Annotated in this window: 104 protein-coding genes; 52 read left to right on the forward strand and 52 right to left on the reverse strand. The window is 66.6% G+C overall.

What is annotated here, in order from left to right:
- Positions 1-622: 622 nt before the first annotated feature.
- The 4 genes from AC3WLE_RS27150 to AC3WLE_RS27165 all read left to right on the forward strand — a co-directional run bounded on the left by AC3WLE_RS27150 (position 623) and on the right by AC3WLE_RS27165 (position 6436).
- Entirely contained in the window at positions 623-1933 is a 1311-nt protein-coding gene (locus AC3WLE_RS27150; RefSeq protein WP_492317541.1) for a dicarboxylate/amino acid:cation symporter, read from the forward strand.
- A gap of 166 nt (positions 1934-2099) precedes the next feature.
- Positions 2100-4049 carry a sensor histidine kinase gene (locus tag AC3WLE_RS27155; RefSeq protein ID WP_492317542.1) on the forward strand — a complete coding sequence of 650 codons (1950 nt, stop codon included), beginning with the start codon at positions 2100-2102 and terminating at the stop codon, positions 4047-4049.
- Positions 4039-5358: a sigma-54-dependent transcriptional regulator gene (locus AC3WLE_RS27160; RefSeq protein WP_492356810.1), complete on the forward strand. Its 1320-nt coding sequence runs from the start codon at positions 4039-4041 to the stop codon at positions 5356-5358. Before AC3WLE_RS27155 ends, AC3WLE_RS27160 begins: the two co-directional genes overlap by 11 nt.
- Before the next feature lie 481 nt (positions 5359-5839).
- On the forward strand, positions 5840-6436 hold the full coding sequence (locus tag AC3WLE_RS27165; protein ID WP_492317545.1) for a helix-turn-helix domain-containing protein: 597 nt from the start codon (positions 5840-5842) through the stop codon (positions 6434-6436).
- Positions 6437-6482: 46 nt separating this feature from the next.
- On the opposite strand, the gene ocd is transcribed toward AC3WLE_RS27165, so the two are convergent.
- A complete protein-coding gene (gene ocd, locus AC3WLE_RS27170) occupies positions 6483-7568 on the reverse strand; it encodes an ornithine cyclodeaminase (protein ID WP_492317546.1) in 1086 nt (361 codons plus the stop codon).
- Positions 7569-7590: 22 nt separating this feature from the next.
- Positions 7591-8469 carry a dimethylarginine dimethylaminohydrolase family protein gene (locus tag AC3WLE_RS27175; protein WP_492317547.1) on the reverse strand — a complete coding sequence of 293 codons (879 nt, stop codon included), beginning with the start codon at positions 8467-8469 and terminating at the stop codon, positions 7591-7593.
- A 164-nt stretch (positions 8470-8633) separates the two neighbouring features.
- Between AC3WLE_RS27175 and AC3WLE_RS27180 the strand changes: the two genes are divergently transcribed.
- From AC3WLE_RS27180 to AC3WLE_RS27210, 7 genes are all read left to right on the forward strand, one after another.
- Positions 8634-9053 (forward strand): Lrp/AsnC family transcriptional regulator, encoded by a 420-nt coding sequence (locus AC3WLE_RS27180; RefSeq protein ID WP_010813068.1) that lies wholly within the window; start codon positions 8634-8636, stop codon positions 9051-9053.
- A 177-nt stretch (positions 9054-9230) separates the two neighbouring features.
- The gene (locus AC3WLE_RS27185; protein ID WP_492317548.1) at positions 9231-10370 is read left to right on the forward strand and encodes an HPP family protein; all 1140 of its coding nucleotides are present in this window, start codon (positions 9231-9233) and stop codon (positions 10368-10370) included.
- Positions 10371-10944: 574 nt separating this feature from the next.
- Positions 10945-12102 (forward strand): AI-2E family transporter, encoded by a 1158-nt coding sequence (locus AC3WLE_RS27190; RefSeq protein ID WP_010811543.1) that lies wholly within the window; start codon positions 10945-10947, stop codon positions 12100-12102.
- Positions 12102-12791: a paraquat-inducible protein A gene (locus AC3WLE_RS27195; RefSeq protein ID WP_492356811.1), complete on the forward strand. Its 690-nt coding sequence runs from the start codon at positions 12102-12104 to the stop codon at positions 12789-12791. Before AC3WLE_RS27190 ends, AC3WLE_RS27195 begins: the two co-directional genes overlap by 1 nt.
- Positions 12788-13540, forward strand: a complete 753-nt coding sequence (locus AC3WLE_RS27200) for a paraquat-inducible protein A (protein WP_492356812.1) — start codon at positions 12788-12790, stop codon at positions 13538-13540. The genes AC3WLE_RS27195 and AC3WLE_RS27200 overlap by 4 nt, the downstream gene beginning before the upstream one ends.
- Positions 13527-15182 (forward strand): PqiB family protein, encoded by a 1656-nt coding sequence (locus tag AC3WLE_RS27205; RefSeq protein WP_492356813.1) that lies wholly within the window; start codon positions 13527-13529, stop codon positions 15180-15182. Before AC3WLE_RS27200 ends, AC3WLE_RS27205 begins: the two co-directional genes overlap by 14 nt.
- Positions 15179-15784, forward strand: coding sequence for a PqiC family protein (locus AC3WLE_RS27210; protein ID WP_492317552.1), 606 nt, complete (start codon positions 15179-15181; stop codon positions 15782-15784). Before AC3WLE_RS27205 ends, AC3WLE_RS27210 begins: the two co-directional genes overlap by 4 nt.
- Here AC3WLE_RS27210 and AC3WLE_RS27215 read toward each other — a convergent pair.
- Positions 15781-16341: a nucleoside 2-deoxyribosyltransferase gene (locus AC3WLE_RS27215; RefSeq protein WP_492317553.1), complete on the reverse strand. Its 561-nt coding sequence runs from the start codon at positions 16339-16341 to the stop codon at positions 15781-15783. The two genes, AC3WLE_RS27210 and AC3WLE_RS27215, sit on opposite strands and share 4 nt — an antisense overlap.
- Before the next feature lie 177 nt (positions 16342-16518).
- Between AC3WLE_RS27215 and AC3WLE_RS27220 the strand changes: the two genes are divergently transcribed.
- From AC3WLE_RS27220 to AC3WLE_RS27240, 5 genes are all read left to right on the forward strand, one after another.
- Positions 16519-17460 (forward strand): 2-hydroxyacid dehydrogenase, encoded by a 942-nt coding sequence (locus AC3WLE_RS27220; protein WP_492317554.1) that lies wholly within the window; start codon positions 16519-16521, stop codon positions 17458-17460.
- Between the two features lie 71 nt (positions 17461-17531).
- A complete protein-coding gene (locus AC3WLE_RS27225; protein ID WP_013955718.1) occupies positions 17532-17726 on the forward strand; it encodes a DUF1059 domain-containing protein in 195 nt (64 codons plus the stop codon).
- Between the two features lie 210 nt (positions 17727-17936).
- Complete coding sequence (gene modA, locus AC3WLE_RS27230; RefSeq protein ID WP_492356814.1) at positions 17937-18710, forward strand: molybdate ABC transporter substrate-binding protein; 774 nt, start codon at positions 17937-17939, stop codon at positions 18708-18710.
- An 18-nt stretch (positions 18711-18728) separates the two neighbouring features.
- Positions 18729-19439: a molybdate ABC transporter permease subunit gene (gene modB, locus AC3WLE_RS27235; protein WP_492317556.1), complete on the forward strand. Its 711-nt coding sequence runs from the start codon at positions 18729-18731 to the stop codon at positions 19437-19439.
- 13 nt (positions 19440-19452) lie between these two features.
- Positions 19453-20175, forward strand: a complete 723-nt coding sequence (locus AC3WLE_RS27240; RefSeq protein ID WP_492352265.1) for an ATP-binding cassette domain-containing protein — start codon at positions 19453-19455, stop codon at positions 20173-20175.
- Here the strand turns inward: AC3WLE_RS27240 and AC3WLE_RS27245 are convergent.
- The 4 genes from AC3WLE_RS27245 to AC3WLE_RS27260 all read right to left on the reverse strand — a co-directional run bounded on the left by AC3WLE_RS27245 (position 20145) and on the right by AC3WLE_RS27260 (position 24563).
- Positions 20145-20684 (reverse strand): class IV adenylate cyclase, encoded by a 540-nt coding sequence (locus AC3WLE_RS27245; RefSeq protein WP_492317558.1) that lies wholly within the window; start codon positions 20682-20684, stop codon positions 20145-20147. The two genes, AC3WLE_RS27240 and AC3WLE_RS27245, sit on opposite strands and share 31 nt — an antisense overlap.
- An 18-nt stretch (positions 20685-20702) precedes the next feature.
- A complete protein-coding gene (locus AC3WLE_RS27250; protein ID WP_492356815.1) occupies positions 20703-21302 on the reverse strand; it encodes a LysE/ArgO family amino acid transporter in 600 nt (199 codons plus the stop codon).
- A 96-nt stretch (positions 21303-21398) separates the two neighbouring features.
- Positions 21399-22193: a TOBE domain-containing protein gene (locus AC3WLE_RS27255; protein WP_492356816.1), complete on the reverse strand. Its 795-nt coding sequence runs from the start codon at positions 22191-22193 to the stop codon at positions 21399-21401.
- Positions 22194-22277: 84 nt separating this feature from the next.
- Positions 22278-24563, reverse strand: a complete 2286-nt coding sequence (locus tag AC3WLE_RS27260; RefSeq protein ID WP_492317560.1) for a DUF3141 domain-containing protein — start codon at positions 24561-24563, stop codon at positions 22278-22280.
- A gap of 343 nt (positions 24564-24906) precedes the next feature.
- Here AC3WLE_RS27260 and AC3WLE_RS27265 point away from each other — a divergent pair, with 343 nt between their 5' ends.
- Both AC3WLE_RS27265 and AC3WLE_RS27270 read left to right on the forward strand, forming a co-directional pair.
- On the forward strand, positions 24907-25869 hold the full coding sequence (locus AC3WLE_RS27265) for a phosphate acetyltransferase (RefSeq protein WP_492352268.1): 963 nt from the start codon (positions 24907-24909) through the stop codon (positions 25867-25869).
- Between the two features lie 47 nt (positions 25870-25916).
- The gene (locus tag AC3WLE_RS27270) at positions 25917-27152 is read left to right on the forward strand and encodes an acetate/propionate family kinase (RefSeq protein WP_492356817.1); all 1236 of its coding nucleotides are present in this window, start codon (positions 25917-25919) and stop codon (positions 27150-27152) included.
- Between the two features lies 1 nt (position 27153).
- Here AC3WLE_RS27270 and AC3WLE_RS27275 read toward each other — a convergent pair whose 3' ends face one another.
- Together AC3WLE_RS27275 and AC3WLE_RS27280 are read right to left on the reverse strand one after the other, a co-directional pair.
- On the reverse strand, positions 27154-27975 hold the full coding sequence (locus AC3WLE_RS27275; RefSeq protein ID WP_492317562.1) for a tyrosine-protein phosphatase: 822 nt from the start codon (positions 27973-27975) through the stop codon (positions 27154-27156).
- Positions 27976-28025: 50 nt separating this feature from the next.
- Positions 28026-28271: a hypothetical protein gene (locus AC3WLE_RS27280; RefSeq protein WP_010811526.1), complete on the reverse strand. Its 246-nt coding sequence runs from the start codon at positions 28269-28271 to the stop codon at positions 28026-28028.
- A 433-nt stretch (positions 28272-28704) separates the two neighbouring features.
- Between AC3WLE_RS27280 and AC3WLE_RS27285 the strand changes: the two genes are divergently transcribed.
- Together AC3WLE_RS27285 and AC3WLE_RS27290 are read left to right on the forward strand one after the other, a co-directional pair.
- Positions 28705-30228 carry a DASS family sodium-coupled anion symporter gene (locus tag AC3WLE_RS27285; protein ID WP_492352263.1) on the forward strand — a complete coding sequence of 508 codons (1524 nt, stop codon included), beginning with the start codon at positions 28705-28707 and terminating at the stop codon, positions 30226-30228.
- Positions 30229-30409: 181 nt separating this feature from the next.
- Positions 30410-31105, forward strand: coding sequence for a transglycosylase domain-containing protein (locus AC3WLE_RS27290; RefSeq protein WP_316153245.1), 696 nt, complete (start codon positions 30410-30412; stop codon positions 31103-31105).
- 46 nt (positions 31106-31151) lie between these two features.
- Here the strand turns inward: AC3WLE_RS27290 and AC3WLE_RS27295 are convergent, their stop codons facing one another.
- The 18 genes from AC3WLE_RS27295 to tssH all read right to left on the reverse strand — a co-directional run bounded on the left by AC3WLE_RS27295 (position 31152) and on the right by tssH (position 54017).
- Positions 31152-31871 (reverse strand): TagF domain-containing protein, encoded by a 720-nt coding sequence (locus AC3WLE_RS27295; protein WP_492352262.1) that lies wholly within the window; start codon positions 31869-31871, stop codon positions 31152-31154.
- The gene (gene tssM / locus AC3WLE_RS27300; RefSeq protein WP_492352261.1) at positions 31868-35692 is read right to left on the reverse strand and encodes a type VI secretion system membrane subunit TssM; all 3825 of its coding nucleotides are present in this window, start codon (positions 35690-35692) and stop codon (positions 31868-31870) included. The genes AC3WLE_RS27295 and tssM overlap by 4 nt, the downstream gene beginning before the upstream one ends.
- 19 nt (positions 35693-35711) lie before the next feature.
- Positions 35712-36950 (reverse strand): type VI secretion system protein TssL, long form, encoded by a 1239-nt coding sequence (gene tssL / locus AC3WLE_RS27305; RefSeq protein ID WP_492356818.1) that lies wholly within the window; start codon positions 36948-36950, stop codon positions 35712-35714.
- A gap of 56 nt (positions 36951-37006) precedes the next feature.
- Positions 37007-38350, reverse strand: coding sequence for a type VI secretion system baseplate subunit TssK (gene tssK, locus AC3WLE_RS27310; RefSeq protein ID WP_492317567.1), 1344 nt, complete (start codon positions 38348-38350; stop codon positions 37007-37009).
- A gap of 4 nt (positions 38351-38354) precedes the next feature.
- The gene (gene tssJ / locus AC3WLE_RS27315; protein WP_492317568.1) at positions 38355-38912 is read right to left on the reverse strand and encodes a type VI secretion system lipoprotein TssJ; all 558 of its coding nucleotides are present in this window, start codon (positions 38910-38912) and stop codon (positions 38355-38357) included.
- Complete coding sequence (locus tag AC3WLE_RS27320; RefSeq protein ID WP_492317569.1) at positions 38899-39237, reverse strand: PAAR domain-containing protein; 339 nt, start codon at positions 39235-39237, stop codon at positions 38899-38901. Before AC3WLE_RS27320 ends, tssJ begins: the two co-directional genes overlap by 14 nt.
- The gene (yiaA, locus tag AC3WLE_RS27325) at positions 39237-39707 is read right to left on the reverse strand and encodes an inner membrane protein YiaA (RefSeq protein WP_492317570.1); all 471 of its coding nucleotides are present in this window, start codon (positions 39705-39707) and stop codon (positions 39237-39239) included. The genes AC3WLE_RS27320 and yiaA overlap by 1 nt, the downstream gene beginning before the upstream one ends.
- 67 nt (positions 39708-39774) lie before the next feature.
- Positions 39775-42180: a T6SS phospholipase effector Tle1-like catalytic domain-containing protein gene (locus AC3WLE_RS27330; RefSeq protein WP_492356819.1), complete on the reverse strand. Its 2406-nt coding sequence runs from the start codon at positions 42178-42180 to the stop codon at positions 39775-39777.
- Entirely contained in the window at positions 42177-42911 is a 735-nt protein-coding gene (locus tag AC3WLE_RS27335) for a DUF3304 domain-containing protein (RefSeq protein WP_492340239.1), read from the reverse strand. Before AC3WLE_RS27335 ends, AC3WLE_RS27330 begins: the two co-directional genes overlap by 4 nt.
- Entirely contained in the window at positions 42908-43540 is a 633-nt protein-coding gene (locus AC3WLE_RS27340; RefSeq protein ID WP_492340238.1) for a DUF3304 domain-containing protein, read from the reverse strand. Before AC3WLE_RS27340 ends, AC3WLE_RS27335 begins: the two co-directional genes overlap by 4 nt.
- A gap of 97 nt (positions 43541-43637) precedes the next feature.
- On the reverse strand, positions 43638-44372 hold the full coding sequence (locus AC3WLE_RS27345) for a DUF3304 domain-containing protein (protein WP_492340237.1): 735 nt from the start codon (positions 44370-44372) through the stop codon (positions 43638-43640).
- Positions 44369-44923, reverse strand: a complete 555-nt coding sequence (locus tag AC3WLE_RS27350; protein WP_492356820.1) for a DUF3304 domain-containing protein — start codon at positions 44921-44923, stop codon at positions 44369-44371. The genes AC3WLE_RS27345 and AC3WLE_RS27350 overlap by 4 nt, the downstream gene beginning before the upstream one ends.
- Positions 44924-45104: 181 nt before the next feature.
- A complete protein-coding gene (locus tag AC3WLE_RS27355; protein ID WP_492352258.1) occupies positions 45105-45962 on the reverse strand; it encodes a DUF4123 domain-containing protein in 858 nt (285 codons plus the stop codon).
- A gap of 17 nt (positions 45963-45979) precedes the next feature.
- A complete protein-coding gene (locus tag AC3WLE_RS27360) occupies positions 45980-48442 on the reverse strand; it encodes a type VI secretion system Vgr family protein (RefSeq protein WP_492317574.1) in 2463 nt (820 codons plus the stop codon).
- Between the two features lie 130 nt (positions 48443-48572).
- Positions 48573-49058, reverse strand: coding sequence for an Hcp family type VI secretion system effector (locus tag AC3WLE_RS27365; protein ID WP_492317575.1), 486 nt, complete (start codon positions 49056-49058; stop codon positions 48573-48575).
- Positions 49059-49186: 128 nt separating this feature from the next.
- Entirely contained in the window at positions 49187-50680 is a 1494-nt protein-coding gene (tssC, locus tag AC3WLE_RS27370) for a type VI secretion system contractile sheath large subunit (protein ID WP_492356821.1), read from the reverse strand.
- A 49-nt stretch (positions 50681-50729) separates the two neighbouring features.
- The gene (tssB, locus tag AC3WLE_RS27375; RefSeq protein WP_492356822.1) at positions 50730-51263 is read right to left on the reverse strand and encodes a type VI secretion system contractile sheath small subunit; all 534 of its coding nucleotides are present in this window, start codon (positions 51261-51263) and stop codon (positions 50730-50732) included.
- Positions 51264-51302: 39 nt separating this feature from the next.
- Complete coding sequence (gene tssH, locus AC3WLE_RS27380; RefSeq protein WP_492356823.1) at positions 51303-54017, reverse strand: type VI secretion system ATPase TssH; 2715 nt, start codon at positions 54015-54017, stop codon at positions 51303-51305.
- 3 nt (positions 54018-54020) lie between these two features.
- Between tssH and AC3WLE_RS27385 the strand changes: the two genes are divergently transcribed.
- The 7 genes from AC3WLE_RS27385 to tssA all read left to right on the forward strand — a co-directional run bounded on the left by AC3WLE_RS27385 (position 54021) and on the right by tssA (position 60390).
- Positions 54021-54278: a hypothetical protein gene (locus tag AC3WLE_RS27385; RefSeq protein ID WP_492363604.1), complete on the forward strand. Its 258-nt coding sequence runs from the start codon at positions 54021-54023 to the stop codon at positions 54276-54278.
- A 192-nt stretch (positions 54279-54470) separates the two neighbouring features.
- Positions 54471-55073 (forward strand): TagK domain-containing protein, encoded by a 603-nt coding sequence (locus AC3WLE_RS27390; RefSeq protein ID WP_492317576.1) that lies wholly within the window; start codon positions 54471-54473, stop codon positions 55071-55073.
- Positions 55063-55899: a type VI secretion system accessory protein TagJ gene (locus AC3WLE_RS27395; protein WP_492317577.1), complete on the forward strand. Its 837-nt coding sequence runs from the start codon at positions 55063-55065 to the stop codon at positions 55897-55899. Before AC3WLE_RS27390 ends, AC3WLE_RS27395 begins: the two co-directional genes overlap by 11 nt.
- Positions 55892-56413: a type VI secretion system baseplate subunit TssE gene (tssE, locus tag AC3WLE_RS27400; protein ID WP_492356824.1), complete on the forward strand. Its 522-nt coding sequence runs from the start codon at positions 55892-55894 to the stop codon at positions 56411-56413. Before AC3WLE_RS27395 ends, tssE begins: the two co-directional genes overlap by 8 nt.
- A 4-nt stretch (positions 56414-56417) precedes the next feature.
- A complete protein-coding gene (gene tssF / locus AC3WLE_RS27405) occupies positions 56418-58298 on the forward strand; it encodes a type VI secretion system baseplate subunit TssF (protein WP_492352253.1) in 1881 nt (626 codons plus the stop codon).
- A gap of 2 nt (positions 58299-58300) precedes the next feature.
- On the forward strand, positions 58301-59341 hold the full coding sequence (tssG, locus tag AC3WLE_RS27410; protein WP_492317580.1) for a type VI secretion system baseplate subunit TssG: 1041 nt from the start codon (positions 58301-58303) through the stop codon (positions 59339-59341).
- A 2-nt stretch (positions 59342-59343) separates the two neighbouring features.
- Entirely contained in the window at positions 59344-60390 is a 1047-nt protein-coding gene (tssA, locus tag AC3WLE_RS27415; RefSeq protein ID WP_492317581.1) for a type VI secretion system protein TssA, read from the forward strand.
- A gap of 18 nt (positions 60391-60408) precedes the next feature.
- Here the strand turns inward: tssA and AC3WLE_RS27420 are convergent, their stop codons facing one another.
- From AC3WLE_RS27420 to AC3WLE_RS27440, 5 genes are read right to left on the reverse strand one after another with little or no spacing between them, the layout of a single operon-like run.
- Entirely contained in the window at positions 60409-60633 is a 225-nt protein-coding gene (locus tag AC3WLE_RS27420; protein WP_010811246.1) for a formate dehydrogenase subunit delta, read from the reverse strand.
- Complete coding sequence (gene fdhD / locus AC3WLE_RS27425) at positions 60630-61496, reverse strand: formate dehydrogenase accessory sulfurtransferase FdhD (protein WP_492356825.1); 867 nt, start codon at positions 61494-61496, stop codon at positions 60630-60632. The genes AC3WLE_RS27420 and fdhD overlap by 4 nt, the downstream gene beginning before the upstream one ends.
- 16 nt (positions 61497-61512) lie before the next feature.
- Complete coding sequence (fdhF, locus tag AC3WLE_RS27430; RefSeq protein ID WP_492317583.1) at positions 61513-64392, reverse strand: formate dehydrogenase subunit alpha; 2880 nt, start codon at positions 64390-64392, stop codon at positions 61513-61515.
- Positions 64393-64427: 35 nt separating this feature from the next.
- Positions 64428-65990 carry a formate dehydrogenase beta subunit gene (locus AC3WLE_RS27435; protein ID WP_492356826.1) on the reverse strand — a complete coding sequence of 521 codons (1563 nt, stop codon included), beginning with the start codon at positions 65988-65990 and terminating at the stop codon, positions 64428-64430.
- A complete protein-coding gene (locus AC3WLE_RS27440) occupies positions 65987-66517 on the reverse strand; it encodes a formate dehydrogenase subunit gamma (protein WP_492317585.1) in 531 nt (176 codons plus the stop codon). The genes AC3WLE_RS27435 and AC3WLE_RS27440 overlap by 4 nt, the downstream gene beginning before the upstream one ends.
- A 150-nt stretch (positions 66518-66667) precedes the next feature.
- Between AC3WLE_RS27440 and AC3WLE_RS27445 the strand changes: the two genes are divergently transcribed.
- Positions 66668-67762, forward strand: a complete 1095-nt coding sequence (locus AC3WLE_RS27445; protein ID WP_492352247.1) for a substrate-binding domain-containing protein — start codon at positions 66668-66670, stop codon at positions 67760-67762.
- Here the strand turns inward: AC3WLE_RS27445 and fdxA are convergent.
- Together fdxA and AC3WLE_RS27455 are read right to left on the reverse strand one after the other, a co-directional pair.
- Positions 67759-68088, reverse strand: coding sequence for a ferredoxin FdxA (gene fdxA, locus AC3WLE_RS27450; protein ID WP_492352246.1), 330 nt, complete (start codon positions 68086-68088; stop codon positions 67759-67761). The genes AC3WLE_RS27445 and fdxA overlap by 4 nt on opposite strands.
- Positions 68089-68222: 134 nt before the next feature.
- Positions 68223-68690 (reverse strand): hemerythrin domain-containing protein, encoded by a 468-nt coding sequence (locus tag AC3WLE_RS27455; protein WP_492356827.1) that lies wholly within the window; start codon positions 68688-68690, stop codon positions 68223-68225.
- A 332-nt stretch (positions 68691-69022) separates the two neighbouring features.
- On the opposite strand from AC3WLE_RS27455, the gene AC3WLE_RS27460 reads away from it, so the two are divergent.
- The 5 genes from AC3WLE_RS27460 (at position 69023) to AC3WLE_RS27480 (ending at position 72405) form a co-directional block, all read left to right on the forward strand.
- Positions 69023-69673, forward strand: a complete 651-nt coding sequence (locus AC3WLE_RS27460; protein WP_492356828.1) for a recombinase family protein — start codon at positions 69023-69025, stop codon at positions 69671-69673.
- Positions 69674-69704: 31 nt separating this feature from the next.
- Positions 69705-70316, forward strand: coding sequence for a UdgX family uracil-DNA binding protein (locus AC3WLE_RS27465; protein ID WP_492356829.1), 612 nt, complete (start codon positions 69705-69707; stop codon positions 70314-70316).
- A gap of 214 nt (positions 70317-70530) precedes the next feature.
- Positions 70531-71085, forward strand: coding sequence for a cupin domain-containing protein (locus tag AC3WLE_RS27470; RefSeq protein WP_011614618.1), 555 nt, complete (start codon positions 70531-70533; stop codon positions 71083-71085).
- Between the two features lie 129 nt (positions 71086-71214).
- Positions 71215-71415 (forward strand): hypothetical protein, encoded by a 201-nt coding sequence (locus AC3WLE_RS27475; protein ID WP_492317591.1) that lies wholly within the window; start codon positions 71215-71217, stop codon positions 71413-71415.
- Positions 71416-71484: 69 nt separating this feature from the next.
- Complete coding sequence (locus AC3WLE_RS27480; RefSeq protein WP_492352242.1) at positions 71485-72405, forward strand: dioxygenase family protein; 921 nt, start codon at positions 71485-71487, stop codon at positions 72403-72405.
- A 263-nt stretch (positions 72406-72668) separates the two neighbouring features.
- On the opposite strand, the gene AC3WLE_RS27485 is transcribed toward AC3WLE_RS27480, so the two are convergent.
- Positions 72669-73610: a zinc-binding dehydrogenase gene (locus tag AC3WLE_RS27485; RefSeq protein ID WP_035822039.1), complete on the reverse strand. Its 942-nt coding sequence runs from the start codon at positions 73608-73610 to the stop codon at positions 72669-72671.
- 225 nt (positions 73611-73835) lie between these two features.
- On the opposite strand from AC3WLE_RS27485, the gene AC3WLE_RS27490 reads away from it, so the two are divergent.
- Both AC3WLE_RS27490 and AC3WLE_RS27495 read left to right on the forward strand, forming a co-directional pair.
- Positions 73836-74849: a LacI family DNA-binding transcriptional regulator gene (locus AC3WLE_RS27490; protein WP_492356830.1), complete on the forward strand. Its 1014-nt coding sequence runs from the start codon at positions 73836-73838 to the stop codon at positions 74847-74849.
- A gap of 82 nt (positions 74850-74931) precedes the next feature.
- Positions 74932-75873: a LysR family transcriptional regulator gene (locus AC3WLE_RS27495; protein WP_492317594.1), complete on the forward strand. Its 942-nt coding sequence runs from the start codon at positions 74932-74934 to the stop codon at positions 75871-75873.
- A 138-nt stretch (positions 75874-76011) separates the two neighbouring features.
- Here the strand turns inward: AC3WLE_RS27495 and AC3WLE_RS27500 are convergent, their stop codons facing one another.
- From AC3WLE_RS27500 to xseA, 10 genes are all read right to left on the reverse strand, one after another.
- On the reverse strand, positions 76012-77226 hold the full coding sequence (locus tag AC3WLE_RS27500) for a T6SS immunity protein Tli4 family protein (RefSeq protein ID WP_492356831.1): 1215 nt from the start codon (positions 77224-77226) through the stop codon (positions 76012-76014).
- Positions 77223-78698 (reverse strand): lipase family alpha/beta hydrolase, encoded by a 1476-nt coding sequence (locus AC3WLE_RS27505; RefSeq protein WP_492356832.1) that lies wholly within the window; start codon positions 78696-78698, stop codon positions 77223-77225. Before AC3WLE_RS27505 ends, AC3WLE_RS27500 begins: the two co-directional genes overlap by 4 nt.
- A 264-nt stretch (positions 78699-78962) precedes the next feature.
- Positions 78963-80054 (reverse strand): porin, encoded by a 1092-nt coding sequence (locus tag AC3WLE_RS27510; protein ID WP_492352238.1) that lies wholly within the window; start codon positions 80052-80054, stop codon positions 78963-78965.
- A 54-nt stretch (positions 80055-80108) separates the two neighbouring features.
- Positions 80109-80501: a 5-carboxymethyl-2-hydroxymuconate Delta-isomerase gene (locus AC3WLE_RS27515; RefSeq protein WP_492317598.1), complete on the reverse strand. Its 393-nt coding sequence runs from the start codon at positions 80499-80501 to the stop codon at positions 80109-80111.
- 35 nt (positions 80502-80536) lie between these two features.
- Positions 80537-82246, reverse strand: coding sequence for an amidohydrolase (locus AC3WLE_RS27520; RefSeq protein ID WP_492356833.1), 1710 nt, complete (start codon positions 82244-82246; stop codon positions 80537-80539).
- 59 nt (positions 82247-82305) lie between these two features.
- Positions 82306-83286 carry a tripartite tricarboxylate transporter substrate binding protein gene (locus AC3WLE_RS27525; RefSeq protein WP_492317600.1) on the reverse strand — a complete coding sequence of 327 codons (981 nt, stop codon included), beginning with the start codon at positions 83284-83286 and terminating at the stop codon, positions 82306-82308.
- Between the two features lie 46 nt (positions 83287-83332).
- Positions 83333-84427, reverse strand: coding sequence for a porin (locus AC3WLE_RS27530; protein WP_492317601.1), 1095 nt, complete (start codon positions 84425-84427; stop codon positions 83333-83335).
- A gap of 482 nt (positions 84428-84909) precedes the next feature.
- Positions 84910-86364 (reverse strand): alginate export family protein, encoded by a 1455-nt coding sequence (locus AC3WLE_RS27535; RefSeq protein ID WP_492356834.1) that lies wholly within the window; start codon positions 86362-86364, stop codon positions 84910-84912.
- Between the two features lie 202 nt (positions 86365-86566).
- Positions 86567-87148, reverse strand: coding sequence for a superoxide dismutase [Fe] (gene sodB, locus AC3WLE_RS27540; protein WP_010812260.1), 582 nt, complete (start codon positions 87146-87148; stop codon positions 86567-86569).
- Positions 87149-87359: 211 nt separating this feature from the next.
- Positions 87360-88745: an exodeoxyribonuclease VII large subunit gene (xseA, locus tag AC3WLE_RS27545; RefSeq protein ID WP_492356835.1), complete on the reverse strand. Its 1386-nt coding sequence runs from the start codon at positions 88743-88745 to the stop codon at positions 87360-87362.
- 1072 nt (positions 88746-89817) lie between these two features.
- Between xseA and AC3WLE_RS27550 the strand changes: the two genes are divergently transcribed.
- From AC3WLE_RS27550 to AC3WLE_RS27580, 7 genes are all read left to right on the forward strand, one after another.
- Positions 89818-90438 (forward strand): MotA/TolQ/ExbB proton channel family protein, encoded by a 621-nt coding sequence (locus AC3WLE_RS27550; RefSeq protein WP_035822108.1) that lies wholly within the window; start codon positions 89818-89820, stop codon positions 90436-90438.
- A gap of 21 nt (positions 90439-90459) precedes the next feature.
- The gene (locus AC3WLE_RS27555) at positions 90460-90891 is read left to right on the forward strand and encodes an ExbD/TolR family protein (protein ID WP_492317605.1); all 432 of its coding nucleotides are present in this window, start codon (positions 90460-90462) and stop codon (positions 90889-90891) included.
- Between the two features lie 150 nt (positions 90892-91041).
- On the forward strand, positions 91042-92145 hold the full coding sequence (gene lpxK / locus AC3WLE_RS27560) for a tetraacyldisaccharide 4'-kinase (protein WP_492317606.1): 1104 nt from the start codon (positions 91042-91044) through the stop codon (positions 92143-92145).
- Positions 92126-92332 (forward strand): Trm112 family protein, encoded by a 207-nt coding sequence (locus AC3WLE_RS27565; RefSeq protein WP_492317607.1) that lies wholly within the window; start codon positions 92126-92128, stop codon positions 92330-92332. Before lpxK ends, AC3WLE_RS27565 begins: the two co-directional genes overlap by 20 nt.
- 9 nt (positions 92333-92341) lie before the next feature.
- Positions 92342-93151, forward strand: a complete 810-nt coding sequence (kdsB, locus tag AC3WLE_RS27570) for a 3-deoxy-manno-octulosonate cytidylyltransferase (protein WP_492356836.1) — start codon at positions 92342-92344, stop codon at positions 93149-93151.
- 383 nt (positions 93152-93534) lie between these two features.
- Positions 93535-94200 carry an adenylate kinase gene (gene adk, locus AC3WLE_RS27575; protein ID WP_211980755.1) on the forward strand — a complete coding sequence of 222 codons (666 nt, stop codon included), beginning with the start codon at positions 93535-93537 and terminating at the stop codon, positions 94198-94200.
- Between the two features lie 186 nt (positions 94201-94386).
- A complete protein-coding gene (locus AC3WLE_RS27580; protein WP_492357558.1) occupies positions 94387-95145 on the forward strand; it encodes a 3-hydroxyacyl-CoA dehydrogenase in 759 nt (252 codons plus the stop codon).
- 18 nt (positions 95146-95163) lie between these two features.
- On the opposite strand, the gene AC3WLE_RS27585 is transcribed toward AC3WLE_RS27580, so the two are convergent.
- Positions 95164-95976 carry an MmyB family transcriptional regulator gene (locus AC3WLE_RS27585; protein WP_492357557.1) on the reverse strand — a complete coding sequence of 271 codons (813 nt, stop codon included), beginning with the start codon at positions 95974-95976 and terminating at the stop codon, positions 95164-95166.
- 152 nt (positions 95977-96128) lie between these two features.
- On the opposite strand from AC3WLE_RS27585, the gene AC3WLE_RS27590 reads away from it, so the two are divergent.
- Positions 96129-96908 (forward strand): class I SAM-dependent methyltransferase, encoded by a 780-nt coding sequence (locus tag AC3WLE_RS27590; protein ID WP_492357556.1) that lies wholly within the window; start codon positions 96129-96131, stop codon positions 96906-96908.
- Between the two features lie 15 nt (positions 96909-96923).
- Here the strand turns inward: AC3WLE_RS27590 and AC3WLE_RS27595 are convergent, their stop codons facing one another.
- Positions 96924-97841, reverse strand: a complete 918-nt coding sequence (locus tag AC3WLE_RS27595; RefSeq protein ID WP_340520069.1) for a LysR family transcriptional regulator — start codon at positions 97839-97841, stop codon at positions 96924-96926.
- A 103-nt stretch (positions 97842-97944) separates the two neighbouring features.
- Here AC3WLE_RS27595 and AC3WLE_RS27600 point away from each other — a divergent pair, with 103 nt between their 5' ends.
- Entirely contained in the window at positions 97945-98970 is a 1026-nt protein-coding gene (locus AC3WLE_RS27600; RefSeq protein ID WP_492317611.1) for a bile acid:sodium symporter family protein, read from the forward strand.
- Positions 98971-99028: 58 nt separating this feature from the next.
- Here the strand turns inward: AC3WLE_RS27600 and AC3WLE_RS27605 are convergent, their stop codons facing one another.
- The gene (locus AC3WLE_RS27605; RefSeq protein WP_010812247.1) at positions 99029-100531 is read right to left on the reverse strand and encodes an N-acetylmuramoyl-L-alanine amidase; all 1503 of its coding nucleotides are present in this window, start codon (positions 100529-100531) and stop codon (positions 99029-99031) included.
- Positions 100525-101037 (reverse strand): tRNA (adenosine(37)-N6)-threonylcarbamoyltransferase complex ATPase subunit type 1 TsaE, encoded by a 513-nt coding sequence (gene tsaE / locus AC3WLE_RS27610; protein WP_035826054.1) that lies wholly within the window; start codon positions 101035-101037, stop codon positions 100525-100527. Before tsaE ends, AC3WLE_RS27605 begins: the two co-directional genes overlap by 7 nt.
- Before the next feature lie 16 nt (positions 101038-101053).
- Here tsaE and queG point away from each other — a divergent pair, with 16 nt between their 5' ends.
- Positions 101054-102259 (forward strand): tRNA epoxyqueuosine(34) reductase QueG, encoded by a 1206-nt coding sequence (queG, locus tag AC3WLE_RS27615; protein WP_492357555.1) that lies wholly within the window; start codon positions 101054-101056, stop codon positions 102257-102259.
- Here the strand turns inward: queG and AC3WLE_RS27620 are convergent.
- Complete coding sequence (locus AC3WLE_RS27620; RefSeq protein WP_010812244.1) at positions 102256-103149, reverse strand: AEC family transporter; 894 nt, start codon at positions 103147-103149, stop codon at positions 102256-102258. The genes queG and AC3WLE_RS27620 overlap by 4 nt on opposite strands.
- A gap of 180 nt (positions 103150-103329) precedes the next feature.
- Between AC3WLE_RS27620 and AC3WLE_RS27625 the strand changes: the two genes are divergently transcribed.
- The 6 genes from AC3WLE_RS27625 to plsY all read left to right on the forward strand — a co-directional run bounded on the left by AC3WLE_RS27625 (position 103330) and on the right by plsY (position 107828).
- Positions 103330-104001 carry a chalcone isomerase family protein gene (locus AC3WLE_RS27625; protein WP_492357554.1) on the forward strand — a complete coding sequence of 224 codons (672 nt, stop codon included), beginning with the start codon at positions 103330-103332 and terminating at the stop codon, positions 103999-104001.
- A 103-nt stretch (positions 104002-104104) separates the two neighbouring features.
- Entirely contained in the window at positions 104105-105073 is a 969-nt protein-coding gene (locus AC3WLE_RS27630; RefSeq protein ID WP_013955671.1) for a tripartite tricarboxylate transporter substrate binding protein BugE, read from the forward strand.
- Positions 105074-105179: 106 nt separating this feature from the next.
- Positions 105180-105659 carry a methylated-DNA--[protein]-cysteine S-methyltransferase gene (locus AC3WLE_RS27635; RefSeq protein WP_492357553.1) on the forward strand — a complete coding sequence of 160 codons (480 nt, stop codon included), beginning with the start codon at positions 105180-105182 and terminating at the stop codon, positions 105657-105659.
- Positions 105656-106594 carry a site-specific tyrosine recombinase XerD gene (gene xerD / locus AC3WLE_RS27640; RefSeq protein ID WP_492357552.1) on the forward strand — a complete coding sequence of 313 codons (939 nt, stop codon included), beginning with the start codon at positions 105656-105658 and terminating at the stop codon, positions 106592-106594. Before AC3WLE_RS27635 ends, xerD begins: the two co-directional genes overlap by 4 nt.
- Before the next feature lie 23 nt (positions 106595-106617).
- Complete coding sequence (locus AC3WLE_RS27645) at positions 106618-107109, forward strand: aminoacyl-tRNA deacylase (RefSeq protein WP_492351613.1); 492 nt, start codon at positions 106618-106620, stop codon at positions 107107-107109.
- 110 nt (positions 107110-107219) lie between these two features.
- Positions 107220-107828: a glycerol-3-phosphate 1-O-acyltransferase PlsY gene (plsY, locus tag AC3WLE_RS27650; protein WP_492317618.1), complete on the forward strand. Its 609-nt coding sequence runs from the start codon at positions 107220-107222 to the stop codon at positions 107826-107828.
- A gap of 102 nt (positions 107829-107930) precedes the next feature.
- Here the strand turns inward: plsY and AC3WLE_RS27655 are convergent, their stop codons facing one another.
- The gene (locus AC3WLE_RS27655) at positions 107931-109202 is read right to left on the reverse strand and encodes an ATP-binding protein (protein ID WP_010812237.1); all 1272 of its coding nucleotides are present in this window, start codon (positions 109200-109202) and stop codon (positions 107931-107933) included.
- Positions 109203-109254: 52 nt separating this feature from the next.
- Positions 109255-109998, reverse strand: coding sequence for a response regulator (locus AC3WLE_RS27660; RefSeq protein WP_010812236.1), 744 nt, complete (start codon positions 109996-109998; stop codon positions 109255-109257).
- A gap of 338 nt (positions 109999-110336) precedes the next feature.
- Here AC3WLE_RS27660 and AC3WLE_RS27665 point away from each other — a divergent pair.
- A partial coding sequence (locus tag AC3WLE_RS27665; RefSeq protein ID WP_492363605.1) for an MdtA/MuxA family multidrug efflux RND transporter periplasmic adaptor subunit occupies positions 110337-111679 on the forward strand: 1343 nt, incomplete at its 3' end.

Genomic DNA, 111679 nt, shown 5'->3' on the forward strand with positions numbered 1-111679 from the left:
CAGCGCATCCAGATGCGCGCAGGTCACGTGTCACCTATGTCTCCGAACACCTGTTACCCATGTCTCCGGTCTGTACAATGGGTAGAGGGCCGGGGTGAGGGGTGGTTTAGCCAGGAACCACATCAAGCAAGGCCCTCGGTTTTTTCCAGCCCTGTGACGCCGGCAAACGCCCCATCCTCCCCGCTGCCAGGCACCCCAAAACCCGGGTTAACACCTAGAACGCCGTTCGGATTCCCGAACGGCGTTTTCGCATGCCGGTCCGGATTCCCGAATCGTGCGCCGGAATCACATCTTTTTCTCCTTTGCATTCAACAAGTTGCACAACACTTGCAGCCCTTTCGGGCTGGCACGGCGCGTGCAATATAGGCCGCCGCTTACAGCGCCAGACGGGTATGCCGGCACGCCGCCCGGCGTCCCGGCCGATGCCAAAAACAAAGGAGGACACACATGACCGACCCCGCCTTGCCCACCCCCTTCGCCACCCCGGCGAACCCACGGCACCTGTTGCCGCGCTGAACCACGACAAGGCCGGCCCGGCGCCCCGACATCGCCGCCCAGCCTTCCCGCAATACACAGACGCCCGTCCCTGCCACAGGAGACGGACGCACAGGCCTGATCCACGATGAAACTGAATCGACTGCCCACCCTGATCTTCATTGCGATGCTGCTCGGCGTGCTGGTCGGCACCGCCGCGCACAACATGGCGCCGGACGCCGCCACCGCCAAATCGATTGCGGACCACCTGTCCATCCTGACCGACGTATTCCTGCGGATGATCAAGATGATCATCGGCCCGCTGGTGTTCGCCACGCTGGTGGCCGGCATCGCCAGCATGGGCGATGGCCGCGCCGTGGGCCGCATCGGCCTGAAGGCGATGATGTGGTTCATTGGCGCCTCGATCACCTCGCTGCTGCTGGGGCTGGTGATGGCCAACCTGCTGGAACCCGGCCACGGCATGAACCTGCCGCTGCCGCCGGCTGACGCGGCCTCGAACCTGAAGACCGGCGCGCTGAACCTGCGCGACTTCATCGCCCACATGTTCCCCAAGAGCTTTGTCGAGGCGATGGCGCACAACGAAATCCTGCAGATCGTGGTGTTCTCGCTGTTCTTCGGCTTTGCGCTGGGCACGGTCAAGGACGGCGTGGGCAAGCCCGTGCTGCAAGGCATCGAAGGCCTCGCCACGGTGATGCTGAAGGTCACCAACTACGTGATGGCGTTTGCCCCGGTGGGCGTGTTCGGCGCGATCGCGGCGGTGATCACCGCGCAGGGCCTGGGCGTGCTGGTCGTGTACGCGAAGCTGATTGGCAGCCTGTACCTGGCGCTGGCGCTGCTGTGGGTGGCGCTGATCGCCGGCGGCTACTTCTTCCTGGGCCGTGACGTGTTCCGCCTGCTCAAGCAGATGCGCGCGCCGCTGATGATCGGCTTCGCCACCGCCAGCAGCGAATCGGCCTACCCGAAGGTGATCGACCAGCTGACCCGTTTCGGCGTCAAGGAGCGCATCACCAACTTCGTGCTGCCGCTGGGCTACTCGTTCAACCTGGACGGCTCGATCATGTACACCTCGTTTGCCGCGCTGTTCGTGGCGCAGGTGTATGGCATCGAGCTGTCGCTGACCCAGCAGATCACCATGCTGCTGGTCCTGCTTGTCACCAGCAAGGGCATCGCCGGCGTGCCGCGCGCCTCGCTGGTGGTGGTCGCCGCCGTGCTGCCGATGTTCGGCCTGCCGGAGGCCGGCATCCTGCTGGTGCTGGGCATCGACCACGTACTCGACATGGGTCGCACCGTGACCAATGTGCTCGGCAATGCAATTGCCACCGCCGTCGTCGCCAAAAGCGAAGGCGCCATCGGCGCGCCGGTACCGTCCGAGGAGGATGAACCCGCCGCGGATACCACCACCGGCCTGGCACCTGCCCAGGTCCTCGCGGGCAAGTAATACCGTCCGCCAGGCGTGCCAGGGCCCGGTTGCCGATACGGCAACCGGGCCTTTTTGCATTCTGGCGCGGCACTGCCCCCCTGGTGTGGTAAAAGTAGGCACCCGCGCCAGCCCCTGCCCGTCTTGCCCGCGCGGCGGCTTTGCCACCTGCCTCACCCAACACCTGATGACCGGTCCGCTACACCCTCCCGGCGATACCACCCGCGCCACCGCACCTGCGTCCGCCGCACCCACCGGCTCGCGCCTGCCCCACGGCCTGCGCGGCCTTGCGCCGCTGCTCGCGCTGCTGGCGCTGGCCATGCTGGTGGGCCTGGCGGGCTCGCTCGGCTACCGCTACAGCTACGACACCGCGCTGGCGCGACAGGCCGAACGCGGCCAGGTGCAGTTGCGGCTGTACACGCAGGCACTGGAAAGCGAGCTGGCCCACTACGACTACGTGCCCGGCCTGCTGTCGCTGGACGAGCGCATCGCCGCGCTGCTGCTGCGCCCGGACGACGCCGCCCGCGCGGCACGCGCCAATGACTACCTGAGCGCCCTCAATACGCGCGCCGGCACGCGCGTGATCTATGTGCTGGATGCGCACGGCAAGGTGCTGGCCAGCAGCAACTGGCAGCGCCCGGACAGCTACCTGGGCGAAGCGCTGAGTTTCCGCCCTTACTTCCAGGCGGCCATGGACGGCCAGCTGGGCCGCTTCTACGGCGTGGGCACCACCCGCAGCGAATCGGGCTACTACCTGTCGGCGCCGCTGGGCGAGCGCGACAACCCGGTCGGCGTGGCGGTGGTCAAGATCGGCCTGGAGCCGCTGGAGAACCGCTGGCAGGGCGCGGACAGCCAGATGCTGCTGACCGACGAGAACGGCGTGGTGATCCTGGCCTCGGACCCGTCGTGGAAGCTGGCCGCGCTGCGCCCCCTGTCACCCGAGGCGCGCGAGCGCCTGACGCGCAGCCTGCAGTACAACCGCGCCCCGCTGCCGCAACTGCCGCTGACCCTGGTGCGCAAGCTGAACAACGGCAACGGCAGCAGCAGCGACGAACTGGTGCGACTGCGCAGCGGCCCGCCGATGCTGGCGCAGCATGCCGCGCTGCCCGGCACCGACTGGCAGCTGACGCTGCTGACCAATACCTCGCAGGCACGCGTGGCCGCGCTCAACACGGCGGCGCTGGCCGGCGTGCTGAGCGCCTTCGTGCTGCTGCTGGGGGCGGCGTGGAACGTGCGCCGGCGCATCGTCAACGAGCGCCTGGCGGCGCGCGCCGCGCTGGAGGCGGCAAACAGCGAGCTGGAGCGCAAGGTGGCCGATCGCACCGCCGACCTGTCCACCTCCAACCAGCGCCTGCAGGCCGAGGTGGCCGAACGCATCCGTGCCGAGACCGTGCTGCGCCAGGCCCAGGACGGGCTGCTGCAGGCAGGCAAGCTGGCCGCCGTGGGCCAGATGTCGACCGGCATCGCGCATGAGCTGAACCAGCCGCTGGCGGCGCTGCGCACCATCTCAGGCAATACCGGCAAGTTCCTCGAGCGCGGCGACTACGCCACCGTGCGCGCCAACCTCGACACCATCATCGGGCTGGTCGAGCGCATGGGCCGCATCACCGGCGCGCTCAAGTCGTTTGCACGCAAGTCCGGCAACGGCCGCCGCCAGGCCAGGCTGGCCGAAGCGGTGGACAACGCATTGTTCCTGCTGCAGACGCGAGTGGACGCGGTCCAACCGGCGCTGCAGCGCGATATCGATCCAACGCTGGCAGTGGTGTGCGATCCCAACCGCCTGGAACAGGTGCTGGTGAACCTGCTCGGCAACGCGCTCGATGCCGTTGCCGGCCAGTCCGCGCCACGCATTGCGCTGCATGCGCACGTGGCGGGCGCCATGGTCCACCTGACCGTGCGCGACAACGGCGCCGGCTTGTCCGAGGAAGCCTTCGCACGGCTGTTCGAGCCCTTCTTCACCACCAAGCCCGCCGGGCAAGGGCTGGGGCTCGGCCTCACGCTGTCGGCCGGCATCCTCAATGAAAACGGCGGTAGCCTGTCCGCCGCCAACCACCCGGACGGCGGCGCCTGCTTCACGCTGGTGCTGCCGCTGGCGGCGCACGACGCCAACCCACAGGACGCAAAGCATGCCGGCTGACCTGACCGTACTGATCGTCGAGGACGATGCCGACGTGCGCCTGGGCTGCGAGCAGGCGCTGCGCCTGGAGGGCATTGCCACGCGCGGCGTGGGCAGCGCCGAGGCCGCGCTGCGCGAGGCCGGGCCGGGCTATGCCGGCGTGGTCGTCAGCGACATTCGCCTGCCGGGCCAGGACGGCATGGCGCTGCTCGCGCAACTGCGCGAGCGCGACCCGGCCCTGCCGGTGATCATGATCACCGGCCACGGCGACGTGGGGCTGGCGGTGCAGGCGATGAAGCAAGGCGCCTACGACTTCCTGGAAAAGCCGTTCTCGCCCGAGCAGCTGGTGGACGCCACGCGCCGCGCGCTGGAGCAACGCCGGCTTGCGCTGGAAGTGTCAGAACTGCGAGAACGGCTGGCGGGCCGCCAGAAGCTGGAAGCCCACCTGATCGGCCATTCGCCCACGGTCGAGCGGCTGCGCCGCCTGATCGCCGACCTGGCCGGCACCGACGCCAATGTGCTGATCCACGGCGAGACCGGCACCGGCAAGGAACTGGTGGCGCGCTGCCTGCATGAGGCCAGCCAGCGCCACGCGCGCAACTTTGTTGCCATCAACTGCGGCGGCCTGCCAGAGCAGCTGTTCGAGAGCGAGATCTTCGGCCATGAAGCCGGCTCGTTCACCGGTGCCGCGCGCCGCCGCATCGGCAAGATCGAGCACGCCGAAGGCGGCACGCTGTTTCTCGACGAGATCGAGAGCATGCCGATGCCGCTGCAGATCAAGCTGCTGCGGGTGCTGCAGGAACGCGTGGTGGAACGGCTTGGCTCCAACCAGCCGGTGCCGGTCAACACGCGCGTAGTGGCCGCCACCAAGGCCGACCTGCGCGCGCTCTCCGATGCCGGCCAGTTCCGCGCCGACCTGTACTACCGCCTGAACGTGATCACGCTGGAGTTGCCGCCGCTGCGCGCGCGGCGCGAAGACGTGCCGGCTTTGTTCGAGCATTTCGTCGCGCAGGCCGCGTTGCGCTTCAACCGCGAGGCTGTGCCCGCGACCCCGGCCGAGCTGGCCGCGCTGGTAGCCTACCCATGGCCCGGCAATGTGCGCGAGCTGCGCAACCTGGCCGAGCGCCATGTGCTGGGGCTGGGCTGCAACCCCGGCCACGGCACCACCGCGCCAGAAGCCCTGCCGCTGGCGCAGGCAGTCGAGCAATTCGAGCGCGCACTGATTGCCGATGCCATGCGCCGCCACGACGGCAACCTGAGCCGCGCCAGCGAAGCCCTGGGCGTGGCGAAGACCACGCTGTTCGACAAGGTGCGCAAGTACGGGCTTTGAAGCGTGGCCGGTGAATCGGGGACAGTCGCGCCGGCCATGCCGCGCAATCTGTCATGTCACGACAGAACTCTGAAGCGCCCGCTGTATTCAGCGGATGCTTCAGACGCTGCGTCGAATCCCGGGGAACCACCTGCGCAGGACAATGTCTGCGTTACTGTCGTGTCTGCCTGCAAGCACCAATGTGCGTTAAACAACCAATACGCGATGGATTTATGTTTTTTCTTACAGATGGATTGGCGTTTGCGGCATATTATTGGCTTCCAGCAGATCCGAGTCTGAGATCTTCAATACGTCCAGAAAGTCGCTGATCGGCTGGAAATGAAAGAAACAACAAATTTATAAAGAAAGCCGTCCGGCCGGCGGGGGAGCGGGCCAGGACACAGGGTCAGTCAACCATTGGCAGTGACAAGCGCGCGGCGCATGTGCCTGGCGCCGCGGGCGCCGTCCCGGCGCGACTGCCTTCAGGACCACGGGTGATGGGATGAAACTGGATCCGGCACTGGCTGAAAAGCCTTATTACAGCACGCGTACAGCGGCAAAACTGCTTAACGTCTCTCTGGGCACCGTCCAGAAGATGGTCGAGCGCGGCGAACTTGGCGCCTGGAAGACCAACGGCGGCCATCGGCGCATCCACAAGGAAACCGTGCACCGCCTGCTGGCGACGCGCATCGGGCCGGAATCGGCGTCGCCGCACGGCCTGGACCTGGTGGTGTTCCACCCCAACCACCAGGAAGCGCAGCGCATCCACGGCCAGCTTGCCAAATGGGGGCTGCCGCTCAAGAGCGTGGTGGTCGACGATGTGCTGGACACCGTCATCACCTCGGTCAGCGAGCATCCGCGCGTGGTGCTGTACTACGTCGACGAACTGAACGACGCCGAGTCGGCCACCATCGAGAAGCTGCAGAATTTCTTTGCCAGCCAGCACGTGATCTTTGCCGTGATCACCAACCGCCAGGCCTATGAAGGCGTGGCCGATGCCCTGCAGCACTGGGGCATCATGGTGTTCCTGAAGACGCCGTCACTGGAAGAGGTCAAGGGCTTCCTGCGCGCCCAGCTGATGATGGGCCGCGCCGCCTGAGCACGGCTGCACCGGGGCCATGCCGGCCCCGGCATCGCCTGCAGCCTCAGGCCACTGCCGCCTGCCGGGGCGTTGCCAGCCCGGCTTCGTCGCCGTCGGCCTGCGCCATCATCCAGCCGTACAGGTTGCGCGGATCCGGCGGCATCGCCACCAGCTCAACCGCCCTGCCCGCCCGGTGCGCCTGCGCTGCGGCGTAGAGCCAGCGCAGCGCGGCGTAGTCTTCCAGCGCAAACCCGACCGAATCGAACACGGTCACCTCGTCCGCCGCCGCGCGGCCGGGCGCGTGGCCGGCCAGCACCTGCCACAGCTCGGTCACCGGCGCGTCGGGCGGCAACTGCTGGATCTCGCCTTCGATGCGCGTCTGGTCTTCGTACTCCACCACGATGCGCGCGCGGCGCAGGATATCGGGGTGCAGTTCAGTCTTGCCGGGGCAGTCGCCGCCCACCGCATTCAGGTGCATGCCGGGCCGCACCATTTCCGGCGCGAGGATGGTGGCGCGAGTCTTGTCGGCGGTGACCGTGGAGACAATGTCCGCCCCGGCCAGCGCGGCCTCGATCGATTCGGCACGCCGGATCGAAAGTCCGGGTACGCCACCAAGGTTGCGCATCAGCCGTGTGGTGGCGGCGGGATCGATGTCATAGGCGGCGATCTCGCGCACGCCCAGCATCGCCTGGAAGGCCAGCACCTGGAACTCGGCCTGCGCGCCGTTGCCGATCAGCGCCATGGTCGCCGCACCGGGCGGCGCCATGGCGCGCGCCGCCAGCGCCGACGTGGCCGCGGTGCGCAGCGCCGTGGCCAGCGTCAGGTCGGCCAGCATCAGCGGGAAGCCGGTTTCCACTTCGGCCAGCAAGCCACAGGCCATCACCGTCGGCATGCCATGCTGCGCATTGCGCGGATGGCCGTTCACATACTTGAACGCATACTGGATGCCGTCGCTGACCGGCATCAGCTCGATCACGCCACGCGCGGAATGGCTCGCCAGCCGTGCGGACTTGTCGAAGTCGTGCCAGCGCAGGAAGGCCTGCCGGACCTGCCCGGCCAGGTCGACGATGGCGGCCTGCGGGCCGATCAAGGCCACCAGCCGGGCGACGTCCGTGGCATCGAGAAACAATGATCGGGCGGTGTTCTTCATGACCCTCTCCTTGATGGTCTGCTCAGGCCGCCGCCGCGGCCACGCCACGCCCGCTGCGGCGATCCAGGCGCAGCGTCATGCAATAGGCGCCGCCGCCGGACAGCATGAAGGGCGACAGGTCGACCTCATGCAGCTGGTAGCCGCGCCGGCCCAGCTCGGTGCGCAGGTGCGGCGTGGTGCGGGTCATCACCACCTGGTCGTCGAGATTGACGGCATTGACGCTGAAGTGGCGCAGGTCGTCGGCGCTGGCCTCGATGCGCAGCCGCGCCGGCACGCGCGCGCGCAGCTCGCGCAACGCCGCTTCGCTGAAGGCTGGCGGGTAGTACAGCACCTCGCCGCCGGAAAGCGGGCAGAAGCAGACGTCCAGGTGGTAGCTCTGCTCGGTGGCCAGCTCCAGCGCCACCACGTCCTTGCCGAAGTAGTTCGACACCGCCACGGCCGCCTCATGCGACGAGCGCGGACCGAACCCGGCCCAGAAGTGGCCGCGGCCGGCATCCCAGATGCAGTCGCCCGCGCCTTCCTGGAAGCAGCCCTCGGGCAGCAGCGCGACTTCGTCGAGCAGGCCGCGTTCGCGCAGCTTGCCGAAGATGTCGGCGAACGGCGCTTCTTCACCACGGCGTTGCGGGTAACGGAATCGCGCCAGCAGCGCGCGGCCATCGAGCACCACCGCGGCGTTGGCCGGGAACACCATGTCGGGCAGCCCCGGTGCGCCGGGGGCCACCTCGACCGCAAAGCCGGCCCGGCCCAGCGCCTCGCGCAGCGCGTCGAACGACTGCATCGCGCTGCGGTGCATGCCACGCGGGTCGCGCGCCCAGGCAGCCGGGTCCATCCACGGATTGATGCTGTACGACACATCGTAGAAGGTCGGCTCGACCAGCAGGATCGTGGGGGAGTGGGTCACGGGGGCTCCTTTTTTGATGGCAGGTTTCGGGAAATCAATCGGTCGATTGAATTCTCGGGCAAGCTGGTGTTAACTAATAGCCAGCAACTTGCGCAATTTGCGCGAGGCATTTATCAAAATGTCAGCCTACGCTGGCGCTTTGAAAAGATTGTTTGCCCACCCATATGGATGCCACCGACCACCAGCTGATTTCCCTCCTGCGCGACAACGCGCGCATGCCGGTCACGGCGCTGGCGCAGGCGCTGCGCGTGTCGCGCGCGACCGTGCAGAACCGCATCGACAAACTGGAACAGGAAGGGGTGATCGTTGGCTACACGGTGCGCCTGCGGCCCGAGGCCGAAGCACACCGGATCCGGGCCTGGATGACGATTGCCGTGGAAGGCAACAAGGCCCGCACCGTGCTGCAGGCGCTGCGCGGCGAGCCCAATGTGCAGGCCCTGCATACCACCAACGGCCGCTGGGACATCATTGCCGAACTGCGCGCCGACACACTGGAAGCGTTCGACCGCGCGCTGGACCGGATCCGGCTGATCGACGGCATCAGCGCCACCGAGACCAGCATCCTGCTGTCGACCTACAAGTAAAGGGACCCACCCAGGTCCCGGCGCTACCCCACCGGCAGGGGCGCCACGCCCGGCGCCGCCATGCGCTTGTGCGGTGCATCACGCCCCACGATTGGGATGCATTGCACCAAAGGCGGCCAAATATATCACCCCGTGATATATTACGCGCACCATTCCAAAGCGCCCCCCGTCACAAGAATGCCAACCGCCCCCGCTGTCTCTGCCCTGGCGCAGAATGCCCGTGCATGGCTGCGCACATTCGTTCCGCTACCCGTTGCCGCCAGCCGCAAGGAGCGCCTCAAAAGTTGCCTGGGCGCCCTGCTGGGCCTGCTCTGCACTGAATGGATCAGCCACCAGACCCTGGGCGGCTTCAACCCCTGGTTTGTCGCGCCGATGGGGGCCTGCGCGGTGCTGCTGTTCGCGGTGCCGTCATCGCCGCTGGCACAGCCCTGGTCAGTGATTGGCGGCAACCTGATTGCCGCGGTGGTCGGCGTGGCGTGCGCGCGCTGGATCCCGGACCCTGGCCTGGCCGCAGCGGTCGCCGTGGCCGTCTCCATCGCCCTGATGTTCCAGTTCCACTGCGTGCACCCACCCAGCGGCGCGGTGGCCATCACCGCCGTATTCGGCGGGCCGGCGGTCAGTGCGCTGGGCTTCGGCTTCGTTGCCGTGCCCGTGCTGTTCAATTCGATGCTGCTGCTGATGATGGCGCTGGCCTTCAACAACCTGTCGCGGCGGCGCTACCCGCACCGCCCGCCCGAGCCGGCCATGCAGCACGGGACCAAGGACGTGCCGCCATCCCAGCGCGTGGGCGTCACCCGCGCCGACCTCGATGCCGCGCTGAAGGTGCGCGGCGAATTTCTGGATATCGAAGAAGACGACCTCGAACAGATCCTGGTGGCCGCGCAGTTGCGCGCCTACCGGCGCCACTTCGGCAACGTGCTGTGCGGCGAGATCATGTCGCGCGACGTAGTCATGGTGACCGCGGACCAGCCTGCGCATGAGGCCGGGCACCTGCTGTCGCGGCACCGTATCAAGGCCCTGCCGGTGGTGGACGCCACCCGGCGGCTGGTGGGCATCATCACCCAAAGCGATTTTTTTGCGGCGCAGCGTGATACCGGTGCGCGGCGGCTGGCTGGTACCGTGCGGGACCTGATGACACGCGCCGTCGTCACCGCCCGACCCGAGCAGCCGATGGTGGAGTTGGCCCAGGCGTTCTCGGATGGCGGCCTGCACCACGCGCCAGTGATCGACGACCACCGGCGCGTGGTGGGGATGGTGACGCAGTCCGATCTGGTGGCTGCACTGCTCAAGAGCGGGGTGATGGCGGTGCCGGATTGAGAGTACGCATCAACGCGTTCGGCTGCGCTACGCACAAGCGCCCAGTGCGCGACGGCGCATTTTGGACCCGCGCAGCAGCCGTAGGCGTCCCCGCGATGCGGCTGGCAGCAGGCGGCCTACGCCCTGCATGGGGATCGTTCAATAGTGGGTTAACGCAGGCACTGTCCCTGACTCACATGGCGTAGCAGGGTCGAACGGGCAACCACGCCCAAACGGCAAGCACCACCGCTCGAACCACCAACACCGTGGAATTGATTGCCAGCCGCACAGGCGACGCGTTTTTTGGTTACTTTTTGTCGCTCGGACAAAAAGTGACTCGCCGGCTACGCCGGCGAAACAGCCACGCCGACCAAGCGCCACATACCGACCGCTAGCAAAAAGCCCAAGCACCCACCCGCTATCCACCGTCACAAACCTATGGCACTGTGCCCCCCACGAGGGGAACACGCCGCACGCAGCGGCCCACCGCCATAGTGACGACTAACCCACCGCCCCCCTTCCGCATCGCCCCACCCAACGTAAGCTATATTTACGCCGTTCCCGTCACACCGGCGGGACCAAGGGAGATCCATCCATGAGTTCCGGCCAGTTAATTGAGAAAATCGCAGCCGTCTTCGCACTGATCGTGCTGATCGGCGGCTCGCTGCTGGTGCTCGCGCCGTTCACCACCGCGCTGCTGTGGGGCGCGATCCTGGCCTTCAGCTCATGGTACCCGTATACGGTGCTGTCGCGCTGGCTGGGCAACCGGCGCAGCCTGGCAGCGTTGATCTGCGTGCTGCTGGCCACGGTGGTGGTGCTGGGTCCGTTCGTCTATGCCGGCGCCAGCTTCTCGGCTCACCTGGACGAACTGTCCGCGCTGGTTGACCGCTATAGGGAACACGGCATCCCGCAGCTGCCGGCCTGGCTGAGCAGCCTGCCCTATGTCGGCTCCTACCTGCAGAACTCCTGGAACAGCGTCATCAATGCCGATTCCGAGATGGTCGCCAACCTGCGCAAGCTGATCGCCCCGGTTGGCCACATGCTGCTGGGCGCCGGGCTGTCGATCGGCGCCGGGCTGGGCCAGCTGGCGCTGTCGATCATCCTGGCGTTCTTCTTCTACACCGGCGGCGAGCTTGCCATTGCCTGGTTGCGCGCGGGCATGCACCGCATCGCCGGCGAGCGCGCCGACCACCTGCTGGAGCTGGCCGGCAGCACCGTCAAGGGCGTGGTCTACGGCGTGCTGGGCACGGCCTTCATCCAGGCCGTGCTGGCCGGCATCGGCCTGTGGATCGCGGGCGTGCCGGGCGCGGCGATCCTTGGCTTCGTGACCTTCTTCCTGTCGGTGATCCCGGTCGGCCCGCCGCTGGTGTGGCTGCCGGCCGCGCTGTGGCTGTACCACACCGGCGCCACCGGCTGGGCCATCTTCCTGGTGGTATGGGGCGTGGGCGTGGTCAGCATGGCTGACAACATCGTCAAGCCGCTGCTGATCAGCAAGGGCACCGGCATGCCGCTGATCTGGATCATGCTGGGCGTGCTCGGCGGCGCGCTCGCGTTCGGCTTCCTGGGCGTGTTCATCGGCCCGACGCTGCTGGCAGTGGCCTATGCGCTGCTGCGCGACTGGACCATCGGCTCGCAGGCAGAGGTAAAGCAAGACCTGAAGCAGAGCGAGGCACTGGCGGCCGCGCCACCGGCGCCGGCCGTGGTCGACAACCCCGACGTCCCGCCGGCCACGACCGGCAAGCACCCCGGCTGATGGCAGGACACAACGCGCCCGGCGCGCCCGCCACCCCCGACCTCTCGCCGGCCGCGCTGCACCGGCTGGTGGCATGCGAATACTGTGACGCGGTCTACGAACGCACGCCGATCTCGCCCGGCGAGCGCGCGCTGTGCCTGCGCTGCGGCGGCCAGCTCTACCGCGAAAGCCGCCGCCAGTATCAACGGCTGCTGCCGCTGGTGATCACCGCGCTGATCCTGTTCCTGGTCTCAAACGCCTACCCGATCGTCGAGATGGACCTGCAGGGGGTCCGCACCCAGACCACGCTGCTGGGCGCCGTGCAGGCCCTGTACACCGACAAGATGGGGCTGGTGGCGGCACTGGTGTTCGCCACCACCATCCTTTTTCCTCTGTCCGAGATGCTGATGATGGCCTATCTGCTGGTGCCGATGGCGCAGCACCGCATGCCCGCCGGCTTCGACCGCATCGTGCGCGGCATCCGCCAGACCCGGCCCTGGGGCATGATCGAAGTCTTCATGATCGGCGTGCTGGTCACGCTGGTGAAGCTGTCCAGCATGGCGCGCGTGCTGCCCGGCATCGCGCTGTGGTCGTTCGCGGCGCTGGTGATCGTGCTGGCGGCGATGTTGTCGTTCGATCCGCGCGACCTCTGGCGCCATCTGGAAACACCCGATGACAACGCCGCGGCTGCGGGCGAGGAAGGCCGATGACGGACCAGCCGCAACCGCCGTCGCAGCGTCCCCGCCAGCCAGGCGGCCGCCTGGCCCGCCCGCGCCAGCTGGCGCGCGAGGTGGTGGCCGAGCTCACCGACGACGACGAGCGCAGTCCGCTGCCGCAGGTCCCGACCGCCAGCCGGCTGGGCCTGCTGTCGTGCCATGCCTGCGACCTGGTCAGCCCGCGCACACTGGAGGGCGAGCCCTGCCCGCGCTGCGGCGCCACCCTGCACCATCGCAAGCCCGACAGCCTGGCGCGCACCTGGGCTTTCCTGCTGGCCGCCTTTATCCTCTATATTCCGGCCAACGTGCTGCCGGTAATGGTGACGCAGTCCATCCTCGGCACGCAGCAGGACACCATCCTGTCCGGCGTGATCTACCTGTGGCTGTCCGGCTCGCACATGCTGGCCGGGCTGGTGCTGATCGCCAGCATCATCGTGCCGCTGCTGAAGATGGTGATCCTCACCTTCCTGCTGCTGTCCGTGCATTTCCGCTCGACCTGGCGGATCCGGCAGCAGACCCGGCTGTACGGGCTGGTGGAGGTGATCGGCCGCTGGTCGATGCTCGATATTTTCGTGGTGGCGCTGCTGGCCTCGCTGGTGCGGGCCGGGGCGCTGGCCACCATCATCCCAGGCGGCGGCGCCATGGCCTTCGGCGCGGTCGTGGTCATGACCATGCTGGCCTCGCTCAGCTTCGATCCGCGCCTGCTGTGGGATTCGCTGGAAGACAACAATGCCCGACACTGACAACCAAGCCTCCACGCCCTCGGCTTCGCCCCCGCCGGCACCACCGGGCCTGCCGCGGCCCGAACGACGGCGCCGCGCGCGCTGGCTGCCCTCGCTGGTCTGGCTGATCCCGATCGTCGCCGCGGTGGTCGGCATCTCGCTGCTGGTGCATACGCTGACCTCGCGCGGGCCGGAGATTACGGTCACCTTCCGCACGGCCGAGGGCCTGACGCCCGGCAAGACGGCGGTACGCTACAAGGACGTCGACATCGGGCTGGTCAAGTCGGTGCGGCTGGCACGCGACCGCTCGCACGTGGTGGCGTCGATCGACCTGACCAAGGACGCCGAGAACTTCGCCGTGGCCGACACCCGCTTCTGGGTGGTGCGCCCGCGCTTTGCGGCCAGCGGCGTGTCCGGGCTGGAGACGCTGCTGTCGGGCGCCTATATCGGCGTGGACGCGGGCAAGTCGAATGAATCCGCGCGCGACTTCAAGGGGCTGGAAGTGCCGCCGGTGGTGACCACCGATGCCTCCGGCAAGCAGTTCGTGCTGCGCGCCTCCGAGCTGGGCTCGCTCGATATCGGCTCGCCGGTCTACTACCGGCGCGTGCTGGTGGGCCAGGTGGTGGCTTACCAGCTCGACCCCAACGGGCGCGACCTCACGCTGCGCGTGTTCGTCAACAAACCCTATGACAAGCTGGTCACCGCGGACACGCGCTTCTGGCATGCCAGTGGCGTGGACCTGAAGCTCGATGCGGGCGGGCTCAAGCTGTCGACCCAGTCGCTGGTGACAGTGCTGCTGGGCGGTGTCGCCTTCCAGGCGCCGGACCACACCACTGCCACCGACGCCGCGTCCGAGAACACGCAGTTCCTGCTGGCCAACGACCAGGCCGAGGCGATGAAGGAGCCGGAAGAACTGGCGCCCACGCTGGCGGTGCTGAATTTCGACCAGTCCGTGCGCGGGCTCTCGCCGGGTGCACCGGTGGACTTCCGCGGCGTGATCGTGGGCCAGGTGCGTTCGATCGGCATCGAGTACCAGCGCGACAAGAGAGCATTCCGCATGCCCGTGGTGGTGGAGCTGTACCCGTCGCGCATGGGCTTCCGCGAACGCGATGTCGAAGACCGCGAGCGCGCGCGCAAGATCATCCAGGGGCTGCTGCAGCGTGGCATGCGCGCGCAGCTGCGCACCGGCAACCTGCTCACCGGCCAGCTCTACGTGGCGCTCGACTTCTTCCCGAAGGCGCCGCCGGCCAAGGTCGACCTGGACGCGCCGATCCCGGAATTCGCCACCACGCCTGGCACCTTCGACCAGCTGCAGGCGCAGGTGGGCGATATCGTCAACCGCATCGACAAGGTGCCGTTCGACCAGATCGGCCAGGACCTGCGCACCACGGTGGCCAGCCTGAACAAGACGCTGGCGACCGCCGACAAGCTGGTGCAGCAGCTCAACGGCGACGTCGCGCCGCAGGTGCTGGCCGCGCTGCAGGACGCGCGCAAGACCCTGACCGCGGCCAACGGCACGCTGGCCTCGGACGCGCCGCTGCAGCAGGACACGCGCCGCATGCTGCAGGAGCTGACGCGCACCGCCACGTCGCTGCGCACGCTGACCGATTACCTCGAACGCCACCCAGAAGCGCTGCTGCGCGGCAAGCCGGAGCAAGAATGATGAAGCGCCTTTCTATCACCAGCCTCCTCGCCGGCGCGCTGGCCGCGGCCGTGCTGGCCGGGTGCGCCTCGCCCGAGCCGCGCTACTACACGCTGGCGCAGGGCGCGGCCGCGCCGCTGCCGGCCACGACGACGCCGGCATCGACCAACACGCTATGGCTGGAAGTCGCGCCGGTGCGCGTGCCGGAGCGGCTCAACCGCCCGCAACTGGTGGTGCGCGATGGCGGCGATGCCGGCCTGCGCCTGCTGGACCTGGCGCGCTGGTCCGCGCCGCTGCCTGACGAGCTGCGCGACGCGCTGTCGCAACGCCTGCAGGCCACGCTGGGCGCGGTCGACACCTACCAGCAGGGGATGTCCGACGTGCAGCCGCTGTACCGGATCACCACGGAAGTGCTGCGCCTGGATGCCGACGTGGGCCAGCGTGCCGGCGCCACCATCAACTGGACCGTGCGGCGGCTGCCTGACGGCAAGGTGGTCAGCGGCCGCACCCAGGCAGAGCTGCCGGCGCCCGGCGCGGTCGATGGCGTCGTGGCGGCGTACCGCGAGATCGTCGCCACCACGGCGGCCGATATCGCGGCCGGGGTGCAGTCGCTGCAGCGCTAGTCGTCGCCCCACGCGGCCGCGTCGCGCTCGCGGCGCGCGGCCGCTTCAGCGGCGCGCCGGTGAATCGCCTCGGCCATCGCCGCCAGGCACTCGGCCGCCCCACCCTGCACCAGCTTCGCCGCACACGCCAGCATCAGGTTCTTGCCCAGCCCGAAATCCTCCACCACGAAGCCGCGCGTATCCAGCGGCGCGCCATCCTCGTCGGTGGCCACGGTGACGCGCTCGCGCAGCGTGCCCGCATCCGCGCTGTAGGCCCAGACCGGCTTCTGCAGCGCCACCGCAAAGCCCACCTCGAATGCGGTGCCGGAATCCGGCTCGCCCGGTCCGCGGAAATCGTCGAGGTTGGCCATCACCATGTCGGCGCGCCGCAGCAGCGCAAGATTGGCGTCATAGATCCAGCGCGCGGTGTCGGCGCCCGACAGGCCATCGGGCGCGGATTTGTCGAGTGGATACAGGCCGCTGAAGCCGTGCGCCGCGCACAGCGCCTTGAGGTGCTCGCCCCAGGCGCGCGCATCCTTGCGAAAGACGTCGAAGCCAGCCAGGTAGATGGTTTTCATGGCACGTGAAGTGGGGCAACAGGGATCAGGATCGCAGCATAACCCGCCGCCCGCGGGCGCGATACCACCTGCCTGCACGAACATCGCACAACTTGCGCGCGCACGCTTTGCCTGCTCCCTGCGCATGGGGGGCCCTTGCGCTACCATTGCCCGTCCCCTCCTTGCATCCCGCATCCCATGCCTGCTCCCCAGATCCTCCAGGTCGGCCCGCTCGCGCCGCAGACCAATGCCACCCTGCAGCAACAGTACGGCGCCGCAGCGCTGTGGCAGCAGGCCGATCCGATCGCGTGGGCGCGCAGCGAGGCCCAGCAGGTGCGCGTGGTGGTGACCTCGGCGCGCCACGGCTGCAGCGCGGCGCTGATCGATGCGCTGCCGCGCCTGGAAGCCATCGTCAGCTTCGGCGTGGGCTATGACGCGATCGCGCTGGATGCGGCCCGCGCGCGCGGCATCCAGGTCAGCAACACGCCCGACGTGCTCAACGACTGCGTTGCCGACCTGGCCTTCGGGCTGCTGCTGGACGCGGCGCGCGGCATCGCCCATGGCGACCGCTTCGTGCGCGCCGGGCGCTGGCCGCAGGGCGGCTTCCCGCTGACCACGCGCGTGTCGGGCAAGAAGCTCGGCATCCTCGGGCTGGGCCGCATCGGCGAGATCGTGGCGCGCCGCGCGCAGGGCTTCGACATGGAGATCGCCTACAACAACCGCAGCCCGCGCGAGGGCGCGCTGTGGCGCTTCGAGCCTGACCTGAAGGCGCTGGCGACGTGGGCCGACTTCCTGGTGGTGGCCACCGTCGGCGGGCCGTCGACGGCCGGGCTGGTATCGCGCGAGGTCATCGACGCCCTCGGGCCCAGGGGCATCCTGGTCAATGTGTCGCGCGGCAGCGTGATCGACGAGGCGGCAATGGTCGAGGCTCTGGTTGACGGGCGCCTGGGCGGCGCCGGCCTGGATGTGTTCCAGGACGAGCCCAACGTGCCGCCCGCGCTGCTGGCACTGGACAATGTCGTGCTGGCGCCGCACATGGCCAGCGGCACGCATGAAACGCGCGCCGCCATGACCGCGCTGACGCTGCAGAACCTGGATGCATTCCTGGCTGATGGCAGGGTGCTGACGCCAGTGCTGTAGACGGCTACCGCCGTGCCTATACTGGATGCACCGGCTCCAGCCCACTCTGCGGGCCGGCGTCAGGAGGCATCATGGCACGCAAGTTTATCGATTGCCGCGAGTTCCCGAGCGACACCCACTGCACGGTGGCAATGAGCGCCGACAGCGAAGACGAACTGCTCGAAGCCGCGGTCCAGCACGCGGTAGCGGTGCACCAGCATCAGGACACCCCTGAGTTGCGCACCCAGTTGAAGTCATTGTTCAAGGAAGGCATGCCGCCGGCGTGAAACCGGCACGGCTGGCGCCCGGGGGCGCCGGCTCCCACCCCTGGGGCTCATTCGCAGTCCCTGATACAGCACTTAAGCCACTTCGAATACCCATGACGGCCGTCATGGCGCATCATTGACGCACCGCTATATACAGACGTATATTGCGCGTGACAATCCACCCGCACAGGCCTCGCCGCACACGCCGCCGGCCGATTCCCGAGGATTCCGATGTTTGCCCTTCGTTCCTGCCGCCGCGGGTTCCTGCTGGCCGCTTCCGTCGCCACGCTGGCGCTGGCCGCGCCGCCTGCCTTTGCCGCCGACCTGGTGGTGTCCGCGGCATCCAGCCTGACCAATGCCTTCAAGTCGCTGGCCGAGTCGTTCGAGCGCGCCCATCCCGGCACGCACGTGGTGCTGAACTTCGGCGCGTCCGACGTGCTGATGCAGCAGATCATCAAGGGCGCGCCGGCCGACGTGTTTGCCTCGGCCGACCAGGAGGCAATGAACAAGGCCGAGGCCGAGAAGGTGATCGCGCCGGCCTCGCGCCGCAACTTCGCCGCCAACCAGGTGGTGCTGATCGTGCCCGCGGACAGCAAGCTGGCCATCGCCTCGCTGCAGGACCTGACCCGCCCGGAAGTCAAGCGCATCGCCTACGGCAACCCGGCCTCGGTGCCGGTGGGCCGCTACACCCGCGGCGCGCTGGAAGCGGCCGGGTTGTGGGACGCCGTGGCCGCCAAGGGCGTGCCGGCGCAGAACGTGCGCCAGAGCCTGGACTACGTCGCGCGCGGCGAGGTCGAGGCCGGCTTCGTCTTTGCCACCGACGCCGCGGTGATGCCGGACAAGGTCAAGGTGGCAGTGCGCGTGCCAAGCCGCACGCCGGTGACCTACCCCATCGCCATCACCGGCCAGACGCGCCAGCAGAAGGAAGCGGCGAAGTTCGTCGACTACGTCGCCTCGCCGGAAGGCCAGGCCATCCTGTCGCGTTTCGGCTTCCAGAAGCCCTGACGGAGCGTTGCGCGCACCATGGACGCCGTCTGGGTACCGCTGCTGCTGTCGCTGAAGGTGGCCGGCTGGGCCACCGCGCTGAATGCCGTGCTCGGCGTCGGCGCGGCCTGGGCGCTGGCGCGCTGGCGCTCCCCGCTGCGCGACGTGGTCGATGCGGTGCTGACGCTGCCGCTGGTGCTGCCGCCCACGGTGCTCGGCTATTACCTGCTGGTGCTGGTCGGGCGCCGTGGCGTCTTCGGCGAGTGGCTGGCGCGCCTGGGCATCGAACTGGTCTTCACCTGGCAGGGCGCGGTGCTGGCCTCCACCATCGTCGCCTTCCCGCTGGTGCTCAAGTCCGCGCGCGCCGCCTTTGAAGGCGTGGACCATCAACTGGAAAACGCCGCCCGCGTGCTGGGCGTGCCCGAAGCCGGCATCTTCTTCCGTGTCACGCTGCCGCTGGCCGCGCGCGGCATCATCGCCGGCGTGCTGCTGGCCTTTGCCCGCGCGCTGGGCGAATTCGGCGCCACGCTGATGATCGCCGGCAACCTGCCCGGACGCACGCAGACGCTGTCAGTCGCCATCTATGAGGCGGTGCAGGCCGGCGACGACAACACCGCCAACCTGCTGGTGCTGGTGACCTCCGTCACCTGCGTGCTGCTGCTGGTGGTCGCCGGGCGCCTGGTGCCCGCCGCGGCGCGCAAGCCCGCTGAACTCTATGAACGCCGGCGCCTGCGCCCGCGCATCCGCTAAGCCGGGACCCGCCATGAGCATGCACGTCAGCATCCGCAAGCAGATGGTCTCGGCCGACCGCCACTTTGCACTGGATATCGATTTCGATTCGGCCAGCCGGCGCATTGCGCTGTTCGGGCCCTCGGGCGCCGGCAAGAGCCTGACGCTGCGCGCCATCGCCGGCCTGCTGGCACCGGACAGCGGCCGCATCGTGCTGAACGGCCGCACGCTGTTCGATGCCGACGCCGGCATCGACGTGCGCCCGCAAGAGCGCCGCGTGGCCTACCTGTTCCAGGAATATGCGCTGTTCCCGCACCTGACCGTGGGCCAGAACATCGGCTTCGGCCTGTCGCGCGGCTGGCGCAACCCGCGCCGTGGCGCCTTGCATCCGGAAGCGCAGCGCTGGATCGATGCCTTCGGCCTGGCCGACATCGTCGGCAACTACCCGGCGGAGATCTCCGGCGGCCAGAAGCAGCGCGTGGCACTGGCGCGCGCGCTGGTGGCGCAGCCCGACATCGTCTTGCTGGATGAACCCTTCTCTGCGCTCGACCCCGCGCTGCGCGCGCGCATGCGCGCTGAGTTGCGCACGCTGCAGGCCAGCCTGGATGTGCCGATGCTGGTGATCTCGCACGATCCCGCCGATGTCGAGGCGCTGGGCGACCACGTGCTGGAAATCCGCGAGGGCCGCATCTTCGGCAGCGGCACCAGCCGCCACCATCCGCCGGTCTACGCGCCGGTATCGGCGCGCGTGGCCTGAGCCGCGCGCAGCAGGTCGACATAGGCGCCTTCAATCAGGCTCGACGCGGGAATGCCCAGCCGCGCCAGCAATGCGTGGGCTTCGGCCACGCCGTTCTCCAGGCGCTCGTCTTCGGCCAGCACCACTTCCAATTCCAGGAAATCGCCAAGGTCCTCGACCCGGTCCAGGTGCACGCGCGTGCGGCCAGCCAGGTACAGCGTGCGCAGCTTGCGCACCCGCCCGCCTTCGCCATGCGCCGCGGCCAGCGCGGCGCGCAGGGTTTCCGGCGATTGCGTCGGCGACAGGATGTAGAAGCTCTCCTTCGGCCCCGCCTCGTCGGCACGCGCATAGAAGATCAGCTCGCCGCGGTCGGGCGCGAACTCGCGCAGCTTGAGCCGGCCGTTGGCACAGGGGAAGAAGGTATCGTCCTGGCGGATGTATTCGGGACCGCTGTCGGCCAGCGCTGCCGCATGCGGCAGCACGGCTTCGATACTGTCAATGCGAGCCTTGATCTCGACGTTTCTTGGCATGCGTTTCTCTCCTTTTAATCAGCCCAGCAGCAGCCGCGCGGCAATCACCCACATGGTGATGCCGATCACCACTTCCAGCACCTGCCACGCGCGCGGCCGTGCAAACACCGGCCGCAGCAGCGCCGCGCCATAGCCCAGCGAAAAGAAGAACAGGAACGACGCGGTCATGGCACCCGCGGCAAACTCGCGCGCATTCCCTGCGAACTGCGTCGACACCGAGCCGATCAGCATCACCGTATCGAGATACACATGCGGATTGAGCCAGGTGAACGCCAGGCATACCGCCAGCGTCGCGCCCAGCGGCCGCGGCGCGGCGTCGCTGGGATCCAGCACCGCATTCGAGCGCCACGCGGCCAGGAAGCTGCGCGCGCCATACCAGATCAGGAAAGCCGCGCCGCCGTAGCGCATCGCCGCACCCAGCCAGGGCAGCTCGCGGATTATCACGGCAAAGCCGGAAACGCCCAGCAGGATCAGCAGCGCATCGGAAAGTGCGCACACCAGGCAGACCCAGAACACATGCTCGCGCCGCAACCCTTGTCGCAGCACGAAAGCATTCTGGGAACCGATGGCAAGAATCAGGGAAAGACCGAGGGAGAAGCCGGCCAGGGCGGCGTGCATTGGATGTGGAACGGCTGTTTTTTTGGGTGGCTATTATTGCACGCCGGGGGCAGCCGCCATGCCCGCCCACCTTCCCATTCCTGCCGCAGGACTACCTCACGCCACTACCCCCAGGATCACGCTTGACGCCTTGAACACCGCCAGCGCAGCCACCCCCACCTGCAGCCCCAGCGCTTCCACACTGCCATTGGTCACGATCGCCGCAACCGTACCGCCGCCGTCGAGCTCGATCACCACCTCGGCGTTCACCGCGCCAGGCATCACGCGCGACACCACGCCCGGCAGCTGGTTGCGCGCCGACAGCCGCATCCCCGGATCGGGCAGCCCCACCAGCACCGACGATGCCTTGATCAGCGCAAACGCCTCCGCGCCCTCGGCCAGCGCCAGCGTTTCGACACTTTCATGCGTGATGGTGGCCACGATCTGCTGCCCGCCGGGCAGTTCCAGCACGACCTCGTCATTGACCGCGCCGCCGCGCACGCTGGCCACGCGCCCGAACAGCTTGTTGCGTGCACTGGTCTTGATCATCATTCGCCTCATCAGGTGGATATCGTCGGCCGCCCCTTCGCCCAGGAGCGACAGCTGCGCGACAAAGCGCTGGTGTTCATCTTCCAGCGCACGATAGGTGCGGATCAGTTGCTCGCCGCGCGCGGTCAGGTGCGTGCCGCCGCCGCCCTTGCCGCCGACGGCGCGCACCACCAGCGGCTCGCCCGCGCTGTTGTTCATGGCATCGATGGCGTCCCACGCGGCCTTGTAGCTGATGCCGACCGCGCGCGCGGCCGCGGTGATCGAGCCGTGTTCGCCGATGGCGGCGAGCAGCGCGATGCGGTCCTTGCCGCCCCAGTCTTGCGAGCCGGAGCGGAACCAGATGGCTCCCTGGAGTTCAAGCATGGATGTCGGGTGCCGGTGGCCGGCACCGCAATGGAGTCATAGACGCGGCTATGGTAATCCGAATTGCGGATCGGTCCGGCGCACTCAGTCCTGGTGCGCGGCCTCATCCCCCTCGGCTGAGTCGGCAACCTCGCGCGGATGACCCGTCCCCATCACGTCGGCGACTTCCCGATAACGCCCCAGCCGCTCGCCTGCCAGCGGGCCCCCGACCGTCATCACGCGATGCACCGCCACCATCAGCTTGCGGCGGGTCTCGCGGTCCGGCACCAGTGCCGGCAGTGCCCGGATCGCGCGCTGCGGATCCAGCCTGACGATAAAGCTCTGCTGGCGCACCGCGGTCTTGAACGCAGCCAGGTCGGCCTGGCCGCCGGATTGCCCGGTGGCTTGCTGCTGTTCGCGCGCGATGCGGCGCAGCAGGTTGAACGGCCGCTCCTCGATGGCGCTGGGGCGATCGGCGACGTAGGCCAGCACGCGCACAAAGGCCTCCAGCGTGCCGCCCTGCCCGATCGCCGCCTCGGCATCATGCAGACGGCGCGCGGCCAGCTCCTTGCGCAGCGCCACAGTCACGGGCGACTCCAGGTTGGCCGGCGCCGGCGCGCGCAGCCCCACCAGCGCCGCCGTCGCCGGCGAAGCGTAGATCACCTCGAAGGCCCGCTCGTACCAGGCATCGCGCAGGTCGCGGAACTGGTCGAGCGCGCTGACGATCTGCGCCGAGGCCGCGTGCTCCAGCGTCAGCAGTGGATTGTCCGCCGATACCGGCGCGCGATGCTCGCGCACCAGCGGCGCCAGCGCGCCGATCCACGCCATCCATGGGTTCACGTCGGTCGCCAGCTCGCGCTCCAGCCGCGCGGGATGCAGCGCGCGCAGCCACTGCGCGCTCACTTCGTTGGACATGGCGCGTACCCACGGCGAGGCGAAGGTGTCGTAGATATGCTGGTTGACCTCGGCCACGCGCCGCACCACCTCGAAGGCGCGCTCGTCGTCGCGGCCGTCGTCCAGCGCCAGGATGTCGGCAATGCCGCGGCGCTCGAAGCGCATCAGGTAGCGCCCTTCGACCAGGTCGCGGTGCCGCAGGTCGGGCGCGACGTCTTCGATCTTCGCCTCGTACAGGCCCGGCGGCAGCACGTCGATCAGGTCCAGTGCGCAGAACAGTTCGCTGTGCTCGCGGTTGGCCACGCCCGCGGAGACAAAAATGCCGAGGTGGCCCACGGTCGGGTGCAGGCAGTAGACGATCACCTGGTCGTTGGCGACCAGTTCCTCATCGCTCGCGTACAGGTCCGGGATCCAGTTCAGCGCCTGCTGCGGCGGCGTAATGTTGTCCCCCCAGGAGGCAAAGATGATCACCGGCGAGCGCACGTTGCGCAGGTCCACCACGGTCGTGCCGTCGGTGCTGCGCACCTCGCCCGCGGTGAGCCGGTTGCCGACGAACAGCTTCTGCACGATCCAGTCGATCTCGGCGCGGTTCATCAGGAAGTGGCCACCCCACCAGCGCTCGAAGTCGAGGAAGCGCGGGCCTTCGGTGTCGGCCTTCGCATAGACGTCGTAGAGCTTCTCCCACAGTGTATTGGCGGGATTGAGCTGTTCGAAGTTCTCCACCAGCCAGGCGCCGTCGAAGCGGCCATTGCCCAGGTCAGCAATCAGCGAGGCCAGCCACGAACCGCCCAGCAAGCCGCCGCTGTAGCGCATCGGGTTGCGCCCGCGCACGCCGGACCAGTACGCCAGCGGCGCGCCGGCCAGCAGCAACGGGCCGGTGCGCTCCGGCGCCACCGCGGCCAGCATCATCAGCGCCCAGCCGGCCTGGCAGTTGCCGATGATGAAGGGCTTGCCCGGTGCATCCGGGTGGCGCTCGCCAACGATCTGCAGGAAGGCAGCCTCGGCGCGCGCCACCGATTCGATGGTCTGGCCCGGGCAGGGCTCGTAGAAGAAGGTGATGAAATAGCACGGATGACCGGTGCGCAGCGCGATGCCGATCTCGCTGTCGGCCTTGAAACCGCCGATGCCGGGGCCGTGGCCTGCGCGCGGGTCGATCACCACGAAGGGGCGCAGGGCGGGATCGGTCGGGCTGTCCGCCGGCGGCACGATGCGCAGCAGCGCGTAGTTGGCGGGTTCAGGCAGCTGGCGGCCATCGGCCAGCAGTTCGTGCTCGAACACCAGCACGGGTGGCATGCCCTCAAGCTCATGCTCGGCGGACTCGTTGCCGCGCTGGCGCAGGATGTCGAGCAGCAGCACGGTGCGCTGCCAGGCGTCGAGGGCGTATTCCAGCGCCGGCTGTGCCAGTGCCGCGAACGGGTTGGCGTGCGCGGACAGACTGGTAGCGGTCGAGGTGGCGCTGCTGTCCCGCGGCAGGTCGGCGCGTTCACGTGCGGTCATTCCACTCCCCTGGTTGGCGCCCCGTCCGGCGTATCCGCGCGCTTGGCGGCGCGACCGGAGTGACGCATGTTGCTATGCAACAAAGCCAAGCGTACCAGCCGCTGCCATGCGGTGCAACCCAGAGACCGGTTGCGCGCAATGCCACACTGTTGGTGCGCCGCGCGGTCATCGACTGGAAAGACTCGTCGCCTATACTGGCGCAGGGCGCTTTGCGCATTGCAGCAATCGCGCACCCGCGCGCGGCCGGCGCCAGGCTCGACGCAATGACGCGGGCCGGGTACCCTAGCCGCTGCCTCGCTCACGGAACATCGTCATGACCGCTGCCTCGCCTGCCACGTCCGCCATGTCCGAACTTGCCGCGCCCGCCGCAGACGCGCCGGACAAATACGCCACACTGCTGGCGCGCTGCGCGGGGCTGCCGCCCATCCCCACCGCGGTGGCGCATCCGTGCGACGCCGCCTCGCTGGGCGGCGCGCTGCAAGCGGCGGAACTGGGCCTGATCGTGCCGATCCTGGTGGGCCCTGCCGCGCGCATCCGGCAGGTGGCGGCAGAGCACGGCATGGCGCTGGGCAACACCATCGTCATCGACACGGCGCACAGCCACGACTCGGCCGAACGCGCGGTCGAAGCCGTGCGCGCCGGCGACGCCGAGCTGCTGATGAAGGGCAGCCTGCACACCGACGAGCTGCTGCACGCGGTCACTGCCACGGCCAGCGGGCTGCGCACCGGGCGGCGCCTGTCGCATGTGTTCGCAATGGACGTGCCGCGCTACCACAAGCCGCTGTTCATCACCGATGCGGCGGTCAACATCTTCCCCACGCTCAACGAGAAGGCAGATATCTGCCGCAATGCCATCGACCTGGTGCGCATGCTGGGCATCGAGCAGCCCAAGGTGGCGATCCTGTCGGCAGTGGAAACCGTCACCGACAAGATCCCCTCCACCATCGACGCCGCGGCGCTGTGCACCATGGCACGGCGCGGCCAGATCACCGGCGGCATGCTGGACGGCCCGCTCGCCTTCGACAACGCCATCAGCCGCGAGGCCGCCATCACCAAGGGCATCGACTCGGACGTGGCCGGCGACCCCGACATCCTGCTGGTGCCGGACCTGGAAGCGGGCAATATGCTGGCCAAGCAGCTGACCTTCCTGGCCGGCGCCGAAGCCGCCGGCATCGTGCTGGGCGCGCGCGTGCCCATCATCCTCACCAGCCGGGCCGACAGCGTGCGCGCGCGCATCGGCAGCTGCGCCATTGCCGTGCTGCTGGCCCATGCGCGCCGCAGCGCCGCAGCCGCGGCGCAGGTCTGAGCCGTGCCCGTGCAGCCCTTGCGCAACCACTTGGGAGTCCCTCCAGCGTGACCGCCATCCATCCCGCCGTGCATCCCGTCATCCTCGTTGTCAACGCCGGCTCGTCCAGCGTCAAGGTCTCGGTCTACGCCGTGCCCGACGCCGCGCATGGCAATGCCGACATCAACCCGGTGCTGAGCGCGCACGGCCAGATCGAGGGCATCGGCGTGGCGCCGCGCCTGACCGCGCGCATGGCCGACGGGCGCGTGGTCGCCGACGAGACCTTCCCGCAGGCCCAGGTGGCCGACCACGACGCCGCCTTCCGCCTGGTGCGGCTGGTACTGAGCGTGGGCCTGCGCGACAACCCGCCGGTGGCGATCGGCCATCGCGTCGTACATGGCGGCGCCGACTATGCGCAGGCCGTGCGCATCGACGACGAGGTGATCGCAAAGCTGGAGGCACTGGTGCCGCTGGCACCGCTGCACCAGCCGCACAACCTGACTGCCATCCGCGCGGTGCGCGAGGCCGTGCCGGACCTGCTGCAGGTGGCCTGCTTCGACACCGCCTTCCATGCCGGCCACGACGTGCTGGCGCAGCTGATGGCGCTGCCCTACGCGTACTACGAGCGCGGCATCCGGCGCTACGGCTTCCACGGACTGTCGTACGAGTACATCGCGCGCCGGCTGCGCCAGGTCGCGCCCGACCTGGCCGAGGGCCGCGTGATCGTGGCGCACCTGGGCAACGGCGCCAGCCTGTGCGCCATGCGCAACGGCCGCAGCGTGGAAAGCACCATGGGCCTGACCGCGCTCGACGGCCTGCCCATGGGCACGCGCTGCGGCTCGGTCGATCCCGGCGCGCTGCTGTGGCTGGCGCAGCAGGGCATGAAGCCGGCCGAGATCCAGGCGATGCTGTACCAGGAATCCGGGCTGAAGGGACTGTCAGGCGTGAGCAGCGACATGCGCGCGCTGCTGGCCAGCGATGCGCCGCGCGCGCGGCTGGCGCTGGACTTCTACGCCTACCGCGCCGCGCAGGAGATCGGCAAGCTCGCCACCACGCTGGGCGGCCTTGACGCGCTGGTGTTCACCGCGGGCATCGGCGCCAACTCGCCGCCGGTGCGCGCACGCATCTGCGAACACCTGGCGGGCCTGTTCGGCATCGCGCTCGACGGCGGCGCCAACGGCGAGAACAGCCAGCGCATCAGCCGCGACGACAGCCGCGTGCCGGTGCTGGTGCTGCCGACCGATGAAGAAGGGATGATTGCGCTGAACACCGCCCGCATCCTGCGCGGATGCGGGCAGCTCTGAGTCAGCCTGCCAGGTAGTGCCCGCGCAGCTGCGCGACGTCCACTTCGAGCGCGTCGCGCAGGTAGTTGTCGACGCTGCCCCAGCCCGCGTCGATGGCCTGCATCGACGCATCGAGATAGCTGGCGCGGACTTCCAGCAGCGGCGTCATCACTGCGGGGGCCACGCCAAGCCCGGCCATGCGCGCCAGCGCAGACTGGTTGAACTGCGCATTGCGCTGGTTCGACTCCAGGTAGTTGGCCAGGATATCGTCCTGCGCCACGCCCAGCGCCGCCAGCAACAACAGTGCGGCAAAGCCGGTGCGATCCTTGCCGGCGGTGCAGTGGAACAGCAGCGTCTTGCCGCCCTGCGCGGTGCGCATGAAGCCGGCGAAGGCGTCGCGGTAGCGCACCGGGAAGTCGCCATAGACCTCCAGCATGAAGGCATCCATCTGTGCCGGCGTGCTGGCGCGCAGGCGCGGCATCAGCACGTCCATCGCCATGCTGCCCTCCAGCACCGGCGCCGCCACCCAGTGGAAGCGCTGGCCGAAGGCGGCCTCTTCAGGCGACTTCTCGCCGGGCGAACGGAAATCCACCACCATGTCGAGCCCGAGCGTCTGCAGCCGCTCCAGGTCCGCCGCGCTGGCCAGCGCGGGGTTGCCGCTGCGGTACAGGCGCCCCTGGCGCACGCGGCGTCCGCCCGCGCCGGCCAGGCCGCCCAGGTCGCGCGCATTGCTGATGGTGTCGAATGCCAGGTCATGCCGGCCCTGCACGCTGGCCGCGGCCGCAGCCTGCGGCACGACAGCATGGGCGGACAGGCATCCTGCGCGTTGAAGCCACTTGATCATTGTTCTTTCCCGATTGTCCTTGCGATGCGGGCCGATGCCGTGCCGGCGCTTCAGCGCGCGCGGTACGCCGGCACATGCCAGCGCAGGTGGCAGCCGGCGATATAGCGCCGGTCCAGCCGCGCCACCAGCTTCCACACCGTCAGCGCACTGGCATCGATATCGACCCACGCCCACGGGTGCTTCGGGTCGCCCGCTTCCACCAGTTCCACCGAACGGATCTTCGCATACCGCGCCAGCGCCTCGCGCAGTGCCGCCGCGTCCAGGCCTGCTTTCAGTCCACGTACTAAAACCTTCATGGTCGGCTCCAATTATTTCAGATCACTCCCGCTCATGCATCACCCGGCCGGGGCCCTGGTGGCGCGCTTGCGCACACACACCGCCGCCAGCCTTATGTGGCGAGCTTCTCACTGGTATGACGCCTGCGGCGACTCGGGTATCCATTGATCATGCGTGGACTTGATCCTGCTCATGGCGGGCGGAAATAGCTTGGGATCGCCCTCGACAGGGCCGGCTGCCGGTCGGAAAATTCCTATCATGTCGAACGCGGCGGCCACGCCAGCAGCGAGGCCGCTCCGGGCACACCGCACACGGATGCCGTCTCGCGACCGACACCTGCCTGTCCTGCCGGCCGCGCTGTCCCAGCGCCGGCGCTCCGCACTGTCCGCCGAGAGCCGTCCGAGCCAGGTGCACCCGGGTACCGACCAGGACCACCAACCAAGGATGCCGGCGATGACAGATACTTCCGCCTCCCCCCCTTCCGCCCCTTCCGCCGCGGCTGCCCAGGCTGTCGTGCCGGCGCCGAAACTCACGCTGCACTGGGGCCTGTTCGCCGCCGTTGCCGCGTTGCTGGCGGTCCTGGCGATTCCGCAGCCCGAAGGCCTGACCGTCGCCGGCCAGCGCATGCTGGCGATCCTCGCCTTCGCCATCGTGGTGTGGATCACCGAGGCGGTGTCATATGAGACCAGCGCCATCATGATCACCTCGCTGATGGCGGGGCTGATCGGCTTTGCGCCGACCGTCAACGACCCCTCGGTGCAGTACGGCACCTCGAAAGCGCTCGGCATGGCGCTGGCCGGGTTCTCCAACACTGCGCTGGCACTGGTCGCCGCGGCGCTGTTCATCTCCGCGGCGATGACCGTGACCGGGCTGGACCGGCGCATCGCGCTGGTGACGCTGTCTGCCATTGGCACCAGCACGCGCCGCATCCTGATCGGCACGATCGCCGTCACCATCGCGCTGAGCCTGGTGGTGCCCAGCGCCACCGCGCGCAGTGCGTGCGTGGTGCCGATCATGATGGGCGTGATTGCAGCGTTCGGCGTCGACAAGAAGTCCAATATCGCCGCCGGCATCATGATCACGGTGGCGCAGGCCACCAGCATCTGGAACGTCGGCATCCAGACTGCCGCGGCGCAGAACCTGCTGACGGTGGGCTTCATGGACAAGCTGCTGGGCGAGCGCATCACCTGGCTGCAATGGCTGATCGCGGGCGCGCCATGGGCCATCGCAATGTCGGTGGTGCTGTATTTCCTGGTGCGCTTGCTGCTGCCCGCCGAAACCGACGCCATCCCCGGCGGCAAGGAAGCCGTGCAGCGCGAGCTGTCGGCCCTCGGCCCCATGAGCGCGCCGCAGAAGCGGCTGGCCGCGGTATCGCTGGGCCTGCTGCTGTTCTGGGCCACCGAAGGCAAGCTGCACAGCTTCGACACCGCCACCGTGACCTTCGTCGGCCTGGTGATCCTGATGATGCCGCGCATCGGCGTGATGGACTGGAAGACCATGCAGCAACGCACGCCGTGGGGCACGCTGATCGTGTTCGGCGTCGGCATCAGCCTGGGCACGGCGCTGCTGTCCACCAACGCCGGCCAGTGGCTGGGGCAGTTCGTGGTCACGCACTCCGGGCTGGCGGCGCACGGCGCGCTGCTGGTGTTTGCGATCCTGTCGGCCTTCCTGATCCTGATCCATCTCGGCTTTGCCAGCGCCACCGCGCTGACCGCGGCACTGCTGCCAATCCTGATCGCGGTGCTGCAGACACTGCCCGGCGACATCAACCGCGTGGGCATGACCATGCTGCTGGGCTTTACCGTCAGCTTCGGCTTTATCCTGCCGATCAACGCGCCGCAGAACATGGTGTGCCTGGGCACGGAAACCTTCAACGGCCGCCAGTTCGCGCGCATCGGCATCCCCGTGACGATCATCGGCTACGCCATGATGCTGCTGTTCGCAGCCACCTACTGGCGCTGGCTGGGCTGGGTCTGAGGAGGCACCATCCAGCCGGACAACCCGCTGCGGACCTGGGCCTGGACTGGCAGAGCGCCGAAGTCGAGGCTTTGATCCGGCCATCTGGCGCACTCGCTCAACGTGGCCGTGCCCACGGCCTGAAGACGCCGCCTGCGGCGGGACTCGCACCCTGCCGCACACGGCTGGCACAATACGTGCCATGAAAAGCCTCTGGTCCGCCTTCATCAAGCTGCTGGTGCTCGCCGTGATCGGCGGCGCGCTGCTGGCCGCCATCGCCATCCTGGCCGCCAACCGTCAGCTGCCGTCGCTCGACGCCCTCACCGCCTTCCGCCACACGCCCGACTACGTGCCCATCGGCAAGATCCCGCGCGAGCTGACCGACGCCGTGGTGGCGATCGAGGATGAGCGCTTCTACGTGCATGACGGCATCGACTACATCGGCGTCGTCCGTGCCGGCGTTGCCAACCTGTCGGACGAGCTGTCGCAGGGGGCATCGACCATCACCATGCAGGTGGCACGCAATTTCTACCTGTCGCGGGACAAGACCTATACCCGCAAGCTGTACGAGGTGCTGCTGTCATACCGGATCGAAAAGGCACTGACGAAGGACGAGATCCTGGAGCTGTACATGAACAAGATCTACCTGGGCCAGGGGGCGTATGGCTTTGCCGATGCGGCGCGGACTTACTTTGGCAAGCGGCTGGATCAGTTGACGCTGGCTGAGTGTGCGATGCTTGCCGGGCTGCCCAAGGCGCCGTCGGCTAATAATCCGGTGGCGAATCCGAGGCGGGCGCGGCAGCGGCAGGTTTATATCCTGCAGCGGATGCTGGAGCTTGGACGGATCTCGCGAGGAGAGTATGACGGGGCATTGCTGGAGCCGTTGAGGCTGAGGTAAGCCGTCGGTGATGGCGCTGGCAGAAGATTCCCCCCTGGAGGAAGGATCAGAGTCCGGCCGCGATCCGGCGAATGGAAGCAACGCCGTCAATTTCGATAGCGCAGTGCGCAGCGGACTGCCAAACGCTGCCAAGGCTGCCATCGCGCAACAGGCCCGGGGGCCAGTCGTCTCGCGTTGACTTTGGCCCGATAACGCCGTCGCTTGACGCGCCAGGCCGGGATGCATCGGCCAGCCGCCTGAGCGAAAGCTGGATACGATCCCGCCAACCAGGCCGGTGGCGGGCCCAGAGGTCATCTACCGCGGCAGCCAGGCCGGTTCGGCCCGCCATGCGCGTGTGGTCGTGCACGATTTGCACCAAATCGGTAAGCCACTGCGCGGGCGCGGCAAGGATATGACCGGCCCATTGCGCGCTCGCGGCCTGCCAGACCACCAGCGGATAGCGGCGCCCAACCCGGTCATGCGATGCAGCGAGGACACCGAGCAGGTAGCTGCTCTCGCTGGGAAACTGCAGGCCGCGCGGCCGCAGGATGAAGAGGCATGGTTCAGACGGGCGCAAGCGGGACTGAACCGAGAGACTGGGCGGGGTCAGGTGCAGCCAATGCCGGACGCTGCCGCCCGCGGAATGCGACGCCGCCCTCGCCGGGAATTCGTCGTCCCGATGATCGAACCAGCTCCGCCACGCCTGCACCTGGTCCAGCGACGCATTGTGGCGGACAAAGTCTCCCAGCGCTGGCAGCTTGCCGAAAATCGACGGCGCCGTGATCACCCGGACCTCCCGGGACACTGGAAGCCCTGCAGCAGCCCGGTGGTCCAGGGGTTGGCGAGGCTGCCGGTATTGATATCGAGCTTCGCCTTGCGGCCGTCGAAGTCATATTCGGCCATGAAGTGGCTGGCGCTAGCGGAGCCGGCGAGCCTGCCCTTGGCAATCACCCGCATCAGGGCCCACGGGCCGTTGGCGGCCAGCGTCGAGGTATCCGGACGAATCCGGGGGCTGGCAGTGATCTCAGCCCCTTGCCCGCCCCGCGGTCCCGGCCAGGTCACCTTGAGCGGGATGACCGGACCGTGCACGTAACGCTGGCTCTGTCCGTCGAAGTCCATGTTCAGCTCGACGATTTCGGGATCGAGTTCCACCACCTTCAGGTCCACCTTCCAGGCCATCTTCTTCGCTCCCGGATCCCGGAAGAACACTTCCCGGATTTCCCTGGCGCGCTGGAACGGCACCAGACTCGGGCCAGCCACGGGCGGCACGTCGGGGGCGGTCAACTTGTAGCGCCAAGGCGAGATGGTGGTATCCACGTGCGGCGCCAACACCTTCTGGAAAAAGTCGTCCAGCACTCCGCCCGCGGCGAAGACGCGCGCAAAGTCTTCCGGGTCCACGTCCTGCATCGACGTCGGCGTGAACGGATACTTGCCGTCGATGGCGCCGCGGCAGCTCTCGCCGATGACGGCGTCCATCTGCGCAATCAGGATATCGCCCACGCCCTTGTTGACGTCCCTGGCGCCCTGCACGACCAGGTCGGCCAGCACCGCCTGGAAGGGTGCCGGCAACTTCGCCGCCTCCATGCGCAACTGCTCGCCTGCGTCCGCGGGCGGCGGCAGGTTCCGGGTGCTCAGCGCGTTATTGGCCACTACCAGACTGGTGTAGTAAGCATTGACGATGCCGGCAATCGCATCCAGCTGCGGCTTGCCGGCGGTGTCCCGCGCGCCTGGCGCCGCCGCGTCGGCCTGGCCGGTAACCACTTCGCGCAGCGCGGCGAAGCGGTTATCGACCAGCTCGCGTTCCTGACGGGCCTCGGCACGCATGCTCAGAGCACTGGTTTTGTCGGCCTTCTTGTCCAGCGCTGACAACGCCTTCTCCGCAAGGGACTTTTCCTCGGGCTCGAGCGGGCGGCTGAGCGTCGTTTCTTGCACCGCTGCCCTGCCCAGCCGGGCAAGCGGTGAATCCGGCGCGGCAAAGTTGCGCAGGATCTCCAGGTCAAAGGCCAGGTTGCTTCCCGTCACGGTCCGGATGTCACCCAGAAACTTCTCCCAGTTCCGGGCATATTCGCTCAGGTAAAGGCGCCGGATCTCGCGCGTGAGCGGATCATTGCCCGTGAGCCGGCCGACGGCATTGTCAGCCGTTTTTTTTTGAGCGCCAGGCCCTGTTCCACGCCCCATCACCCAAATGTCGACCGCCTGCGCCCTGGCGACAAACTCCGGCAAGCGGACATTGAACAGGTCGTGGTAGCCGGCATAGGTAAAAAGCCCCGGAATACCGCGCTCCAGCGGCTCACCGCTGGCCCGGGTAAAGACCGTGCCGGCCTGGGGACCGACCGCGCGCACCAGCGTGAAATCCTGCGGTGCCTCTTCCATCATGGCCGCCTTGGCGCGGTCATACAGGCGTTCGACCGAGGTATCGCTGTCCAGGAAATCGCGCGCCGAGCGGATCAGTGCCTCGTTCTTTGCGTAGGGCGACAAGACCGGCCGGCTGCCATCGAGCAGGCTGTCCAGATGCTCCAGCACCGCCACGCGGCCACCAAAGGCATCCGCCCCGTTGCCCGTCGCCCAGTCGCTGCGCACCCAGCTACGCACGTCGGATGCGTTGAACTTGTCCTTGTCATGCAGCATCAGGTAGACCCGCAGGGTGTCGTAGGCCTGCTTGGCGTCGCGCTGACTGACCGCCGTTGACAGCACCGCTTCGACCCGGCGCACCAGGTACGGCACCAGCAGGTTGTCCTGCAACCTGGTATGGGTCAAGGTCGCGGCGCCCAGCACCGGCGCCACGCTGTACAGGCCGTAGCGCCAGTCGGCAGAAGGATTGACCAGATCCAGGCCGGCGTAGGCAGGCAGGTCGCGGGCCGCTCCCAACACCTCCGGCATCGAATCAGGCTGCGGCTTCTTGTAAAACGCCGTTACCGTGGCGGCCAGCGCCTTGGCTTTCTCCTGCACCACGTCAAGGTAGCTGCGGTTATGGCCGAAACTGGCATATAACGCCCCCACCAGCCACAGGAAGATCACCAACGCCAGCGCATGCCCGAGCAGGCGCAGCAGGCGGAAGCGGAATTCCCAGCGCAGGTTTGGCTTCACCATGTGGGCTTCCGGCACGATGATGCGTTTGAAGACATCCTGCAGGAAGTAGCTGCGGTTGCCGGCGGGCTGATCCGTGGCTGCGCCGGCAGCCTGGGTACCGGACTGTCCCGTGCCGCGCACCTGCCTGATGACAGTACCCGCATCCGCGACCACCGCCTCCCCGGTTTGCGCGGCGCTGGTGAAGTACACGCCGCGCAGCATTGCGTTCCGCTCGGTATCGTCGTACCGCGAATCCAGGAATATCTGCTCCAGCATCGCGACAAGCGGTTCTGTCACGCTCGCAAGCTCATCGCTCAGGGCGTACAGCGCCTTGCGCCGGCTCAGGTCAAATTCCTCATACAGCCGTCCGTCCAGCCCCGTCTCCAACCGCGTCACCAGAGACCGCATCTCCTCCCGGCACAGTGCGGAGACATCCACAGCGGGCTGTCCCCGCCGCCGCTTCGCCGCGACGGGCAAGGTGAAGCCCCAGGGCTGCGACCGCCCCTCGCTGGTCAGGTACTGGAAGTAGTCGGCAAAACCGGCGAGCTGGTCGAGCTTGGTCACCAGCACGTAGATGGGAAACTGGATACCCAACTCCTCGCGCAGTTCGGCCAGGCGTGCCCGGATCCTGGACGCTTCGGCCACCCGCGCCTCCTTGGAGTGCCGAAGCAGGTCCTCCACGCTGATGGTCACCAGCGCGCCGTTGATCGGGGCGCGGGGGCGATATTTGCGCAGCAGGCCGAGGAATCCCTTCCATTCTGCCGGGTCGATCGCCGAACCCGCTTCCTGCGCGGTGTAGCGGCCTGCCGTGTCGATCAGCACCGCCTCATTGGTGAACCACCAATCCGTCTGCTCGGTGCCATGCCGCGCGCGGGCCGCCAGGCTCATCTGCTCCGCGATGGGGAATTGCAGCCCGGCATTCAGCAACGCTGTCGTCTTGCCGGCCCCCGGCACGCCGAACATCATGTACCAGGGCAGTTCGTAGAGATAGCGGCGGCCCTCGAACAGGCGAGCAATCCGGCTACCGGTGCGCATGCTCCTGAGCTGCCCCAGCGCAGTCTGAATAGCCGCATTCAGCTTGGCGATTTCATCCCTGGCCACGACTTCCTGCCGCTTGCCGCCAAAGTTCAGCAGGCTCTCGACCAAGGTCTTGTCCGTGCGTGCGCGCTGCCAAAGCAGGTACAACAGGTACGCGGCAAATACAAACACAATCGCCGCGATCAGCAGAATACGCATCGAATCAGGCTTCAGCGGATGCGTGGCACCAATGGCCAGCAACGGGCCGGCATGCCAGATCAGCAGGCACAGCGCGGCGACTCCGATGGTGGAGACCGGCCAGCCAAGCAACCAGAACAGTGTCAGCGCCAGCAGCAGCACGATCAGCGTGACGCGCGCGCCGATGCCCGCCAGCGGATGCATGCCGTTGAAACCGAGAAGCGGCCCGATAAACCAGATGGCAGCCGCGACCATAAGCCCGGCAATGAGAGCGAGCGTCTGCCGGGAGAACAACACCGCACCAATACGTTTGAGGAATTCCATGCCTTGACCTTGACCCCGATTACTGCGTTACCACGATCTCGACCCGGCGATTCCTTGCCCGGGCGGCTGGCGACTTGTTGTCGGTAAGCGGCTCGGAATCGCCCTTACCAATCGCTTCAAGGCGACTCTTTGCGACGCCCTTGCTGGCCAGGTACTCGGTCACTGTCGCAGCGCGCTCTTCCGACAGCACCTGGTTTGACGGGTACCTGGCCGTTTTGATGGGAACGTTGTCGCTGTGACCGATCACCGTCACCTTGCCGGTGACCTTGTTGATCTCCGCAGCCACCTTGTCCAGCAACGGCAGGATCCTGTCGCTGACTTCGGCGCGGCCGCCGCCAAACATGTCATCACCGCGGAACGTTACGGCACTGCGCGCCGCATCCTCCTGTACGCTGACAACGCCACGCGCGATCTCGTCCTTGAGCAACGCTGCAAGGCGCAGTAACTTAGGCGGCTCCGGTGGTGCTGCCTTGCCGATGGCAAGTATCTGCTGCTCGAGATCGTGGGTGCGGAACAAGAGCTGGTACTTGTACCAGGCGAACAGGCCAAACACCGCCAGTGCCAGCACCGACACCGTGACCCATACCGGCACCGTGCGTAGCAGGCTGAGCCGCCCGGCGTCGGCGCCCCGCCAGTGCGGCGACAAGTCGCGCGGCACGCTTTCGCGTGCTCCGCTGATCAAGTGCAGGAGGCGTTGCCGGATCGCGTCGAGTTGACGATGGCCGTCAGTGTGGCCGGCATATCGGCCGAGGAAGCCGAGTGACAGGACGTGGTAGATCACTTCGATCACGTCGATGTGTTCGGCGGGCCGTTCAACGAGCCGGCCAAGCAAGTGGAACACGCGCTCGCCGCCATCGTTCTCGCCATGCAACTGGATCAGGAGACTGTTATTTGCCCAGGTATGCTGCCCCCATGGCGTGCCGTTCGCTGCTTCGTCCAGCGCCGTACAGAGAGCGTAGCGCGCGGCCAGGATATGCTCGCGACGAATATTGGCGCGTTCGCAGACGGCTTGAAAATCCCTCGCTTCCTGCACCAGCACTTCCTTCAACCGTTCGCCCTGTGCCGGTTGAAAGTCCATGGGCATATCGGCCAGGGCCCGCAGCAACGGGCGCGCAGCCGCCAGCAGCGGGTTGGTGGCGTGGCCGATTTCAGCTACCCGTTGCTCGACCGGCTTGCGCATGATCGGCCGGACTTCCGCCTCTTCCGTACGCGCGGGCTGCGATGTTCCACTTGGCGGCACGCTGGAGAACGCCTCCATCCATGGACTCGGAGCACCGCTGGACGCAACAGCCTCTGTATCGCGTGTATCGGGCTTCACTGCCGTACTCCCCACAATTCCATGCGCAACTCAGGGAAACTGCCTGCCACATGGAGAGCCAACCCACCGTAGCGCTCGACCTGCTCCCAGAGCGGGTGTTGCTGGGACAGTTCAAAGTAGACGAAGCCGGCGTTGAACGGAATCTGCCGTGGCGGCACCGGCAATGCCTGCAGGGGAATGCCGGGGAGGTGGGACCGGATCAGATCCGGCAGTCGCTCGGACGGCCCTACCTTGGTCTGCGCAGGAAACTGCTGCTGCAGGAGATCGGCAGGAACCTGGGCAGTGACCGCCAATACAAGGGTGGCGAAGCGGCCAAGTTCAATCGGATCAAGCACCGCCAGGCGCACGCCGTGCGCTTGCTCTTTGATCTCGATCCGTTGCGCGGCCCGCTCCAGGACTACATTGAGCAGAAGGCGGAGATCGTCCACCAACGGCTTCAGGCACAGATGCGGGGCGTCGTGCCGATAGGCGGCATGCTCCGCAGGTCGGCGGGTCTGCGTGCGCACGAATGTCGACAACTCACCCGACAGCGCAGCCAGATGCAGGTAGATCACCTCCGGTGAAGCAGCCTTAGCGGCCAACAGGTGGGTCAGGATCGGCTCGTATCGGTTCAGCAATTGGAGAATGAGGTATTCCGACACCTCGGCCGCGTCGCCGCCTCGCATGCTGGCAGCCGACAGGCGCTCGGCCATCGCGTCGGCCCTCAGGTGCAAGAGGCCGTGGATCTCGTTAAGCCACGTGTGAAGCAATGCGCTGGCCGTGTACACATTGACCGGCGGAATCACTGCCGAATCCAGCCGAGCGCTCCCATCTGCCCGAATCTCTGCCACTTTGGTCAGCGGCAGGCCAAGCCAGGACTCGGAAAGCTCCTTCTCCGGCAACAGCCGAAGACGCAAATCCGCCAGCTGCACCAGCTTCGGCCCTTGCGCGATCGAATTGGCGTCCAGCAACTCCTGCTCGAAAGTCCGGTACCGTGCCAGCGAATCCGCGGCATCCTCGAAGTTCGTCTCTTCCGCATTGGGCGTCCGAATCGGGACCGCCAGATAGATGGTCTGATTCAGATGTTCGTGCTGGAGCGCGAGTGGCGCGGGCAGCGCGGCATGCGCCGGGGCATCAAAAGGCGTGCCGTCCTGAAAGATGCCAGCTGCGCTCGACACGACCAGTTTGCCAAGCGACAGTGCCTCGGCATCAATCGCAAGATGATGAAAGCCCCAGAAAAACGGACTGAGCGCCGCGCTGCGCTTATGCGCGTAGTGCTCAAGATAGCGTTCCTGCTGCTGAAAAAGTTGCGGGCGCAGAAACAGCCCTTCGCTCCAGACGACCTTGTTGTACCAGCTCATGGCTTCAATCACGTTTGGAAATGGTAATGGACTGCTGGTCCAACGAGACTTGCAGCTTGATCTTGCGTGCGGGGATGGCCGCGCGATACCACGCGGCCTCAGGGGCGGGGGGCAACTTGTAGACCGCTCTCCATGTCGCCTTGCCAAGCTCCCTGTACCCGACCAGGAACCCCAATGCCTGCGTGTCCGGATTGAGCTTGCGCTCGATGTCACGAGATTCGCCGGGGCGGAGAATGAACTCGTCGCGCACCAGCAGATCCTGCGTCAGCAGCGTCTTGTCAGCCTTTTCGAGCGTGAAGTAGTCGGCATTCTCGAAGGCGTTTTCCGTCTTGAGTTCGTACACACGAACCAGGACCGGCGACGCCCGCCCCTTGTCATCGGGGTTGACGGTGTCTTTGGCCAGCATGGCCAGATCAAGCCTCATCTGCTCGTTCCTGGCAGGTGCCGTGGAGCATCCGACGAGTACCACCCCTGTCAGCCAGAGGATCCCGGCCAGGCGGCACAGAGCCCTGCGCCGCCGGCATCCCGGATCTGCCGTCCGGCGCTGCTCAAACGCGTTCACCGTCCGTCCCATTGAGTTTGGAGATCAAGCTACAGCCGTTGCTGGTCAACATGCCATGCACGACCTGAGGTCGGCCATTTGACAATGTGGAACCGCGCACGCCGCCCACGATCACGCACGCCTTGTCACAGCGCATGCGCGCCCCCTGGAAGGTATAAGCGCGACCGCCGTCAGCAGTGTCCTGCGGCGATCCCTCTTCCACTGTCGCGCCACAGGTCGCTGTATCGCCCTGGCAGATATAGCCGAGTATTTCCATGGATTCTTCTGAAGATGGTGTTGCCAGCCCTGCCGCATGGACGCGACCGTTGATATCGTCCTCAGCCATCAGGCATCGGTCTGCTTGCTTGCGCCATCCTCCTGGAGACGGAACAACTCCGGCTCGATGATGGTCGGCCTGGCCGCCTGGATGTCGCGCGTGTTCTTCTGCACCGCAATGGCGCCGAACAGTGCCAGTGCGAACGACATGCCATAGAAGCCCTTCTCACTCAGGGCCAGCGTTGCATTGAACAAGCCGACACAAAGCAACAGCACCGCCAGAATGACCGAGAGCCAACTCAAACCGTAGTAGATGCCCGTCACGGGAACGCCCTCGAGTCTGTCGCGCACGCTCTTCTGGACCGAAACAGCGGCGAACAGGCCGTAGACCAGCACGGTGAAGTAGTAGCCGCGCTCATTCAGTTGCATATCGGCATTGAACAGGCCGATCAGGAATGCCAGAAAGCCAGCAAGCAGCGCCGACCAGGATGCTGCGACAAAGGCGAAGGAGGGTTGTTGTGAGTTGTGGTGCATGGTCATGGATAGATAGGCTGGTGAGTGAATAGGATCGGGAAAGCACGATGCATTTGCCGTCGCCTGGGCCTGGCTACAGGCGTGGAACTGGGAAGCTGGTCGGCAAGACTTTCTCGAGAACGCGTCTTCCTTCTGCCGCCGCGCCGTCCAGGATCGCGTCGACGCCCTTTGCTGCAGCATCGCCCACGGCATCAAGCGTTGCATCGCGAGTAGCCCTGACCTTCTTCTCGACGGCATTGGCCGCGTCGCGCATGGCGTCAAGCGTGCCTGGCATCTTGATGCCGAGGTGACGCACCCGGGTATCGTTGCCAACGAAAAACGTCCGCGCCCAGCCGTAGCCGCCTGGTGCGTACTCATGGAAATTCGGGACCCGGAACCACGCCCGGCTGTCGTGGATGTAGTCGTCGAACAGCTTGATCGCCGCCTTCTCCTGAATGGCGAACTGGTCCACAGCGGCTGCAGACGTCCACTTGCGCAGGTAGTCCCCCATTTCCGGGGCATGCTCCAGCACCACGTCGTCCTCGGGTGCATAAGCCGCGATTGCTGCGTACATCACGCGGACGTCCGACTTCACAAGAGCGACCAGGCTGGAGTCCGAGGCCGGACGATTCTGGCGCAAGACACACAGGTGTGGGCCAGAGTTCGTCATGGCTCCGGCCGTACTAGTGAGAATTGGACCCGCAATGCCGAATGGGAGTCCCTTCGCGACCTGACCAAGCGTCGCTGGCCGAGAAATCGTCTTGATGCTGGCCTGCCATTTGTCACGTTGATCCGGATGCAGCGATGCCAGCAGAAGACGAAAGTCCTCCGCGCCTTCCAGCAAATCAGTCTGGTCATTGGTGACGATCTCGTCCGCGCCTTCGCCCGGCCGGGCGTCCTCCGGCTTCTTGCCCGCAACCTGCGCATAGAGCACCTCTTCCCGGCGCTGAATCTCCAGTCGCTTGGAAACCAACTTCGCTTGTACAGCCCGCATCTGCGCCGAACCGGCGAGCATGGCTTTGATGTCTCCACGATAGCCAGCACTCTCCACCTCAGAGGCGATCTCTCCGCTTTCGCGCATCAGATCCTGCTGTTCGCGTCGAAGGCGTTGCAATACATCGTCCTGCTTCGCCACCTTCTTGTGCTCCTTCTCGACCTGATTCGGGGTGAGCTTGTCTTGCCGGCAGGCGGCAAAGAAGGGTTGATTGGCAAGATAGCTCCCGGTCCCAATTCGCGCGCGCAAGGTCCGCCACATCAGGTTCTGGCGCATGCCGAACTCCATGGCGTCTTCCACGGTTCTGATGGGGATGACCTTGTCCAGCCAGGCGTTGAATGCCTTGGCAACGTCCGGCGTTATCTGGAAATCCCCGGTCAGCTGGGCGGACTCCTTGATCTTGTCATGCAGCAACAAGGGGACACCAGCCTTCAGCGCCTCGATATACATGTCGTGCAGCGGAATCCGACTCAGCTTGTCGGAATCCCCCAGGCGCGCCTTGCCCTGCTCCCCCGCAACATAGCCGCCGCCTACGTCAGAATGCACGCCAGGATAGGCGACTTCAAGCAGCCTGGCTGCGTTCTGCGGGTAGCTATTGCCCATGCGCACGGTGTCCAGCGGGAAGCTCATGCGCTGTTCGTGGATGGAGAAGAAATGCACGCAACGCTTGACCGCGGCCGGGATGTTCAGATTCCCGCTCATGGTCCATGCGAAGTGTCCATCGAACTTGTCGGACTTGATCAAACTATTGACGGAATCGGGCGGCCCGACCGAGGCCACGGTATCGAACAGACCGACGAAGTTCACCTCATAGGGAATGCTGCCGACGATCTTTTCATCCGGTGCCCATTCCTTCATGAGTTTGTTCACGAAGACGCGGGCCTCGGCGGCGCCACGCGAGAAGCCGAAGACGTTGATCCACGCCCTCTTGACGACGCGGTTGCGCTGGCCATCGTCCTTGCGGTTCTGCTGTGCAGCGCTCAGCATGCTCTCTCGCCGCATCAAATCCGGCGAAGCTCTCCCGACGTCGAGCGCTTCACAAATTCGGCGTGCTTCAGGATCGCTCATCAGCACCGCTTCCTTGGTTCCCAGAATCGATTCGTATATTGCAATCATCACCCGCGTGTACGCCCAGGCACAGCGTTTGGAAAAGCCTACTGCAAAGGACTTTCCCGATGTGCCATATGTTTCCTCCCCCAGTTCGGGAAACGGCGTGCCAACGCCAGCAATGTAGTACTTGAAGACATCCTGCTCGTGTCGGTCTATCGCAGCGGTGAACAACCGCGCGACGTTTGTATGCGATTGGCTTTTCGCATCGCGCCAAGGATTCTTGACGTCATCGTTATTGTTAGTGCCATCGAAGAAGAGGCTGATATGCAGCGTCCTCTCGCAGCTGCACTGTGGATCGGCTACCTTGCCGCAACCCAGGCTATAGGCCTCAGCACTGTCGGGCAGGCGACCAGTCTCCGTCTCCGGCGTCCTCTTCGGCCAGCGCAGTACGTTCATCTCACTCTCCCCGCAGGGCAATCGGTTGGCAGCGTCGGAAATTTGCAACGGCGCTCCGCGGCCTCACGATTAGCCTCTTTATCCACCACGCCCTGTACAACATAAGGGTCATCATCTGAAGGGTGAGTCTCGACACTGTTGTGCCCGTTCGCATTCCCGTCCCGGACCATTACTTTCACCCGATCATTTGGCAAGAAGATTGCCCACATGCCTGACGTCTCTCTTGCATACTGAGGAATCCTGGCTTCTGCCATGTAGTGAATCCCCGGCGTCTTGCCGTCCGGAACCTTCTCCACCTCCCAGCGGATTGTTACCTTCATGTCTGGCTTCCATACTTCCGGAATGCCGATACAGCACGTCTCTGCCCCTCCCCCGGCAGGGCCGTCGCCTTCTGCGCGCCAGATGTTGGGACCGCCTCCGCTCATGCCGTTGTCGCCGGTGATGCCGAAGCCCACGATATAGTGGGGCGTGTAGTTCAGTCCGCGCACACCGCCTGGGTTCACCACGTTCTGGTCGGCAAGCACCGAAGCATCACGAGCTTCTGCGGGAACTGCAGTACGCTCCGTACACGCCGGCAGTGCCGCCATCACAGCCAGCATGACCAGGGCCATCAGCGCACGACTTGTCGTCCGGAACCTCATCGCGACGTGCCTACTGTCAATGAGCCACCCTCGCTTCTCAGCCAGTCCATCGGACTTCGGCATCTTCTTTGGCCAACGTAGTATGCTCATTTCGCTCTCCTTTCGGGACAGTCTGTCGGCAACACCGGATACTTGCAGAGACGCTCCGCCGCCTCGCGATTGGCCTCTTCATCCACCTTGCCCTGCACTACGTATGGATCGCCGTCGTCAGGTCGGATGTTTAGGCTGTTGTAGCCACTGGCGTTTCCATCATTCACGATCACCTTGACTCGATCGTTAGGCAAAAATATCGCCCACATACCTCCTGTCTCCCTTGAGTACTGAGGAATCTCGCCGAACGCCTTGTAATGCACGGTCTCGGCCTTTCCGTCCATCACCTTGTCGACCTCCCACCGGATCGTGATCTTCATTCCGGGCTGCCACACCTCCGGTATGCCGATGCAGCACGTTTCCTTCCCGCCGCCTGCCGGCCGCTCATCGGCTGCGGGCATGATGTTCGGCCCTCCCCCGCTCATCCCGTTCTCTCCGCTGATGCCAAAGCCCGCAATGTAGTAAGGCGTGTAATTCAGCCCACTTACGCCCCCTGGATTCACCACGTTCTGATCGGCAAGCACCGAGGCAGCGCGAGCTTCGGCGGGGGCTGCAGTACGCTCCGTACACGCCGGCAATGCTGCCACCACAGCCAGCATGACCAGGGCCACCAGCGCACGACTTGTCATCCGGAACCTCATCGCGATGTCCCTACTGTCGATGAACCACCCTCGCTCTCAGCCAGTCCATCGGACTTCGGCATCTTCTTTGGCCAACGTAGTACGCTCATTTCGCTCTCCCTGCAGGGCAATCTGTCGGTAGCACGGGATACTTGCAGCGGCGCTCTGCAGCCTCGCGGTTCGCCGGTTCGTCCACCACCCCCTGAGCGACGTACGGATCATCGTCGCCGGGCCGCACGTTGAGGCTGTTGTGGCCGCTGGCATTCCCATCATTCACCATCACCTTGACTCGATCATTTGGCAAGAAAATCGCCCACATGCCGCCAGTGTCTCTTGAGTACTGCGGAACCTTCGCAACTGCCATGTAGTGAATCCCCGGCGTCTTGCCATCCGGAACCTTCTCCACCTCCCAGCGGATCGTTATCTTCATGTCCGGCTTCCATACTTCCGGAATGCCGATGCAACATGTTTCCTTTCCCCCACCTGCGGGGCCGTCGCCTTCTGCGCGCCAGATGTTGGGGCCGCCCCCGCTCATGCCGTTTTCACCGGTGATGCCGAAGCCCACGATATAGTGGGGCGTGTAGTTCAGTCCGCGCACACCGCCTGGGTTCACCACGTTCTGGTCGGCAAGCACCGAAGCATCACGAGCTTCGGCGGGGACTGCAGTACGCTCCGTACACGCCGGCAGTGCCGCCACCACAGCCAGCATGACCAGGGCCACCAGCGCACGACTTGTCATCCGGAACCTCATCGCGATGTGCCTACTGTCGATGAACCGCCCTCGCTTCTCAGCCAGTCCATCGGACTTCGGCATCTTCTTCGGCCAACGCGGTGCGCTCATTTCGCTCTCCCTGCAGGGCAATCTGTCGGTAGCACGGGATACTTGCAGCGGCGCTCTGCAGCCTCGCGGTTCGCCGGTTCGTCCACCACCCCCTGAGCGACGTACGGATCATCGTCGCCGGGCCGCACGTTGAGGCTGTTGTGGCCGCTGGCATTCCCATCATTCACCATCACCTTGACTCGATCATTTGGCAAGAAAATCGCCCACATGCCGCCAGTGTCTCTTGAGTACTGCGGAACCTTCGCAACTGCCATGTAGTGAATCCCTGGCGTCTTGCCATCCGGAACCTTCTCCACCTCCCAGCGGATCGTTATCTTCATGTCTGGCTTCCATACTTCCGGAATGCCGATACAGCACGTCTCCGCCCCTCCCCCGGCAGGGCCGTCACCTTCTGCGCGCCAGATGTTGGGGCCGCCCCCGCTCATGCCGTTCTCACCGGCGATGCCGAAGCCCACGATATAGTGAGGCGTGTAGTTCAGCCCGCTTACGCCGCCTGGGTTCACTACGTTCTGATCGGCGAGGGCCGGCACATCGCGAGCTTCGGCGGGCACTGCAGTACGCTCCTTGCACGCCTGCAGTGAAGCCGCAAGGGCCAGTACTAGCAAGGCCACCAGCGCACGGCATATCTCCCGGGTCCTCATCGCGACGCATCTCCTCTCAATGAACCACCCTCGCGTCCTAGCCAGTCCCCGGGCTTCGGACATCTCTGCCAGCCAACGCTGTACGCACATTTCACTCACCGTTGTGTCCGGCACCACGCTGGCGCTTATGCAGCAACTCCGTCCATACGTGATCCGGCAATGCGTCAACGCTTTCAATGAACGAACCGCCTTCGCGCCATCTCGCTTCCAGCGCCGTCCGCACCTCCGGGTGCTCGTCGAAATCGAACCCATACCGATAGCTGTACTCGCAATACCGCAGCCGACACATCGTCTCCGTGAGCCCCCAGGCTGCAACGCGCCGATATCGATGCAGCAAGTCTTCAAAGCGCTCCGCATATAGCCCTGCGCCGGCGACTACGCCGCCTTGAATCAGGCTGAACAGCACCTGATCCGGCTCGCAGTGAGCAATCAGGTAATCCTGTTGCCGCTGATCCAGGCTGATGGCCACCGGGGCGTCCTGCACTGCAGTGTACTCAGCGCCACCGTTTATGCCGTTCCACTTCCGCGAGTGCCCGCGGTACTTCCATTGATACATAGGCCGCGTCAACTTCTCGGCAAGCTCCGGACCAAAAACGTTCAGGAAGGCAGCGAGATTGCGCGGATCGAAGTAGCGCACCAGCGCAGACATCTTGTCGCCCAGGTCGGCAATCAGAAACTGCTGCAGATGCATCGCCATGGCGTCGATGCCGGCATCGCTCAGGATCAATGAGATGCACGGCATCTGCTGATCCAGTCGATCCAGCTCTGTCATCCACGCCGGCTGGCCCTCGCCGACGCGCGCCAGGAACAGCGACGCGCTCTCCGCCCGCTCTTCCGGCATTCCGGCATACACGTTCCGGCACTCCGGAGCCTGCGCCACCAGAGAGGCAACGTTAGCGGGAAACTGCGCGCCATCGGCGAGCACATACAGAGGCATCGATTCAGTCATGGCAGCCATCCCGGACATCAACGCAGAACCAGTGCGGCATTGCTCTTGGCAGCCTTGAGCAGGCATTCAATACAAAGCGACTTTGTCTCGAATTCCACCGGCATGCTGCGCGGACCCGATTTGGATTTGCTTGCGGCATGGATGGTGTGGCCGCCGGGCGTGTACTCATTGATATTGCCGTTAAGCACGATCGCACTGCCGCCACCGGAGAGCCGCAGTTCCTTTTCGGCGCTGATTTCGATCCGCTCGCCTGTCAAGGTGATCTTCAGCTTTGCGAGCAAGTTGACCGAGTTCCTGAGGGCGTGGATGTCGATGTCATCGGAAGCAGCTACCAGCCTGATCCCTGCTTCATGAACAAACACCCGCCACGCCTTGCGGACATTGGCGAACAGGCCGCCCCCGGCGGTCAGGGAGATATGTTGTCCGGCGGTCACGGCAGCGTGTCCGCCGCTGCGCGTATGGCTTGATCCCGGCGTGGCCTGGATGATTCCCGCTGGGCTGGCGAGAACCAGGTGCGGCGAGGTCAGCTCCTTGAGGCGGCCTTCTCCCAGCATCGCGTCCACTTGCTTGGCAAGGATCTTGGACACGGCCGCAGGCTCCCCATCATGGGCTTCGACTGTCCTGCCGGCGTCGATCAGTTGATCGGCCTCTCTGGCGCTCTCCCGCAGGCCGTCAACCACCGCTCCCATGCTAAGCGCATAGTCGTCGCCAGACTCGCGCGGATAAGTGCTGACCAGCATGCCGAGGCTGGCGCGCAAGGCACCCCAGGCGTCCGTACGAAGCTCAAATCCCTCGCCACGTTTGTCCGTGCGACCGGCATTGCCGGGGATATCGACGATATGGCCGAGCGCCAGCTCCGACGCCTGGTAGTCCGAGCCGATTTGTGCCTGCGGTTGCCCCGGCGTATCGTCCGCGATCACCTTGTTCGCGCGGCCACCACCCTTGCCACTCCCGTCTGCGAATTCGCGGCTCCGAAAGCCCGACAACGACTGCTGGTGGGGCAATAACCACGGCGGCAGATTGAGCTGGTTCGGCGCCCGCCCGACAATCACCGGACAGTCCGGATCGCCGTTGATGAACGCCACAATGACCTCCTGCCTGATCCGCGGAATGTGCATCGCGCCGAACTGGTCGCCCGACCAGCCATTGACCACCCGAATCCATGGCGACGAGTTCTCGTCGTACTTCCCGTAGCGGTCCCATTCGAATTGAATGATCACGTTGCCGTGGTCGTTGCACCAGATCTCCTGGTTCTTCGGGCCAGTCACCACCGCTCGCTGCACGCCAGCCACGCGTGGTTTGCCGACCGTGCGCGGGGGGCGAAAGACTTCATCAGTGGGGTGCGCTTCAAACGAAACGCGGCACGAAAACTGTTGCCCGCTGCCGGATTCGCCGCCGACATCCTCCAGGTCCAGCGTCGCACCGGTCACCAGAAACTCGCGGTTCATCGCCGGGTTGCTGTGATTGCTCACCAGGTAGGTGCAGCCCGCCGCCACCCCGCGCAGCGCACCCGCGCCACGTGCGCGCCGGCCGCGTGAGCGGCGTTCCTCCATGCGAATCCTCGCCCGCATCTCGCCCACCGCCGGATCGACATAGTCGCCCGGGTGCTCGTAGCGCTCGAAATCGGCGAAGCTGGTATCGCGCGGCTGGCTGTTGTCGGTGGTCAGATTCGCGCGCGGCTTGCGCGGATCGTAGTCGTTCAGCGTCACCTTGCCCGTGCGCAGCCGGTTGACCGGATCGAAGCGGACCAGATGTTCCTGGTCGATCTTGAAGCCACGCGGATAGATGGGCAGCGTGTGATAGGCCTCGCTGGGGAACTGGCGATATGCTCCCGATTCGGCGGCCAGGATCAGCCGATGGTGTCCGCCGTCATGCTCGAAGAAGTAGGTAATGCCATACTCCTCGGTCAGCCGCTGGATGAAATGCGCATCGGTCTCTCCATGCTGCACCTCCCAGGCGAGCTTCGGATAGACCGATGTATCGAGGCGCTTCTCCACCGAGAACGGGTAGTCCGCAAGCACCTCGTCAAGAATCTCAATCACCGTCTTCTTCTGGAAAGGCTTGAAGTCGGACGTCTGCGTCGCCAGCCACAGCCAGGGGCGCAGCGTGAACCGGTACAAGCGATTCTCCGCAACGCCGCCGACATGTTCGATATCGGAGATGACACCGGTGATCTCGCGATGCCCAGCCCCTACCCCACCCAGCAGGCCGGTGCCCATGCCATCGAGCTCGATGGTGACGGTCATCTCGCGGCCGATCATCGCATCGGGATCGGCCTCCGCAAGATACTGTTCCGCGGCAGGCGAGACCGCACGCAGGTCTACCTTGTAGGTGAAGAGTTCGCTCAATCCCTCATGACCTGAGAGCCTCACGAACTCCAGCTGGGGCTGCCCCAACAGGTCGGGAATCGCCGCGCTGGAGACGCTGACGGTGCGATTCCGCCCAACGGCCAGGTTTTTCAGATTGTTTAGCGCACTCATAAGGTCATCTCTTTAACGGCTGCTCAGAGTCGGGCCGTTGTCATCCGCATGGATTCCGCACTCGGTCAGTGCCAGACTCCTTGGCCTCGCCAGCTTCAACACTGGTAGCCGGCGAGGCCAGCCATGACAATCAGGCTTCCTTGTTGCCCTTGATGTCGTAACCCGCGGTCACGGCGCCACCGCTGCCGCCCTGGGCGTTCTGCACCACGTACTCCTGCTTCACCTTGGAAAACGACAGCGCCACCTTCTCGCGCATGCGTACTTCGTCATCCACCGAACCCTTGGGGCTCACCCTGGTGACGATCACGTCGGTCATGGTGAGCTTCAGGTATTCGAGCGGATTGCCGCCGGCCTTGCGCACCACCAGCACGGCTTCGTTGATGTGCTTGCCGGTCAGGCAGTACTTCATCAGGTTGGGCGATGCGCGATCGATGAAATGCTCGAAGGACAGGTCCGACACGGTCGCCTTGCCGGCGCCGCCGCCACTGCCCGCGTGCATGGTGGACTGCTGCTCGATGCTCCAGTCCCAGGCCAGTACTTCGACTTCGTTCTTGTGCGACGAATCCTGCGACTCGCCGTCGATGCCGTTGATCTTCAGGAAAATGTCCTGTGCCATTGCAAAACTCCTTGACGTTAAGACAGGTACTGCAGACAAGAGCCACAACCAGGGCCGCGCCCCAATCAGGTCAGGGGCGCGATACCTCGGCGTGGAACTACCGGTACGTTTCAATGCCTGAGCGACGCTCAGGCGGCGTCCTTGACCGACGGCAGGCGCGCCACCAGCCGCAGCGAGACGGTCAGGCCCTCGAGCTGGAAGTGCGGACGCAGGAAGAACTTGGCGCTGTAGTAGCCCGGGTTGCCTTCCATTTCCTCGACGACCACCTCGGCTGCCGCCAGCGGTCGGCGCGCCTTGGTCTCCTGCGACGAGTTGGCCGGGTCGGCATCGACGTAGTTCATGATCCATTCGTTGAGCCAGCGCTGCATGTCCTCGCGCTCCTTGAAGGCGCCGATCTTGTCGCGCACGATGCACTTCAGGTAATGGGCAAAGCGCGAGCAGGCGAACAGGTACGGCAGGCGTGCCGAGAGGTTGGCGTTGGCGGTCGCATCAGCGTCGTAGTACTCGGCTGGCTTCTGCATCGACTGGGCACCGATGAAAGCTGCATAGTCGGTGTTCTTGCGGTGCACCAGCGAGATGAAGCCGTTCTTCGACAGTTCCGCTTCACGGCGGTCCGAGATGGCGATCTCGGTCGGGCACTTCATGTCGATGCCACCATCGTCGGTCGGGAAGGTGTGGCACGGCAGGTTCTCGACCACGCCGCCGCTTTCGACGCCTCGGATCAGCGTGCACCAGCCATAGAGCTTGAACGAGCGGTTGATGTTGACCGCCATGGCGTAGGCGGCATTGCTCCACACGTACTTGCGGTGATCGGCACCGTCGGTGTCTTCCTCGAAGTCAAACTCATCGACCGGATTGGTCTTGATGCCGTAGGGAAGGCGCGACAGGAAACGCGGCATGGCGAGGCCGACATAGCGGGCATCTTCCGAGTTGCGCAGGCTGTTCCACGGCGCGTATTCCAGGTTCTGGAATATCTTGGACAGATCGCGCGGATTGGCGAGTTCCTGCCACGAATCCATCTGCAGCACAGACGGCGAGGCGCCGGCAATGAACGGGGCGTGAGCCGCTGCCGAGATCTTGGCGAGCGAGCCAAGGAGTTCGACGTCTGGCGGAGTGTGGTCGAAGTAGTAGTCGGCCACCAGGCAGCCGTAGGGCTCGCCACCAAGCTGGCCGTACTCTTCCTCATAGATGCGCTTGAAGAACGGGCTTTGGTCCCAGCCGATGCCCTTGTAGCGGCGCAGGGTCCGGCGCAGGTCTTCCTTGGACACATCCATCACGCGGATGCGCAGCTTGTCGTCGGTTTCGGTGTTTGAGACCAGGTGGTGCAGGCCGCGCCAGGCGGACTCCAGCTTCTGGAAGTCCTCATGATGCAGGATCAGGTTGATCTGCTCGGAGAGCTTCTTGTCGATGGCGCCGATGATGGCTTCGATGCTCTTGTAGGCATCATCGCTCATGGTGAACGAGCTGGCGAGCGCCTGCTCGGCCAGCGTCTTGACGGCGAGATCGACGGCCTCGCGGGCCTGGTCGGTCTTTGGCGAAAATTCGCGGCTGATCAGCGCGGCGAAGTCGGAATGGTCAGCGCTCGCGAGCGCTTGCTGTTGTGCTTGTTGGGCGGAGGCCATGGATTCCTTGCTTGATGAGGTGGTTCAGGTAGGCAAGTAGCCGATCCATTCAGGACTGCGGCGACTGAAGTTCGTCGTCGCCGGCCCTGGGCTTGGGCGCCTTGGCAAGCGACTGCAGCAGCGCGGGATCCTGCAGCAACTGGTTGATCAGCGATTCGGCGCCCGACTTGCCATCCATGTAGGTCTGCAGGTTGGCGAGCTGGGTGCGGGCTTCGAGCAATTGCCTGAGCGCATCGACCTTGCCGGCTACCGCCGCGGGCGAGAAATCCTCGATGCTCTCGAATGTCATGTCGACCATGAGCTGGCCGTCACCGGACAGCGTATTGGGCACGGCAAACGCCACGCGCGGCTTCATGGCCTTCATGCGCTCGTCGAAGTTGTCGATATCGATCTCAAGAAACTTGCGATCGGCGACCGCCGGCAGCGGCTCGGCCGGCTTGCCCGACAGGTCGGCCAGCACGCCCATCACGAAGGGCAGCTCGATGCGCTTCTCCGAGCCATAAACTTCGACGTCGTACTCGATCTGCACGCGCGGCGCGCGGTTGCGCGCGATGAATTTCTGCGAACTGTTCACAACAGACATGGATTTCCCCTGCGGGTTACATGGACATGCCGGTCGGCGTCACGCCGAGCCGGCCTCGGGACACTCCGGCACAACGGCATCGTGGCCAGCGCGGTATTCGGTGTGGTAGGCGAGCCCGGCAGGCGCGCTGTCGGCGACGCGGATCGCGATCACCGCGAGCTCGCGCTTCTCGGACAGTGCCAACAGCCACAGGCGCGCCAGTTGCGGCTGGATGACCTGCTCAATGAAGCCGATCAGCTGCCGGGCGCCGGTCTCGCCGACCGGACAGCGCGCCACGATGAACTCGACCACCGGGTCGTCGTAAGTCAGCACAATGCCGTGCTGATGCTGCATGCGCGCCGCCACGCGATCGAGATGCAGGCGCACGATGCGGCCAAGGTTTTCGGCCGCCAGCGGCAGATATGGCACGACTACCAGCCGCCCGAGGAACGCCGCCGGGAACACCTTGCGCAGCTCGGGCATTAGCGCATCGCGCAGTGCGGCGGGCTCCGGCATCAGCGCCGGGTCTTCACAGAGATTTGCCAGCAGTTCGGAACCGGCATTGCTGGTGAGCAGCAGGATGGTGTTCCTGAAGTCGATATGGCGCCCCTCGCCATCCTCCATGTAGCCTTTGTCAAAGACCTGGTAGAAGACTTCGTGGATATCGGCATGGGCCTTCTCGACCTCGTCGAGCAACACCACGCTGTAGGGCCGGCGGCGCACCGCTTCGGTCAGTACGCCCCCTTCGCCGTAGCCGACATAACCCGGCGGCGCGCCCTTGAGCGTCGAGACGGTATGCGGCTCCTGGAATTCCGAGAGGTTGATGGTGATGAGGTTTTGCTCACCGCCGTACAGCGCGTCGGCCAACGCCAGCGCAGTCTCGGTCTTGCCAACGCCCGACGGGCCTGCCAGCAGGAAGACCCCGACCGGCTTATTGGGGTCAGTCAGTTGTGCGCGGGCGGTCGTGACGCGCTCCCCGAGCTGGATCAGCGCATGGCCTTGCCCGATCACGCGTTCGCCAAGTGTCTGCGGCAACTGCATCACGGTTGCCACCTCGTCCGCGACCATGCGCCCAACCGGGATACCGGTCCAGTCGGCGACGATTGCAGCGACCACGCGTTCATCCACTTCCGTGTATACAAGCGGCGCATCCGCTTGCGCGGCATGAAGATGGCCCTCGAGCTCATCCAGGGTTCGTCGCGCCGGGGCGGCTACAGTCGATTCATCCGACGCGGACTGCACCAGTGCGTATCGGCGGGCGACCAGGTCGGTCGCCAGACCGCGCACCCGGTCCCAGCGCGCCGAGGCCAAAGCCAGGTCGGCTTCGAACTGCTCGCGCCGAGCCCGTGCGAGCTCAATCCGCGCAGCGTCCGGCCGGCCAAAGCCGGCTTCCCGGGCCAATAGCGCGCACTCGGCGTCGGCCGCGGCGAGTTCGTGGCGCAGATGTTCGACTTCTGCCGGGGGCGCATGCAATGACAAGGCTACGCGTGCACAAGCGGTGTCGAGCAGGCTGATCGCCTTGTCGGGCAACTGCCGCGACGGGATAAAGCGATGCGATAGCCTGACGGCGGCGCGCACCGCCTCGTCGCGGATCAGTACCTGGTGATGCGCCTCGAACGTCCGGACCAGACCCCGCACCATGGCGACCGCACTGGCTTCGTCCGGTTCCATGACATGCAGCACCTGAAAGCGGCGGGTGAGCGCCGGATCCTTCTCGATGTGGCGCTTGTATTCGCTCCAGGTGGTGGCGCCGATCGTGCGCAGTGCCCCACGCGCCAGCGCCGGTTTGAGCAGGTTCGCGGCATCGCCGGTGCCGGCCTGGCCACCGGCGCCAACCAGCGTGTGGACTTCATCGACGAACAGGATCACGGGCGTCGGGGATCTGGCAGCTTCCTCAAGCACGCCCTTCAACCGCGCTTCGAACTCGCCCTTCATGCTGGCGCCCGCCAGCAGCGCACCCACGTCGAGGCTCAGCAGCCTGATGTCCTTCAGGCTGGGCGGCACCTCACCCGCGGCAATGGCCTGTGCCAGCCCCTCGATGACGGCGGTCTTGCCGACGCCCGCCTCTCCGGTCAGGAGCGGATTGTTCTGACGGCGGCGCAGCAGGATGTCCGTCATGGTGCGGATCTCATGCTCGCGGCCGATCACGGGATCCAGCCGGCCCGCGCGTGCCTCCTCGGTCAAGTCGCGGCAGTACCTGCCCAGGGCGGGCTTGCCGGCACTGGCAGGTGCCGTCGCGCCACTGGCTTCACCCGGTGTGGCCGGCGCCAGGCCACTGCCGTCATAAGCCTCTTCACGGCTCTCAGGCGATTGCGCGAGGAGCGCCGGTGCCATTTCCACCAGGTCATCGGGCCGCACCTTCGCGAACTGGCTTGAGATGCCCAGCACCGTACGGCGCAACTCCGGCGTCTTGAGCAGCGCAGCGAGCAGATAGGCGCCGCGCACGTGGTCATCGGAAAAAGCAAGCGTCGCATAGACCCAGGCCCGCTCGATCGCCGACTCAAGCTGGAACGAAAAGTCACTGATCGAGGTGGCGCCGGCAGGCAACGCGGCCAGCGCGCGGGTCAGGTCGGCTTCAAGCACGGACAGGTCGGCGCCGGCATGGCGCAGCATCCGCTGCAGGTCGCCATCCGGGGCTTGCAGCAGTTGGTGGAGCCAATGCACAAGCTCCACGTACGGGTTGCCGCGGAGCTTGCAAAAGGCCGTCGCGCTTTCGATCGCCTTGAATAGCGTGAGATTGAGTCGGCCAAATAACGCCTGACGCGAAATATCCATTCGATGCCTTTGCCGTTCGCCCTCCTTGGAAGAGAGGGCTGCCATTGCACAGAGATTTTGTTATTGGCTTTTTTAGGATATGACCAAAACAATACGCTAGCAAATTTCTCATCCGCGACAGAATCCCTGCGCGGCGGCATCTTAAATGCATCTAACCAGTTGATTTTGAAGCGCTTATTCACACCATCGCGCAGTTATCATGATTTCTTCGCGCCGACAATGACCCAACACCATGCCCGCATGGAATATTACAATTTTTGACAATCCATCCGAGACATACATCATTTTTATCCGATGTCCATAGGATCATACTTAAATTGCTAAAATCATTTTTTAATTCTGATTTTCCGGATATTTAATAGGAAAATTCCATTCGATTTAAAATTCGTTACGCCAGGATTTTCGATTATCATCAGACGCTCTCGAAAACCAATAACCTCAGGTGGCTGGGCTATGAGCGACTGGCAGAACCGCACTGCAGAAATCCACGCCGTCAACGCCGGACTCGGTGGCGACAGCAATGCGCCCTGGCCCTGGGATGCGCTTGGGGGGCCGCAGCCAGACGCTGCCGATCCGTTCTCGCTGGTGAAGCCAGCCGGTGGCGCGGGGACAACGGCGGCGGCTGCCCCTGACCCGGCCGACGTGCTCGATCAGCTCAAACGCGAGGCCGAGACGGCGCTACGGGATCCGAACTACGTCAGTGCTCATGCCAGCTCAAATGCAACGTCGACAGTTCAGATCCCGGCGGAGGTCGACCCGAAGCCGCTGCAAACGGTCGCGCGCGAAGCGAACCATGCCGATAGCTTGATGGACATGCTGGACACAGCTGGCCATATTGATTCGCTGATCGGCTCCCAAGAATCCCTGGAAGAGCACGAACTCTTTTCAACCCCGGCTGCGCCGGACGTGCTGTGGCTGTTCGCTGGCGACATTGCGCCCACGCGGCGCCGCAATGTCACGGCCCCGCTTACCCGTCGCGAACACCATCTGGTCTCGATGGACAGCGCCTACCGTCCCGCGCCGGCGCTGACGCCTGATCCTGACCATGACGCTTGAATCGCACACCCCTCGTCAGGCATCCGACACGGGGCTGTCATCAATCCTTCGCCGAAGCGGCTCGGTCAAGGGCGCGCTGGCCCAGACGGAGGCGCAGGTCCGCGAGGAACCTGGCTCTTTCGCTTTCCGTTGGCGGCTATTCCAGTGGCTCTGCGTGGTCGGTGACTGGTCCAGGGCCCTCAAGCAATTGCAGGTCGCCACGCAGCTTGCGCCCGGCTTCGCGCAAACCGCGCATGTGTACCGCGACCTGATCCGTGCGGAGGTGTTCCGTGGCGAGGTATTTGCCGGCCAGCGCACCCCCGGCTCGCTGCTGCCGGCCCCGGCGTGGGTGGCAAAGCTCCACACGGCTCTGGCAGGAAACAAGGCCGGCGATTGCTCAGCCGCGGACGCCAGCCGGCACCTGGCCCTGTCGCAGGTGCCAGCCTCAGCCGGCGCGCACGACGGCGTGCGCTTTGCCTGGATCACCGACACTGACACACGGCTGGGACCGACCTGCGAGATCGTAACCGCGGGGCGCTACGCCTGGCTGCCCTTTGCGCAGATGCGCAAGATCGAGTTGGGCAAGGCGTCCGGGTTGCTGGATCTGTTATGGCGCCCGGCCACGGTGACACTCGCCGACGGCGTGGTCAGCCGTGGCTTCCTGCCGGTGCGCTACCCAGGCTCCGAACAAGGCAGCGACGGGATTCGGCTGGCTCGCGAAACCAGCTGGAGTGAAGCGGGCGAGACAGGTGTCATCGGTTTCGGCCAGAAGACCTGGATGACAGACACGGGGGATGTCGCCATGCTGGATGTGACAACACTCACCCTGGACGCGGAGCATGGCTGAACACCGCCCGCCGCGCCGCCCGAATTCGCAACTGCTGCCGACCTTGCTGGACCGGCTGCGCGACGACGCGCCCCAGCGCCAGACGGAAAACGCGGACGAATACACCGTCACGCGTGCCCAGATGCGCGAGATCATCCAGCGCGACCTCACCTATCTGCTCAACACCACCAATCGCGAGGATGAAATCGATCGCAAGCGCTATCCCGCTGCTGCCGCATCGACCATCAACTACGGCGTGTCGCCGGTCGCCGGCAGTTATCTGGCCGAACACAAGTGGAGCGATATCGTCACCATCGTCAGGCGTGCGATCCTGGACTTCGAACCCCGGCTCATCCCCGGCTCGCTGGAAGTGAAGCCGCTTCTCAAAGAAGATGCGCCACAACGCTACAACACCCTGGTGTTCGAGATCAAAGGCCTGATCCATATGAACCCGTATCCGATGGCGTTCACTGCCCAAAGCTCGCTCGACCTGGAAACCAGCCGGATGAGTGTCCAATCGATCCACGCCAGCTGACACCATGGATCCGCAACTGCTCGATTACTACAATCGCGAGCTCGTCTATATGCGCGAGCTGGCCGGGGAATTCGCCAAACAGCACCCGAAGGTCGCGAAACGGCTGGGCATGCAGGGCATCGAGGTGGCCGACCCCTACGTCGAGCGCCTGATCGAGGCGTTCTGCTTCCTGTCAGCGCGTACCGAGATCAAGCTGGACGCTGAGTTCCCACGCTTCACGCAGCGGCTGCTGGAGGTGATCTACCCCAACTATGTGGCGCCGACGCCATCGATTGCGGTCGCGCAGTTCCGACCCAGCCAGAGCGAGGGCGATTTTGCGCGTGGCGTGGAGGTTCCGCGCGGCACGGAGGTCAACGCGGCGGCGGCGCCTGGAGAGAAGACGGCCTGCCAGTTCAGGACCACGCAGCCGTTGACACTGTGGCCGGTTGAGATCACCGAAGCGCGGCTCACTGGCATTCCGCCCGATGTCAGGGGGCCGGAGCGCTATGTGCCCGCCCATGTGACAGTCCAGGGTGCCCTGCGGTTGCGCCTGCGCTGTACGCGAGACGCGACCTTCGACCAACTGCCCGGCCTGGACCACCTGCCGGTCTATCTGCGCGGCGATGACCTGATCGCCTCACAACTGTTCGAACTGTTGCACAGCGCCGGTGTGGCGACGCTGATCGGACACCCCGGGGCCATGAGCGAGCGCCCCTGCGCAGTGGCGCAGGATGCTGTCAGTTACGTGGGAATGGGACCGGGCGAAGGCGCGCTGCCTTTGCAGTGGAACAGCTTCCACGGGCACAACCTGTTGCATGAGTACTTCGCTTGCCCGCAACGCTTCTATTTCTTCGGCCTCAACAAGCTCGCTCAGGGCCTGAGCCGGATCCGCGGCAAGGAAGCCGAGATCGTCGTGCTGCTGTCAAAGCCGCCCCGGGATCTGACCAGCAAGGTCGACCGCGAACAGTTCGCGCTGTTTTGCACACCGGTGGTCAATCTGTTTCCAAAGCGCACCGATCGCATCGAGGTCACGCCGGGCCGCGCCGAGTTTCACCTGGTCGCCGACCGGCAGCATCCGCTTGACTACGAAATCCACACCGTCAGGCAGCTCTCCGCACAACGGTCCGAGCACAGCGCAGGCATCGACTTCCAGCCGCTCTTTACCACCCTGAATAGTGATGAAGGCAACCACGGCCGCTACTTTTCCCTGCGGCGCGAGCGTCGGCTGATCTCTGAGCAGGCTCGCAAGTACGGCACACGCACGGCATACGTCGGCACCGAGCTGTTCGTGTCGCTGGTGGACCAGCACGAAGCTCCCTACCCGGACGCCTTGCGCTACCTGTCAGTGGAATCGCTGGTTACAAATCGCGATCTGCCCAATCTGGTACCGCGCAATGGCCGGCACGACCTGACCCCGGCAGCTTCCATCCCCGTGGACGGGATCGGCCTGATCCGCGCGCCGTCGGCACCACGGCCGCCCTATGCGGATGGTGAAATGGCCTGGCGCCTGATACGGCTGCTGGGCTTCAACTACTTGTCGCTGACCGACCTGGAGCATCGCTCAGGGGGCCAGGGCCTGCGTGACATGCTGCGGCTTTTCGTGGCGAACGACGACCTCGCGCACCAGGGGCAAATCCAGAGCCTGATCGGCGCGAACGTGAAACCAGTCATGCGCCGGCTGCCAGGCAACGGGCCCTTGATCTACGGCCGCGGCATCCAGTGCCAGCTCACGGTGGACGAAGGCGGCTTCTCCGGCATCAGCCCATACCTGTTCGGCGTGGTGCTGGAGCATTTCCTGGCGCGCCACGTCTCGGTCAATGTCTTCACGCAAACCGAACTGCACTCCATGCAACGCGGCCTGGTGCATCGTTGGCCCGTGCGCATGGGCGGCCGCAGCGCCGTGTAGCCATGTTCAAAGGCAACGACGACAATGTGCCGCCCTCGCCGGCGGCGACGGCCGCGCCCGGAAACTATGCCGGCCAGGCGCCGTGGAAGCTGAGCTTCCTGGGGCTCCTGCGGCATCTGTCCGCCCGGCACCCTGATTTGCCCCCGATCGGGCAGGCGAGCCGGCCACGCGACGAGCCTTTCCGGGCTGGCCAGCAGGCCGCGCTCACCTTCGCGCCGCGCGAGATCGCGCAGGTGCAGCCGCTGCCCGGCCGGCTCAAGGTGCAATTGTTTGGCTTGGGCATGCTGGGGCCGAACGGGGCGCTGCCGATTCACCTGACGGAAGTTGTACGCGAGCGTAGCGAGGCACAGCGGGACAACACCACCGCCGACTTCCTGGATCTTTTCCACCATCGCGCCTTCACGCAGTTCTACCGCGCGTGGGCAAGCGCGCAAGCCACCGCGGGCCTCGATCGGCGCGACGGCGAGGTGTTCTCCCGCTATGTCGGCTGGCTGGCGGGCAATGAAGCCGACGAAATCGCGCACAGCACCCTGCCGCCGCACGCCCGGCTCGCTGCGAGCGCACACCAGGTGCGCGAAGCACGCAATCCCGACGGCATCGCGGCCACGCTTTCACACTTCTTTGGTGTGCCCGTCAGGCTTGAAGAGTATGTATTGCACTGGATCGCCGTCGATCCGGCCGAGCGCAGCCGCCTGGGACACCCGGGCGCCCCAGGGGTCATGGGGCAAGGCGCCATGCTTGGCGAAATGGTGCCGGACCGCCAACACAAGTTCCGTCTGGTGATCGGTCCGCTCGGGTTGCAGCAATACTTGAACTTCACGCCGAACGGCAGGGATCTTCCGACGCTCATCGAATGGGTGCGCGCCTTCGTCGGTTTCGAGTTCGTCTGGGAAGCCGAGCTGCAGGTGATCCCGGACTCGGCGCCGCCTGCCATCCTGGGCTCGCAGGAACGCCTGGGCTGGTCTACATGGCTGGGCGAACCGGATCACAGCCGCGCCATCACCGGCATGGTGTTCGAGCCCGAACACTATGCAACACACTGACCATGAATGCCAAAGCCAAGGCCGTACCGGTGCCAAGACCTGACTTTCCCTTCCCGGAACTGCTGGAACCTGTCGCACCCGACAGGCCATGCGGCGACGACCTGGAATACGACCCTGAGTTCGTCGTGCTGCTGGCCAAGGCGGCGCCGAAGCCCGACGCGCAGTACGGCAACTTCGTCAGCGAGCCCGAGGCCATCAACTGGGCGGATCTGGAGCGCGACTGCCGGCGCCTGCTGCTGCGCACGCGCGACATCCGCATCCTGGCGCTGTTGCTGCGCTGCCGTACCCGGCTAGGCCAGGCAAGCGGCCTGCGCGACGGACTCGCGGCCATGGCGCGGCTGCTGGCAAAATGGCCCGATGCCGTCCATCCGCAGTTATGCGTCGATGGCGAAACCGATCCCGCGATGCGCGCCAATGCGCTGGCCGCGCTGACCGACCCGGAGGGGCTGATGCGGGACGTGCGGGAGCTGACGATCACTGGCAACGCGGCGCTCCGGCTGCAGATCCGCGACGTCGAGCGTTCGCTCGGCGTGCCGCGGCCCGCGGACGCCCTGGCGCCGGAATCGGTGCGACAACAAATGCAGGATCTGCGCCAGCAGAACAGCCCCGCCCTCACGGCACTCGACGAGGCCGCGGCCCAAGCAGCGGCCATTGACGCTTGGGCAAAAGCCAACCTCCGGCAGGACAGCCCCGACTTGAGCCCGCTGCTCAGGCTGCTTGGCTTGATGACGAGCACTGTCGCAACCGCCCCGCCAGCGCAGGTCGCCGCACCAACGGCCGCGCCAGTCGCTGCTCCTTCATGCGGCGATGCTGCCGGCGGTCTTTCCCCTGCCGCAACCGCCGTGCACGCAGACGGCTGCAAACCGCGGGATCGCGATGCCGCCCTGGCCGCCATCCGCGCCGCGCGTCAATGGTTCGAGTTCCACGAACCCAGCAGCCCGGTGGCACTGCTGCTCAGGCAAGCCGAGCGGCTGACCGGCAAGCGCTTCGATGAAGTGTTCCAGGCGATCCCTGCGGATCTGGTGGAGCGCTGGGCGCAGGACACATAGCGGCAACCGGCCTGCAAGCTACTCCAGCATCGCCCGATGGCGCCCCAACGCCTCGCGCACGATGTCCAGCAGTCCGCTCCCTGCCTCGGCATCCACATGCCCCAGCAAGGCCTTGCGCATGCGCGGCTCCCAAAACCGCTTGATATGCCCTGCAATATCAGAGACGGCCTCTTCCCGATCCGGCATGGCCTCGAAGAAGCTGCCGATCTGGTTGGCCATGGTGATGAGGTTGTCGATCTTCATGCCAGGCTCGCTTCGTGCTGCAGACGTGTGGGATGGGCATAGACCACGTGCGCGCCGGCGCGCACGAAGCCGGCCAGGGTGATGCTGGCTTGTTCGGCAAGCCGCACGGCCAGCGCCGTCGGTGCGGATACCGCGGCGAGCACGCCGGCGCCGATGGCGGCGGTCTTCAGCACCATTTCATAGCTGGCGCGGCTGGTCACCAGCACCGCGCCGCTGGAGATGTCCTCGCCGCTGCGGGCGAGCGCGCCCGCCAGCTTGTCCAGCGCGTTGTGGCGGCCCACGTCTTCACGCACCAGTGATACATGGCCATCGGCACGCAGCCATGCGGCAGCGTGCGTCGCACCCGTGTGTTGCTGCAATTCCTGCCGCAGTTGCAGTTGCACGAACGCGGCCTGGATCACGTCGGTATGGAAGCTGGCATCGCTGCGCACCGGTGCCGGCAGGCGCATCACCTGTTCCAGCGATTCGGTGCCGCACAGTCCGCAGCCGGTGCGCCCGGCCAGCGAGCGGCGGCGGTCCTTGAGCCGCATGAAGGCTTCGGAGGCGATCTCCAGCTGCACGGCGATGCCGTGCTCGCGCGTGTCGATCTCGATGTCATAGACGTCGGCGGCACGGGTAACGATGCCTTCGCTCAGGCTGAACCCGAGCGCAAAGTCCTCCAGGTCGGCCGGCGTCGCCAGCATCACCGCGTGCGAGATGCCGTTGTACACCAGCGCGACCGGCACTTCCTCGGCCACTTCATCGGGGCTCAGCATCAGCTCGCCGCGGCGCCAGCGGCTGACGGCGAAGGTGCTGTGAGTGGGCGGCTCGGCGTCTCCGGCCGCGGCCGGATGCACCTCCGGTGACTGCATGCAGCGCATCATGGCGTGGCCCCTCCGCTCAGCGTACGGCCTGCGCCGGGTCGGCGCTGGCGGCTTCCAGCAGTTGCAGCTGCTGGGCGTTGAACTCCTGGTACTCCCGCTGCCACGCCGACGGCTGCGCCACCGGCAGCACCTGCACCGCGGTCACCTTGTACTCCGGGCAGTTGGTGGCCCAGTCTGAGTTGTCGGTGGTGATCACGTTGGCGCCGGATTCCGGAAAGTGGAAGGTAGTGTAGACCACGCCCGGCTGCATGCGCTCGCTGACGATCGCGCGCAGCACCGTGTCGCCGGCACGGCTCTGCACCCCGACCCAGTCGCCGTCCTTGATGCCGCGCTCCTCGGCATCGTGCGGATGGATCTCGAGCCGGTCCTCGGCATGCCAGTAGACGTTGTCGGTACGGCGCGTCTGCGCGCCGACGTTGTACTGCGACAGGATGCGGCCGGTGGTCAGGATCAGCGGGAAGGCGCGCGTGATCTTCTCGGTGGTGGGCACGTACTTGGTGATGATGAACTTGCCCTTGCCGCGCACGAAGGTGTCGATATGCATGGTCGGCGTGCCTTCCGGCGCCTCGGCGTTGCACGGCCACTGGATGCTGCCGAGCTGGTCCAGGCGCTTGTAGCTGACACCTGCGAAGGTCGGCGTCAGGCGCGCGATCTCGTCCATGATCTCCGACGGATGCTTGTAGTCCATCGGGTAGCCCAGCGCATTGGCCAGCAGGATGGTGGCTTCCCAGTCGGCATAGCGCGCCTTGGGCGGCATCACCTTGCGCACGCGCGAGATGCGGCGCTCGGCGTTGGTGAAGGTGCCGTCCTTTTCCAGGAAGGAAGAGCCCGGCAGGAACACGTGCGCGTACTTGGCGGTCTCGTTCAGGAAGATGTCCTGCACCACGATGCATTCCATCGACGACAGCGCCTCGGACACGTGCTGCGTGTTCGGGTCGGACTGGACGATGTCCTCGCCCTGGCAGTACAGACCCTTGAAGCTGCCGGCCAGCGCGGCTTCAAACATATTGGGGATGCGCAGGCCCGGCTCGGGGCTGATCTCGACATTCCACGCGGCTTCGAACAGGCCGCGCGTGGTCGAGTCCGACACGTGGCGATAGCCCGGCAGCTCATGCGGGAACGAACCGATATCGCACGAGCCCTGCACGTTGTTCTGTCCGCGCAGGGGGTTCACGCCCACGCCTTCGCGGCCGATATTGCCGGTTGCCATGGCAAGGTTGGCAATGCCCATCACGGTGGTGGAGCCTTGCGCATGCTCGGTCACGCCCAGGCCGTAGTAGATCGCAGCGTTGCCGCCGGTGGCATACAGGCGTGCGGCACCGCGCAGCTGTTCCGCCGGAATGCCAGTCACGCTTTCCATCGCCTCCGGCGAGTTCTCCGGCAGCGAGACGAAATCGCGCCATTGCTGGAAGGCGCGGTCCTCGCAGCGCTCGGCGATGAAGGCTTCGTTGAGCAGGCCTTCGGTGACGATCACGTGCGCCAGCGAGGTCACCAGCGCCACGTTGGTGCCCGGGCGCAGTTGCAGGTGATAGTCGGCACGGATATGCGGGGAGTCGACCAGGTCGATGCGGCGCGGATCGACCACGATCAGCCTGGCGCCGGCGCGCAGGCGCTTCTTCATGCGCGACGCAAAGACCGGGTGGCCGTCGGTCGGGTTGGCACCGATCACCATGATCACGTCGGCCTTCTCCACCGACTTGAAGGTCTGCGTGCCGGCCGATTCGCCCAGGGTCTGCTTCAGGCCGTAGCCGGTCGGCGAATGGCACACGCGCGCGCAGGTGTCGACGTTGTTGTTGCCGAAGGCTGCGCGCACCAGCTTCTGCACCAGGTAGCCCTCTTCATTGGTGCAGCGCGACGACACGATGCCGCCGATGGAGTCCTTGCCGTGCTCGGCCTGGATACGCTTGAACTGCGACGCGGCATAGTCGATCGCCTCTTCCCACGACACCTCGCGCCACGGATCGGTGATCTTCGCGCGGATCATCGGCTTGAGGATGCGGTCCTTGTGCGTGGCGTAGCCCCAGGCAAAGCGGCCCTTGACGCAGGCGTGGCCTTCATTGGCCTTGCCGTCCTTGTACGGCACCATGCGCACCACTTCATTGCCCTTCATCTCGGCCTTGAACGAACAGCCCACGCCGCAATAGGCACAGGTGGTCACGGTGCTGTGCGAGGGCTGGCCGAACTTGATCACCGAGGTCTCGGTCAGCGTCGCGGTCGGGCACGCCTGCACGCAGGCGCCGCACGAGACGCAGTCCGATTCCATGAACGACTGGCTGGTGCCGGGCGAGACGCGGGAATCGAAGCCGCGGCCGCTGATGGTCAGGGCGAAGGTGCCCTGCGTTTCCTCGCAGGCGCGCACGCAGCGGTTGCAGACGATGCACTTGGACGGATCGTAGGTGAAGTAAGGATTGGATTCGTCCTTCTTCATCTGCGTGTGCGTCGCGATCGGCGCAGCTTCCGGGCCGCCGTCGTTGTAGCGCACTTCGCGCAGGCCGACCACGCCGGCCATGTCCTGCAGCTCGCAGTTGCCGTTGGTCGGGCAGGTCAGGCAATCGAGCGGGTGGTCGGAGATATACAGCTCCATCACGCCGCGGCGCAGGTCGGCCAGCTTGTCGCTCTGGGTCTTGACCTTCATGCCGGCTTCGACCGGCGTGGTGCACGATGCCGGATAGCCGCGGCGCCCTTCGATCTCGACCAGGCAGAGCCGGCACGAGCCGAAGGCTTCGAGGCTGTCGGTGGCGCACAGCTTGGGGACGGCGATCTGCGCTTCCATCGCGGCGCGCATCACCGAGGTGCCGGCGGGTACGGTGACGCTGACGCCATCGACCTCCAGGGTGACCAGTTCGGTGGATGGGCTGGCGGGCGTGCCGAAATCGATCTCGTTGCGGGCATTCATGGCGGTTTGTCTCCCGTGTCTCTGCTGGACCTGGCTCAGGCGGCCTTGGCTGGGTTGGAGGCGAGGCCGAAGTCCTCGGGGAATTCATTCAGCGCGGACAGCACCGGGTACGGGGTCATGCCGCCCATCGCGCACAGCGAGCCGTTGAGCATGGTGTCGCACAGGTCGCGCACCAGCGCTACGTGCTTGACCGGCTGCTCGCCGGCGATGATGCGGTCCATCACTTCGACGCCGCGGGTCGAGCCGATCCGGCACGGGGTGCACTTGCCGCACGATTCGATCGCGCAGAACTCCATCGCGTAGCGGGCCTGCTTTGCCATGTCGACGGTTTCATCGAACACCACGATGCCGCCGTGGCCGACCACGCCGCCGAACGCGGCATAGGCTTCATAGTCCAGCGGCACGTCGAAGCGCGACTCGGGCAGGTACGCGCCCAGCGGCCCGCCCACCTGCACCGCGCGGATGGCGCGGCCGCTGCGCGTGCCGCCGCCGTAGTCGACCAGCAGCTCGCGCAGCGTGACGCCGAACGCCTTCTCCACCAGTCCGCCCTGCTTGATGTTGCCGGCCAGCTGGAACGGCAGCGTGCCGCGCGAGCGGCCCATGCCGTAGTCGCGGTAGTACTGCGCGCCGCGCGCCAGGATCACCGGCACGGTGGCCAGCGAGATCACGTTGTTGATCACCGTGGGCTTGCCGAACAGCCCCTGCAGCGCCGGCAGCGGCGGCTTGGCGCGCACCACGCCGCGCCGTCCTTCCAGGCTTTCCAGCAGCGCGGTTTCCTCGCCGCAGACATAGGCGCCGGCGCCCTTGCGCACTTCCAGGTGAAAGCGCTTGCCGCTGCCGCGGATATCGTCGCCGAGCCAGCCGGCGGCGTTGGCGATGCCGATCGCGCTTTCCAGCACGGCAATCGCGTGCGGATATTCGGAACGGCAGTAGATGTAGCCCTGCTCCGCACCCACCGCCAGCGCGGCGATGGTCATGCCTTCGATCAGCATGAACGGGTCGTCTTCCATCACCATGCGGTCGGAGAACGTGCCCGAGTCGCCTTCGTCAGCATTGCAGACGATGTACTTGACCGCGGACTGCGCGCCCAGCACGGTCTTCCACTTGATGCCGGTCGGGAACGCCGCGCCGCCGCGGCCGCGCAGGCCGGAGTCGGTGACCTCCTGCACGATCTCGGCGGGCTGCATCGCCAGCGCGCGCTCCAGGCCGGCAAAGCCCTCATGCGCGCGGTAGTCGTCCAGCGACAGCGGATCGGTGATGCCGACGCGGGCGAAGGTCAGGCGCTCCTGCTGCTTCAGGAAGGGGATTTCGTCGGTGACGCCCTGCAACAGCGCGTGCTCGCCGCCTTGCAGCAAGCCGGCGTCGAATAGTTCCGGCACGTCTGCGGCGCTGACCGGGCCATAGGCCACGCGGCCGGCTCCGGTCTGCACCTCGACCAGCGGCTCCAGCCAGAACATGCCGCGCGAGCCATTGCGCACAATGCGCACGTGCTCGTTGCGCGCCGCGGCCTCACGCGCGATGGCGCGGGCCACGTCGTCGGCGCCCAGCGCCAGCGCGGTGGAATCGCGCGGCACGAAGATGGTGGTGATCGTGATCATGCCTGTGCCTCCGCGGCTTCCGTGGTCTTTTCCGCGGACGACTCGCGCAGCGAGCGCACCAGCGCGTCGAAGCGTTTGGCATCGACATAGCCGTGCAGTTGCTCGCCGACCATCACCGCCGGGCCGCAGGCGCACTGGCCCAGGCAATAAACCGGCTCCAGCGTCACCTGCCCGTCCGCGGTGGTTTCATGGAAGCCACAGCCAAGTGCGCGCTGCGCATGCGCGACCAGCGCTTCGGCGCCGACCGACTGGCACGCTTCGGCGCGGCAGACCTGCACCACATGGCGCCCGGCCGGCTGCTGGCGGAAGTGGTGGTAGAAGGTGATCACGCCGTGCACCTCGGCGCGCGACAGGTTCAGCGCGCGGGCAATCACGGGCACGGCGGCGTCGGGGATATAACCCTGTGTGTCCTGGATCTCATGCAGGATCGGCAACAAGGCGCCCGGCATGTCCTGGCGTGCCGCCACGATGGCGGCGATGCGCGTGGCGTCGGCGGATGCCGGTGCGTGGGGGGAAATTTCTGGCATAGCGTCTCCTGTGAGGCGTTGCGCAGATCGGCAGCGCGGCCTCTTATATGCTATTTTTTTCCTATTTACGGGCTGTGGCGTCGCCGTTTTTTCCCGTTTGAAGGACTATATGAGAGTGACAGCGGCCCTTCAATAAGCTATTTTCTACATATGATCCGCATCTCGATCCACCCGCACCTGCAGATCCGGGACGACGCCAGCCCCGGTGGCGACGCCCTCGACGTGTCCCGGCTAGTGGCCCTGCTCGGGCACATCGAGGAATCCGGCAGCATCAGCCACTCGGCGCAGGCGGTATCGCTGTCCTACCGCTACGCCTGGGGCATCCTGCGCGATGCCGAGGCGCTGTTCGGCGGCCCGCTGATCGACAAGACCCGCGGGCGCGGCAGCGCGCTGACGCCGCTGGCGCAGCAGTTGGTGTGGGCCAGCAAGCGGATCGGCGCGCGGCTGTCGCCGACGCTCGACAGCCTGGCGTCCGAGCTGGAGATCGAGTTGAAGAAGCTGATGGACCAGCCCGAAGCCACGGCGCGGCTGCATGCCAGCCACGGCTTCGCAGTGGCGGCGCTGCGCGACTTCCTCGACGAGCAGCAGGTGCGGCACGACCTGAAGTACTGCGGCAGCGTCGAGGCCGTGGCGGCACTGGCCGAAGGCGCCTGCGATATCGCCGGCTTCCATGTGCCGGTGGGCGAGTTCGAGCACGGCATGTGGCGGCATTTCACCACCTGGCTCAAACCGGACACCCACTGCCTGGTGCACCTGGCGGTGCGCAGCCAGGGACTGTTCGTGCGGCCGGACAACCCGCTTGGCATCCACACGCTGGAAGACCTGACCCGGCGCGAGGTGCGCTTCGTCAACCGCCAGGTGGGCTCGGGCACGCGCCTGCTGCTGGACCTGATGCTGGCCGCGCGCGGCATCGACACGGCCCGCATCGAGGGCTACAGCAACGGTGAATTCACCCACGCCGCGGTGGCCGCGTATATCGGCAGCGGCATGGCCGACGTGGGCTTTGGCGTGGAAACCGCGGCGCGGCGCTTCGGGCTGGCGTTCGTGCCGGTGATCAAGGAGCGCTACTTCTTTGCGATCGAGCGCGCCAAGCTGCGCAGCGCGGCACTGGCCGGCGCGGTGGACGCGCTTACCAGCGAAGCCTTCCGCCAGCGCGTCAATGCACTGCCCGGCTACGACGGCACGCTCACCGGCACCGTGCTGACGCTGGAAGAAGCGTTCCCGGATTTCGCTGAGGCGCGCTAGCGCTCCAGCAACGAGAGGCGGTCAGGATGGCCGGCCCATTGCTCATGGCCGGGGATCGGCCCCTTGGCCTTGAGCAACGGCAGCCAGTCAGCGCGCCGCGACAGTTCGGCATTGAGGGCAATGAAATGGCGCTGGTCCTCGGGCAGGTCATGCTCCGAGTAGATCGCGTCGACCGGGCACAGCGGCACGCACATCGAGCAATCGATGCACTGGTCGGGGTCGATGGCGAGGAAGTTGGGCCCTTCGTGGAAGCACGACATCGGGCAGACTTCGACGCAATCGGTATGGCGGCACTGGATGCAGGCATCCGTCACGACAAAGGTCATGGGGCAGTTGCGGTACGGCGGGTGACGACCGCATGATGGTAACGCCCCGCCCGCGGGCGCGGGACGCGCCGCATTGTGCGACTCCTTCAAATCCGCTGAAGAGCCGCGCCCGGCCTGGCCCGGGCGCAGGCGCGTCAAGCGGTCTCGCGCATCAGTTCTTCCTTGCGCGCCGCCATGGCCTGTGCCACGTCGCGCAGGTTGAACTTTTCCTTGATCGCGTTCTTGAACAGCTCGCCCTCCTCTTCCTCGATATGGTGGGCGACGTATTCTGACAGCACCGCGTAGTTGGCCTCGAGCTTGTCGCCGGCCGGATCCTCCTCGATCGCAGCGATCAGGTCCTTCGCCACCTGATGCTCGACCTCGGCCTCGTCCAGCAGGTCGTCGATCTCGTCGCTGACGCCGCGCAGCGCCGGATAGAAGATCTCCTCCTCGATGGTGGCGTGCACCGTGAGCTGGTTGCACACCTCCAGCGCGATCGCCTGCTTCTCGTCGCGATCTTCAGTGTCCTTGAACGCCTTGAACTGCTTCTTGACAGCGCGATGGTCGTCCATCAATGCGCCGAGGGCCTGGGCCTGATCTGCGGGAATCTTCGACTTGTCCACGGTTTTCTCCTGGTGGGATTTGCCGGCGCTCCGGCTTTGCGCTGGGGAGAACGCAGATTCCGTGCCCGCCCCAGCGCAGGCAGCGCACCTGCCTGTCGTTGCAATTCCTGCGCGAAGCCTTGTAATTGTGCCCGCAGCGCCGCGTCGATCGGACCAGGCTTGCCGCGGCTTCATTGCCTGCATACCGTGCCTTGGGAGCCCCCTCACCTTTGCTCTGTGCGTGGCAAGCGCGGCATGAAATTTGCGGCGTGGCGCAGTAAGCCGAAACAGGAGTATCCCTGTCCGAAACGCAACCGATACCGGACGGCGCGTCCGCGCCGTTCATCACCGCCATGCCGACCTCATTCCTCTACTCCAATTGTGCCGATGGCCAGCCGGCCATGATGGACGAATTGCAAGCCGCGCGCGAGGCCGGCTATGGCGTAGATGCGCGCCATGCCTTCTGGGAAGAAGAGCCCGCGTCAGTGCCCGCGCTGCAGCGCCCGCGCCTGCGCGCGCTGCAGCACCAGGTGCAGCCGGCCGACTCGGTCGTGTCGCTGCGGCTGTGCAGCCTGGGCTGGAGCGTGCCCGAGGTGCTGGCCACCATCCGGCGCTTCCGCCTGCTGGGGGTGGCGTTGTATTGCGTGCAGCTGTCCCGTGACGACCTGGCCAGGGCCACGCCGCCGGAGGCGGTCGAGGTGCTGCGTGCGGTCGCCGCGCTGGAAGGCGCCGCCCGCAGCGTGCGCGTGCGCGAGAGCCTGGCCGCGGCCAAGGCCATGGGACGTCAGGTGGGCCGTCCGCCCAAGCACACGCCTGAACAGCGCCATGCGATCCTGAACGCGCTGGCCGCTGGCAATTCGGTGAGCGAGACCGCGCGGCGCTTCAGCACTTCACGCCAGACCGTGCTGCGCATCCGCGCCGCCGAGCCAGGCGCACAGCCCCATGCGGCATCCGCGGTCATGGCCGACGCTGAAGAATCGGCGACCGAAGCTGCCACCGGATGAGAGCGACAGCAGCACAGCGCGCCGTGCCGCCATGCCCGAGCACAGGAAGCTGCCCGTCAGCCGCGATGAGCTGAACCAATGCCGGCGTTGCCCGTTGTGGCGCAATGCCACCCAGGGCGTGCCCGGCGCCGGCGCCACCCATGCGCGCATCATGCTGGTCGGCGAGCAGCCGGGGGCGCAGGAAGACCTGCAGGGCTTTCCCTTCGTCGGCCCGGCCGGGCACCTGCTGGACGAAGCACTGGCCAGCGCGGGGCTGGACCGCGACAAGCTCTTCATGACCAATGCGGTCAAGCACTTCAAGTTCGAATGGCGCGGCAAGCGCCGGCTGCACAAGTCACCGGCGCAGCAGGAGATCGAGGCCTGCAATCTGTGGCTGGAGCGCGAACTGGAGAAAGTCGGGCCCAGGGTCGTGGTCGCGCTTGGCGCCACCGCGGCTCGTGCGGTGCTGGGCCGCAAGAGCGTGTCGCTGGCTGGAATGATGGAGACGCCAGTCGAGCACGAGGGGCGGCTTGTCATCGCCACCTACCACCCGTCGTTCGCTTTGCGCCAGCGCACCGACGAGGCGCGAGCCGCCACCTTCGACCGCATCGTGCGCAGCCTGCGCGCCGCCGCGCGGCTGGCGCGCGGCAACGCGGAAAGCTGAAGCAGCAGGCCACTCCCTGAAGGGAGAAGATTCCATCGGCCGGCAGGATACCCTCACGACAAAGTATCGAAGCCTCGCAAGTTCTCGATACCGAAATGTTATCGAGTCGCGAGAAAAATGGTAATGGATTAATCACTGAGCGCTTCTTAAAGTTGCACGGACAGAAGGCAATCGCCCTTCCGTTCTCCCAACTTCATTGCACCAAGGAATCAGCATGGATCCCACTCCTCAGGAAATGGAAGCCACCCGCATCGCGCGCTGGGGCAAGGTCAAACCTTACGGTGAGACCTTCATCGAAAGCCGCCTGCCCGGCATGAAGAAGAACATCTACAAGATCATGAACCGCGGCGTGCTCGAGAACAAAGGCGTCGAGCCGGCGATTCCGGGTAACCACCGCTTCGGCGTGACCTTCATCGAAATCCCGGTCGGGCAAGGCGCCAGCCTGCACGCGCACAAGACCGAGGAAGTGTTCTGCCCGTTGAATGGCCAGATGGAAGTCATCTGGGGCGAGAAGGGCCAGTACTCGCTGATGCTGAACCAGTGGGATGTGATCTCCTGCCCGATCGGCGTGATGAGAGGGTTCCGCAACCCTAACGACCACGCCCTGGTCGTGTACTCGGTGGTCGGCGGCACCGACGAGGAGTGCGGCCGCATCGCCTGGCACCCGGACGTAGTGAAGGCAGCCGAGGCCACCGGTCTCGTCTATGGCAAGGACGGCTACATCACGGAAACGGAAGCGGACAAGGCGGAACACCGCGCCGCAGACTGAAGACGGCCGCCGGGTCGCTCAGGGTGCTTGCGCCCGGTAGCCTTCGGCGCTGGCCTGGGCTGCCGCAGATTCCGACCTTGGCCGAGTCCGGCTTTCCGGGCTATCGTTCCGAGACCATACAGGCGCTGTTTGCTCCGGCAGGCGCACCCGAGCCGCCACCTGTACGCCGAGATCCGTCGCATCCTGCCGAGCAGCGAAGTGCGGCAACAGGCGCGCGATCTCGGCTTCGAGGCCGTGGCGTGCCAGCCCACAGAACTCGCTGCCCGGGTCGCGGAAGATGTCCCGCGCTGGGCCGACGTCGCGACCAAGGCGCGTATCCAGAGCGACTGAGACCGGGCGCCAATGTCCGTCTCCTCGCCAGGCAACAACCACTCTTTCAATCATCAGGAGCCGACCATCATGACATCTGCCTCCGCAGAAAGCGCGCTCGCGCCATCCGCATCAAACGCGCAATCGATTCCAGCCACCCCCGAGGCACTGCTGAACGCCGTGCTCAAAGCGAATTCCGGGACACACGACCCGCGCGCCAGGATCATTCTTGATGCGCTTATCCGGCATGCGCACGCCTTCGCGTCAGAGGTCCAACTGACCTATGAGGAACTCCACCATGGCCTGGACTTCATGGTCCGCATCGGCCAGGCCACCGGACCGAAAAAGCACGAGGGCATCTTGCTGGCGGATATTCTCGGACTTGCCACACTGGTGCTTCTGATGGATGCCAAGGCCGTGCTTGCAGCGGGCGGCACCGAACCCGCGCTGATCGGCCCGTTCTGGCGCGCGAACCAGCCGGTTCGCGCCAACGGCGCGCACATCGCAACCCCGGACACCACGGGCGATCCGCTGTTCGTCCAGGGACGCGTCGTGTCGATCGACGGCACGCCGATCGCCGGCGCGCGCGTCGAGACATGGCAGGCGGCGCCAAGCGGCCTGTACGAGAACCAGGACGAACACCAGGAGGACATGAACCTGCGTGCCGCGTTCGAGACCGATGCCGACGGGCGCTTCTGGTTCGAGAGCGTGCGGCCCTCAGGCTATGGCGTCCCGATCGACGGCCCCTGCGGCGACCTCCTGGCCCTGCAGAACCGTGACCACATGCGCCCGGCACATCTTCACTTCATCGCCATCGCGCCAGGGCACAAGGTGCTGACCACGCAGATCTTCGATGCCCTGGATCCCTTTGCCTTCAGCGACGCGGCGTTTGGCGCCGTCGGCTCGCTGCTGCGCGATTTTGAGCCGGTCGATGGCGGCGGCTTCCGTCTCGATGTCGAACTGAAACTCGAACCGGGGGAGACACGCCTGCCCAAGCCGCCCTTGCCCTGAACTGCTTTCGACTCACGGAGATGTTGAACCTGCCCGCCCGGCGCCCTGCGACTTGGCTCCAAGGCCGCGGACCCTGACGTGCTCGCTCCGTAGTTCATTCAGGTCACGCGACCGCCAGCATTGGATGTCCACGCAATCGTGGCAGTGCTGGCGGTCGCCAGTCCGGCGCCATGCGCGGACGCGGCGGTCCGACCCGGCTTGTTCTTCCGGCGTCATGACCAAACGGCATCGTTCGATGCCGTCTGGCAAGAACCCCTGCCGACTCAGGGCACCAGCACGAAACGCTGGCGCGCGCCCCTGGCCTGCGCGGCCCACACTTGCCCGACATCCTCCAGCGGCGCGGTGACGATATCGATTTCCATGCGCCCTGCCGCGGTATGCCGGCATAGCTCGGCATAGGCCTGCGCCTGGACCTCGACGGGCGCGTGGTAGTAGGCAAAGCCCATGATGTCGAAGCACGCCTTGCGCGCCGCGGCGCCGGCAAAGGCAATGGTGGGCGCCACCGTGGTGCCGATATGGACCAGCCGCCCGCCGTGGCCAAGCGCCAGCAACGCGGCCTCTGCCGGCGCGCCGCACAGGTAATCCAGCACGATGTCGACGTTGCCGTCGGCCGCGTTGCGGTAGGCATCCAGCAGGTCGCCGGGCTGGTCGAGCGGCACCACCGCATCCGCGCCAAGCCGGCGTGCGCGCTGCAGCGCCTGCACATTACGCCCTGCCGCGATCACGCGGCCGGCACCCAGCAGCTTTGCCGCGGCCACCGCCAGCAATCCCGAGATACCGGTCGCGCCGAGCACGAGCACGGTCTCGCCCGGCTGCATGCGCGCCCGCCACGACAGCGGCAGCCATGCCGCCAGGCCGGCGTTGCCGAGCGCGGCGGCGCGCTCGTCATCGATGCCGTCCGGCACCGGGAAGGTCAGCGCCGGATCCACCAGCGCGCGCTGCGCCATCGAGCCGAACGGCGCGACCGGTGCGTTGACGTTGAAGTAGACCCGTTGTCCATCCGCAAGCCGCCCCACGCCCTCGCGCCCGACGACAAAGCTGCCCGCCGCCGGCTTGATGTAGTGCCGGCCCTCGGCAATGGCCATGTCCAGCCGCGACAGCGCCGCGGCGCCTACGTCGACCACCACCTGCCCGCCGGCGGGGGTGGGATCGTCAAACTCCTGGTACACCGGCGCCCTGCCGGCGAGCGAAACCGCTCCTTTCATGTGCCTCTCCTTGTCCTTGATGTCCTTCTGGTCCGGGTCGATCTGCGACTTGGCACCGCCTTGTCAGCAGATTACAATGCAATCGATTGCACGACAAACGCGAAGCTGGCCGGCATCGAGGCCGATTCTAGAAACGGCCGCGGCCCGGCGTCCAATCCACTTTTTGGCGGCATCCCGATAACCAGAAGGTATGGCGAGCAGCCTGCCGCACATGGCACGACAGCGATGAGCAAACCCACCATCAAGCAGATCGCCGAGGCATTGGACGTCCATCCTTCGACCGTGTCGCGCGTGCTCAACCCCGAGACCCGCCACCGCATCGGCGACGAACTGGTGGCGCGCGTGCTCAAGGCGGCACAGGACCTGCACTACTCGCCCAACCGCATCGCGGCGGCACTGCGCACGCGGCGCTCAGGCACCATCGGCGTGGTGGTGCCTGACATCGGCAGCCCGGTGTTCCCGCCGATCGTGCTGGGCATCGAGAACGCCCTGTCCCGGCATCGCTATATTCCGATCGTGGCCAATGCCGGCGGCGACAAGGCGCGCCAGACCTTTATCGTCGACCAGCTGCTGGCGCGCCAGGTGGACGGCCTGATCCTGGCCACCGCCGAGCGCAATGACCCCGTGGTGGCGCATTGCCTGGCGCAGGGCGTGCCCATTGTGATGGTCAACCGCAGCGACGATGCGGGGCGCGTGTCGAGCGTGGTCGGCGACAACCGCCAGGCGATGGCGCTGGCCGTCGGCCACCTGCATGCGCTGGGCCACCGCCGCATCGGGCATGTTGCCGGGCCATCCAGCCTGTCGACCGGGCATGAACGCGAGGCGGGCTTCCTGCTGGCAGTGGCGGACCTGGGCCTGCCCGCGTCCCAATGCCCGGTGGAGCGTGCGCCGGCTTATACGGAAGACGCCGGCCAGGCCGCGTGCGCGCAGCTGCTGTCGCGGCGGCAGCGCATCACCGCGGTCGTGGCCGCCAATGATTTCCTTGCGCTCGGCTGCTATGCGGCCGTGCGCGCGGCGGGCGGCAGCTGCCCGTCGGACCTGTCCGTGGTCGGCCACAACGACATGCTGCTGATGCACGCGGTGTCGCCGGCACTGACCACCATCCGCGTGCCGTTCTACGAGATGGGCACGCGCGCGGCGGCGCTGATGCTGGGCGCGCTCGACGGCAGCATCGCCACCACGGCACGGACCCTGCTGACCCCCGAGCTGGTGGTGCGGGCATCAACCCGGCCCCTGTAAGGCGGCGCCATATGACTCCGCATTTTTTGTGCTCCACCGTGCAATCGATTGCACGATACGGCGAATACCCTGAGGCATGACCATGGATCTCCGACAGCTTCGCTATTTCAAGGTGCTGGCCACGCTGCAGCACTTCGGCCGCGCCTCGGCTGCGCTGCATATCGCACAGCCCGCGCTGAGCCGGCAGATCCGGCTGCTCGAGGAAGAGCTGGGCGTGCGGCTGCTGGAACGCCATGTGCGCGGCGCCACGCCCACGCCGGAAGGCCTGGTGTTGCTGGACCGCGCGTCCTTCCTGCTGCGCTATGCCGACCAGGTCAAGGTCGACATCGCCGACCTGGCGGCCTCGCCGCGCGGGCTGGTGGCGCTGGGACTGACCCCGGCACTGGCGCCGCTGCTGTTCATCCCGCTGGCCGAGGCGCTGCGCCAGCGCTATCCGGAAATCCGGCTGCGGCTGGTCGAGAACTTTGCGCCCGCACTACAGGATGCGTTGCTGCAAGGCACGCTCGACGTCGGGCTGCTGAGCGGGCCGGTGTCGAGCCCCGGGGTCTCGGTGGTGCCGCTGGTTGCCGAAAGCCTGTGCGCGATCGGCCCCTGGGGCGATGCGTCGCTGGGGGATGGGCCTGTGGACATTGAACAGCTGCAGGGCCTGCCTCTGATCCTGACCGGAGTGTCCAAGTCAGGCGTACGCCTGGCGCTGGAAGCGCTGGCGGCGCGCCAGGGGGTGGAGCTGCAAGTCACGATGGAGGTCGAATCGATCGAGGTGGCCCGGCGCCTGGTGGTGCGCGGGTTCGGCTGGACCGTGCACTTTGCCGCAGCGATACGCGACGAGCTGCAGGCGCAGCGTCTGCAGGCCTTGCCGATTCGTGGGCTGGAGTTGCATCGGATGATCGGCAATGCGGCCGCGCGGCCGCCGTCGCGGGCGACGCTGGCTGTGATGGAAACGCTCAGGGATGTTGCCAGGGAATTGGCGGTTGATGGGAACTGGCCTAATAGTCGGCTGTTGGGGGAGACCTTGGATAGTTAGTGGAGGCGCTTGGCGGGCGCGGCTGTGGGCAATCCACCTCGTCATGCAGACGCGCTACGGCGCTTGTTTTTGGGGAACCCGTGGCCACCACGCCATTGTGGTCGGTCATATCGCCAACCGTGATGATGCGGCGGGGGCTTATGTGCTGGCCTCGCCCATCCACGTCCAGACAACCAGCGCTTCGTCGGACGGCAAAAGCCCGAAGCGGATCATCGGCATCCCTTTTTGCCGCAGGATGCCGGACTTGCTGGCCACCCAATCCGCCTGAGGGTGTCCGGGCGGAAGCGAGGCGCGCCAGATGCCGGACAGAGGTGTGGTTTCGCCTGAGCGCACCGTGACCGGATCGCCGCTCTGCGTCGGCGGTGCGTTCACGCGGAAGCGCACACCATCCAGCAGCCTGTCCCAGAGGGCCACGGCTTCCTCGTCCGTCAGCGAGGCCTGATCCGCAGCGCCGATGCGATTGGCCGCCACCTTGGTGTACATCTTGGCGCCGATCACTGCCGGATGCAGCGTCGTTCGCTCCCTGCCAACAGCTTCCCACTCGAAGTCATGCGTGCCATCCGCATGGCGGACCAGCGATTCTTCCCCTTGCCAGACGCCGACCGTGCGCTTGCCCTCGCGCAGGGTCGTCAATTTCGGGTAGCGGCTACCCAGGTACTTCCTTTGCTCGGCAATCGAAGTCAGCAGACCAGGTTCGCCGTCCACGCTGGCCAGCTTGTTGGAGTCCACCGAAAAGCTGACATCGGGCAGGCTGGGCAGCCGAATGCCAGCGCCAAAGATTTCCTGATAGCTGCCGGACGCGTCCGCGACGAAGCCGTGGTCGATGCAGACGCCGGGGGCCGTGGGAATGTCTGCGTTGTCGCGTGCTCGGATGCCACGCACCAGGGGGGCAAGTTCCTCGCCACCATAGAACCATTCAAATAGATTCTGCCCAGATACAACAAACGTATGTTTTCGCTCATTGCCATAGCTCTTTGCACTATCGCTGGGGAAATACCTGACCTCGATGGCCTTACTTGATGATCCCGCCCCAAAATAGGTAACCTCGGCTGTCTTATCTGCCGAAAGCACTTTAGCGCGATAGGCTTCCGCCACCTGCTTCAGCAGGCCAGCCGCGCCGACATTTGTCACGATTTTTCCCGGAAACTCCTGGAAGCCCCACAGCAACTCGGCTTCGACCGGGACTTCCATCACATAGCGGCCAAAGCACACCTGCTTGGTCTTGGCGAAAAGGGTCTGCAGGCGCGGCGACAGCGCAACGGGTTCCGACATCTTGTTCTCCGGATACGCAAACGATTGGCAGCCCGCGAGCAGCAGGCCAGCCAAGACCTTGGTGAAGCCGCGGCGGGTCATTGGCCCCACCATGTCGCAGTGTTGGCAATCTTGATGATCGAATACAGCGCGCTCGCCAGCACCTGGTCATTCTGATAGCTGCCCTGATGCTCGTAGCCAGTTTGCCGGAATAGCGCACCGCGCACGGCTTCGGCGGACGCCTTGGCAGGCACCGTCTGGTCACCTGCGTCTACCGGCGGCTCCAGCCGTAAGGTGAGCGGCTGGTTGCTTCTGGTACGCACCACGATGCGGCCCTCGGCATCCTCGCTTTCGAACGTCCACGTAAGCGGGTCGCCATGCGGTGCCAGATCGGTGATGTCCACCCGCCAGGTTACGCTGCCATAGGATTTCTGCGAACTGTCTTCGCCGTAGCTCGCATAGGTCGTGGGGTGATACAGGTCCTTGATGTTCTTGTGGAATTTCTGAGCATCCGCAATCCTTTCCAGTGAAAACTTGTATGGGTCTAAACCTTCATACTTCTTGCCCGCCGGATTGATCCAATCCGGATTCAGCAGCCGCCACCAGCACTTCGGATTGCGCGTGTAGATATCGTAGACCGGGTCGCCCACCGCCATCGGCGGCGCAGGCTTGTCCACGCCCAGCTTCTGATGCAAGTCCAGATCGCTCAGATACGCCTTCAACGGTGCATCCGAGGTAATCGGCAGCGCCATGGCCTGCCGGTAGTCGCCGGTCTGCAGACGCAACCATCCTCGCGGATAGGAGGCGGTCGGCAGCAGCTCCAGCGGCCCCGAGGCATTGGCAAATACCGCCGTCACTTCCTTGCCCGTTCTGCCCATCACATTGCGGGCAATGTTCCCAACCAGATTGTCCTGCACGTCGGACCCTGTACGCACGCGCTTGTAGGCGGCCCCGGCCCCGAGCGCAGGCTGGACGCTATGGTAGACGCCGAGAATCCTGTCCTGCGCGTTGCCGTAGTCCGGATGCAGCAGTGCGCGAGCCACCAGGCCACCCATCGAGTGCGTGACCACGATCACCTTTTTGCACTGCCGCCCGTTGGCCGTGTACATCCCGATGATTTCGTCGATGCGCCTGGCCAGCTTCTTTGCGGACGTGCCATTGCTTTCCAGCCAGTTGTAGCCCATCGCGTAGACTGGATACCAGCAGTTCGCCACGCGCAGGACATCGGCCTCGGTCAGCGCATCGCCGGCGCCGCCCCAATAGGCGGGGGTGACGCCCAGCACTTCCACCTTCTTGCCCTCCTTCCAGGTCGGCGAGAGTTCCCCGGCCACCAGCATGTCGTTCAGGTGAGCCTCCATGAGCTTGATCACCTCGCCGTAGGTCTCGAACATGACTTCGCTCCAGCCGCGCCAGCGCGCCTTCTGCGCGGCGGTGGCCTCGTGCTTGCCGCGCCTGGCCTTCCACTGCTCGGCGGCAGGCGGCAGTGGCGCGCTCATCAGCAAGCCGATATCGGGCAGCCCATCGGGGACGTTGCCGTGCCGCTTGTCCGAATTGACCGTCTCTTTGCCGGTCATGTCGAACCTTCCGGCGTCCTCGGTGATCTCGTAACGGTCCGGCTTGCCGCAAGACACCCGTGTTGCACGCGAAGCGCCTTCTGCGGAGCGCAGGCGATGTTATCCGCAAGAAATGCTTTTCAAGTACTAGTGATGGCAATCTCTATCGGAAGACCGGCAAATTTAGACAATTCCTAGCCACCATGCAGCGCATTCCGCTGCCGCCTGCAGACCTGTCTGCCTGGGTACGACACCCGACCGCATGGCGCCAAGCCAGTCAGCCCACTAGAAGACGTGCTTGATCCCCACCATCGTCCCAAACTGCGACCCACCCGGCCTGGGGTTGGACCCCGCCGCCCCGGCACTGACTGACTGGGCAAGCTGCCCACCGTTATCGATGAATCCAGCCGTGGCATAGACCGAAGTCCGCTTGGAAAACGCATAGGCACCACGCAGCGCATACAGCATGGCCTTGTTGGCGCTGTCATGGAACTTGAGGTAATAGACCTGCCCGGCCAGCGTGAAGGCCGGCGTGATGTCGTAGGCGATGCCGCCATACCAGAGCTCGCTGCGCGGCGTCGCGCTGCCTTCGTTGTCGCGGCGGATCACGCCCACGCCCAGCTTGGCGCGCGACAGCATTACATAGCCGCTCAGCGACAGGCGGTCATCGGTCAGCGACTTGTTGCCAAGCCCGCCGAACGCGCCCGGCCCGCCGCGCAGCGAGTCATAGGCAGCGGTGACGCCCCAGCCCTTGTGCTCATACTGGATCAGTGCCGACCATTCCCGGCAGGCAGACTTGCTGGCAGGATTCTCGCCCGCGCAATTGGTGCCGGCCGGGCTGGGGCCGGCATTGACCGCATCGCGCCCGAAGCTGTAGGTGGCGCCGACGGTCAGGCCGCCGAAGGTGCCCTTGTAGGCCAGCGCGTTGTCGGCACGCGTATTCGGCAGGTAGCTGTCGAGCGACGCCGCGCCGTACACGTTGGGGCCGAGGATGTCCGAGTCCAGGTTGGCCCAGAACAGCATGGTGTACTGCCGCCCCAGCGACAGCTGGCCCCACTTGCCGCTCAGCCCCACCAGCGCCTGCCGCCCGAACAGCCGTCCGCCCTGGTTGGCACCGCCGGTATCGGGGGCGAAGCCGGACTCCAGCACGAACACGCTCTTGAGCCCGCCGCCCAGGTCCTCGGTGCCGCGCAGGCCCCAGCGCGACGGCACGGTGCCGGTGAGGGTCGGCATGCGCACCAGGCTGTCGCCGCCCGCTCCGACCTTGTTCACGTATTCCACGCCGGTATCGATCACGCCGTACATCGTCACGGACTGCGCCGCGGCCAGCGTCGGGCCAAGCGCAAGCAGCGCGGCCCCCATGGTTCCGATCTTCATTGCTGTCTCCTCCGTGGGTCTTTCTTGTCGTTGTGGTGGTACGCGGCCGCCGCCCTATGCAGCCGTGGTGCTGTAGCGCTGGTGAATGTTGTTGAGGCTCCGGTAGGCACCGGCAAACTCACGCAGCTCCAGCGACAAGGCCAGGTAGCGGCGCCGGTATGGCTCGGCGAAATGCGCGGTCAAGGTATCGAACAAGGCGCTGACGGTGCGGTCGAGCACGTCCTGCGAGCGCCCCGCCGCGACCGCCAGCGTCACGTGCACGAAGGCATCGTCGCTGCTGCCGTCGGCCATGCGGTAGGACTCCAGGCATAGCGCGCGCGCACGGATGCCGCCCAGCGGAAACGCGCCGTCCTGCGCGATCAGGACCGCGCTCAGTCCGGCCAGCAAGGCATCGATACGCGCAACCGGTGCAAGGTTGCGGGTGTATTCGACGATCAGGTGCGGCATGCGTGTTCCCTCCACTGCGCTTGCGGCGCCGCTGGCTAGCGCGCCTTGCGCGCGGCAAAGCCGCCGTCGGCATGGACCACCTTGCCGTCGACCATCGTCAGCACCGAACGGATGCGGTGGATGTCTTCAATGGGGACGGTCAGGTAGGGCTTGTCGAGCACCGCCAGGTCGGCCAGCTTGCCGGCCTCCAGCGTGCCGCGCGAATCCTCGTCGAATGAAATCCACGCCGCGTTGGCGGTGTACAGCCGCAGCGCTTCCAGCCGCGACAGCCGGAAGTCCTCCTTGCGCCTGACTTCCTTGCCGATCGAATAACCGCCGACGTGGAACTCCAGCGCGCGCCAGACGCCGGGGATGCCGATGCGCGTCGCATCCGTTCCGCCCGCCACCTTCAGCCCGTGCTGCAGCGCCAGGCGCACGGGCGGCGCGGCCTCGGCCACATGGTGGTCGTTGGCGTGGCCGATGGCGCCGGCCTCGAAGTACGGCCCCATCTGCACCGTGTAGGAGAGCCCAAGCGCCTTCATGCGCCGGAACGTCTCCGGCTTGCCGGTATTCAGGTGGGCCATGGCCCAGCGCAGCCTGCCCAAATCATGGCGCTTGCCCACTTCCTCGAAGACATCGAGGATCGCGCTGGCGGCGTCGTCGGTATAGGCGTGGATCTCGACCGGATAGCCGCGGCTGGCGGCGAACGTTGCCACCTTGAGCAGTTCCTCGCGGTCCTTCGCCGACGGCTGGAATCCAGGCCCCATCTTCACGCCGTCGTCCATGCCGAACACCAGCATCTCGCCCGGGCCGAGGAAGCGCAGCTTGCAGTCGCCCAGGCGCGGCGGCAGGTAGGCCAGCGTATTGCGGAACCATTCGGCCTCGTTGCCAGCGACCATGGTCGGGATGCGGTAGCCGACCCGCAGCGACAGGCTGTCCTCGCGCCACAACGCGTACAGCGGATCGTAGGCCGGGCCCGGTCCCGCGGTGGGGTCGATCAGCGCGGTGACGCCGAGGCTGTTAAGGCGGCTGAAAAAGGACTGCAGGCTGGCCTTTGCGTCGACCTGGCTCTGCGCCAGGATGCGGCCGAACAGCGCCGACAGCGGCCGGATCGCGCCGAAGATCCGGCCGGTGGGGCGCCCTTCGCTGTCGCGCTCCACGCGGATGCCCGGCGGCAGCGCATCCGGCTGGTCGAGCTTGAGTGCGTCGATCGCCCTGGCGTTGACCAGTGCATAGTCGTACAGGTACTGCACATAGGCCGGATTGTCAGGCAGCAGCGCGGTCAGCTCGGCAGGGGTCGGCGCGCGCTTCTCGGTGAACTGGTCGGGGTGCCAGGAACCGGTCACGGCCACCCATTTGCCGGGGCCGCGCGCCAGCGCGGTCTTGCGCAGCTGCTCCAGCCCCGCGGCCAGGCTGGTGGTCTCGCCTTCGTACCAGTAGGTCTCGAAGGCATAGCTCTGGCCGCCGCGGATGGCGTGGATATGGGTGTCGATCAGGCCGGGGATGACCGTGCGCCCGCCCAGGTCGATCACCTCCGTGCGCGGGCCGGCCAGGCGCCGGATGTCCCGGCTGCTCCCCACCGCGGCAATGCGGTCGCCGCGGATGGCAAGGGCCTGCGCCACTGTGTCCGTGGCGTTCATGGTGAGTACCGTGCCATTGACCAGGATCCGGTCGGCATGTGCGCCGGCTTGCGCCTGCGCTCCCGAAGCCGCCACCAGGCAGCCCACCGCCATGGCATGCGCCAGGGCCCGTGCAATGCAACGCATATCGATGTTCCCTTCGTGCAGGAGAGGTGGCGCCCGGCCCCCCGGGCGCCGTGGCGGCGTTACTGGCCCGGCTGTGCGCCCGAGCGCTTGACGATGGGCTCGAGCTTGGCGATGTCGGCGGCGATCAGCTTGTCGAAGGCAGCCGGCGTCGAGGGCTTGGCCTCGGCGCCTTGCGCAATCAGCTTCTCCTTGGTCGCCGGCGCGCTGAGCGCTTGCTGCATCGCCGTGTTCAGGCGGGCGACGACATCCTTGGGCGTGCCCGCGGGCGCCAGCACGCCGAACCAGGCATCGAAGACATAGCCCGGCACGCCCGCTTCGGCGATGGTGGGCACGTCCGGCAGCGACGGCACCCGCGCCGCCGTGGCCACGCCCAGGATGCGCAGCTTGCCGTCCTTGACGAACTGCAGCGCGGTGATGGACGGCGCGAAGAACATGTCGACGCGCCCGCTCATCACATCGGTGATCGCCGCCGGCGCGCCCTTGTACGGGATATGCCGGGTCTGCACGCCTGCGGTCACGTTGAACAGCTCGCCGCTCAGGTGCGAAGAGCTGCCGCTGCCCGCCGAGCTGTAGGTGACGGAATCCGGCTTGGCGCGCGCAGCCGCGAGCAGGTCCTTGAGCGTGCGGTAGGGGCTGGAGGCGCTGACCACCAGCAGGTAGGGCATGGTTGCCACCGTGGAGATGCCCTTCAGGTCGCGGGTGGTGTCGTACGGCAGCTTGGGATAGAGCGTGGGATTGACCGCATGCCCGGCGGAGGTCAGCAGCAGCGTGTAGCCGTCCGCGGGCGCCTTGGCCACCACCGCGGTGCCGATGGTCCCACCCGCGCCGGGGCGGTTGTCCACCACGATCTGCATGTTCGAGCTGGTGCCGATCTCGGCGCTGACGATGCGTGCGAGCAGGTCGGTGGCGCTGCCGGCAGCAAACGGCACGATCATGCGGATCGGCTTGTCGGGATACGCTTCGGCTTGCGCCGCGCCGTGCAGCAGCGGCAGGCAGAGCGCGGTGGCAAGCGCCGCGCGCAGGATGTTCTGGAATTTCATTGGGGTACTCCTGGAATCGTGGGGGATGGCCTGACGTGCGCCGTGCTCAGAAGACGTGGCGCATGCCCAGCGCAACGGTCTGCGGATCGGCGCCGGCGGAAATGCCCAGCTCATTGATCGCAAAGTCGTAGGTGGCATTCTTCTTGTTGAAGATGCGGCTGTAGAAGCCAAACACCGAGGTGCGCTTGGACAGCGGGTACTCATAGCCCAGGGTGGCCTGGACCGCGCCGGTATCCGCTCCGCTGCGGAAGAAGCCGACAGTCTCGGTGGCGTTGCCACGGCCGTTGCCGGCCACGCCGACGCCGGCGCGCAGGCTGCCTGTCCACAGCTTCTGCACCACCGACGCGTAGTAGGCATCGCGCTTCAGGTCGCCGGTGGCGGTGCGGTAGTGCAGCCGCTCATAGATGGCCGAGACCTTGGTGGTCGGGAACTGGTACGACAGCCCGATCTTCATGCCTTCGTCGTCGCGTCCCGCGGTCTGGTAGTTGTTGTGGCGCTCATAGGCCAACACGACATTGAGCGGGCCGTTGTCATAGGCCCCCGCGAACGACCACAGGCTCGGGTTGCGCGGCACCGTAATGCGCTCTTCGTTGATACCCCAGGTCACGCCGCCGCTGAAGCCGTTCCACTTCGGGCTGCGGTAATGGACACTGTTCTTCTGGCGGCGATCGAAGGCGCTGGTGTCCTGGACATTGTCGGAGGTCGGGGTCGAGCCATTGCCGATCAGCGCCATGTAGCCGGCCGTGGTCGGATAGAACGGATCGTAGGACGAGGTGGCTTCCAGGTAGGGCGTGGTCCAGTTGCCCATGAAAAAGCTGCCAGCTGAGCCGGCCAATCCAATGCGGGTGTTGCGGCTGGCCAGTTGCCCGCTGCCCGTATCCAATGAGATATTGCTCTCGATCTGCCAGATCGCCTTGAGGCTGCCATACAGCGATTCCTCGCCGCGCATGCCGAAGACCGAGCGGTTGTTGGTCAGCCGGCCGGTGCCGCCCAGCTTGGTGCCGTCGGACGCCGTCGACGCATCGGAATACTCCATCGATGTATTCAGCCGGCCATAGAGCGTGACGTTGCTCTGTGCGAAAGCGCCGGTGCAGCAGGCCGCAAGCGCCGCAAAGGCAGCGCCCGCAAGGGGGTTCTTCATGTTGTCTCCAGTGTCTTGCGCCTGTCCGAACCGATACGGGGATGCCTGCCCCGCCCTGTGCACGAAACTGCGGGCAACAACGACCCCTGCCCCATTTACGGCATCAGCATCTGGTGGATTCTTGGTGGCGCTCTTTTAGTGCGGCGGATTTACGCGACCATTCAGCGTGAGGTGATTCTAGAAATGGCGAATCACAGCGTCCATTCGCATTTTCTTTTCGTCACCATACCGATTTGTTATTGGAATACCGGGCCCGCGCCACGCCTTGCCAGTGCCGCAAAAGCCGACGCTGTCGGGCTTGAGCATAGGTACTTGGGGACGTGCCTGGTAGCGGGTGTGGCTGTACCACTGCGTTCCAGGCATAGGACGCTGGACGCCGGAAGCCGTGCGCTATGCCGCGCACTCCCTGGCGCGGCCGCAGGCACCCATGACCGCTCGTCGCGCTCAATAGCTTGTGGATGTGCCGCATGGCGCCCGCCGCATCAGAACGTATAGCCGAGCGCCAGGTAGAGAAAGCGCGTGTTGTGTCCGCCAACCGACTTCAGCGTGCGGCTCTCGTCCACGTACACGGCGCCGCCATTGACCAGCACATGCCGGCTCGCCTGCCATGCAACATCCACGGAGAGCTGGCTGCTGCTGTACTGGCCGGAGCGGCCCGCGGTGCCGGGAACCGGGATGCCCGCCGAGGTGTAGACCGCGTCGTGCGTGGTTGCCCGCCAGATGAAGTCACAGGCGAAGGTCAGCTTGATTCCGGCCGCGGGGATCAGCGTCAGCGACGGCTGGATATCCAGCACGTTGGAGGCGCCGATCAGGCCGGCCTGGTTGAAGTAGGCCAGCTTGGGAAACAAGCCGTTGTAGGTGCCGATGGTGCCGTCGTGCGGATTGCGGTCACCGCTGCCCATGGTCGCCTTGATGCCTGCGCGCGGGTGCCAGGCCGAAGCTGCAAAGGTGTACCCGGTATCGGTCGAGAAGCCCCATGCGCGGATCTGCTGCGAGGCCAGGCTGCCGAACTGGAACAGCGCCTCCCAGTCCCAGTCCCAGCGTCCATGACGGCCGGACAGGCGGCCGCCGAGTGAATGCCGCCGCTCCGCGCCGCTGCCATCGCTGAACAGCGCGCGGTCATTCTCGAAGCCGAGGTAGTAGAGATCGGCGGAGGTTGCCGGCAGGACAGCCGCCGGCATCGTCGCATAGACACCCCAGAAGCCCTGTGCCTGGTTGGGCCGGTCGTCGAAACTGCCGTCCTTGAGCAGCACGGGACGCGTGGCGAAGGCATCCACCCGCGCGCTGCCCAGGCTTGAGCCGAGCCTCACTCCGTCGAAGGCGCGCCGCACATTGGGGGCATCGCGGATCGAAACCAGGCGCTGCGCGCCGAACGCCATTTCCTGCCGGCCCACGCGCACCAGCAGCGGGTCCTGCGCGGGCGCCGGGAGCGGCACGCGCAGGTCGACGAATGCCTGCTGCACATCGAGCTGGTCGACATAGGGCGGCGTGGTGACGTCCTTGCCCATGGCCAGCTGGTTGCCCAGCTGCACGAACGCGCGCAGGGATTCACCGGCATGCAGGTCGGCATGCAGCAGCGCGCGGTGCATCAGGTAGCCATCGCCACGCGGACCCGGCACGCCGAAATTGCTGGCCGAGTAGTCCTCAAAGCGCTCGCGGATCTCTCCGCCGAAGCTCGCGAACCAGCCAGGACTGCCGAGCGGCACATACTTGGCCGGATCCCAGAAACCCGTGCGCATGGCCGGATCGCGCAGGTAGCGATAGTCCTCGTCATAGCGCAACAGCTTGAACGGGGGCGGCACGCCCGGCGGGGAAGGCAGCGGCTGCGCGCTGGCGCCGCCGACGGCGGCGAGCAGCAGGAGTGCGACGGGCAGGGCTGCCCAGGGACGGCGCGAACCGGCGGGGCTGCAAGGGGAACATGCCTTCCATCGGGCCATCGGGCACCTGGCTGCGGGAAATGGCCGGCATACGAAGTACACGATGGCACGGAGCGCACGGGTGCGCACCGAATGCCGGCGGCCGGATACGGACCAATATGGACGATCCCGCAGGCAGATTCAAACCCGATCCCGCCCCATGCGCGCCCAAAAACAAGAAAGGGCCGGATGGCCCTTTCTTGCTGCAAGCATGATCCGCGGATCAGCCAGCGAAATTCTTGCCGGCGAAGTCCCAGTTCACGACATTCCAGAATGCCTCGACGTACTTCGGGCGGGCATTGCGGTAGTCGATGTAGTAGGCGTGTTCCCACACGTCGCAGGTCAGCAGCGCCTTGGCGTCAGTGGTCAGCGGGGTGGCGGCGTTGGAGGTGGACACCAGGTCCAGCGAGCCGTCGGCCTTCTTGACCAGCCAGGCCCAGCCCGAACCGAAGGTGCCCACGGCGGTCTTGGTGAACTCTTCCTTGAACTTGTCGAACGAGCCCCACTTGGCGTTGATGGCATCAGCCAGCGCGCCGGTCGGCTGGCCGCCGCCGTTGGGCTTCATCGAATCCCAGTAGAAGGTGTGGTTCCACACCTGGGCAGCGTTGTTGAAGATGCCGCCCGACGACTTCTTGACGATCTCTTCCAGGGTCGAGTTCTCGAACTCGGTGCCCTTGATGAGGTTGTTCAGGTTGGTGACGTAGGTCTGGTGGTGCTTGTCATGATGGAACTCCAGCGTCTCCTTGGAGATATGCGGAGCCAGGGCATCATGCGCGTACGGGAGCGGGGGGAGCTTGTGTTCCATTGTTCTGTCTCTGTGGGTTGGGGTTGTGGGTCCGGAATTGCCGATTGTAGGGGACTTGCAAGACCCGCGCAAACCGCGGGACAAAGCCCCCTGCTCCGATGTTAGTTTGTCCTGGCAGGGGTTTCCGGGGGGATTTTCGCCCGGATTGCCTGAGCGTTTCGCGCCCGCCGCGGCATCGCGAATGGGAGGCGTTCCCGGGCCGCGCAGGCGCTCAGAAATCCGGCAGCTTGGCCTGCACGCCGGCAATCGACAGGTCGGCCACGCCCTCGGCCAGGTGCGCTTCGAGCACGCTGCCGGCGCGGATCTCGGCGGGCGAGCGCAGCGCGCGTCCGCGCTGGTCCAGCAGCACCGCATAGCCGCGTTCCAGCGTGCGCTGCGGCGCCAGCAACTCGAGCGCGCCGGCGCTGCGCGCCAGGCGCTGGCCGGCGCGCTCGTGCTGGCGCACGGCGGCGGCCTGCAGGCGTTGCCACAGGCGGGCCACGTCGGCGTGGGCGGCGCTGGCATCGGGACGGCACGCGCTCCAGCGCATCGCCAGCAATTGCTGGCGGTGGCGCTGCGACACCACCGTGTCGCGCAATGCCGAGCGCAAGTGTCGCGCCAGATTGTCGACGCGCGCGCGCCGCTCCTGCAGCTGCGCCTGCGGGCTGCGCACGCGCCGCGCCAGCCAGTCCAGGTGCTGCGCGCGCAGGTCCAGTCCGCGCCGCATGCACTGCGTGAGCGCGTCGCGCGCACGCATCGCCTGTGCCAGCAGGTGCGCGCGATCCGGGCTGACCAGCTCGGCCGCGCCGGTCGGCGTGGGCGCACGCACATCGGCGACAAAGTCGGCGATGGTGAAGTCGGTTTCGTGGCCCACGCCGGAGATGACCGGCAGCGCGCAGCGCGCAATCGCCTGCGCCACCACCTCTTCGTTGAACGACCACAGGTCTTCGATGCTGCCCCCGCCGCGGCACAGGATCAGCACGTCGCACTCGCGCCGCGCGCTGGCCGCATCGAGCATGTCGGCGATCTTCTGCGCCGCGCCCGCGCCCTGCACCGGTACCGGATAGACCAGCACCGGCACATGCGGCGCGCGCCGGCGCAAGGTGGTCAGCACATCGCGCAGCGCCGCCGCCTGCAGCGAGGTGACCACGCCGATGGTGCGCGGATGCGCCGGCACCGGGCGCTTGCGCTCCGGCGCGAACAGGCCTGCCTGCGCCAGCTTTTCCTTCAGGCGCAGGAAGGCTTCGTACAGGTTGCCCAGCCCGGCCCGGCGCATTGCCTCCACGCCCAGCTGCACCTCGCCACGCGCCTCGTACATGGTGACCACGGCGCGCACCTCTACCGCCTCGCCCTCGCGCGGCTGGAAGTCGACATGCTGGTTGCGCCCGCGGAACATCACGCAGCGGATCTGCGCGCGTGCATCCTTGAGCGAGAAATACCAGTGCCCGCTGGCGGCGCGCGTGAAATTGGAAACCTCGCCGCGCACCCAGGCCAGCGGAAAACTGCGTTCGAGCAGCCTGGCGATTGTGTGGTTCAGCTCACCGACAGGGATGACGTCGCGGCCGCTGCGCAGCGTGGTGGAGGAAGGGTCACGCGAAAAATTCGGCAAGTCTGGCATGGCGCACTGGTGGCAAGCGGCGTGAATGGGACATGTCCACAGCATAACCTCTATGTCAAGGGGGTAGGGCTGATGCCGGCGGCCTGCCCCGAAAGGCGCATGGGTTCGTGCAACCCTTTGATTCTTATGAGCTTTACGCGTAAAACAAAAATTAGGCAATATAACCAATTCTCTTTTGCATCAATCACTTACAAAGCGCCCGGCAGGCTTGTTCACAAAGTTATCCACAGCTTCTCTGGATAAAACGGGCCGTAAACCACACTTTTCCAGCGTAAGTGGCCCCAACCCCGCTTGCGGTCCCATGGAAAGCGACCAACCCGGCGCGTGGCGTATCGGAGCATTGCCGGTCGTCCGCGGCGCAGCGTCCATGCTGCATTTGCACAATTTCTGGGCAGGACCCTCGGAGGCTATAAAAATCAATGGGTTAACCCGCTTCTCCCGGATTTGTCCACAGGCCGTCCACAATGCTCTCCCTGCGGAATGTGGAAAAACCCGATTTCTGTCCTGCCTGCTGCCCCATCGACCGAGCGCAGCGCTGATACACCCGTTTGCCTGTTTTTTAAGCAACGCATGGTGCTGCCTTATAAATCAATAACTTAGATGACCTCTCAGGCAGCTTTCCACAAGCGCTCCACAATCCTGTCCCGGCGCTGTGTGGAAAGCCGCACTGGACGGTGCGCCAGCACACCGACGCGCCTCGTCAGGTTGTGGAAATCGGTGCCTGGCGGCGTGCACCATGCGCCGCAGGGCTTGCGGCAGGCATTTGCACAAAATTTAGGCAGGAACATCTTTGCCCTTATGGATCAATGTGTTAGCACGCTTGTCAGGCGGCTTTCCACAATCGATCCACAACACTGTCCCGCTTTGCTGTGGAAATGGACCGGCACGAGCGATGCGTGGCCGAGACAGCGCCGGGTGCCGTCTTGCCGTGCGACAGGGCGCAGGTTAGAGTGGCGCCTGATTTTTCAGAGCAATGCCGGAGCGCGCGCCGCCAGCGGCCAGACGCGCATCAAGGCATGCCGTCCAGGTGGTTTGGGGTTTTGTTATTCGGTTGTCGATCCCGGGGGTCCAATTGTTTTCCATCATTCAAGCGGCCGGCTGGCCGATCTGGCCGCTGTTGCTCGCCTCGGTCATCGCGCTGGCGCTGATCGTCGAACGTTTTCTTACCCTCAAGCGCAGCAAGGTCCTGCCCGCCAGGCTCTATGAAGAGGCGCTGGCGGCCGCGCAGCAGCGCCGCGCCACGCCGGAAGTGGTCAACACGCTTGAGCAGAACTCGCCGCTGGGCCGGGTGCTGGCCGCCGGGCTGCGCCACGTGGTGCTGCAGCCGCACACCTCGCGCGATGCCGCCAAGGACGTGGTGGAGGAAGCCGGCCGCGTGGTCGCGCATGAGCTCGAGCGCTACCTGAACGCGCTCGGCACGATCGCCTCGGTGGCGCCGCTGATGGGCCTGCTGGGCACGGTGATCGGCATGATCGAGATCTTCGGCAGCCAGGGCGGCACCGGCGCCAGCCCTGAACAGCTGGCACACGGCATCTCGGTGGCGCTGTACAACACCGCCTTCGGCCTGATCGTGGCAATCCCGGCACTGATCTTCTGGCGCTACTTCCGCCGCCGCGTGGATGACTACGTGGCCGAGCTGGAATTCCGCGCCACGTCGTTCCTCGACGCAATCCTGCCGCAGCGCCGCGCCTGATCGCCGAACAGAACGAACGCCATGCACTTCCGTTCCCGCCAGCGGCGCGAAGAGCCGGAGATCAACCTGATCCCGCTGATCGACGTGCTGCTCGTGATCCTGATCTTCCTGATGATCACGACCACCTACTCGCGCTTTACCGAGCTGCAGATCCAGCTGCCCACCGCCGACGCCGAGCGCTCCCAGCAGCGGCCGCAGGAGATCGTGGTGTCGGTGTCGTCGCGCGGGGTCTACTCGGTCAACAGGCAGGTGATGGAGCAGAAGGACGTCACCAGCCTGGCCGACCAGCTGCGCGCCGCCTCGGGCACCAGTGCCGGCGGCCAGCCGCCGGTGGTGATCGTCAATGCCGACGCGCAGGCCAGCCACCAGGCCGTGATCAACGTGATGGAGGCCGCGCGGCTGGCCGGGCTGTCGCGCCTGACCTTCGCCACGCAGAGCGCGCAGCCGCGCTGACCCCGGGCGCCGTGGCGCATGCGGCCGGCGGGCTTGCCGCATGCGCTGTGCAATGCCCATAATGGTTGAGCCGCCCGCGCCCCCAGGGAGCGAAGCCGCGGGCGCACTACAATCCCATCCCAACCACCGACTCCACCGCCCGCCGCGCCCATGCCCGTTCCCCGACATGCCCTTGCCGACTTCGTGACCGCCCAGTGGCAACGCCGCGGCTGGTTCGCGTGGGTGATGCTGCCGTTCTCGCTGCTGTTCGGGCTGATCGCGCGGGTGCGCCGCCATGGCTACCAGCGCGGCTGGTTCAAGTCGACGCGGCTGCCGATGCCGGTGGTGGTGGTCGGCAACGTGACCGTGGGCGGCACCGGCAAGACGCCGGCGGTGATCGCGCTGGCACAAGCGCTGACCGAGGCGGGGCTGCGCCCCGGCGTGGTGTCGCGCGGCTACGGCGTGGAACTCAAGCACCCGCGCCGCGTGAAGCCGACATCAAAGGCGTCCGACGTAGGCGATGAGCCGCTCCTGATTGCGCGCGCCACCGACGTGCCGGTCTGGGTCTTCCCCGACCGCGCGCTGTGCGCGCAGACCATGCTGGTATCGCACCCGGGCGTCAATGTGCTGCTGCTCGACGATGGCCTGCAGCACTACAAGCTGCAGCGCGACTTCGAGATCGTGATGTTCGACTCGCGCATGGGCGGCAACGGCCTGCTGCTGCCGGCCGGCCCGCTGCGCGAGCCGCTTTCGCGCCCGCGCGACGCGACCCTGATCAATGACCCCAACTTCCGCGCCACGGCCGACCGCCCCGGCATGTACGGCATGCGGCTGGAGCTGGACGATGCCTGGCAGCTGGCCGACCCCACCATGGCGCGGCCGGTCAGCGCCTTTGCCGGCCGGCGCGTGCTGGCCGCGGCCGGCATCGGCAACCCCGAGCGCTTCTTCGCCAGCCTGCGCGGCGCGGGCCTGACACCGAAGACGCTGCCGCTGCCGGATCACTATGATTTTGTCGCCGACCCGTTCGCTGACAATCCCGACGCGCTCGACGCCGACGTGATCCTGATCACCGAGAAGGATGCCGTAAAATGCGAGCGCTTCGACGACCCGCGCATCTGGGTCGTCCCCACCAGGCCCGTGATCGATGCCGGCCTGATCGAAAAAATCCGCCGCGCCGTGCTGGCGCAAATCAAACCCGCGCCGACCGCGCCGGCAACCACGCCCGGCGCCGCAGGGCGCAACGAGGAACACCGAGATGGACAACCGGCTGCTTGAAATCCTGGTCTGCCCGCTGTGCAAGGGCAAACTGGAATACGACCGCGCCGCGCAGGAGCTGATCTGCCACGCCGACAAGCTGGCGTACCCGATCCGCGACGGCATCCCCGTGATGCTGGCCGACGAGGCCCGCCAGTCGGTGCCGGGCCGCGTGGTCAACCCGGACGCCCCTGCCTCCGGCAACTGAGTGCGCGCCATGACCGTCCCGGCGTTCACTGTCGTCATTCCCGCGCGGCTCGCTTCGACGCGCCTGCCTGACAAGCCCCTGGCCGATATCGGCGGTCGCCCGATGATCGTGCGCGTGGCCGAACGCGCGCATGCGTCGTCGGCGCAGCGCACCGTGGTCGCCACCGATGCGCCCGCGGTGGCGCAGGCCTGCGCCACGCACGGCATCGAAGCCGTGCTGACCCGCGCCGACCACCCTTCCGGCACCGACCGCCTGTCTGAAGCGGCCGCCCAGCTGGGCCTGGCCGACGACGCCATCGTGGTCAATGTGCAGGGCGACGAGCCGCTGATCGAACCGTCGCTGATCGACGAGGTGGCGCTGCACCTGGCGCACCACGCCGACTGCGCCATCGCCACCGCGGCGCATCCGCTGCAGGACATCGCCGAAGTCTTCAATCCCAATGTGGTCAAGGTGGTGTGCGACGCCGCCGGCCGCGCCCTGTATTTCTCGCGCGCGCCGATCCCGTGGGCGCGCGATGCCTGGTCGGGCGTGCCGGCCGTGCCCGCGGCGCTGGCACAGGTGCCGCTGCCCGGCATGCCGGTGCTGCGCCATATCGGGCTGTACGCCTACCGGGCGGGCTTCCTGCGCCGCTTCCCGACGCTGGCGGCGGCGCCGCTGGAGCAGACCGAGGCGCTGGAGCAACTGCGCGCCATGTGGCATGGCGAGCGCATTGCGGTGCTGCAGACCAGCGCCGCGCCGGCCCCCGGGGTCGACACTCCGGCCGACCTGGAACGGGTGCGCGCGCTGTGGGCGCAGTCGATGGCCCAGGAAGGGCCCTGACAAAAACGCCGGAAAGTGACCCGCGCGGGCGCTTGCCCGCTCAGGTTCATACTGCTGCAACCTGAACCAGGGGGCGGATTTCGGGCCGATTTGGCGCCGCCTCATGGCATAATGCTTGCCGATACAGAGCCGCCCGGCCGGCATGCGCAAGCGTGCCGCCGGCCAAGGCTCGGTGGGGAGATAAAGATAGAGCCCGTCCGGTGTGCCGCGCCGCCATCCCCCTGGCAGCCGCCGCCGGCCGTATGCGTGGGTACGCATGAGCAGTGCCCGCGCTGAACGCAGTCAGAACGCATCAGGACCGCAGTAAGTCCTGCGTCAAGTTACGGCGTTACCCTCCTTCTGATCTCCCGCCACACCAGATTAAAAACTCTGAGGACCCGTAAATGCGTTTGATCCTGTTGGGCGCGCCCGGCGCCGGCAAAGGCACGCAAGCCAAGTTCATCTGCGAGAAGTTCGGCATTCCGCAAATCTCCACGGGCGACATGCTGCGCGCCGCGGTAAAGGCCGGCACCCCGCTGGGCGTAGAAGCCAAGAAGGTCATGGACGCGGGCGGACTGGTGTCGGACGACATCATCATCGGCCTGGTGAAAGACCGCCTCAAGGAAGACGACTGCAAGAACGGCTACCTGTTCGACGGCTTCCCGCGCACCATTCCGCAGGCCGAGGCAATGAAGGAAGCGGGCGTGGCAATCGACTACGTGCTGGAAATCGACGTGCCGTTCGACGCCATCATCGAGCGCATGAGCGGCCGCCGCGTGCACGTGGCCTCGGGCCGCACCTACCACGTCAAGTACAACCCGCCCAAGACCGAGGGCGTGGACGACGAGACCGGCGAGGCGCTGATCCAGCGTGACGATGACAAGGAAGAGACGGTCAAGAAGCGTCTTGATGTCTATTCGCAGCAGACGCGTCCGCTGGTGGACTACTACTCGGACTGGGCTGCCAAGGGAGATGCTTCCGCCAAGGTGGCGCCGCCGAAGTACCGCAAGATCCTGGGCGTGGGCAATGTCGATGACATTACCGCGCGGGTGTTCGAAGCGTTGAAGTAATTTTTCGCCTGCTCTGCCTGGTGTTGTGAAAGCGGCCTTTGGGCCGCTTTTGTTTTGGCCGACTGATTCCGAGCCCGCCTAGCAATCCCACCCCTTGCACATCCCCCACCACCCCGTAAAATACCGCCAACGAATTGACGTTTACGTAAACGGCAACAAATACCCAATCCAAGGAGACAACCCCAAATGCAAATCCAAGGCAACGTATTCATCGTCACCGGCGGCGCCTCGGGCCTGGGTGCAGGCACCGCCCGCATGCTGGCCGAAGCCGGCGCCAGGGTCGTGATCGCCGACCTGAACGAGGCCGACGGCCAGGCGCTGGCAACTGAACTGGGCGGCCAGTTCGTCCGCTGCGACGTCACCTCCGAGGCCGACGGCCAGGCGGTGGTGGCCGCCGCCCAGGCACTGGGCCGGCTCTCGGGCATCGTCAACTGCGCCGGCATCGCCACCGCCAACAAGACCGTCGGCAAGAACGGCCCGCATCCGCTGGAAGCCTTCGACAAGACCATCCGCATCAACCTGGTCGGCACCTTCAACATGATCCGCCTGGCCGCCGCGGCCATGGTGCAAAACACCCCCGACAGCGAAGGCGAGCGCGGCGTGATCATCAATACGGCGTCGGTGGCGGCCTTTGACGGCCAGATCGGGCAGGCCGCCTATGCCGCGTCCAAGGGCGGCGTGGTGGCGATGACGCTGGCGATCGCGCGCGACCTGTCGCGCGACGGCGTGCGCTGCATGACCATCGCCCCGGGTATCTTCGAAACGCCGATGCTGCTGGGCATGCCGCAGGAAGTGCAGGACGCGCTCGGCAGGACGGTGCCGTTCCCGCCGCGCCTTGGCCGCCCGGCGGAGTACGCCAAGCTGGCCCGCTCGATCATCGAGAACACCATGCTCAATGGCGAAGTGATCCGCCTGGACGGCGCGATCCGGATGCAGCCCAAGTAAAGCCCCGGCGCTGCCCGCTCAGCCGGGCAGCAGCATCACCAGCATCAAGCCCGGCGCCGCCGCCGGCACCAGCGTCAGCTGCTCGAACTGCAGCGCGCCCAGCTGCGGATGGTGAAAGCCGCGGCGGCCGCCCTCGCGGTCTTCCACGTCCTGCGACAGCCAGGCATCGCGGAAGGCCGCGCTCTCTGCCATCAGCCCCTCGATCAAGGCTCGCGTCGGCGCCTCGTCCGCATGGCGGATGCTGTGCGCGCGGAATTCCGCCACCAGCCGTGCCGCGCGGTGCGGCCAGTCTTCCACCAGCGCCATCAGCCCCGGCGACAGGAACATCGCGCGCAGCAGGTTGCGCTCGGCGCTGGCGGCATCGAGCCAGCCGATAAAAAGGTCCGCGGCGGCGTCGTTCCAGGCCAGCGCGTTCCATTGCCGGTCGAGCAGGTAGGCCGGCCCGCCGATGGCATGCACGCTGGCCAGCACCACCGGCGGCACGGTTTCGTCCGCGGCCTGCTGCGGGTCGCGGCGGCCCGCCAGTTCGAACAGGTAGGCGCGCTCGGCGCGCGACAGCCGCAGCGCGGCAGCCAGGCTGGCCAGCGCGCGTGCCGACAGCGATACCGGCCGCCCCTGCTCCAGCCACGTCACCCAGGTCGCGCTCAAGCCCGCCAGTTGCGCGACTTCCTCGCGGCGCAGGCCGGGGGTGCGGCGGCGCCGGCCCGGTGCGAGCCCGACATCGGCCGGCGCGAGCCGTTCACGGTGCGCACGCAGGAAAGCGCCCAGCACGGATTCGCGCGACGATGGCGATGCAGGCGGGACAACGGCGGGATCGGCAGACAAGGGCATGACAGGCTGGTGTCGCTTATACCAGGATAAATCGGTAACTTGTACCGGGAAAACTGCCCGCCTACAGTATGCCGAACCCGCCTCGCGGGCAAGTCCCCTCCCCAACAAGAAGGCCGCCCATGACTAGGGCGTGGCCCAAGGAGCCCAGCACCATGCAACAGCAGGAACTCGTCGCCGCCCAGTTCGGCGCCACCGCCAGCGCCTACCTCACCAGCGCCGTCCACGCCAGCGGCGCGGACCTGCAGCAACTGAAAGACGAACTGGCCGCGCTGATCCCCGCAGCCAACCGCCCGCGCAGCCGCGTGCTGGACCTGGGCTGCGGCGCGGGCCATGCCAGCTTCGCCGCGGCAGCGATTGCGGGCGAAGTGACGGCTTACGATCTGTCGGCGGACATGCTGGCCGTGGTCGAGGCCGCGGCGCGCGAGCGCGGGCTGGCCAATATCCGCACGCGCCAGGGCGCTGCCGAACAGCTGCCGTTCGACGATGCCAGCTTCTGCGCGGTGGTCTCGCGCATGAGCGCGCACCACTGGCGCGACGTCCCGGCGGCACTGGCCGAGATCCGACGCGTGCTCAAGCCCGGCGGCAAAGTGGTGCTGATCGATATTGCCGGTGCGCCGGATCCGCTGCGCGATACCTGGCTGCAATCGGTGGAACTGCTGCGCGATCCCTCGCACGTGCGCGATTACGCGCCGGCGGGGTGGCGGTCGATGTTCGAGGAGGCGGGCTTTGGCGCCGATGGCATCGCCGTATCGGACATCTGGCGCATCGGCATCGAGTTCGACAGCTGGGTCAGGCGCATGCGCACCGCGCCGGTGGCCGTGGAGGCCATCCGCCACCTGTGGCAGATGGCGCCGACGGAAGTGCGTGAGCACTATCGCGTGCAGGCCGACGGCAGCTTTGAACTGGAAGCGGTGATGGTCACCGCGCGTTGACAGAGTGAGACCGGGTCAGGCCGCGGCGCTCATTGCGGGCGCCTCGGCGCGCACGGTCAGGCGGCGCACCAGGTCCCACACCGCCGCCGCGGCCGGCGACAGTGAACGGTCCTCGCGCCGGACCATGACGATGCTGCGCTCCTCGCACGGCACCAGCGGGCGCCACACCAGCGGCGACGCCGCCGGCAGCGGCAGCGAGAACGACGGCAGCACCGATGCGCCGATGCCGGCCTCGACCATGCCGAACACGCTCGCCGAGTGGCCCAGCTCCTGCACCACCAGCGGCACCACGCCATGCCGGCCGAACACGCGGTCGATCAGCGGACGGCTGCCGGAGGCAAAGTCCAGCAGCACCAGCTGCATCCCATGCAGCGCCGACCACGGCACCGAGGCCGACTGCGCCAGCGGATGGTCGCGCCGGCAGACAAAGCAGAACGGGTCGGTCGCCACCGGCTCCACCACCAGCCCGTCGCGCACCAGCGGATCGATCAGCACGCCAAAGTCCACCGCGCCGGCACGCACCTGCTCCAGGCCGTCGGCCTGCACGTTGTCACGCACGGTCAGGCGGATCTCGGGGTATTGGGCGGCGCAGGCGGCCACGTACATCGGCATCAGCCGGGCCGAGATCGTCGGCGCACCAGCTATCACTACGCGACCACGATAGCGTTCGCCAAGCTGGCGCGTCTCTTCCAGCGTGTCGTCGAGCTGCCCGAGCAGCCGCTCAAGCGCGGGCGCCAGCGCGTGGCCGGCCTCGGTCAGCACCACCTCGCGCGTGGTGCGGTCCAGCAGGCGCACGCCAAGTGCCTCTTCCAGCTCAGCCACGCCGCGGCTGACCGCAGGCTGGGTCAGGCCGACCACATCGGCGGCCCGGCTGAAGCCGCCGGTATTGGCCACGGCCAGGAAGACGCGCAACTGGCGCAGTGTGTAATTCATGCAACGCCCGGATAAATAGATTCTATAAATGAATTTGCATTCTAGACTTGGCTGGCGTCCAATACTAGGCAAAACCCTAACATCGCAGGATCCACCCGCAGTCATGTCTCGTATTGTCCGCAAGCTCAAGAAACTTTATGACCTGATCGACGGCTTCGTCCTCGTCATGTTGACGGCTATCGCCATTGCGCTGGCCGCCCCTGAAATCGGCGCCGGCGACGGCCCGCTGCACCTGGGCGTGGTGACCGGCCTGGGCGTGGCGCTGGTGTTCTTCCTGCACGGCGCGGCGCTCTCGCGCGACAAGCTGGTGTCGGGCGCCAAGCACTGGCGCCTCCATGTCTTCGTGCAGACCTTTACCTACGTGGTGTTCCCGGTGGTAGGCGTGCTGCTGATGCTGTCGCTGCGCAATACGCTGCCGCCGGACCTGCTGCTGGGCGTGTTCTTCCTGTGCGCGCTGCCGTCGACGGTATCGTCGTCGGTGGCCATGACCTCGATGGCGCGCGGCAATGTTTCCGGAGCGATCTTCAACGCCACCATCTCGGGCCTGATCGGCATGCTGGTCACGCCGCTGCTGATGGGGCTGGTGATCAGCGCCAGCGGCGCCTCGATGCCGCTGGGCAAGGCGCTCACCGGGGTGGCGCTGCAACTGCTGCTGCCGTTCGCGCTGGGGCAGCTGCTGCGTCCGCTGATCGGCAGCTGGCTGGCGAAGAAGAAGCACATCACCAACAAGATCGACCGTGGCGTGATCGTGCTGATCGTCTATTCCTCATTCTGCGACGCCACCGCCCAGGGCCTGTGGCACCAGTACCAGTGGCAGACCATCGGCGCAGTGATGCTGATCGCCGCGGTGCTGCTGTTCGTGGTGCTGGGCTTTACCACGCTGACTGCGCGCCGCCTTGGCTTCTCTGTCGAGGACGAGATCACGGCGGTGTTCTGCGGCTCCAAGAAGAGCCTGGCCAACGGCATCCCGATGGCCAAGATCCTGTTCGCCGGCCATCCCGCGCTGGGCCTGCTGGTGCTGCCGCTGATGGTCTATCACCAGCTGCAGCTGATCGTATGCTCGGTGATCGCGTCGCGCTATGCCAACCGCGATGCCTTGCTGGAGGACCAGGCCGCGGCGCGGGCCTGAGGCACGCAGCCATGAAAAAAAACCGGGGCATGCCCCGGTTTTTTTGTGCCCGCCAGATTCACACTGACGGATTCTTCGACAGCGGCGGATTGCGCGCGAAGTAAGACCGGATCCCCTTCAGGATCGCATTGGCCAGTTGCTCCTGGTGCGCGTTATCGTTGAGCTTGCGCTCTTCTTCCGGATTGCTGATAAAGGCCGTCTCGATCAGGATCGACGGGATATCCGGCGCCTTCAGCACCGCAAACCCGGCCTGCTCGACGCTGCCCTTGTGCAGCTTGTTGATGCCGCCGATCTCGCCCAGCACGGCCTTGCCGACCTGCAGGCTGTCATTGATCTGCGCGGTGGTGGACAGGTCCAGCAGCACGCGCGCCACCTGCGCATCCTTGTTGCCCATATTGGCGCCGCCGATCAGGTCGGAGGCGTTTTCCTTGTTGGCCAGCCAGCGCGCCGCGGTACTGGAGGCGCCGCGTTCGGACAGCGCGAACACCGACGCGCCGCGCGCCTCGGGCGACAAGAAGGCATCGGCGTGGATCGATACAAACAGGTCGGCCTGCACCCGGCGCGCCTTCTGCACGCGCACGTTCAGCGGCACGAAAAAGTCGGCGTCGCGCGTCATCATCGCGCGCATATTGGGCTGGGCATCGATCTTGGCGCGCAGGCGGTGCGCGATCTGCAGCACCACGTCCTTCTCGCGCGAGCCGGCGGCGCCGATCGCGCCCGGGTCTTCGCCGCCGTGGCCGGGGTCGATCGCCACGGTCAGCAGGCGGCGCATCTTGAAGGGCCGTTCGGCGGTAGGGTTGTCGCGTGCGACCGGCGGCACCACCGGGGCATTGGGGCTCGGCACCGGCGGTGCGGACGGCCTGGGCCGGGCCGAGGCCACCGGCGGCGGCAGCGGCGCGGTGGTGGGCGGCACCTCGCCCTTCTCGTCGAAGCGGCGCACCAGCGCGCCGATCGCGTCTTCCTCGGCACCGGCCGGCGCGCCGGCGATGCCGTCGTTGCCCGGCGCCGGGTCCGAGGTGGCGAAGCGGCGCTGCTTTTCCTCGGTGTCGCGCACCAGCTTCCACAGCGGATCGGGCGGATTGACCGGGTACAGGTCGAACACCAGGCGGTTGCGGTAGCTGCCGATCGGCGCCAGCGTGAACACCTGCGGCGCCACGTTTTCCTTCAGGTCGAACACCATGCGGACCACGCGCGGGCGGTTCTGGCCGACGCGCACGGTCTGGATATAGGGGTCGTTCGGAGTGATCTTGGCCACCAGCTCGCGCAGCGTGGGCGACAGGTCCAGGCCGTCGATGTCCACCACCAGCCGGTCGGGGTCGCGGATCATCTGGTGCACGGCGGCCAGCGGGGAATCGGATTCGATGGTGACGCGGGTGTAGTCCTCGGCCGGCCACACGCGCACCGCGACGATGCCGGCGCCAAACGCGATCTGCGGGCCGGCCAGGGTCAGCACGGCCGTGCCCGCGCCCAGCTTCAGTGCCTGCGCCATCCATTTGCGGCGCGCCTGCAGCAGGCCGTCGGGTCCATCGGGGCGGTCGGTGGCAAGTCGCTTGATCAGCATGCGTTCAGCAGGGTAAGTCCAGTGTGAGTATAGGCGCGCATCGTCGCGATCCGCCGCTCGCCGGCGTCATCCGCCCCGGCCATGTCCGATTGGAGCAACATATGGAGATCCGGTTCCCCGAGCAGGCGGCCGGCCTTTTCCGGCCACTCGACCAGGTTGAAGGCCGGTTCGGCGAAGCAGTCGCGAAAACCCGCGTCGATCCACTCTTCGGGATCGGCAAAGCGGTACAGGTCGAAGTGGTAGACCGTCAGCGGCGAGCCGTCGGCGCGGGCCACCTCGTAAGGCTCGCACAGCGTGTAGGTAGGGCTGCGGACCTTGCCCGCATGGCCGAGCGCGCGCAGGATCGCGCGCGTCAGCGTGGTCTTGCCGGCGCCCAGGTCGCCGGACAGCTGCACATGCACCGTGCGCGGCGGCATGGCCTGCACGGCGGCGGCCAGCGCGGCGCCCAGGCGCGCGGTGGCGGCTTCGTCGGGCAGCGTCAGGGTGCGTTCTTCGAGCAAGGGCATTGCGTACAATTCAGGGATGATCGACCGAGTCGCCCCAGGGCAGGCAGATGCGCCACCTACCCCCGTTCCCGGCACCGCCGCCCACCTGGCCGCGGGCCCCGGGGAACTTGCGGCACTGGCCGCGTCGATCCGCGCATGGGGCGCGGAACTGGGCTTTGCCTCGGTGCGCATCGCCGATGTCGACCTCAGTCATGCCGAGCCGGGGCTGATGGCGTGGCTGGCACAGGGCTACCACGGCGACATGGATTATATGGCGAACCACGGCCTGCGGCGCGCCCGGCCGGCCGAACTGGTGCCCGGCACCGTGCGCGCGATCGTGGCGCGGATGCCGTACATTCCGGCTGCCGGCGCGCAGGCCGGCGCCACCGACTGGCGCCGGCACGAGCTGGCGCGGCTGGACGATCCGGCCACGGCGGTGGTGTCGCTGTATGCGCGCGGCCGCGATTATCACAAGGTGCTGCGCAGCCGTTTGCAGCAGCTGGCCAGCCGGATCGAGGCCGAAATCGGAAAATTCGGCTACCGCGTCTTTACCGATTCCGCACCCGTCATGGAAGTGGCGCTGGCCAGCCAGGGCGGGCTCGGCTGGCGCGGCAAGCATACGCTGCTGCTGGACCGCGACGGCGGCTCGATGTTCTTCCTGGGCGAGATCCTGGTCGACATCCCGCTGCCGGCCGACGCCCCCGAGTCCGGCCACTGCGGCAACTGCCACCGCTGCCTGGACATCTGCCCCACGCGCGCCATCGTGGCGCCGTACCGGCTGGACGCGCGCCGCTGCATTTCCTACCTGACCATCGAGCACAAGGGCCCGATTCCGGTGGAGTTCCGCGCGCCCATGGGCAACCGCGTCTACGGCTGCGACGACTGCCAGCTGGCCTGCCCGTGGAACAAGTTCGCGCATGTGGCCATGGTGCCGGACTTCGACGTGCGCAACGGGCTCGACGCGCCCGACATGGTGGCGCTGTTCCAGTGGACCGAAGCGGAATTCAACCAGCGGCTCGAAGGCAGCCCGATCCGCCGCATCGGCCATGAGCGCTGGCTGCGCAACCTGGCGGTGGGGCTGGGCAACAGCCTGCGCGCGGCGCTGTCGGGCACGCGCGCCGAAGACGCGGCCCTGGCTACGCGCATCCGCGCAGCGCTGCTGGAGCGGCGCGAGAGCGCCACGCCGCTGGTGCGCGAGCATATCGACTGGGCCCTGGCGCAAGGCGGCCCGCCGCCGGACTAACTGACCAGCGCCAGCCACAGCGGCGTGGTCACGATCGCCGCCACCGTCATCAGCGAAATCGTCGCCGCCACCATCGGCCCGTTGCCGCCCATGCGCACCGCCAGGATATAGGCGCTGGAGGCCGTGGGCAGCGAGGCGTACAGCACCACGATCTGGTACTGCAGCGCGGTCAGCGGCAGGTGCCGCCCCACCAGCCAGGCCACGCACGGCATCGCCAGCAGCTTGACCCCGGTCCACCAGGCCACCGGGCCGGCGGTACCGGTGGCGCCACTCATCTGCAGCCCGGCACCCACCGTCATCAGCCCCAGCGCGGTCGAGGCCGAGCCCAGCCGGTTCAGCGTCATGCCCAGCACCTCGGGCGCATGCAGCCCCATCAGGTTGGTGAGCAGGCCGCCGGCAGTGGCCAGGATCAGCGGGTTGCGCGCCAGCTCTTTCCACAGTGCGGTCTGGCCGTGCCGCGCCAGCGCCCACACCGCCGCCACATTGCACAGCGGCACCGTGCAGCCGACGATCACCGCCATCAGCGCCAGCCCCTCGGAGCCGCCCAGGCGCGAGGCCAGCGCCAGCCCGATATAGGAATTGAAGCGGAACGCGGTCTGCAGGCCCGAGGCAAAGCTCAGCGCGTCCGGTCGCAACACCCATTTGACGGCGTAGCCGCCGGCCATGCCGGTGGCCATCACCAGCAGCGCCAGCCCCAGCATGGCCGAGGTCGACGAGAAATCCAGCACCGCGGTATTGGTCGACTGCAGCAGCAGCGCCGGGAACAGCACGAAGTAGACCAGGCGCTCCACCCCACCCCAGAAGGCACGGTCGAACGGGGTATAGCGCACCAGCAGCCAGCCGATGAGGATCAGGCTGAAGTCCGGGACCAGCAGGAGAGCAGAAGACATTTATCGTTGTTGTAGTGGCGGTGGCATGACGCGGCAGCTGCCCTGCGGGCCGTCGTTCGGGAATGCGGCGGCGGCGGTAGAAAACGGCAAAAAACCGTAATGTGCGGACTAGGGCAGATACGGATAGGTATTTTTCCAGATTTAGGCCAGCATGGCATGCCAAGTTGTACGCCTGCCGCCATGTTGTCCCGCACCCGGTCCGCGCCGCCGCGCCCGGACACCCACCTCCGAGCCCCCTTCCGCCCTGGTCTGCACCCGGGCCGCTGCCTGCGCCTGGCCGCCGTGCTGGTGGCGCTGTGCGCCGCCACGGCCGCGGGCGCCGTACCGGTGCCGGCGCGCTCGGTGGAGATTGAGGGGATACGTTTTGACGATGCGGCGCGCGTGGGCGGCAAGGAGCTGCAGCTCAACGGCACCGCCCTGCGCGCGGGCTTCCTGGCCAACGGCTACGTGGCCGCCCTGTACCTGCAGGAGAAGGCCCGCAACGCGGCCCTGGTGCTGGGCACGCCCGGCGCCAAGCGGCTACAGTTGCGCATGCTGCGCGAGACCGAACCGCCGGACGTCGTGCGCGCCATCCGCCAGGGCATCCGCAACAACCACAGCGAACAGCAGATGCAGGAACTGGCCGCGCGGCTGGTACAGTTCGAGCGCACCCTGGGCGAGATCGGCACCGCGCACAAGGGCGACGTGATCAACCTGGATTTTTCCCCGCAGACGGGGACCGTCATCGCCATCAACGGCACGCCTCGCGGCCGGCCGATCCCCGGCGAAGACTTCTACCAGGCCGTGTTGCGGGTCTTCCTGGGCGAGCGCCCGGTCGACGCCGAGGTCAAGCGCGGGCTGCTGGGCGGCTGACACAATTACGCTGCCGACGCACGGCCCCACCTGTGGCACTGCGACGGTTTTTTTTCTTCCGGGCGGCACCCTGCCCGGATTTCCTGACGGGAGACATGATCTCATGCAAGCTGGCAAACTCGCACTGACCCTGGCCCTGGCCGCCGCCGCCACCGCGGCGCAGGCCCAGAGCTACCCCACCAAGCCGATCCGACTGATCATTCCGTTCGCACCCGGCGGCACCACCGACATCGTCGGCCGCGGCGCCGCGGACCAGATGAGCCGCATCCTGGGCCAGCCCGTGGTGGTGGAGAACCGCGCCGGCGGGGGCGGTTCGATCGGTGCCGACGCGATCGCCAAGGCCGCGCCGGACGGCTACACCATCGGCATCTCCACGGTCTCGACCATGGCCGTGAACCCGGCCTGCAACCCCAAGCTGTCGTACGACCCGATCAAGGACTTCAAGCCCATCACCAACCTGGCCAACGTCGCCAACGTGATCGCCGTGAACCCGAACTTCCCGGCCAAGGACTACAAGGAGTTCCTGGCCGTGCTGAAGGCCAACCCGGGCAAGTATTCGTACGCCTCGTCGGGCACCTGCGGCTTCGGCCACATGCTGGGCGAGCAGTTCAAGGTCTCGACCAAGACCTTCATGGTCCATATCCCGTACCGCGGCGCGGGCCCGGCGCTGAACGACGTGCTGGCCGGCCAGGTGCCGATCATGGTGGACAACCTGCCCTCTTCGATCCCCTACATCAAGGCCGGCAAGCTGCGCCCGATCGTGGTGGCCTGGAACAAGCGCCTGGAATCCATGCCCAACGTGCCGACCTTCGGCGAAATGGGCCTGAAGGAGCCGAACGACCCGGCCTGGTACGGCCTGGTGGCGCCGGCCGGCACGCCTGACGACGTCATCAAGAAGCTCAACGAGGCCGCCGTCAAGGCCCTGCAGGACAAGGACTTCCAGCAGCGCCTGCGCACCGCCGGCGCCGAGCCGTCGGGCAACACGCCGGCGCAGCATGCGGCCGAGATCAAGAAGGAATTCGACAAGATGAAGAATCTTGTGAAGGTGCAGAACATCAAGCTGGAGCAATGATCCGGCCGGTGTGACGCCACCCGCAAAGGGCCGCCGCGAGGCGGCCCTTTTTTCTTGCCCGCGCCAAAAAGCACTAAAATCCAGCATTCGCCCCAGCCTGACCGCCATGCCCGCCACCTATGACGCCATCCTCCCCGCCCCCTTCGGCAAGATCGGGGTGCGCACGGACGGCGCGCGCATCCGGGCCATCGTGTACCTTCCCGAGCACGTCGAGGCACGCGCCCCTGTTGACGCGCTGACGCAGCAACTGGCGGCACAGCTGGAGGCCTACTATGCCAACCCCGACACCGTCTTCGACCTGCCGCTGGCCCCGGCCGGCAGCGACTTCCAGCAGCGCGTGTGGCAGGCCATCAGCGCAGTGCTGCGCGGCGCGGTGACCACTTATGGCACCATCGCCGAGGCCATCGGCGCGATGCCGCGTGCGGTGGGCCAGGCCTGCGGGCAGAACCCGTTCCCGATCGTGATCCCCTGCCATCGCGTGGTCTCGGCACGCGGCATCGGCGGCTTCTCGCACCATGCCGAAGACGGCTTCTACCTCGACGTCAAACGCTGGCTGCTGCGCCATGAGGGCGCCATGCTGATATGAGCGGCGCCGCCCAGGCACCTGACATCGCCGCCGCGCCCAGCGACGCCGACGTGGCACTGGTCAGCCGCTTCTGCGACGCGCTGTGGCTGGAAGACGGCCTCTCGCGCAATACCATCGATGCCTACCGGCGCGACCTGACGCTGCTGGCGCGCTGGTTGCAGCATGAGCACCGCGGCGAGTTGCCGGGCGCGGACGACGGCGCGCTGTCGGCCTACTTCAACGCACGCCACACGCAGAGCCGCGCCTCGTCGGCCAACCGTCGCCTGGCGGTGTTCCGCCGCTTCTACCAGTGGGCGCTGCGCGAACACCTGGTCGAAGCCGACCCCTGCCTGCTGCTGCGCCCCGCCAAGCAGCCGCCGCGCTACCCCAAGACCCTGACCGAGTCCCAGGTCGACGTGCTGCTCGAAGCGCCCGACACCGACACGCCGCTGGGGCTGCGCGACCGCACCATGCTGGAATTGATGTACGCCAGCGGGCTGCGCGTGTCGGAGCTCACGCAGATGAAGACCATCGAGATCGGCCTGAACGAAGGCGTGGCGCGCGTGGTCGGCGGCAAGGGCGACAAGGAGCGGCTGGTGCCGTTCGGCCAGCAGGCCGGCGACTGGCTGCGCCGCTACCTGGCCAGTGCGCGCCCCGCGCTGCTGGCCGGGCGCGCCTGCGACGCGCTCTTTGTCACGCAGCGCGGCGAAGGCATGACGCGGCAGGCGTTCTGGCACCTGATCAAGCGCCATGCGCGCGATGCCGGCGTGCACGCGCCGCTGTCGCCGCACACGCTGCGGCACGCCTTTGCCACGCACCTGCTCAACCACGGCGCCGACCTGCGCGTGGTGCAGCTGCTGCTGGGCCACGCCGATATTTCCACCACCCAGATCTATACGCACGTCGCCCGCGAACGCCTGCGCGAGCTGCACCAGCAGCACCATCCGCGCGGCTGAGCAAGCGGGCGGCGACCACTGTCATGAGCAAGACCAGGCACGTATCAGAAACCCCCGCCACGCAGTACCTGCGCAAGCATGGCGTCGCCTTCGGCGAGCATCCGTATGACTATGTCGAGCACGGCGGCACCGGCGAATCGGCGCGCCAGCTGGGCGTTCCCGAGCACGAGGTGATCAAGACCCTGATCATGGAAGACGAGCGCGCGCAGCCGCTGGTGGTGCTGATGCACGGCGACTGCTCGGTCTCGACCAAGAACCTGGCGCGCCAGGCCGGCCGCAAGAGCGTGCAGCCATGCAAGCCCGAGGTGGCGCAACGCCACAGCGGCTACATGGTGGGCGGCACCTCGCCCTTCGGCACGCGCAAGCGCATGCCGGTCTACGTCGAATCGACCGTGCTGGAGCTGGCGCGCATCTATATCAACGGCGGGCGCCGCGGCTTCCTGGTCAGCCTGGACCCGAAGCTGCTGCCCATGCTGGTGAACGCCCAGCCGGTGCAATGCGCACTGCCTGACTGAGAGCCCCCGCGCAAACCGAGGGGAGCCTCGATGCCAATCCGGGAAGTCACGGACGTAGCGAGGCCCCTGCCGCGCTACAATCGCGCCAGCCTGAAAACACCCCACTACACATGGCCAATCTGCTTTTCGCCCTCGCCGCCTACCTGATCGGCTCCATTTCCTTCGCTGTGGTCGTCAGCAAGCTGATGGGGCTGCCGGACCCGCACTCCTATGGCTCCGGCAATCCCGGCGCCACCAACGTGCTGCGCACCGGCAACAAGAAGGCCGCCATCCTGACGCTGATCGGCGATGCCCTGAAGGGCTGGCTGGCGGTATGGCTGGCGGCGCGCTTCGGGCCGGCCTACGGGCTGAACGAAACCGGCCTGGCCATGGTGGCGCTGGCGGTTTTCCTGGGGCACCTGTTCCCGGTGTACCACCGCTTCGCCGGCGGCAAGGGCGTGGCCACCGCGGCGGGCATCCTGCTCGCCATCGACCCGATCCTGGGCCTGGGCACGCTGGCCACGTGGCTGATCATCGCCTTCTTCTTCCGCTACTCGTCGCTGGCGGCGCTGGTGGCGGCGATCTTCGCACCGTTCTTCCATGTGCTGATGAACGGCGTGGATGTGATGACGGGGGCAATCTTCGTGATCAGCGTGCTGCTGATTGCGCGGCACCGGCAGAATATTGCCAAGCTGCTGGCCGGCAAGGAAAGCCGGATCGGGGAGAAGAAGAAGGTTTGAAGGACGTGCAGGCCGCTGGCAAGCGCAACGGATGACAGCATCAGCATGCCGGCGGTTTGCTCCCTCTCCCGCAAGCGGAAGAGGGGAGCAAACCAGCGGTAATCAAGCCTCAGCTGCCCCGAACAGCATCTCCACCCGGAACCCGCCACCATCGGCATTCACCAGGTTCAGCTTACCGCCCGCCTGCCGCACCAGCCGGTCCACGATCGCCAGCCCCAGCCCGGAATGCGCATTGCCGCCCCGAGCCGGGTCCAGCCGTACAAAGGGCAACGTGGCGCGCTCCTTGTCATCCTCGGGGATGCCGGCGCCCTGGTCCTCCACCACCAGCAGGTAACCCTCCGGCGTGCGCGCGGTCGCGATGCACACCGGCGGCTTGCCATAGGCGTAGGCGTTGTCGACCAGGTTGCCGACGATGCGGTCCAGCTGCGTGGCGATCATGCGGAAGCCCTCGCCCGCGCCCAGCGACAGCACCACCTGGCGCTCCTGCTCGGCCAGCGACGCGGCCAGCTCATTGACGCGCCGGTCCACCGGCACCGGCCGCGCGGTCGACTCGCTGGTCTGCGCGAAGCTCAGGAACTGCTCGACGATGGCCGACATGGACTCCACGTCGCGCGTCACCCCCGCGGCGGCCTTGGGATCGGCCAGCATCTCGGCGCGCAGGCGCAGCCGCGCCAGCGGTGTCTTCAGGTCATGCGCGATGCCGGCAAGCATGGTATTGCGCTCCTGGTCGATGCGCGCCAGGTCGGCCACCATGCGGTTGAAACGCTCGATCAGCTGGCGCAGCTCATGCGGGCCGCGTTCGCGCAGCGGCGGCACGGCGTGCTGGCGCGACAGCAGCTCCGCCGCATTGGCCATGTCGCGCACCGGCCGCTGGATCTGCCAGGCGATCAGCACGGCAAAGACGATGGCCACGCCCACCACCAGCATCACGCCAGGCACCAGCCGGTTGTCAGGCGGCGGATTGTGGACCCACAGGATCGGCATGGCGATCCAGCGGGCGCGGCTGGGCAGCTTGATCCAGATGCGCGGCGTGGTCTCGTCCTCCAGCCGGATCTCGGTGCCCTGCGGCAGCCTGCCGATGAACTGCTCGACCAGCCGGCGCGAGCGCCCGCCCTTGGGCACGACGGCATGCTCTTCGGCGTCGGCCGTGTTGGCTGTCTCAACCAGGCTGGGCAGCTTCGCCGGCGGACGCGCGTCGAGCGCGCGCTCGATGCTGTCGAGCTGGAACAGCATCTGCTCGACTGAATAGTCCACCTGCTGCTGGCGGCGGTCCATGCGCAGGATGGCCAGCCATGAGAAATGGCTGATCACAAGCACGGCGGCAATCAGCAGCGCAATGCGGCCGAACAGGGTGTCGATACGTCGCAACTTCATCGGAAAGCAGGGTCTGGTGGCATGCGGCGCCAGGGGGCGGGCGCCGCGGCCATTATTCGGGGAGTCCCGCGGACATCTCTTCCGCTTCGTCGGGCACGAAGGTATAGCCGCGCCCGCGCACGGTCTGGATATAGCGCGGGCGCTGCGCGTCTTCATCGAGCAGCCGGCGCAGGCGCCAGATCTGCACGTCGATGCCGCGGTCGCTGATGCCGCTGGCGCTGCCGTACATCAGCTCGACGATGCGCTCGCGCGACAGCACTTCCAGCGGATGCATCAGCAGCAGCTTGAGCAGCGCGAACTCGGTATCGCTGATCGACAGCGTCTGGCCGGCGCGGCTCAGCGTGCGCTGGCGGAAATTGACGCGGAACGGGCCGAAGGCGACCGATTCGCGGTCCTCGGGCGCGGCCGCGGGGCGTGCCAGCTTGCGGCGCAGCACGGCGTTGATGCGCGCCAGCAGCTCGCGCGGCGAGAACGGCTTGCCAAGGTAGTCATCGGCGCCGATCTCGAGCCCGACGATGCGGTCGATCTCGTCGCTGCGGGCCGTGAGCAGGATTACGGGGATGTCGTCGTTCTTGGCGCGCAGGTTGCGCAGCGCGGTCAGGCCGTCGACCTTGGGCATCATCAGGTCCAGCACGATCAGCGCCGGGCGCTCGCGCTCCAGGCGCGCCTGCAGGCCGTCGCCGTCGTGCATCACCGAGACGGCAAAGCCCTGCTGGGTCAGGTACTCGCGCAGCAGGTCGCGAAGTTCGGGATCGTCGTCGACGACGAGGATCTGGGTAGGCTGGTTCGTTCGCATAGGCACATGATAGTCAGCCCCGGCGCCACACATGCCGGTTTGGCCGGGCGGTTTTGTTTCCGGAGGTTACACCCGGGGTGCTGGTAATCCGCTGTAATAAAAGCGCCGGGCGCTGAAATACGGGCGTCCGGGCCCGCACATTATCCTTGCGGCATGACGTGCCACCGGCGCCGCCGCATTGCGCGCCACACGGCACTTGCCGTCCTGCCGGCCACCCGCGGCGTGCCCCTCCACGCGGCGGGCCGGCGCCCGTGGCGTTGCGGCATACTGCTGCATCGTCACTTGCCAGACCGAACATCGCCGGCGCGCCGCGCGCGCCGCCCCCAGGATTTGCGGACATGTCCAACCCCGAACAAGGCCAGCCTACCCCCTCCCCGACCCCGTCTTCGCCTCCGCCCGAGGGCGCTCCGCCGCGGCGCACCGGCCGGCGCCGGCTGACCGCCGGCGTGCTGGTGCTGCTGCTCGCGGGGGGCGCCTGGTACTGGTACGCCCATCGCGGCCAGGCGCCGCAGGAGGCGACCGGGACGGCAGGCGCGCAGCGGGGCGCCAGCGGCCCGGGCGCGCGGGGTGGCGCCGGCGGCCCCGGCATGCCGCGCTCGCCCGTGGTGGTCGCCACCGTGGCCAAGCGCGATATGGATGTGGTGCTCAACGGCCTGGGCAACGTGACCCCGGTTTCCAACGTCACCGTGCGCGCGCAGGTGTCCGGCCCGCTGCTCAAGGTGCTGTTCAAGGAAGGCCAGATGGTCAAGGCCGGCGACGTGCTGGCCGAGATCGACCCGCGCCCGTTCCAGGCCGCGCTGGACCAGGCCGTGGGCCAGCTCGCGCGCGACCAGGCACTGCTGCAGAACGCCAGGCTCGACCAGCAGCGCTACCGCACCCTGCTGGGCCAGGACTCGATCTCCAAGCAGCAGGTCGATACCCAGGACGCGCTGGTGCGCCAGTACGAGGGCGTGGTCAAGACCGACCAGGGCAATGTCGCCAACGCGCGCCTGCAGCTGGGCTATACGAAGATCGTGGCGCCGGTGTCGGGCCGCATCGGCCTGCGCCAGGTCGATCCGGGCAATATCGTCAACACCAGCGACGCCAACGGCATCGCGCTGATCACGCAGATCCAGCCCATCGCCGTGATGTACACCATCCCCGAGGACAACCTGCCGTCGGTGCTGAAGAAGCTCAACGCCGGCGAAGAGCTGCCGGTGCAGGCATGGGACCGCCAGGTGCGCAACCAGCTCGGCGAAGGCACGCTGCTGACCACCGACAACCAGATCGACACCACCACCGGCACGGTAAAGCTCAAGGCGGTCTTCCCCAACGCCGACGGCATGCTGTTCCCCAACCAGTTCGTCAACGTGCGCACGCGCGTCGATACGCTCAGGGACGCCACCGTGATCCCCGTGGCGGCGATCCAGCGCGGCCAGCAGGGTACCTTCGTCTACACCGTGGATGACAGCAGCAAGGTCAAGGTGCAGGTGGTCACGCTGGGCCCGGGCGACGGCAGCCGCAATGCCGTGCTCAAGGGCCTGGAGCCCGGCCAGCGCGTGGTGGTGGACGGCGCCGACCGCCTCAAGGAAGGCATGACGGTGGAAGCCGTCGACCCGGCCGCGCGCGCTGCCGCGGTGGTGCCGGCCAGCCAGCCGCGCGGGCGCGGCCGCCGCAACCGGGACGGCGGCCGCGCCAGCGG

This window comes from Cupriavidus sp. FW306-1B-F12B, assembly GCF_058781795.1.

What these genes read in the sequence shown, in the direction of transcription:
- AC3WLE_RS27150 (WP_492317541.1), top strand. Translation starts at nt 623, where the DNA reads ATGAAACTGAATCGACTGCCCACCCTGATCTTCATTGCGATGCTGCTC.
- AC3WLE_RS27155 (WP_492317542.1), top strand. Translation starts at nt 2,100, where the DNA reads ATGACCGGTCCGCTACACCCTCCCGGCGATACCACCCGCGCCACCGCA.
- AC3WLE_RS27160 (WP_492356810.1), top strand. Translation starts at nt 4,039, where the DNA reads ATGCCGGCTGACCTGACCGTACTGATCGTCGAGGACGATGCCGACGTG.
- AC3WLE_RS27165 (WP_492317545.1), top strand. Translation starts at nt 5,840, where the DNA reads ATGAAACTGGATCCGGCACTGGCTGAAAAGCCTTATTACAGCACGCGT.
- ocd (WP_492317546.1), bottom strand. Translation starts at nt 7,568, where the DNA reads ATGAAGAACACCGCCCGATCATTGTTTCTCGATGCCACGGACGTCGCC.
- AC3WLE_RS27180 (WP_010813068.1), top strand. Translation starts at nt 8,634, where the DNA reads ATGGATGCCACCGACCACCAGCTGATTTCCCTCCTGCGCGACAACGCG.
- AC3WLE_RS27185 (WP_492317548.1), top strand. Translation starts at nt 9,231, where the DNA reads ATGCCAACCGCCCCCGCTGTCTCTGCCCTGGCGCAGAATGCCCGTGCA.
- AC3WLE_RS27190 (WP_010811543.1), top strand. Translation starts at nt 10,945, where the DNA reads ATGAGTTCCGGCCAGTTAATTGAGAAAATCGCAGCCGTCTTCGCACTG.
- AC3WLE_RS27195 (WP_492356811.1), top strand. Translation starts at nt 12,102, where the DNA reads ATGGCAGGACACAACGCGCCCGGCGCGCCCGCCACCCCCGACCTCTCG.
- AC3WLE_RS27200 (WP_492356812.1), top strand. Translation starts at nt 12,788, where the DNA reads ATGACGGACCAGCCGCAACCGCCGTCGCAGCGTCCCCGCCAGCCAGGC.
- AC3WLE_RS27205 (WP_492356813.1), top strand. Translation starts at nt 13,527, where the DNA reads ATGCCCGACACTGACAACCAAGCCTCCACGCCCTCGGCTTCGCCCCCG.
- AC3WLE_RS27210 (WP_492317552.1), top strand. Translation starts at nt 15,179, where the DNA reads ATGATGAAGCGCCTTTCTATCACCAGCCTCCTCGCCGGCGCGCTGGCC.
- AC3WLE_RS27215 (WP_492317553.1), bottom strand. Translation starts at nt 16,341, where the DNA reads ATGAAAACCATCTACCTGGCTGGCTTCGACGTCTTTCGCAAGGATGCG.
- AC3WLE_RS27220 (WP_492317554.1), top strand. Translation starts at nt 16,519, where the DNA reads ATGCCTGCTCCCCAGATCCTCCAGGTCGGCCCGCTCGCGCCGCAGACC.
- AC3WLE_RS27225 (WP_013955718.1), top strand. Translation starts at nt 17,532, where the DNA reads ATGGCACGCAAGTTTATCGATTGCCGCGAGTTCCCGAGCGACACCCAC.
- modA (WP_492356814.1), top strand. Translation starts at nt 17,937, where the DNA reads ATGTTTGCCCTTCGTTCCTGCCGCCGCGGGTTCCTGCTGGCCGCTTCC.
- modB (WP_492317556.1), top strand. Translation starts at nt 18,729, where the DNA reads ATGGACGCCGTCTGGGTACCGCTGCTGCTGTCGCTGAAGGTGGCCGGC.
- AC3WLE_RS27240 (WP_492352265.1), top strand. Translation starts at nt 19,453, where the DNA reads ATGAGCATGCACGTCAGCATCCGCAAGCAGATGGTCTCGGCCGACCGC.
- AC3WLE_RS27245 (WP_492317558.1), bottom strand. Translation starts at nt 20,684, where the DNA reads ATGCCAAGAAACGTCGAGATCAAGGCTCGCATTGACAGTATCGAAGCC.
- AC3WLE_RS27250 (WP_492356815.1), bottom strand. Translation starts at nt 21,302, where the DNA reads ATGCACGCCGCCCTGGCCGGCTTCTCCCTCGGTCTTTCCCTGATTCTT.
- AC3WLE_RS27255 (WP_492356816.1), bottom strand. Translation starts at nt 22,193, where the DNA reads ATGCTTGAACTCCAGGGAGCCATCTGGTTCCGCTCCGGCTCGCAAGAC.
- AC3WLE_RS27260 (WP_492317560.1), bottom strand. Translation starts at nt 24,563, where the DNA reads ATGACCGCACGTGAACGCGCCGACCTGCCGCGGGACAGCAGCGCCACC.
- AC3WLE_RS27265 (WP_492352268.1), top strand. Translation starts at nt 24,907, where the DNA reads ATGTCCGAACTTGCCGCGCCCGCCGCAGACGCGCCGGACAAATACGCC.
- AC3WLE_RS27275 (WP_492317562.1), bottom strand. Translation starts at nt 27,975, where the DNA reads ATGATCAAGTGGCTTCAACGCGCAGGATGCCTGTCCGCCCATGCTGTC.
- AC3WLE_RS27280 (WP_010811526.1), bottom strand. Translation starts at nt 28,271, where the DNA reads ATGAAGGTTTTAGTACGTGGACTGAAAGCAGGCCTGGACGCGGCGGCA.
- AC3WLE_RS27285 (WP_492352263.1), top strand. Translation starts at nt 28,705, where the DNA reads ATGACAGATACTTCCGCCTCCCCCCCTTCCGCCCCTTCCGCCGCGGCT.
- AC3WLE_RS27290 (WP_316153245.1), top strand. Translation starts at nt 30,410, where the DNA reads ATGAAAAGCCTCTGGTCCGCCTTCATCAAGCTGCTGGTGCTCGCCGTG.
- tssM (WP_492352261.1), bottom strand. Translation starts at nt 35,692, where the DNA reads ATGGAATTCCTCAAACGTATTGGTGCGGTGTTGTTCTCCCGGCAGACG.
- tssL (WP_492356818.1), bottom strand. Translation starts at nt 36,950, where the DNA reads ATGGAGGCGTTCTCCAGCGTGCCGCCAAGTGGAACATCGCAGCCCGCG.
- tssK (WP_492317567.1), bottom strand. Translation starts at nt 38,350, where the DNA reads ATGAGCTGGTACAACAAGGTCGTCTGGAGCGAAGGGCTGTTTCTGCGC.
- AC3WLE_RS27320 (WP_492317569.1), bottom strand. Translation starts at nt 39,237, where the DNA reads ATGGCTGAGGACGATATCAACGGTCGCGTCCATGCGGCAGGGCTGGCA.
- yiaA (WP_492317570.1), bottom strand. Translation starts at nt 39,707, where the DNA reads ATGACCATGCACCACAACTCACAACAACCCTCCTTCGCCTTTGTCGCA.
- AC3WLE_RS27330 (WP_492356819.1), bottom strand. Translation starts at nt 42,180, where the DNA reads ATGAACGTACTGCGCTGGCCGAAGAGGACGCCGGAGACGGAGACTGGT.
- AC3WLE_RS27335 (WP_492340239.1), bottom strand. Translation starts at nt 42,911, where the DNA reads ATGAGCATACTACGTTGGCCAAAGAAGATGCCGAAGTCCGATGGACTG.
- AC3WLE_RS27340 (WP_492340238.1), bottom strand. Translation starts at nt 43,540, where the DNA reads ATGACAAGTCGTGCGCTGGTGGCCCTGGTCATGCTGGCTGTGGTGGCA.
- AC3WLE_RS27345 (WP_492340237.1), bottom strand. Translation starts at nt 44,372, where the DNA reads ATGAGCGCACCGCGTTGGCCGAAGAAGATGCCGAAGTCCGATGGACTG.
- AC3WLE_RS27355 (WP_492352258.1), bottom strand. Translation starts at nt 45,962, where the DNA reads ATGACTGAATCGATGCCTCTGTATGTGCTCGCCGATGGCGCGCAGTTT.
- AC3WLE_RS27360 (WP_492317574.1), bottom strand. Translation starts at nt 48,442, where the DNA reads ATGAGTGCGCTAAACAATCTGAAAAACCTGGCCGTTGGGCGGAATCGC.
- AC3WLE_RS27365 (WP_492317575.1), bottom strand. Translation starts at nt 49,058, where the DNA reads ATGGCACAGGACATTTTCCTGAAGATCAACGGCATCGACGGCGAGTCG.
- tssC (WP_492356821.1), bottom strand. Translation starts at nt 50,680, where the DNA reads ATGGCCTCCGCCCAACAAGCACAACAGCAAGCGCTCGCGAGCGCTGAC.
- tssB (WP_492356822.1), bottom strand. Translation starts at nt 51,263, where the DNA reads ATGTCTGTTGTGAACAGTTCGCAGAAATTCATCGCGCGCAACCGCGCG.
- tssH (WP_492356823.1), bottom strand. Translation starts at nt 54,017, where the DNA reads ATGGATATTTCGCGTCAGGCGTTATTTGGCCGACTCAATCTCACGCTA.
- AC3WLE_RS27385 (WP_492363604.1), top strand. Translation starts at nt 54,021, where the DNA reads ATGCCTTTGCCGTTCGCCCTCCTTGGAAGAGAGGGCTGCCATTGCACA.
- AC3WLE_RS27390 (WP_492317576.1), top strand. Translation starts at nt 54,471, where the DNA reads ATGAGCGACTGGCAGAACCGCACTGCAGAAATCCACGCCGTCAACGCC.
- AC3WLE_RS27395 (WP_492317577.1), top strand. Translation starts at nt 55,063, where the DNA reads ATGACGCTTGAATCGCACACCCCTCGTCAGGCATCCGACACGGGGCTG.
- tssE (WP_492356824.1), top strand. Translation starts at nt 55,892, where the DNA reads ATGGCTGAACACCGCCCGCCGCGCCGCCCGAATTCGCAACTGCTGCCG.
- tssF (WP_492352253.1), top strand. Translation starts at nt 56,418, where the DNA reads ATGGATCCGCAACTGCTCGATTACTACAATCGCGAGCTCGTCTATATG.
- tssG (WP_492317580.1), top strand. Translation starts at nt 58,301, where the DNA reads ATGTTCAAAGGCAACGACGACAATGTGCCGCCCTCGCCGGCGGCGACG.
- tssA (WP_492317581.1), top strand. Translation starts at nt 59,344, where the DNA reads ATGAATGCCAAAGCCAAGGCCGTACCGGTGCCAAGACCTGACTTTCCC.
- AC3WLE_RS27420 (WP_010811246.1), bottom strand. Translation starts at nt 60,633, where the DNA reads ATGAAGATCGACAACCTCATCACCATGGCCAACCAGATCGGCAGCTTC.
- fdhD (WP_492356825.1), bottom strand. Translation starts at nt 61,496, where the DNA reads ATGATGCGCTGCATGCAGTCACCGGAGGTGCATCCGGCCGCGGCCGGA.
- fdhF (WP_492317583.1), bottom strand. Translation starts at nt 64,392, where the DNA reads ATGAATGCCCGCAACGAGATCGATTTCGGCACGCCCGCCAGCCCATCC.
- AC3WLE_RS27435 (WP_492356826.1), bottom strand. Translation starts at nt 65,990, where the DNA reads ATGATCACGATCACCACCATCTTCGTGCCGCGCGATTCCACCGCGCTG.
- AC3WLE_RS27440 (WP_492317585.1), bottom strand. Translation starts at nt 66,517, where the DNA reads ATGCCAGAAATTTCCCCCCACGCACCGGCATCCGCCGACGCCACGCGC.
- AC3WLE_RS27445 (WP_492352247.1), top strand. Translation starts at nt 66,668, where the DNA reads ATGATCCGCATCTCGATCCACCCGCACCTGCAGATCCGGGACGACGCC.
- fdxA (WP_492352246.1), bottom strand. Translation starts at nt 68,088, where the DNA reads ATGACCTTTGTCGTGACGGATGCCTGCATCCAGTGCCGCCATACCGAT.
- AC3WLE_RS27460 (WP_492356828.1), top strand. Translation starts at nt 69,023, where the DNA reads ATGCCGACCTCATTCCTCTACTCCAATTGTGCCGATGGCCAGCCGGCC.
- AC3WLE_RS27465 (WP_492356829.1), top strand. Translation starts at nt 69,705, where the DNA reads ATGCCCGAGCACAGGAAGCTGCCCGTCAGCCGCGATGAGCTGAACCAA.
- AC3WLE_RS27470 (WP_011614618.1), top strand. Translation starts at nt 70,531, where the DNA reads ATGGATCCCACTCCTCAGGAAATGGAAGCCACCCGCATCGCGCGCTGG.
- AC3WLE_RS27480 (WP_492352242.1), top strand. Translation starts at nt 71,485, where the DNA reads ATGACATCTGCCTCCGCAGAAAGCGCGCTCGCGCCATCCGCATCAAAC.
- AC3WLE_RS27485 (WP_035822039.1), bottom strand. Translation starts at nt 73,610, where the DNA reads ATGAAAGGAGCGGTTTCGCTCGCCGGCAGGGCGCCGGTGTACCAGGAG.
- AC3WLE_RS27490 (WP_492356830.1), top strand. Translation starts at nt 73,836, where the DNA reads ATGAGCAAACCCACCATCAAGCAGATCGCCGAGGCATTGGACGTCCAT.
- AC3WLE_RS27495 (WP_492317594.1), top strand. Translation starts at nt 74,932, where the DNA reads ATGGATCTCCGACAGCTTCGCTATTTCAAGGTGCTGGCCACGCTGCAG.
- AC3WLE_RS27500 (WP_492356831.1), bottom strand. Translation starts at nt 77,226, where the DNA reads ATGACCCGCCGCGGCTTCACCAAGGTCTTGGCTGGCCTGCTGCTCGCG.
- AC3WLE_RS27505 (WP_492356832.1), bottom strand. Translation starts at nt 78,698, where the DNA reads ATGACCGGCAAAGAGACGGTCAATTCGGACAAGCGGCACGGCAACGTC.
- AC3WLE_RS27510 (WP_492352238.1), bottom strand. Translation starts at nt 80,054, where the DNA reads ATGAAGATCGGAACCATGGGGGCCGCGCTGCTTGCGCTTGGCCCGACG.
- AC3WLE_RS27515 (WP_492317598.1), bottom strand. Translation starts at nt 80,501, where the DNA reads ATGCCGCACCTGATCGTCGAATACACCCGCAACCTTGCACCGGTTGCG.
- AC3WLE_RS27520 (WP_492356833.1), bottom strand. Translation starts at nt 82,246, where the DNA reads ATGCGTTGCATTGCACGGGCCCTGGCGCATGCCATGGCGGTGGGCTGC.
- AC3WLE_RS27525 (WP_492317600.1), bottom strand. Translation starts at nt 83,286, where the DNA reads ATGAAATTCCAGAACATCCTGCGCGCGGCGCTTGCCACCGCGCTCTGC.
- AC3WLE_RS27530 (WP_492317601.1), bottom strand. Translation starts at nt 84,427, where the DNA reads ATGAAGAACCCCCTTGCGGGCGCTGCCTTTGCGGCGCTTGCGGCCTGC.
- AC3WLE_RS27535 (WP_492356834.1), bottom strand. Translation starts at nt 86,364, where the DNA reads ATGGCCCGATGGAAGGCATGTTCCCCTTGCAGCCCCGCCGGTTCGCGC.
- sodB (WP_010812260.1), bottom strand. Translation starts at nt 87,148, where the DNA reads ATGGAACACAAGCTCCCCCCGCTCCCGTACGCGCATGATGCCCTGGCT.
- xseA (WP_492356835.1), bottom strand. Translation starts at nt 88,745, where the DNA reads ATGCCAGACTTGCCGAATTTTTCGCGTGACCCTTCCTCCACCACGCTG.
- AC3WLE_RS27555 (WP_492317605.1), top strand. Translation starts at nt 90,460, where the DNA reads ATGCACTTCCGTTCCCGCCAGCGGCGCGAAGAGCCGGAGATCAACCTG.
- lpxK (WP_492317606.1), top strand. Translation starts at nt 91,042, where the DNA reads ATGCCCGTTCCCCGACATGCCCTTGCCGACTTCGTGACCGCCCAGTGG.
- AC3WLE_RS27565 (WP_492317607.1), top strand. Translation starts at nt 92,126, where the DNA reads ATGGACAACCGGCTGCTTGAAATCCTGGTCTGCCCGCTGTGCAAGGGC.
- kdsB (WP_492356836.1), top strand. Translation starts at nt 92,342, where the DNA reads ATGACCGTCCCGGCGTTCACTGTCGTCATTCCCGCGCGGCTCGCTTCG.
- adk (WP_211980755.1), top strand. Translation starts at nt 93,535, where the DNA reads ATGCGTTTGATCCTGTTGGGCGCGCCCGGCGCCGGCAAAGGCACGCAA.
- AC3WLE_RS27580 (WP_492357558.1), top strand. Translation starts at nt 94,387, where the DNA reads ATGCAAATCCAAGGCAACGTATTCATCGTCACCGGCGGCGCCTCGGGC.
- AC3WLE_RS27585 (WP_492357557.1), bottom strand. Translation starts at nt 95,976, where the DNA reads ATGCCCTTGTCTGCCGATCCCGCCGTTGTCCCGCCTGCATCGCCATCG.
- AC3WLE_RS27590 (WP_492357556.1), top strand. Translation starts at nt 96,129, where the DNA reads ATGCAACAGCAGGAACTCGTCGCCGCCCAGTTCGGCGCCACCGCCAGC.
- AC3WLE_RS27595 (WP_340520069.1), bottom strand. Translation starts at nt 97,841, where the DNA reads ATGAATTACACACTGCGCCAGTTGCGCGTCTTCCTGGCCGTGGCCAAT.
- AC3WLE_RS27600 (WP_492317611.1), top strand. Translation starts at nt 97,945, where the DNA reads ATGTCTCGTATTGTCCGCAAGCTCAAGAAACTTTATGACCTGATCGAC.
- AC3WLE_RS27605 (WP_010812247.1), bottom strand. Translation starts at nt 100,531, where the DNA reads ATGCTGATCAAGCGACTTGCCACCGACCGCCCCGATGGACCCGACGGC.
- tsaE (WP_035826054.1), bottom strand. Translation starts at nt 101,037, where the DNA reads ATGCCCTTGCTCGAAGAACGCACCCTGACGCTGCCCGACGAAGCCGCC.
- queG (WP_492357555.1), top strand. Translation starts at nt 101,054, where the DNA reads ATGATCGACCGAGTCGCCCCAGGGCAGGCAGATGCGCCACCTACCCCC.
- AC3WLE_RS27620 (WP_010812244.1), bottom strand. Translation starts at nt 103,149, where the DNA reads ATGTCTTCTGCTCTCCTGCTGGTCCCGGACTTCAGCCTGATCCTCATC.
- AC3WLE_RS27625 (WP_492357554.1), top strand. Translation starts at nt 103,330, where the DNA reads ATGTTGTCCCGCACCCGGTCCGCGCCGCCGCGCCCGGACACCCACCTC.
- AC3WLE_RS27630 (WP_013955671.1), top strand. Translation starts at nt 104,105, where the DNA reads ATGCAAGCTGGCAAACTCGCACTGACCCTGGCCCTGGCCGCCGCCGCC.
- AC3WLE_RS27635 (WP_492357553.1), top strand. Translation starts at nt 105,180, where the DNA reads ATGCCCGCCACCTATGACGCCATCCTCCCCGCCCCCTTCGGCAAGATC.
- xerD (WP_492357552.1), top strand. Translation starts at nt 105,656, where the DNA reads ATGAGCGGCGCCGCCCAGGCACCTGACATCGCCGCCGCGCCCAGCGAC.
- AC3WLE_RS27645 (WP_492351613.1), top strand. Translation starts at nt 106,618, where the DNA reads ATGAGCAAGACCAGGCACGTATCAGAAACCCCCGCCACGCAGTACCTG.
- plsY (WP_492317618.1), top strand. Translation starts at nt 107,220, where the DNA reads ATGGCCAATCTGCTTTTCGCCCTCGCCGCCTACCTGATCGGCTCCATT.
- AC3WLE_RS27655 (WP_010812237.1), bottom strand. Translation starts at nt 109,202, where the DNA reads ATGAAGTTGCGACGTATCGACACCCTGTTCGGCCGCATTGCGCTGCTG.
- AC3WLE_RS27660 (WP_010812236.1), bottom strand. Translation starts at nt 109,998, where the DNA reads ATGCGAACGAACCAGCCTACCCAGATCCTCGTCGTCGACGACGATCCC.